This window comes from Hoylesella buccalis ATCC 35310 (genome assembly GCF_025151385.1).
In the GTDB taxonomy this organism is placed as follows: Bacteria; Bacteroidota; Bacteroidia; order Bacteroidales; family Bacteroidaceae; genus Prevotella; species Prevotella buccalis.
The window spans coordinates 3056256-3171598 of sequence record NZ_CP102287.1 but is presented as its reverse complement, the minus strand read 5'-3'; the positions used below and the strand labels follow the sequence as shown (position 1 = coordinate 3171598).

General features: G+C 46.2%; 88 protein-coding genes, 2 tRNA genes and 5 pseudogenes (2 of these 95 cut by a window edge). 48 read left to right on the top strand and 47 right to left on the bottom strand.

What is annotated here, in order from left to right; genetic code table 11:
- Positions 1–1700, top strand: partial view of a patatin-like phospholipase family protein gene (locus NQ518_RS13055; protein ID WP_374211122.1) — the 3' portion only. 523 nt of this gene lie to the left of the window's left edge; only the last 1700 of its 2223 coding nucleotides appear in the window; the start codon falls outside the window, past its left edge; its stop codon occupies positions 1698–1700.
- 92 nt (positions 1701–1792) lie between these two features.
- On the opposite strand, the gene asnA is transcribed toward NQ518_RS13055, so the two are convergent.
- The 3 genes from asnA to NQ518_RS13035 form a co-directional block, all read right to left on the bottom strand.
- Positions 1793–2830, bottom strand: coding sequence for an aspartate--ammonia ligase (gene asnA, locus NQ518_RS13050; protein ID WP_227207683.1), 1038 nt, complete (start codon positions 2828–2830; stop codon positions 1793–1795).
- A gap of 607 nt (positions 2831–3437) precedes the next feature.
- Positions 3438–4283 (bottom strand): IS256 family transposase, variant Zn-binding type, encoded by an 846-nt coding sequence (locus NQ518_RS13045; protein WP_419471397.1) that lies wholly within the window; start codon positions 4281–4283, stop codon positions 3438–3440.
- A gap of 458 nt (positions 4284–4741) precedes the next feature.
- Positions 4742–6970, bottom strand: a complete 2229-nt coding sequence (locus NQ518_RS13035) for a glycoside hydrolase family 3 C-terminal domain-containing protein (protein ID WP_227207687.1) — start codon at positions 6968–6970, stop codon at positions 4742–4744.
- 275 nt (positions 6971–7245) lie between these two features.
- Between NQ518_RS13035 and NQ518_RS13030 the strand changes: the two genes are divergently transcribed.
- Both NQ518_RS13030 and pepT read left to right on the top strand, forming a co-directional pair.
- Positions 7246–7319 (top strand) — tRNA-Arg (locus NQ518_RS13030).
- Between the two features lie 37 nt (positions 7320–7356).
- Positions 7357–8580: a peptidase T gene (gene pepT / locus NQ518_RS13025; RefSeq protein ID WP_227207689.1), complete on the top strand. Its 1224-nt coding sequence runs from the start codon at positions 7357–7359 to the stop codon at positions 8578–8580.
- Between the two features lie 228 nt (positions 8581–8808).
- Here the strand turns inward: pepT and trxB are convergent, their stop codons facing one another.
- The 5 genes from trxB to NQ518_RS13000 all read right to left on the bottom strand — a co-directional run bounded on the left by trxB (position 8809) and on the right by NQ518_RS13000 (position 13504).
- Positions 8809–9762 carry a thioredoxin-disulfide reductase gene (trxB, locus tag NQ518_RS13020; RefSeq protein ID WP_227207691.1) on the bottom strand — a complete coding sequence of 318 codons (954 nt, stop codon included), beginning with the start codon at positions 9760–9762 and terminating at the stop codon, positions 8809–8811.
- A gap of 112 nt (positions 9763–9874) precedes the next feature.
- Positions 9875–10423: a glutathione peroxidase gene (locus NQ518_RS13015; RefSeq protein ID WP_227207693.1), complete on the bottom strand. Its 549-nt coding sequence runs from the start codon at positions 10421–10423 to the stop codon at positions 9875–9877.
- Positions 10424–10672: 249 nt separating this feature from the next.
- Positions 10673–11323, bottom strand: coding sequence for a uridine kinase (gene udk, locus NQ518_RS13010; protein WP_004349409.1), 651 nt, complete (start codon positions 11321–11323; stop codon positions 10673–10675).
- An 11-nt stretch (positions 11324–11334) separates the two neighbouring features.
- The gene (locus tag NQ518_RS13005; protein WP_227207697.1) at positions 11335–11925 is read right to left on the bottom strand and encodes a uracil-DNA glycosylase family protein; all 591 of its coding nucleotides are present in this window, start codon (positions 11923–11925) and stop codon (positions 11335–11337) included.
- A gap of 523 nt (positions 11926–12448) precedes the next feature.
- Complete coding sequence (locus tag NQ518_RS13000) at positions 12449–13504, bottom strand: endonuclease/exonuclease/phosphatase family protein (RefSeq protein ID WP_227207698.1); 1056 nt, start codon at positions 13502–13504, stop codon at positions 12449–12451.
- Between the two features lie 234 nt (positions 13505–13738).
- On the opposite strand from NQ518_RS13000, the gene NQ518_RS12995 reads away from it, so the two are divergent.
- From NQ518_RS12995 to NQ518_RS12975, 5 genes are all read left to right on the top strand, one after another.
- A complete protein-coding gene (locus NQ518_RS12995; RefSeq protein ID WP_227207705.1) occupies positions 13739–16297 on the top strand; it encodes a TonB-dependent receptor in 2559 nt (852 codons plus the stop codon).
- 14 nt (positions 16298–16311) lie between these two features.
- Complete coding sequence (locus tag NQ518_RS12990) at positions 16312–17169, top strand: DUF5689 domain-containing protein (RefSeq protein ID WP_227207699.1); 858 nt, start codon at positions 16312–16314, stop codon at positions 17167–17169.
- Between the two features lie 95 nt (positions 17170–17264).
- The gene (locus tag NQ518_RS12985) at positions 17265–18896 is read left to right on the top strand and encodes a choice-of-anchor J domain-containing protein (RefSeq protein ID WP_227207700.1); all 1632 of its coding nucleotides are present in this window, start codon (positions 17265–17267) and stop codon (positions 18894–18896) included.
- Between the two features lie 96 nt (positions 18897–18992).
- Complete coding sequence (locus NQ518_RS12980; protein ID WP_004349399.1) at positions 18993–19244, top strand: type B 50S ribosomal protein L31; 252 nt, start codon at positions 18993–18995, stop codon at positions 19242–19244.
- Between the two features lie 91 nt (positions 19245–19335).
- A complete protein-coding gene (locus tag NQ518_RS12975; RefSeq protein ID WP_227207701.1) occupies positions 19336–20256 on the top strand; it encodes a DNA/RNA non-specific endonuclease in 921 nt (306 codons plus the stop codon).
- Between the two features lie 36 nt (positions 20257–20292).
- Here NQ518_RS12975 and NQ518_RS12970 read toward each other — a convergent pair whose 3' ends face one another.
- The gene (locus tag NQ518_RS12970; protein ID WP_227207702.1) at positions 20293–20814 is read right to left on the bottom strand and encodes a hypothetical protein; all 522 of its coding nucleotides are present in this window, start codon (positions 20812–20814) and stop codon (positions 20293–20295) included.
- Between the two features lie 711 nt (positions 20815–21525).
- A pseudogene (locus tag NQ518_RS12965) lies at positions 21526–22377 on the bottom strand (relaxase/mobilization nuclease domain-containing protein); the annotation flags it as partial.
- 137 nt (positions 22378–22514) lie between these two features.
- On the opposite strand from NQ518_RS12965, the pseudogene NQ518_RS12960 reads away from it, so the two are divergent.
- From NQ518_RS12960 to NQ518_RS12950, 3 genes and pseudogenes are all read left to right on the top strand, one after another.
- Positions 22515–23705, top strand: a pseudogene (locus NQ518_RS12960) (IS1634 family transposase); the annotation flags it as partial.
- A 132-nt stretch (positions 23706–23837) separates the two neighbouring features.
- The gene (locus NQ518_RS12955; protein ID WP_227208630.1) at positions 23838–25010 is read left to right on the top strand and encodes an IS4 family transposase; all 1173 of its coding nucleotides are present in this window, start codon (positions 23838–23840) and stop codon (positions 25008–25010) included.
- A 53-nt stretch (positions 25011–25063) separates the two neighbouring features.
- Positions 25064–25402, top strand: a pseudogene (locus NQ518_RS12950) (IS1634 family transposase); the annotation flags it as partial.
- Positions 25403–25410: 8 nt separating this feature from the next.
- On the opposite strand, the pseudogene NQ518_RS12945 reads toward NQ518_RS12950, so the two are convergent.
- The 5 genes and pseudogenes from NQ518_RS12945 to NQ518_RS12925 form a co-directional block, all read right to left on the bottom strand.
- Positions 25411–25992 (bottom strand): annotated as a pseudogene (locus NQ518_RS12945) (relaxase/mobilization nuclease domain-containing protein); the annotation flags it as partial.
- A complete protein-coding gene (locus NQ518_RS12940; protein ID WP_260107742.1) occupies positions 25982–26347 on the bottom strand; it encodes a plasmid mobilization protein in 366 nt (121 codons plus the stop codon). The pseudogene NQ518_RS12945 and the gene NQ518_RS12940, both read right to left, overlap by 11 nt.
- 420 nt (positions 26348–26767) lie before the next feature.
- Positions 26768–27238 carry a DUF3408 domain-containing protein gene (locus NQ518_RS12935; RefSeq protein WP_004344884.1) on the bottom strand — a complete coding sequence of 157 codons (471 nt, stop codon included), beginning with the start codon at positions 27236–27238 and terminating at the stop codon, positions 26768–26770.
- 4 nt (positions 27239–27242) lie between these two features.
- A complete protein-coding gene (locus NQ518_RS12930; protein ID WP_227960654.1) occupies positions 27243–28235 on the bottom strand; it encodes a toprim domain-containing protein in 993 nt (330 codons plus the stop codon).
- A 235-nt stretch (positions 28236–28470) separates the two neighbouring features.
- Positions 28471–29818: pseudogene (locus NQ518_RS12925) on the bottom strand (virulence-associated E family protein).
- Between the two features lie 522 nt (positions 29819–30340).
- Here NQ518_RS12925 and NQ518_RS12920 point away from each other — a divergent pair.
- The 5 genes from NQ518_RS12920 (at position 30341) to NQ518_RS12900 (ending at position 32740) form a co-directional block, all read left to right on the top strand.
- Entirely contained in the window at positions 30341–30643 is a 303-nt protein-coding gene (locus NQ518_RS12920) for a helix-turn-helix domain-containing protein (RefSeq protein WP_227960658.1), read from the top strand.
- Positions 30644–30655: 12 nt separating this feature from the next.
- Complete coding sequence (locus tag NQ518_RS12915; RefSeq protein WP_227960660.1) at positions 30656–30952, top strand: helix-turn-helix domain-containing protein; 297 nt, start codon at positions 30656–30658, stop codon at positions 30950–30952.
- Between the two features lie 322 nt (positions 30953–31274).
- The gene (locus NQ518_RS12910) at positions 31275–31976 is read left to right on the top strand and encodes a hypothetical protein (RefSeq protein WP_227960662.1); all 702 of its coding nucleotides are present in this window, start codon (positions 31275–31277) and stop codon (positions 31974–31976) included.
- Positions 31977–31997: 21 nt separating this feature from the next.
- A complete protein-coding gene (locus NQ518_RS12905) occupies positions 31998–32330 on the top strand; it encodes a hypothetical protein (RefSeq protein WP_260107741.1) in 333 nt (110 codons plus the stop codon).
- Positions 32324–32740: a hypothetical protein gene (locus NQ518_RS12900; protein WP_260107740.1), complete on the top strand. Its 417-nt coding sequence runs from the start codon at positions 32324–32326 to the stop codon at positions 32738–32740. Before NQ518_RS12905 ends, NQ518_RS12900 begins: the two co-directional genes overlap by 7 nt.
- A 489-nt stretch (positions 32741–33229) precedes the next feature.
- Here the strand turns inward: NQ518_RS12900 and NQ518_RS12895 are convergent, their stop codons facing one another.
- From NQ518_RS12895 to NQ518_RS12875, 5 genes are all read right to left on the bottom strand, one after another.
- Complete coding sequence (locus tag NQ518_RS12895) at positions 33230–33388, bottom strand: hypothetical protein (RefSeq protein WP_260107739.1); 159 nt, start codon at positions 33386–33388, stop codon at positions 33230–33232.
- 212 nt (positions 33389–33600) lie between these two features.
- Positions 33601–34377, bottom strand: a complete 777-nt coding sequence (locus NQ518_RS12890; protein WP_227960667.1) for a hypothetical protein — start codon at positions 34375–34377, stop codon at positions 33601–33603.
- A 584-nt stretch (positions 34378–34961) separates the two neighbouring features.
- Complete coding sequence (locus NQ518_RS12885) at positions 34962–35384, bottom strand: hypothetical protein (RefSeq protein ID WP_227960669.1); 423 nt, start codon at positions 35382–35384, stop codon at positions 34962–34964.
- Complete coding sequence (locus tag NQ518_RS12880) at positions 35381–36676, bottom strand: site-specific integrase (RefSeq protein WP_227960670.1); 1296 nt, start codon at positions 36674–36676, stop codon at positions 35381–35383. Before NQ518_RS12880 ends, NQ518_RS12885 begins: the two co-directional genes overlap by 4 nt.
- A 52-nt stretch (positions 36677–36728) precedes the next feature.
- Complete coding sequence (locus tag NQ518_RS12875; RefSeq protein WP_227960672.1) at positions 36729–37958, bottom strand: site-specific integrase; 1230 nt, start codon at positions 37956–37958, stop codon at positions 36729–36731.
- A gap of 682 nt (positions 37959–38640) precedes the next feature.
- Here NQ518_RS12875 and NQ518_RS12870 point away from each other — a divergent pair.
- Entirely contained in the window at positions 38641–39693 is a 1053-nt protein-coding gene (locus NQ518_RS12870) for a 3-dehydroquinate synthase (protein ID WP_227206044.1), read from the top strand.
- 58 nt (positions 39694–39751) lie between these two features.
- On the opposite strand, the gene NQ518_RS12865 is transcribed toward NQ518_RS12870, so the two are convergent.
- The 7 genes from NQ518_RS12865 to NQ518_RS12835 form a co-directional block, all read right to left on the bottom strand.
- Positions 39752–40828, bottom strand: coding sequence for an AMP-binding protein (locus NQ518_RS12865; RefSeq protein WP_227206042.1), 1077 nt, complete (start codon positions 40826–40828; stop codon positions 39752–39754).
- Positions 40794–41891 (bottom strand): o-succinylbenzoate synthase, encoded by a 1098-nt coding sequence (locus NQ518_RS12860; protein WP_227206040.1) that lies wholly within the window; start codon positions 41889–41891, stop codon positions 40794–40796. The genes NQ518_RS12865 and NQ518_RS12860 overlap by 35 nt, the downstream gene beginning before the upstream one ends.
- Positions 41888–42451, bottom strand: a complete 564-nt coding sequence (locus NQ518_RS12855) for a four helix bundle suffix domain-containing protein (RefSeq protein ID WP_227206038.1) — start codon at positions 42449–42451, stop codon at positions 41888–41890. Before NQ518_RS12855 ends, NQ518_RS12860 begins: the two co-directional genes overlap by 4 nt.
- A gap of 127 nt (positions 42452–42578) precedes the next feature.
- Positions 42579–43406: a 1,4-dihydroxy-2-naphthoyl-CoA synthase gene (gene menB, locus NQ518_RS12850; RefSeq protein WP_227206035.1), complete on the bottom strand. Its 828-nt coding sequence runs from the start codon at positions 43404–43406 to the stop codon at positions 42579–42581.
- Positions 43407–43412: 6 nt separating this feature from the next.
- Positions 43413–45125, bottom strand: a complete 1713-nt coding sequence (gene menD, locus NQ518_RS12845; protein ID WP_227206033.1) for a 2-succinyl-5-enolpyruvyl-6-hydroxy-3-cyclohexene-1-carboxylic-acid synthase — start codon at positions 45123–45125, stop codon at positions 43413–43415.
- A 202-nt stretch (positions 45126–45327) separates the two neighbouring features.
- On the bottom strand, positions 45328–46443 hold the full coding sequence (locus NQ518_RS12840; protein WP_227961538.1) for an isochorismate synthase: 1116 nt from the start codon (positions 46441–46443) through the stop codon (positions 45328–45330).
- Positions 46440–46856: a PaaI family thioesterase gene (locus tag NQ518_RS12835; RefSeq protein ID WP_227206029.1), complete on the bottom strand. Its 417-nt coding sequence runs from the start codon at positions 46854–46856 to the stop codon at positions 46440–46442. Before NQ518_RS12835 ends, NQ518_RS12840 begins: the two co-directional genes overlap by 4 nt.
- A 271-nt stretch (positions 46857–47127) precedes the next feature.
- On the opposite strand from NQ518_RS12835, the gene NQ518_RS12830 reads away from it, so the two are divergent.
- A complete protein-coding gene (locus NQ518_RS12830) occupies positions 47128–47670 on the top strand; it encodes an NUDIX hydrolase (protein WP_227206027.1) in 543 nt (180 codons plus the stop codon).
- A gap of 53 nt (positions 47671–47723) precedes the next feature.
- Here the strand turns inward: NQ518_RS12830 and mfd are convergent, their stop codons facing one another.
- The 8 genes from mfd to NQ518_RS12790 form a co-directional block, all read right to left on the bottom strand.
- Positions 47724–51167: a transcription-repair coupling factor gene (gene mfd, locus NQ518_RS12825; RefSeq protein WP_227961540.1), complete on the bottom strand. Its 3444-nt coding sequence runs from the start codon at positions 51165–51167 to the stop codon at positions 47724–47726.
- A gap of 239 nt (positions 51168–51406) precedes the next feature.
- Positions 51407–52159: a polyprenol monophosphomannose synthase gene (locus NQ518_RS12820; RefSeq protein ID WP_227961542.1), complete on the bottom strand. Its 753-nt coding sequence runs from the start codon at positions 52157–52159 to the stop codon at positions 51407–51409.
- A gap of 179 nt (positions 52160–52338) precedes the next feature.
- Positions 52339–53097 carry a lysophospholipid acyltransferase family protein gene (locus tag NQ518_RS12815; RefSeq protein ID WP_227961543.1) on the bottom strand — a complete coding sequence of 253 codons (759 nt, stop codon included), beginning with the start codon at positions 53095–53097 and terminating at the stop codon, positions 52339–52341.
- An 18-nt stretch (positions 53098–53115) separates the two neighbouring features.
- On the bottom strand, positions 53116–54285 hold the full coding sequence (locus NQ518_RS12810) for a metallophosphoesterase (protein ID WP_227961545.1): 1170 nt from the start codon (positions 54283–54285) through the stop codon (positions 53116–53118).
- 53 nt (positions 54286–54338) lie between these two features.
- On the bottom strand, positions 54339–55664 hold the full coding sequence (locus NQ518_RS12805; protein WP_227961547.1) for a dihydroorotase: 1326 nt from the start codon (positions 55662–55664) through the stop codon (positions 54339–54341).
- A gap of 15 nt (positions 55665–55679) precedes the next feature.
- Positions 55680–56477, bottom strand: coding sequence for a DUF4369 domain-containing protein (locus NQ518_RS12800; RefSeq protein ID WP_227961549.1), 798 nt, complete (start codon positions 56475–56477; stop codon positions 55680–55682).
- Positions 56478–56731: 254 nt separating this feature from the next.
- Positions 56732–57139 (bottom strand): hypothetical protein, encoded by a 408-nt coding sequence (locus NQ518_RS12795; RefSeq protein ID WP_227961551.1) that lies wholly within the window; start codon positions 57137–57139, stop codon positions 56732–56734.
- The gene (locus NQ518_RS12790; protein WP_036874787.1) at positions 57123–57464 is read right to left on the bottom strand and encodes an FtsB family cell division protein; all 342 of its coding nucleotides are present in this window, start codon (positions 57462–57464) and stop codon (positions 57123–57125) included. The genes NQ518_RS12795 and NQ518_RS12790 overlap by 17 nt, the downstream gene beginning before the upstream one ends.
- A 153-nt stretch (positions 57465–57617) precedes the next feature.
- Here NQ518_RS12790 and NQ518_RS12785 point away from each other — a divergent pair, with 153 nt between their 5' ends.
- From NQ518_RS12785 to NQ518_RS12760, 6 genes are all read left to right on the top strand, one after another.
- Positions 57618–59399, top strand: a complete 1782-nt coding sequence (locus tag NQ518_RS12785) for a DNA polymerase III subunit gamma/tau (protein ID WP_227961552.1) — start codon at positions 57618–57620, stop codon at positions 59397–59399.
- An 879-nt stretch (positions 59400–60278) separates the two neighbouring features.
- On the top strand, positions 60279–61304 hold the full coding sequence (locus tag NQ518_RS12780) for a lysylphosphatidylglycerol synthase transmembrane domain-containing protein (protein WP_227961554.1): 1026 nt from the start codon (positions 60279–60281) through the stop codon (positions 61302–61304).
- Between the two features lie 84 nt (positions 61305–61388).
- Positions 61389–62846, top strand: a complete 1458-nt coding sequence (locus tag NQ518_RS12775; protein ID WP_227961556.1) for an aminoacyl-histidine dipeptidase — start codon at positions 61389–61391, stop codon at positions 62844–62846.
- A 232-nt stretch (positions 62847–63078) separates the two neighbouring features.
- Positions 63079–64854, top strand: coding sequence for an oxaloacetate decarboxylase (locus NQ518_RS12770; protein ID WP_227961558.1), 1776 nt, complete (start codon positions 63079–63081; stop codon positions 64852–64854).
- A gap of 92 nt (positions 64855–64946) precedes the next feature.
- Positions 64947–65483, top strand: coding sequence for an HDIG domain-containing metalloprotein (locus tag NQ518_RS12765; protein WP_227961560.1), 537 nt, complete (start codon positions 64947–64949; stop codon positions 65481–65483).
- A 571-nt stretch (positions 65484–66054) separates the two neighbouring features.
- A complete protein-coding gene (locus NQ518_RS12760) occupies positions 66055–68913 on the top strand; it encodes a putative LPS assembly protein LptD (RefSeq protein ID WP_227961562.1) in 2859 nt (952 codons plus the stop codon).
- A gap of 98 nt (positions 68914–69011) precedes the next feature.
- Here NQ518_RS12760 and NQ518_RS12755 read toward each other — a convergent pair whose 3' ends face one another.
- Positions 69012–70436 (bottom strand): sodium:solute symporter, encoded by a 1425-nt coding sequence (locus tag NQ518_RS12755; protein WP_227206002.1) that lies wholly within the window; start codon positions 70434–70436, stop codon positions 69012–69014.
- Between the two features lie 144 nt (positions 70437–70580).
- Between NQ518_RS12755 and NQ518_RS12750 the strand changes: the two genes are divergently transcribed.
- From NQ518_RS12750 to NQ518_RS12725, 6 genes are all read left to right on the top strand, one after another.
- Positions 70581–71942 carry a TrpB-like pyridoxal phosphate-dependent enzyme gene (locus NQ518_RS12750; RefSeq protein WP_227206046.1) on the top strand — a complete coding sequence of 454 codons (1362 nt, stop codon included), beginning with the start codon at positions 70581–70583 and terminating at the stop codon, positions 71940–71942.
- Between the two features lie 743 nt (positions 71943–72685).
- Entirely contained in the window at positions 72686–74416 is a 1731-nt protein-coding gene (lysS, locus tag NQ518_RS12745) for a lysine--tRNA ligase (protein WP_227961564.1), read from the top strand.
- Positions 74417–74593: 177 nt separating this feature from the next.
- On the top strand, positions 74594–75592 hold the full coding sequence (locus tag NQ518_RS12740) for an NAD(P)H-dependent glycerol-3-phosphate dehydrogenase (RefSeq protein ID WP_227205998.1): 999 nt from the start codon (positions 74594–74596) through the stop codon (positions 75590–75592).
- 7 nt (positions 75593–75599) lie between these two features.
- On the top strand, positions 75600–76958 hold the full coding sequence (locus NQ518_RS12735) for a glucose-6-phosphate isomerase (RefSeq protein ID WP_227205996.1): 1359 nt from the start codon (positions 75600–75602) through the stop codon (positions 76956–76958).
- 6 nt (positions 76959–76964) lie between these two features.
- Positions 76965–77702, top strand: coding sequence for an HAD family hydrolase (locus NQ518_RS12730; protein ID WP_227205994.1), 738 nt, complete (start codon positions 76965–76967; stop codon positions 77700–77702).
- A gap of 106 nt (positions 77703–77808) precedes the next feature.
- Positions 77809–78405 carry a hypothetical protein gene (locus NQ518_RS12725; protein WP_227961566.1) on the top strand — a complete coding sequence of 199 codons (597 nt, stop codon included), beginning with the start codon at positions 77809–77811 and terminating at the stop codon, positions 78403–78405.
- Here the strand turns inward: NQ518_RS12725 and NQ518_RS12720 are convergent.
- The 3 genes from NQ518_RS12720 to NQ518_RS12710 form a co-directional block, all read right to left on the bottom strand.
- Positions 78402–78719 (bottom strand): heavy metal-binding domain-containing protein, encoded by a 318-nt coding sequence (locus tag NQ518_RS12720; RefSeq protein WP_227961567.1) that lies wholly within the window; start codon positions 78717–78719, stop codon positions 78402–78404. The genes NQ518_RS12725 and NQ518_RS12720 overlap by 4 nt on opposite strands.
- Before the next feature lie 3 nt (positions 78720–78722).
- The gene (locus NQ518_RS12715) at positions 78723–78968 is read right to left on the bottom strand and encodes a GlsB/YeaQ/YmgE family stress response membrane protein (RefSeq protein WP_102697352.1); all 246 of its coding nucleotides are present in this window, start codon (positions 78966–78968) and stop codon (positions 78723–78725) included.
- 163 nt (positions 78969–79131) lie between these two features.
- A complete protein-coding gene (locus tag NQ518_RS12710) occupies positions 79132–79521 on the bottom strand; it encodes a rhodanese-like domain-containing protein (RefSeq protein ID WP_227961569.1) in 390 nt (129 codons plus the stop codon).
- Between the two features lie 275 nt (positions 79522–79796).
- On the opposite strand from NQ518_RS12710, the gene NQ518_RS12705 reads away from it, so the two are divergent.
- From NQ518_RS12705 to NQ518_RS12690, 4 genes are all read left to right on the top strand, one after another.
- Positions 79797–81677: a DUF4139 domain-containing protein gene (locus tag NQ518_RS12705; RefSeq protein WP_227961571.1), complete on the top strand. Its 1881-nt coding sequence runs from the start codon at positions 79797–79799 to the stop codon at positions 81675–81677.
- Between the two features lie 436 nt (positions 81678–82113).
- On the top strand, positions 82114–83874 hold the full coding sequence (locus tag NQ518_RS12700; RefSeq protein ID WP_227961573.1) for a M6 family metalloprotease domain-containing protein: 1761 nt from the start codon (positions 82114–82116) through the stop codon (positions 83872–83874).
- Positions 83875–84815: 941 nt separating this feature from the next.
- Entirely contained in the window at positions 84816–85742 is a 927-nt protein-coding gene (locus tag NQ518_RS12695; RefSeq protein ID WP_102698336.1) for a magnesium transporter CorA family protein, read from the top strand.
- A gap of 214 nt (positions 85743–85956) precedes the next feature.
- Positions 85957–87942, top strand: coding sequence for a DUF349 domain-containing protein (locus NQ518_RS12690; RefSeq protein WP_227961575.1), 1986 nt, complete (start codon positions 85957–85959; stop codon positions 87940–87942).
- Positions 87943–88151: 209 nt separating this feature from the next.
- Here the strand turns inward: NQ518_RS12690 and NQ518_RS12685 are convergent, their stop codons facing one another.
- The 3 genes from NQ518_RS12685 to NQ518_RS12675 form a co-directional block, all read right to left on the bottom strand.
- The gene (locus NQ518_RS12685) at positions 88152–88877 is read right to left on the bottom strand and encodes a nitroreductase family protein (RefSeq protein WP_227961577.1); all 726 of its coding nucleotides are present in this window, start codon (positions 88875–88877) and stop codon (positions 88152–88154) included.
- Positions 88878–88996: 119 nt separating this feature from the next.
- Positions 88997–90067 carry a peptide-methionine (R)-S-oxide reductase MsrB gene (gene msrB / locus NQ518_RS12680; protein ID WP_227961579.1) on the bottom strand — a complete coding sequence of 357 codons (1071 nt, stop codon included), beginning with the start codon at positions 90065–90067 and terminating at the stop codon, positions 88997–88999.
- 184 nt (positions 90068–90251) lie between these two features.
- Positions 90252–90322: transfer RNA gene (locus tag NQ518_RS12675), tRNA-Gln, on the bottom strand.
- 184 nt (positions 90323–90506) lie between these two features.
- Here NQ518_RS12675 and rsfS point away from each other — a divergent pair.
- The 4 genes from rsfS to NQ518_RS12655 all read left to right on the top strand — a co-directional run bounded on the left by rsfS (position 90507) and on the right by NQ518_RS12655 (position 95211).
- The gene (rsfS, locus tag NQ518_RS12670; protein WP_004349339.1) at positions 90507–90866 is read left to right on the top strand and encodes a ribosome silencing factor; all 360 of its coding nucleotides are present in this window, start codon (positions 90507–90509) and stop codon (positions 90864–90866) included.
- Between the two features lie 50 nt (positions 90867–90916).
- Positions 90917–92950: an ATP-dependent zinc metalloprotease FtsH gene (gene ftsH, locus NQ518_RS12665; protein WP_227961581.1), complete on the top strand. Its 2034-nt coding sequence runs from the start codon at positions 90917–90919 to the stop codon at positions 92948–92950.
- 121 nt (positions 92951–93071) lie between these two features.
- Positions 93072–93935, top strand: a complete 864-nt coding sequence (locus tag NQ518_RS12660) for a phosphatidate cytidylyltransferase (protein ID WP_227961583.1) — start codon at positions 93072–93074, stop codon at positions 93933–93935.
- Between the two features lie 193 nt (positions 93936–94128).
- Complete coding sequence (locus NQ518_RS12655) at positions 94129–95211, top strand: SGNH/GDSL hydrolase family protein (RefSeq protein ID WP_227961584.1); 1083 nt, start codon at positions 94129–94131, stop codon at positions 95209–95211.
- Between the two features lie 308 nt (positions 95212–95519).
- On the opposite strand, the gene lpxB is transcribed toward NQ518_RS12655, so the two are convergent.
- Positions 95520–96668 carry a lipid-A-disaccharide synthase gene (gene lpxB, locus NQ518_RS12650; protein ID WP_227961586.1) on the bottom strand — a complete coding sequence of 383 codons (1149 nt, stop codon included), beginning with the start codon at positions 96666–96668 and terminating at the stop codon, positions 95520–95522.
- 91 nt (positions 96669–96759) lie between these two features.
- Positions 96760–97563, bottom strand: coding sequence for a 5'/3'-nucleotidase SurE (gene surE / locus NQ518_RS12645; RefSeq protein ID WP_227961588.1), 804 nt, complete (start codon positions 97561–97563; stop codon positions 96760–96762).
- Positions 97564–97758: 195 nt separating this feature from the next.
- Between surE and NQ518_RS12640 the strand changes: the two genes are divergently transcribed.
- The 5 genes from NQ518_RS12640 to NQ518_RS12620 all read left to right on the top strand — a co-directional run bounded on the left by NQ518_RS12640 (position 97759) and on the right by NQ518_RS12620 (position 104038).
- Positions 97759–98523: a ParA family protein gene (locus tag NQ518_RS12640; protein ID WP_040562687.1), complete on the top strand. Its 765-nt coding sequence runs from the start codon at positions 97759–97761 to the stop codon at positions 98521–98523.
- A 132-nt stretch (positions 98524–98655) separates the two neighbouring features.
- A complete protein-coding gene (locus tag NQ518_RS12635; RefSeq protein WP_227205969.1) occupies positions 98656–99564 on the top strand; it encodes a ParB/RepB/Spo0J family partition protein in 909 nt (302 codons plus the stop codon).
- Positions 99565–99582: 18 nt separating this feature from the next.
- Complete coding sequence (locus tag NQ518_RS12630; RefSeq protein ID WP_227961590.1) at positions 99583–100329, top strand: DUF5683 domain-containing protein; 747 nt, start codon at positions 99583–99585, stop codon at positions 100327–100329.
- A 42-nt stretch (positions 100330–100371) separates the two neighbouring features.
- Positions 100372–101739, top strand: coding sequence for a lytic transglycosylase domain-containing protein (locus NQ518_RS12625; protein WP_227961592.1), 1368 nt, complete (start codon positions 100372–100374; stop codon positions 101737–101739).
- Positions 101740–101767: 28 nt separating this feature from the next.
- The gene (locus tag NQ518_RS12620; RefSeq protein ID WP_227205963.1) at positions 101768–104038 is read left to right on the top strand and encodes a RelA/SpoT family protein; all 2271 of its coding nucleotides are present in this window, start codon (positions 101768–101770) and stop codon (positions 104036–104038) included.
- Between the two features lie 213 nt (positions 104039–104251).
- On the opposite strand, the gene NQ518_RS12615 is transcribed toward NQ518_RS12620, so the two are convergent.
- A complete protein-coding gene (locus NQ518_RS12615) occupies positions 104252–104602 on the bottom strand; it encodes a MerR family transcriptional regulator (RefSeq protein WP_227205961.1) in 351 nt (116 codons plus the stop codon).
- Positions 104603–104980: 378 nt separating this feature from the next.
- Between NQ518_RS12615 and alaS the strand changes: the two genes are divergently transcribed.
- From alaS to NQ518_RS12595, 4 genes are all read left to right on the top strand, one after another.
- Positions 104981–107602 (top strand): alanine--tRNA ligase, encoded by a 2622-nt coding sequence (gene alaS, locus NQ518_RS12610; protein WP_227961595.1) that lies wholly within the window; start codon positions 104981–104983, stop codon positions 107600–107602.
- Positions 107603–108158: 556 nt separating this feature from the next.
- The gene (locus NQ518_RS12605) at positions 108159–110540 is read left to right on the top strand and encodes a glycoside hydrolase family 95 protein (protein ID WP_227961597.1); all 2382 of its coding nucleotides are present in this window, start codon (positions 108159–108161) and stop codon (positions 110538–110540) included.
- Between the two features lie 75 nt (positions 110541–110615).
- Positions 110616–111536 (top strand): alpha-L-rhamnosidase N-terminal domain-containing protein, encoded by a 921-nt coding sequence (locus NQ518_RS12600; RefSeq protein ID WP_227961599.1) that lies wholly within the window; start codon positions 110616–110618, stop codon positions 111534–111536.
- A gap of 126 nt (positions 111537–111662) precedes the next feature.
- Positions 111663–112547, top strand: coding sequence for a helix-turn-helix domain-containing protein (locus NQ518_RS12595; RefSeq protein WP_227205954.1), 885 nt, complete (start codon positions 111663–111665; stop codon positions 112545–112547).
- On the opposite strand, the gene NQ518_RS12590 is transcribed toward NQ518_RS12595, so the two are convergent.
- Both NQ518_RS12590 and ung read right to left on the bottom strand, forming a co-directional pair.
- Positions 112532–113134: a DUF3109 family protein gene (locus tag NQ518_RS12590; RefSeq protein ID WP_227205952.1), complete on the bottom strand. Its 603-nt coding sequence runs from the start codon at positions 113132–113134 to the stop codon at positions 112532–112534. The genes NQ518_RS12595 and NQ518_RS12590 overlap by 16 nt on opposite strands.
- Before the next feature lie 14 nt (positions 113135–113148).
- Positions 113149–113814 (bottom strand): uracil-DNA glycosylase, encoded by a 666-nt coding sequence (gene ung, locus NQ518_RS12585; protein WP_227961601.1) that lies wholly within the window; start codon positions 113812–113814, stop codon positions 113149–113151.
- A 281-nt stretch (positions 113815–114095) separates the two neighbouring features.
- Between ung and NQ518_RS12580 the strand changes: the two genes are divergently transcribed.
- Positions 114096–115343 carry the 5' portion of a T9SS type A sorting domain-containing protein gene (locus NQ518_RS12580; protein WP_227961603.1) on the top strand. Its footprint extends 705 nt past the window's final position, so only the first 1248 of its 1953 coding nucleotides appear in the window; the start codon lies at positions 114096–114098; its stop codon lies off the right edge, out of view.

Here is a 115343-nt window from a genome sequence, read left to right as displayed (position 1 = left end):
AATACGTTTTCCACCGAGGTTCACTCACCGAGGCCATGCGCGCCAGCATGTCCATCCCAGGGGCGTTCACGCCCATCAGGAAGGGCGACATGGTGCTGGTTGACGGCGGACTGCGCAACAACTACCCGGCAGACATCGCCCGAGAAATGGGAGCCGACATCGTGATTGGCGTCACCGTCCAGGAGCCTCCAAAGACGGCAAGCGACTTCGACAAGGGTGCCAGCGTGATTGGACAGATTGTTGACATCAACTGTAAGAATAAGTATGATGAAAACATTGCCAAGACGGATATCCTCATCAGCACCGACACGAAAGGCTATGGTGCGGCCTCATTCTCAACCGCCGCCATCGACACCCTAATCAGGCGAGGCGAGGAAGCGGCCATGAAACAATGGCCAAAGCTGGAGAAATTGAGAAAAGAATTGGGCATCGCACCCGGACAGAAACCCGAACACCTGGTCAAGAACAAGGTAGACAGACAGCCCGACAAGGTGAAAATAGCCGACATAGTGTACGAGGATGTCGACGAAGCTGATCAAAGATACATCGCACACAAGTTCAAGCTGAACAAGCGTGACAGCATACAAGTGAACCTATTAGACCAGATAGCCAACACGATGCGCGCCGACCTGTACTACAACGATGCCGACTGCTACATCACGCCAATGGAAAATGGCGAGCGTCTGCACATCGCCTCCAAGGGACAGAAAGACGCCAAAGCAAGTCTGGGACTGCGGTTTGACACAGAAGAGCTGGTGGCCCTACAGGCCAACCTGGGACTGTTTGTGCGAAGCAAGGCCATTCCCATGGCAGCCAACTTTACCCTGCGATTGGGCAAACGCACCATGGCCAAAGCCGACTTTGCACTGTATCCCAGCTCCTGGGGAAAAGTTAACGTATCCTATCAATTCCGTCATCAGGACATCAACATCTATAGCGAGGGAACAAGAGACTTTAACCTAATCTACAACCAGCACACCGTGAGCGTGGTTCCGTTCGACTTCAATATCCGAAACTTCAACTGTCGCCTGGGCGGACGCTTTGACTTTTACCACCAAAACTCTATACTGCAAGATGTGAAGCGTGTCCATTGGAATAACGAGTTGAAGAACCTACACCTTATCAGTTACCAAGGCGAAATAACCTACAACTCGGAAAATCAGTGGTATTTCCCCACCAGGGGAGCCAAGTTTGAGGCGGGTTACGGTTATTATACCGACAATTTCGTGGGCTACGACGACCATAGCGGATTGAGCATCGTAAACGCCATGTGGCGCATCTCGTTCCCACTGAACAACAGACTCACACTGCAGCCGATGGCATACGGTCGACTGATTCTGGATGACAATGCGCCATACATCTTGCAGAACATCATCGGGGGCGATTGGTTCCACTACTTTTCCGACAACCAACACATGCCGTTTGCCGGCGTGGCCTTCTTGGAACAGGTGAAAGATAAGTTTGTAGCGGCACAACTTAGGCTTCAGCAGCGCATCTTAGACAACAACTATGTCATCGCAAAGGTATCGGGTTATCTGTCAGACGACAAGTTCGATGACCTGTTTGACCATGGTCCAAAGATTGGTTGTCAGGCAGCTTACTACTATAACAGTGTGTTGGGGCCGATTGGAGGCTCGATAGGATGGTCGAGTAAGACCAAGACACCCAATTACTACATCAATCTTGGATTTGTTTTCTAAGCACAGTATGATTTAAAAAGCCAGCCATCGGTCGCCGATGGCTGGCTTTTTTCATTTATCCATGCCTGTAGAGCAGCCCAACTGGCGGACTGCTAAATGAGCCGCATGTCCAGCTTGTTACACGCCTCGCGCATGTCATCGGGCCAAATGCTGGCCTGAATCTCGCCGATATGGGCTTTCTGCAAAAGCACCATGCACAACCTGCTTTGCCCAATGCCGCCGCCAATACTCAATGGCAACTTGTCGTTGAGCAACTGCTGGTGGAAGTAAAGTTGCTGCCGCTCTTCCTGCCCCGAAAGCCGTAGCTGTCGCAGCAGACTTTCCTTGTCCACGCGGATTCCCATGGAAGAGAGTTCGATGGAACGCTCCAACACAGGATACCAGATGAGGATGTCGCCATTAAGTCCCGCCTGACCGCCATCGGTCACGGTAGACCAGTCGTCGTAGTCAGGGGCGCGCCCGTCGTGTTTCTCGCCGTTGCTGAGCGTGCTTCCGATGCCAATGATAAACACTGCGCCATACTTTTCACAGATGGCATCTTCACGCTCTTTGGGTGAAAGGTCGGGATATTGCCGCAACAAGTCCTCGCTATGGATGAAGTGAATTTGCTCGGGGAGGAAAGGTTTGAGCTGCGGGTAGGTCTCGCAAGTGAGGTATTCGGTGCGAAGCAGCGCAGCATAGATGCGCTCAACCACATTTTTAAGGAAGGTTAGCGTGCGCTGTTCGGGGGTGATAACCGCCTCCCAGTCCCACTGATCGACGTACAACGAATGCAGGTTGTCCAACTCCTCGTCGGCTCTGATGGCGTTCATGTCGGTGTAGATGCCATGGCCAGGCTGAATATTGTACTCAGCCAGCGTCAGTCTTTTCCACTTAGCCAACGAGTGTACTACCTCTGCTTCAGCGTCACCCAGATCCTTGATGGGAAAACTAACCGGCCGCTCCACCCCATTGAGGTCGTCGTTGATGCCCAGTCCCTTGAGAACGAACAAGGGGGCGGTGACGCGACGCAAGCGCAATTCGGTGGAAAGGTTTTGTTGAAAAAAGTCTTTTATCTGCTTGATGCCCCGCTCTGTCTGCTTCATGTCCAATAAAGCATGATAGTGGGACGGTTTTATTAATTTGCTCATCGTTGTATTTTCTAAAACATCATGTTCGGTTTAGCACGCCACCTCTTGATTGCTGACGTGTCTGCAAAGATAGACGTAATATCAATTATACACAAGTATTCAGGACAACAATAACACAAAAAGATACTATTTACGCATTTTTAATGACTATTTGCACACACCAAAAGGATGAGGGGCACGATGGTTGCCACAAATGATTTTTCTTGACATCCTACCGCTCCATATTTCGTTTATTCTCAACAAACCAGTCGCACGGTCGCAAATACGGCCAAAATGGGCAAACATTATATCTCACTAACAATCAATAATTTACATGTACCTTACAGCACAACCTGTGTATTATTTTAGTGTTTTTTAGCCAAAAGCATTGCTTTAAGAATGAAATATGCATGCTTTTAACCGTCTAAAGCATGAAGATAGTCCACCAAAATGATGCTTTTAAGCACGAAAAGTGCAGCTTTTGGGATAATATTTGAGTTTTTCTTGCCCTGTTTTCACTTATTTGCCGCTTGCTTGCCTATTGATTTTTTGGCGTAATGGACATTTGGTAGGCTGAAAAAGCTCCAGATGTTTGTAATGGACAAATGGTAGGCTGGCAATTTCCAGCCTACTTTGTTATATTCAGAAATCCATCAATAAACTTCTTTTTGTTGGTATCGCTTAATCCGTTATGGTTCAGTAAAGCTCTTTTAAGTTGTGAGTTGTAGCCTTCCAACATATTGGTTGTATTCGGTATGTTTACCTCCGTATGTTCTTCATATGTAAAGAGCCACTTGAGATGTGTTTTTAAAGATCTTTTGGCAGTCCTAAGTCGTCTGTGTGTATAAGTGGTCTTGCCTGAAATAAGAGTCGTTCTTTCATTCAGAAAATCCTCCCACCGGGCACACCATTTACCAAATTCCATTAAGAACTGCTCCTTTCCAATGGTAAACATCTTCCTTGCCAATGCCAGCAACTCTATGCTTGCAGGCAAATGAGGGTTATTTGTCAGAAGCCTTCTGATGATTTGCAATTGATGAAACTGGCACATTTGTACCGGGCAGGAGGTTATAGCCTGTAAAAGCCCTGTGTGTCCATCACAGACTACCGCCACTATCTTTGTTCCTCCATCTTTTATATCTTCAAGTCCAGAGAGATACTCCTTGTTGGTTTCATTCTTAACAAATTTGCGATAAAGGATCTTTCCCGAAGTTGCATCTTGGAATAACATTACACCAAATGTTCTGGAGAAATATGTTGTATCAATTATGACAGTTGCTTCCTTAGGAAAGGAAGGGTTAAAACTCTCTGCTACCAACTTCAGTTTTCTGCGTATTGTTCTCTCCGAACATTTATGCATAACTGACAGTTCTTTGACGGTTCGTTTCTCTGTCAGATAGCTTTGCCATAATGTTGTACTGTCAATGCGGCGACCGCCTTGAAATTGCTTCTTGCAATCACCGCAAAAATACATTTGCATCCCCCGACGATGACCGTTCTTTTTAACATTTGAGCTGCCACAGAATACACATGTTTTTTATTCATAGGTTTTCAAATGGCACAAAGGTAATAAATAAAGGATATCTGGAGCTTTTCAGCCTACCAAATGTCCATTACGCCGATTTTTTCTAGATTGAACATTTGTAAGAGCCGTTTTAAGGACGATTTTTGGTAAAAAAAGTCAACGTTTTGTGGTACTTCCCTCATATTGATATCTATTTGATTCCGTTCCGCCTTCCGCTGATTTTCAGGGTACTGGAGTGCCGTGCCCACACAAAAATCCTCCACGTTTCCATGGAGGTGAACGTGGAGGATTTGATGCATAAAACAGTGCAAGCCCAAAACAAACAAATCAGTTTGAATTGCTGTGACGTAATCTGCTTGATTCAAAAACCGTTTCCGTTGATGTGTGTCATCAACACACAAGCTGCTTTATTGTAATGTAAACTTGGCTTTGAGCGGAAGATGGTCGGAAGCGTTGCCCACCAATACCTCAAAATCACCTGGCTCGGCCACCCACTTTTGAAGTTTGTCATGATAGAAACTAAGGGCAGAACGGTCGATGGTGATGTCAACATCCTTGGTTTCTCCTGGAGCGAGATACACCTTCTTGAAGCCTTTGAGTTCTTTTTGGGGGCGAGGCAACGACGATTTCAGGTCGCTGACATACAGTTGAACCACCTCAGCACCTGCGCGGTGGCCCGTATTCTTTACCGTGACGGTGGCTGTAAGTTGGCCGTTTTCCGTTATCTTCTTCTGACTCAAACGCAAATTGGAAAGGTCAAAAGAGGTGTAGCTCAGCCCATGTCCGAAGGCGAAAAGCGGCTTCGTCTTATCCTTGTCAACCCACCTGTAGCCAACGAAAATGCCTTCCTTGTAGGTTTCGTCTATCACCTTCTTGTCAGCACGCCACGTTCCGGGATAGGTGTTCAGTCGATGAGCTGGCACGTCGTTCAAGGTCTTGAACCAGGTGTATGGCAGTTTGCCTGACGGATTGGCGTCACCCACGAGTACAGAAGCCAATGCCACACCAGCCTGTGAGCCGATGAACCAGCCCTGCACGATGGCCGGAACCTGCTTCACCCACGGCATTTCAACGGCATTACCAGAAATATTGACATAGATAAAGTTTTTGTTGACCTTGGCCAAGGCGGTAATCACGCGGTCTTGCTGGTAGGGCAAACCGTATGATTTGCGGTCGTGTCCCTCACAGTCTTGATAGTCGCTCTTGTTCAAGCCACCGAAGAATATCACATAGTCGGCTGCTTTAGCCTTGGAAACCGCTTCGGCAATCAGCTCGTCAGCCGACCTCTTTTCAGACAAGTCCTGTCCCGTTGTTACGCCATTGTAATTACCAGTGACATCACCCACATAGCCTCGGGCATAGTCTACGGTTGCTTTTCCTGCCAATCTTGCCTTCAGTCCATCGAGCGGAGAAATCTCGCGTTGCACTTTCAAGGACGAGCTTCCTCCGCCAACGGTCATCATCTTAATGGCGTTCTCGCCCACTACAAGCACCCGTTTGGCCTGACGCAGGTCAATGGGCAGCACGTTTCCTTGGTTTTTCAATAGCACGATGCCTTCTTCTGCAATCTTCTGGGCTGCCTCATAGTGGGCGTCAGAGCATAAGAAACCTTGCTTGTACGTCTGATCCATCGTTGTACGATAAAACAAACGCAGCACCCTGCGCACCTTTTCATCCAGTTCGCGGGTCGTGAACTTTCCTTCTTGGATTAACTTCAAATAAGGTCTTGCCAGGTAATAGTTGTCGTAAGCATTGGTGGCCCCCATGGTGAGTCCATCGGTCCAGGTGCCAAATTCCATGTCAAGACCATTCTTTATGGCCTGTTCGGTATCGTGCGCACCGCCCCAGTCGCTCACCACCACACCGTCAAATCCCCAATCGCGCTTGAGGATGTCGTTGAGCAGATACTGGTTGTGGCAGTTGTGCTGGTTCTTATACAGGTTGTATGCCCCCATGATGCCCCATGCTTTTCCTTCCTGCACGGCGGCTTTGAAGGCGGGAAGGTAAATCTCATGCAAGGCTCTGTCGTCCACAACGACGTTGATCTGATGCCGGTATTCCTCGTCATTGTTCAGGGCATAGTGCTTCACACAGGCTGCCACGCCAATCGATTGCAGCCCTTGAACATAGGGAACAACCATGCGGGAGGCCAGAAATGGGTCTTCGCCCATGTACTCAAAGTTACGTCCGTTCAGCGGAGTGCGGTTGATATTCACGCCAGGACCGAGTATCATGTTCTTCCCTCTATAGCGGGCTTCCTCGCCTAAGCTCTTTCCATAGAGCATGCCCAACTGTGGATTCCAGGAAGCTGTCAGACAGGTCAGCGCCGGAAAGGCCACACACGAGTCGTTGGTCTGCCCAGCCTGTTCCCACTCATCCCACAGTACGTCTGGTCTGACACCATGAGGACCATCGTCTGTCCAAAAGTCAGGAAACCCCAAACGAGGTACGCCTGCCGACGAAAATTTGCTTTGTGCGTGAATCACTCTAATCTTTTCGGCCAGCGTCATGCGTTGCAATGCATCTTCAATGCGCTCTTCCACGTTTTTGGTTGGATCAAGATACACGGGCAACGATTGTGCCTTGGCCATACAAGTCATCCCCAACAGGATGCAGGATAAAATAATTTTTCTCATTTTATTTGGGTGGTTTAGGTCATTATTCAACAAACTTCTTCCCTTCATCCGCATCTATTCACCTTATTTATAGATGTAGTAAGTCTGTCTTATGCTGAGGTGAAGCCTGTCTTTTGCAAAGGTATTGATTTTATAATGAATACGAAAGGCTGGAATGTAAAATATGACAGAAAGAGTGCTCATACCACACGGTGGCTACAAAACGGAAAAAAGAAAAATAAGAAGGCATGTTTTGTCGGTATCAACTTTTTTCTTTATATTTGCACACACATTATGGCTCCGTAGTTCAGCTGAATAGAATGCAGGATTCCGGTTCCTGAGATCGCGGGTTTGAATCCCGCCGGAGTCACCCTTACTAGTGAAATCACACTTAATTCTAAAAACACATGGACATTACAGAGAGATTTATCAACTATACCAAGTTTGATACCCAGTCGTCCGAAGACTCGCAGACAGTCCCCAGTACATCAAAACAACTCGTTTTCGCCAAGTACCTCAAAGAGGAGTTGGAACGTGAAGGATTCTCGGATGTAGAGATGGATGAGAAAGGATACATCTATGCCACGCTGAAGGCAAACACCAAAAAAGACATACCCACCATCGGCTTCATCTCACATTATGACACAAGTCCTGATGCCAGCGGAGCTGACATCAAGGCACGCATTGTGAATAATTATGACGGCGGCGACATTATCCTGTCAGAGGGAATCGTGTCTTCTCCAGAGAAATTTCCAGAGCTGAAGGCGCACATCGGCGAGGATCTTATCGTGACAGATGGACACACGTTGCTGGGTGCTGACGACAAAGCGGGCATCGCAGAGATTGTAGATGCCATGTGCTACCTGCGCGATCACGATGAAATTGAGCATGGTGACATACGCATGGGGTTCAATCCTGATGAGGAAATAGGACTTGGCGCGCACCATTTTGACGTGGAAAAGTTTGGATGCAGCTGGGCTTACACCATGGATGGAGGTGACATTGGCGACCTGGAGTACGAGAACTTCAACGCTGCCAGTGCCAAAATCACAATCAAAGGGGTGAGCGTTCATACAGGATATGCAAAGGACAAGATGATCAATGCCAATCGGTTAGCATGCGAATTCAACGCCATGATTCCCGACACAGACATCCCAGAGAACACAGAAGGTTATCAAGGATTCTATCATCTGCTGGGCATGGAGACCCGAACGGAAGAGGCTAAGATGAGTTATCTCATCCGGGATCACGACCGTGAGAAGTTTGAAGACCGCAAAGACTTTATGGAAGACTGCGCGCAAAAGATGAACGAAAAGTATGGTGAGGGTACGGTTGAGATTGTCATCAAGGATCAGTACTACAACATGAAGGAGAAAATTGAACCGAACATGCACGTCATTGACATCGTTTTGCAAGCCATGCAAGAAACCGGTGTGGCCCCGAAAGTGGAGCCTATCCGTGGTGGAACCGATGGCGCACAGCTCAGTTTCAAGGGCTTACCCTGCCCAAACATCTTCGCTGGCGGCGTTAACTTCCACGGCCCTTACGAGTTTGTCTCTATTCAGGTCATGAAAAAGGCGGTCGAAGTTATTGTGAAGATTTGCGAGATTACGGCCCAATACAACGACTAACGAACGTCGTTTAGGCTGCAATCCAGCTTGACATATCAAACGATTCTATTGGAAGAAAGATAAAAACAATGTGACAAAAAGCGGTCTATAACACTCATCGTGTGCTATAGACCGCTTTTATTTTTCCATCTTGTCAGCTCTGCCGTCATGTTTGAGCGTACAAAATCATATCCCTACGGCATGCTGAAAGTAAGGTTTTATACTCTTAAATCCAACGCAAGTCCAAGATTATTTATTGATTTCAGTAAGGTATCGCTCTGCCTCAAGGGCAGCCTGACAACCTGTTCCCGCAGCTACGACAGCCTGACGATATACGGGATCAGCCACGTCGCCAGCCGCATACACACCGGGAATCTTAGTCTTGGGCGTACCAGGGATGGTCTTGATGTAGCCCGCTTGATTGGTTTCAAGGAAGTCTTTGAACACAGACGAGTTGGGAGTGTGCCCAATAGCTAAGAAGAAACCATCGATAGGCAGGTCGTAACGCTCCTCGTTTTCCTCGCCCAGATGCTTAACCAGGTGTACGCCCTCAACGCCATTCTCACCATAGAGGCCAGTGGCGTTGTGCTTATAGAGTATCTCTATCTTCTCGTTCTCTTCCACACGTTGTTGCATCACATCAGAGGCACGCAGATAATCTTTGCGCACAATCATGTACACCTTACTGCAAAGGCCAGCCAAATAGGTTGCTTCTTCGCAAGCTGTGTCGCCACCACCCACGACAGCCACCACCTTGCCGCGATAGAAAAATCCGTCACAAGTGGCACAGGCACTCACACCTTGCCCCTTATATTTCTCCTCATCGTCTAAGCCAAGATACTTGGCAGATGCTCCTGTGGCGATAATAACGGTCTCTGCCTGAAGCTCATCGCCACTGTCAGTGACCAGCTTGTAAGGCGCTTTAGTCAAGTCAGCCTTGACAATCTCACCGTCTCGGATATCGGTTCCGTAGCGTTCGGCCTGCTGACGCAAATCCATCATCATTTGATTGCCGTCGACACCCTCGGGGTAACCGGGAAAATTCTCCACCTCAGTGGTTTGAGTGAGCTGGCCGCCCGTCTGCAATCCGCAATAAAGAACGGGGTTGAGATTGGCGCGAGCCGCATAGATGGCAGCCGTATAGCCTGCCGGTCCGCTACCAACAATGAGGCAACGGGTATATTGTTTTTGCTGTTCCATCATGTAAAATATGAAATGAGCGTTGTGAACGCTGCAACGAAAAATGGGAAAGATGAAACGAAAAAGGTGAAACACACATACGGATGCATGCGGATTTCACCTTTTTCACTTTCCATTATAACAGTTCCTCGATTTGTTGAGCGACATGCTCTAACTTCTCTGTGGGCTCGAAGCGTGCGACAACCTGTCCCTGTTTGTTGATAAGGAACTTGGTGAAATTCCATTTGATGTCGGGCTTCTGCTCGTAATCGGGATCTTCTTTTGACAGGATGTCAACAAGAACAGGAGCGATAGGGTGACTCATATCCCAGCCTGCAAAGCCTTTCTGCTCTTTGAGGAACTTGTAAAGTGGGTCGGCATCGTCACCGTTTACTTTGATTTTCTTGAAGCGTGGGAATTCGGTACCGTATGTCAGTTTGCAGAACTCGTGGATGCTCTCGTCCGTTCCTGGTGCCTGCTGTCCAAATTGGTTGCAAGGGAAATCAAGGATTTCGAAACCTTTTGCATGGTATTTCTCGTAGAGCTTCTCCAGCTCTTCGTATTGAGGAGTGAAACCACATTTTGTCGCTGTATTGACAATCAACAGCACTTCGTTGGCATACTCCTTGAGAGATACATCGTTACCTTTTCTGTCTTTTACTGAAAAATCATAAATTGTTTTCATTTTCTTCTGTTTATTATAAATGAATATGTTACAATGTCGTAGTTGTATTGATGATGAGGACGAATCAATCTCCATTGACGATTCAACCATCTTGCTCTCGCAAAGATAGCGAATAAAATCGACATTCCGACGGTACGGAATGCGAATAAATATTAATTTATAACCCAAAAGAAGGAAAACGTCTAATCGGAAACGGCAAGAGGTGCATCATGAAACCATTTCGACTCACGCCTCCGCACTGTTCATGGGTCAACTTAAATTCATCAGCACCAGGCGCTCGACATATTTACAGAGGATGTCAATGCCCTTGAGATTCTCCCCTCCTTGCGGGATAATCACGTCAGCAAAACGCTTGGTGGGCTCGATGAACTGCTCGTGCATTGGCTTCAGCACGTCCAAGTATCGCTGAACCACCATGTTAACATCCCGCCCCCGTTCGATGGTATCGCGCTGGATGTTGCGGATGAGCCGCTCGTCGGGATCGCAATCAACGAACACCTTCAGATCCATCATCTCGCGCAGTCGCTTGTTGAGCAGCGTCATGATGCCCTCGATGATAATCACTGGCCTGGGCTCCACATGGATGGTTTCAGGCAGGCGGTTGCACTTTAAATAAGAATAGGTGGGCTGCTCGATGGGTTCACCCTCGCGCAATTCGTTCACCTGCTTGATGAGCAGCTTCCAATCAAAGGCATCGGGATGGTCAAAGTTGATGGCATGGCGCTCCTCCTCGGTCATTTCTGAGGTGTCGTTGTAATACGAGTCGAGTGGCACCACGGCCACATGATTAGGCGGCAAGGCCTCAACAATCTTCCTGACCACCGTGGTCTTCCCAGATCCGGTGCCGCCTGCAATGCCAATGACGGTCACTTCATGATTTCGTTCTTTATCTGTCATCATATTTGTTTGTTTTATTCAGTCTTTTTAGGGGGCAGTCCCAGCACGTCTTCGAACATCACCCGATAGCTTTCTGCCTTCCTCTCCAGCTTCATGGGATAGGCTCGCGAAGAGCTGGGCATGCGGTATAACCGCATCGGTCGACCGTCGAAGCTGAACGTGACGTAGGCTCCCATCACCGGCGCAGTGATGCCAAAATGGCGGGTGAAGATGGCCGTAGCCTTTTGACCAGCCGTGAGTACGGCTGAACAATGCGGCAAAGCCCGCAGCAAGCCATCGAGATCGGCCGGCTCGATGATTTCCAAATCCTTGTCAGATGCGGTGTTTTTGGTTCGGCGCACACGCAGGGCAGTATCGAAAAGAGCTACACCTCTTTCTTTGAGAAAGCCTTTCAGTGCGTCCAAATGGAACGTTTTGTCCCGCTGATTCACAAAATGTTGTTTATCACCGAAAAACAAATATCCGAAGATGCGCCACATGTCATTCTGGAAGTTGGGGTAATAGAACGGCATGCACCACCGCTTGGGAGCCGGCGGAAACGTGCCCAACATCAGCAAGGTAGCATTCTTGGGCAAGAATGGTTCAAAGGGATGAGTTTCTATCATTGTGGGTAGGGCAGCCTATCTCCCCGGAAAGCCTCCCCCAACCCCTCCAAAGGAGGGGAGATACAAGAGGAGAGAGAGGAGTAGATGGTTGTGCATGTATGAGTTGACTGGATTACAAGTTCAATAGTTGACGAGTTCACAAGTTGACGAGTTCACAAGTTTATATGTATACGAGTTTGAAATTTATATGTTTACGAGTTAATTGCTTTAATCTGCTCTCGCCAGCGGATAATTCCTATTAGATTCCTTATAAGGTAGCTCACAAAATCATACGTCGTTCTAAACTCATTGACTTTGGGGTGCAAACTCATTGACTTTGGAGGGCAAAGTCATTGAGATTAAAGCCTCACCTCATACAGCCTCCCCCGTCCCCTCCAAAGGAGGGGAGAAACAAAGAGGGAGGGGAGTAGGTGGGGTTGCATGTATGAGTTGATTGGTTGATGAGTAGATGTGTTCACAACTTCACAAATTGACAAGTTAATAGCTTTGCTAACCATAAAGTTCAAAGTTCAAACCTCAAAGTTCAAAGTACCTTCTGTTGTTGTTTCACCAAGTACACCACTACCGGTAGGTGGTCACTGTAGCCATTGAGCCACACACCTCCGGCCGTCGTACGCTTGGGTGCACCCTTATATTTGCCAGTGGTTTGGATGAGATAGTCGCGGTGTTGGATTTGATGTTTCCAATATTTAAGCGACGAGAAGTCCTTTACACCTTTTTTATTAAGCAGGTTCGGCGACAGCACAATCTGGTCGAAAAGGTTCCATGATCCATTGTACATCAGCGTTCCTTTACCTTGCTTAGCCAGTACGTTGTACCAAGGATTGTACATATCGCCATCCCCCACGTCGTCAATTTCAGCTTTGGCGGAAAGCACCTCAGCCATACTCTTGTTCACAGGGTCGTCGTTCATGTCGCCCATGACCATCACTTTGATGGCTGGGTCAAGGTGTAAAAGCGAATCCTTTACCGCTTTCACCTGCGCAGCTGCCACCTCTCTATAATAAGACCCACTGTAACGGCTCGGCCAGTGACACACAATGACCGCAACATGCTCGCCACCTAACGTCCCTGTCACGGTGAGGTAGCCACGGGTATGGAAAGCACTATCTTTGGGAAGTTGCGGAACATACGGCACCAATTTCACCGTTTGAGGTGTGAAAAGTTGAGGATTGTACAACAAAGCACAATCAATGCCACGCCTGTCTGGCCCTTCCACATGGATATATCGATAACCTCGAGCGGCAAGAGGTGGCTGGGCAACCAACGCATCAAGAACGCGTGCATTCTCTACTTCGCTGAGTCCTATCATGGCACAACCCACCTTTGGCAACACATCTGTACCCATATCTGCCAAAGCACGTGCCATATTGCGCAACTTGTTGGTATATTTGAGTTTGTCCCACTTATACGAACCCGTGGGCAGGAAGTCATAATCATTCTTTCCTTTATCGTGACAGGTGTCAAAAAGGTTCTCTTGATTGTAAAAACCTACGCCATAAACAGAATAATTTGTTTGTGCATTGAGCCTCAAAAGTCCTAAGACCAAGAGGAGTGAAAGCATGATTTGTTTTTTCATTGTCGAGCTATTAATTTGGTAAAGAGGAGTCGTTCAATCATTCAGTCGATAGGGCGCCAGTTCAACAGATTTGAACCGACAGCATCAACTCTCCTACTATGTGATGCAAAGATAATTGTTTTCTGCTAATTAAATAACGTGGCGGGCAAAAAATACGTTTATTCTCTTCCAACATTGAAATATATTTTGTTACTTTGCAATAAATATTATCATACTTAAGAAAAATCTTCTATGATGCAACAAAAGCTCAAATTAGCACTTCTTGCCCTTTGTTATGCGTCGTTAACCTTTGCTCAAAACGACAAGACAAAGACCAACAAGAATCCTATGATGGATGAGTCGGCATTTACTTTTACGGAAGCACAATTGGGTGAAGATGAAAACATGACCCAAAATGTGATGATTCTCAACTCAAGCACCAATGCTTATGTCTCAGGAGTAGGCTATCGATTCTCACCCGTACGTTTTCGCTATCGTGCCTTATCACAAGAGTATAACGACGTATATATCAACGGTGTACCGATGAACGACATGGAGAGTGGGCAGTTTAGATATTCCATGATAGGCGGACTGAACCAGCAAACCCGCAACGTTGACTTTGCACTGCCTTTTGAAAGCAACAGCTTTGCCATGAATGCATTGGCTGGCAGCTACAATTATGACTTCCGTGCAGGGAGCATGGCAGCAGGAAATAGACTGTCGTTAGGAGCTGCCAACCGCAGTTACTCGGCACGTGGCATGTACACTTATGCCTCTGGATTCAATGCCAACGGTTGGGCAATAGCTGCCAACCTTACTTATCGCTGGGCGAACAAAGGATATGTAGAAGGTACATTTTATAACTCGCTTTCCTATTTCTTAGCGATACAAAAACGGTGGACGAATGGACATTCGCTGTCGCTCTCTACATGGGGCAACCCTACCGAGCGTGCATCGCAGGGCGCATCCACAGACGAAGTCTACTGGTTGGCTAACAATTACCTCTACAATCCCTATTGGGGCTACCAAAATGGAAAGATAAGAAACTCACGAGTAGTGAACGATTTTGCTCCATCTGCCCTTCTCACGTGGGACTGGGATATTGCTAAAGACACGAAACTCACCACATCGCTCTTTGGTAAATATAGCAAATATAAGAGCACGAAACTGAACTATAACAACGCAGAGAACCCACAACCCGACTATTGGAAAAATCTTCCCAGTAGCTATTATGAGGTTTGGGGCGATGAAGCCAACCGCAATGCTAAAAGTCATGCAGCTTTCTTAGAATGGAATGAGGCGTACAACTACTGGACAGCCGCAAAAGAAAACCGCCAAGTGAAATGGGACCGATTGTACTGGGCAAATCAACAAGCAGCCAAGACAGGCAGTGACGCGCTGTATTATGTGCAAGCCAAGCACAATGACAACTTTGTGATGAATTTAGCGTCAACGCTTACCACAAAATTAAGTAAGAACCAGACATGGAACATTGGGGCTGTATTAGGTCGAAATCAAGGTGGGCATTATCAGACAATGGAAGATTTGTTGGGTGCCAATAGTTTCCACAACATCAACACTTATGCCGTAGGCTATTATCCTAAAAGTAGCGATGCCGTGCAATACGACCTTAACACAATGGGAGCAGATAGGACAGGACGTTTGGTAGGCAAAGGCGACAAGTTTGGCTACGATTACGATATCCTGATTCACAAAGCACTTGTTTGGTCCAATTACTTAGCCAATATGGGTCGCTTTCATCTCATGGTTGCAGGAAAAGTAGGCGACACAGACATGCAACGCCAAGGCTATATGCGCAACGGATTGTTCCCAGAAAATTCGTATGGCAAGAGTGGACACGCCAAATTCTTAGACGGTGGCGGCAAAGCCAGTATCACATGGGATGCTGGACTGGGCAACATTGTATCTGTAGGAGCAGGATATGAGTGGCGCGCTCCAACGGCACGCACAGCCTTTGCATCGCCCGAAATGAACAACGACTTTGTGTTGAATCTCAAGAATCAACAAGTTTTCAGTAGTGAGTTGGGTTATCAATACCAAAATGCATGGGTACACGCCAACATCAACGCCTACTACAATAGGATGAATCATGTTACCGAATGGCAAAACTTCTATTTGGATGACATCAATTCCTTCTCTTATGTTTCGATGACTGGCATTGAAAAAGAGGCGTACGGTGTAGAATTGGGGGCACGCTTTAAGCTCGCATCTTATTTAGATCTTACCACACTCGGCACATGGAGTGAAGCTAAAAACATCAATAATGCCAAGGTGCGCTACCTCAACTCAACAGAAGCGAAATACGTGGACGAGACTGTGTACAACAAAGGTATGCGCGAAGGAGGAACACCGCTTACTGCTGCAAGTCTTGGATTGAGTTTCCATCAAGGCGGATGGTTTGTAGATTTGAACGGAAATTATTACGATCGCATCTATTTATTCTATTCTCCAAGCTATCGGTATGAGAGTACGCTACGTGTTAGGAATAGTATTGATAATGAAGGAAATTACATCGTACCCGAACAAGCCAAAGGCAAAGGCGGTTTCATGTTGGACGGTAGCATTGGTAAGAGCATCCGATTGAAGAAAGGACAGCTGAACTTGAACCTCATGGTAACCAACCTTCTCAACAATCAACGCATCGTAACGGGAGGCTATGAACAAAGTCGAAGCGACTACACAGTGAAGGATGATGGGACGATAAATCCACGTACATACAAGTTTCCACGCAATCCGAAGAAATATTATGCTTACGGCATCAACGGAATGTTCCAAATATCTTACAGATTCTAATAAATCTCAACGACATGAAGAAAATAAAATATATAGTCATTGCACTTGCTTGTGTATGCCTGAGTGGTTGCATGGCTGACGATTACGATGCACCGCAGTTGAACCAGTCGCCCTACGGCAACAATGAACTCACAGAAACGAAGGTGCTAAACATTGCCCAATTGAAACAGCAATACCAAGGAGTAATTGCCGCAAGTGGCTTAGAAGAAATTACAGAAGACATCCAAATCAAGGGTTGGATAACTGGAAATGACGTGGAAGGTAACATCTACAATCAGTTTGCAATGCAAGACGAAACGGGTGCTATACTTATCTCTGTAGCTCAAGGTGGCCTCTACGGTTACCTTCCTGTTGGTCAAGAGGTGCTGATATCACTCAAAGGACTCATCATAGGAGGATATGGCAGTCAGGCACAAGTAGGAGGTATATACATCAATAAGCGTGACGGTTCACAACAAGTGGGACGCATGAATAGGTTTGTGTGGATGAGGCATTTCAAATTATTGGGCACACCTCAACCTGAAAAAGTGAAACCTACTGTCTTTGACCAAAGTAAGATAAGCAATCAGCAATATTTAACAAACAACAGTGGCATGCTGATGACGCTAAAGAATGTGCAGTTAGAAGGAGCCAACGGCAAAGCTGTATTTGCCCCAAAGGACGGGAGCATCGCCCTTATTGCTAATGCAGCCAACCGCACACTGAAGGGTATCAATAGCAGAACAATGGTGGTGCGTACCAGCACCTTTGCAGATTTTGCAAATCAACCCATGCCCACAGGAGCGGTAGACATTACAGGCATCTTTACAAGATTCCGCAATACATGGCAAATCTTATTGCGCTCGGCTGATGACATCAAGCCCGCAGAATAGGACAACATGAAATGTACGGGCACAAGAAATAGCCCACAGACAAAATAAGCTTACACCATCAATCCATTATGAACCATAATACAAAAGACATAAAGATGAAAAAGTTACTTTATTCTCTCGCTGCTATCGTTTTCACAGCATTCACATTGAGCAGCTGCGAAGACGTACCAGCACCCTACGAGTTACCAGAGGACAACAACGGAAGCAATGAAGAAACCCCTGGCGAGTACCTCCATGAAGCTTTCGCAACAAGTATAGGGAAATTTAAAGTCATCACCCAAATGGGTACGCCATGGAAAATAGACTTCAAAACTGCCAAGGCTTCGGGCTACGATAACAGCAGTAAGACGAATACACCCTCGGAGAGTTACCTGATTTCGCCTGAAATCAATCTATCGAAATCAAAAGGTGCCTACCTCAAGTTTGAATATATCATCCAGTATATGAGCAGAGACGGAGTCGACAAAGTACTGATTACTTCGAACTACACGGGCGACCCTACAAAAACAGAATGGGAAGACATCACTGGAAAACTGACACAAGGGACAGATTGGACCACTTTCGCTACCTACGCAAAGAATCTTCCAGCTGCCTATATCGGAAAGGATAAGGTGCGTATTGCCTTCTATTATTCGGCAACGGATAAAGGTTCACGTACATGGGAAGTGAAGAATGTTACGGTAAAAGAAGGGGAAGTAACAGAAAACCCAGAAACGCCAGACGAGCCAAAGCCTGATGTACTGAAACCTGTGAATGGCACCTATATCAACGAGTCGTTTGCCACTTCTTTTGGAGTCTTCAATTCCATTAAAGCAAAAGGATTACCTTGGATTATTGACTTCAAGACAGCAAAAGCGACAGGCTATGACAATGGCAGTAAGAAAACAACCCCATCAGAGGCTTACATCGTATCCAAACCCATGGACATGACTGCAAGCAAAGGTGCACATGTTTCGTTTGAATACATACTACGTTATGCCACGTTCAATGGAAAGCCTAAAGAGGGCGTAGCCAACCAAGTACTGGTGACCGATGAATACACAGGAGACCCGCTCACCACCAAATGGACAGACATCACTGGAACATTGAAGGAGGGAACAGATTGGACAACATTCTATAAGTTTTCAGCCAACTTACCGAAAGAAATGCAAGGCAAAGGAAAGGTAGTGATTGCCCTCAAATACACTTGCAACGCCAATTCTGCCACTTGGGAGGTGAAAAATCTCACGGTAAAAGAAGGTACCGAGTCTGAAGGTGGTACACCTGACGAGCCCTCTGTTACACCAGACGCAGGAGAAAGCATTACTATTCAGGCAGCTAACATGAAATTTGAGGACAAGAAGCCAGCAACTTCGTACACCTATACCGATGGAACCGTAATTACATTCGGTCAAGGCGAGGGCACTACCCCACCAGCCTACTATGGTCCAAAATATGCTGCTGTGCGACTGTATGCAAAGAACACCATGATTATCAAAGCCAAGAAAACAATCGTGTCGGTTAGCATCAAAACGACAGACGGATTCGGTGGCAAGTTGTATAATGGCAACGACAAAGCCTATATGCTTAATGGAACAACACAAGTGCCTACCAAGAAAGTTAGCGATACGAACGTTAAATTTGAACCATTGAGCAACTCAACAGTTACATTGATAAATGATTTTACAGAAAACAAGGGAGGTACACAGTTGCGCATCAGTGCCATCACCATTACATACGCGAAATAAAAAACTGCAAAGATAATTTGGTGGGATGCAAAATTCTTTGTACTTTTGCAGCCCATATAGCTTAGTTAATTCAATTATATTCAATAAGAAATCAAAATGAAAAAAGGAATTCATCCAGAAAACTATCGCCCCGTCGTATTCAAAGATATGTCCAACGGCGATATGTTCCTTACAAAGTCTACATGCAAGAGTAACGAGACAGTAGAATTTGAAGGCGAAACTTACCCAGTGGTAAAAGTAGAAATCTCAAGCAGCTCGCACCCATTCTATACCGGTAAGAGCAAACTTGTTGACACGGCAGGTCGCGTAGACCGCTTCATGAACCGTTACGGTAAGATTCAGAAATAAGATACAAAACTTTTTTTTGACGACAAGAAAGTGCGTTCGGGCGTAGTTGCATATACGGTCGGTCGCACTTTTTTCATTCCACCACACGCCGATGAACAAATTCAACCATTTCCTCTTCCCACTCTTCGCCATCCTCGCACTGGCATCATGCAGTGACGACAATGGTTCAAAAGAGTCTGCTGAAGCCAACGTCAACGCCAATCAATATAACGGCATGTCCACCGTTGGCAACCCCATGATGCCTCCTGAGGTCAGTCGTTTGGAGTTCCCAAAAGTGAAAGGAGGCAGCAGCATGATCATCGTGCACAAGGCACTGCTCAACAAACGCACAGGCGAGCGTGGCGTGAACTTTTGCACCGAGTGGGACACCAGCAAGAAATCACTACGCTGGAGCTGCTACCAGATGTACCGAGGCGTTAGCGAAGCCCACACCAGCCGCTACCGATCGGATACCAACCAATATCCACGCGACGAGAATATTCCCTCGACCTATCAGTTTGACAGAGATCCGTTCTGGCGTACGGGCTATGACCACGGCCACATCTGTCCCTCGGCCGACCGTCTGGGGTCAAGAGAAGCCAACATCCAAACCTTTTATCTCTCCAACATGATGCCACAAGTACACGCCTTCAATGATGGAGTTTGGAAGAACATGGAAGCACAAATAAGATCGTGGAATCAAGACAGTTTTCGTGACACCTTGTACGTCTGCAAAGGTGGAACGATAGACAATCGCAGCCAAATACTGACCACCCTCGGTCAAGGGCTCATCGTACCCAAATACTTTTTCATGGCCGTGTTGTGCAAGAACAAGATGGGTTACAAGGCTCTAGGCTTCTGGGTGGAACACGAGGCCAACGGTGACACGTCGCTCGGCAAATACGTCGTCAACATCCACGAACTGGAACAGAAGACCGGCATCGACTTTTTCTGCAACCTACCCGACGCTATCGAACGCCGAGTAGAAACATTACCGGTAGAGAAAGTGCAACGAGCCTGGGGGTTGCCCTAATCATCAGCGACGGCAACCGACCCCGGCTCAACTTCATCACTCCTCAAAATCCATCGTCACCTTCTTGGCATAAGTGTAGCGCTTGTAGGCAAACTCATCCGACTCGCCATCGCCAACCATCACACCAGAGAACGTGTGATCATCGAGTTTCATGTCGTCATAATCAATGATCATCTGGAATTTCTTCCCATTTTCACCATCATAGGTAATAATGATGTCACCTGAGCGAGAATCGATTGCCCAAGAGAACGTTCTATCGTAAGCCACTTCCCCATTGAAATAATCCACCTGACGGCCACGACCACTGCGCGAGTTGGAATCGTACATATCAAATTCTATGTCGGTGTCGTACACCTCTTCCCGCAACTGTCCATTTTGAACTCTAAAGCGAGCAGCCGTCTTTCCCGTCCAATGTCCACGCAGGGTCTGTGCCATCTCATACAGCACGTCCTGAGAGTTATCGTAAGGGTCTTCATAATAATAATCATTGTCGTCGCTACATGAGGTAACGCTGATCGTGAAGAGTGCCATAAACACGATAGGTAATAATTTCATCATCTTTTTCATCGTCGTATATTTTAAAGTTTCATAATTTTATCTATTGCAAAAATACACAATAGATTCAGTATATCCAAAGATGTTTTCACTATTGCTGCGTAGGGTTTTTCCTACCTTGTTGGGGAAAATACCTGTATATTCCCCATCGCCTACCTCTAAATCATAGCGGCAGCATGTTGAAAAGACGGCTCAATTCACACGGCACTTTCAAGAAAAAAAGGCGCTTATTGTTTCTAAACAAACGGAACGTTTTATCAGTGATATCTCGTATGGCACAACGTTTTTTTAACACAAATGCTGGGCGTTTTTTCAATCAACTTACTCTGCGGGTGAAAATAAGCTCATTATGGGCAAGTTTGATTATCTATTTGATTATTAGCACCTTATATGATTTTGAAACCTAAATCGAAATCAAAAAGTATCGTGTTTGGGACAAAAATTCCTTTTTTGGTGCAAAAAAGACCTCCAATAGGATGTAAATTGTAGCATAAGATAATTATAAAAATATATCTATCTGAAAATAAAGAAGTTACATTGTTAGTGAAACTAAACAGGTAACGATTTGGAAACGAGCGAGCTACTTGGCTTCGCTGTTTTCTGCCTAACAAAGAACGCTTGTTATTCCGTTTGCAAAGATAATACTTTGTTACCGAATAACAAGCGTTTTTGATGAGATATTCTTTATTCTGCACTTTTTGTATGCTGCTATGTTTATATTCCCCTTCCACGTTTCTTCTTTCTGTTAGCTTGGTATCTGAGTTTGCGCTGCCATGCAGCTTCGGTTAAGTCATAGCCTAGTGTACTTGGTGTAATCAAATCGCCTAACCCTTCCACAACTTCATCGGCTGCGCTAACGATGGTGTCTGCCACTGTACTAATAGGACTCTGCACTTGTGGTGTGTCATTGTCTCGTGAAATTGAGGAGCGGCTTGGAGGTACAAGTTGGTAGCCTGTATCAGATTGTTCTCTCTTTTCTGTCGGCTCTTGTACTGTTAGATGTGGTTTCCTTGATTCTTCCTTGTTGGTTGTTTCAAAGTTCTTCTGCAAGGAATGGTAGCCGAACTCCCTGCCGATTTCGGAAGCCTTGAAGGATTGCCCTGCGTATGAGAACTTCAAGCCATATACCTTGCCCTGCTTGTTCTTCATACGCTCTATGGTAATGCCGTTTTTGTTCAATTCATAAAGGAACATGGAATGCCCCTTGACGCCTGTTCCTTTGTACTTGTCAAGCAAGGTGTAGCAAATCTTCTGCACCTGCTGCTTTGTTTGCTCTCTTGTAGGGCTGGCTTTTTCCTTTTGGTGTTTCCTTTCTGCCTTGACCTCTTTTGCAATGGTCAAGCCTTTCTCCCTGCTGATTTCCTCTGCCACCCTTGCAGCCCTATTGCTCACAAAGGTGGTATCATAGACTTCTCCATACAGACTGATACGGTTAGCAATTATGTGAATGTGTCTATTATCGGTGTCCTTGTGCGTTACTGCCACCCATTGGTGGTTGTCAAGTCCCATTCGCTTGGCAAACAAATGTGCTATCCACATATATTCGGACACAGACAGCTTTTTCCTGACTTCGTCACTCAAAAAACATGTATTTTATAACTGGTTGATAAACACTATTTTGTATCTTTGTGTCATCTAATATTGGGTGACACGAAAGATATTTTAACTATGTTTGTCCGCAAAAGAAATATCCATCTGGCAATATCGGAGTTATCGTTGTTGAGAAAATTGGAGGCAAAATGAAGGAACTTGCCACAATTGGAGTAGCCTATAATGAAGGTGAGGTTGAAAATCTTGTCATTGAAGCAAAAGAATGGATTTCCAGAGAGAATTCACGCCGCCAGCCCCAGCTTGATCTATTCGGCGAGGAACGTGAGGCCTGTGACCATGAGCGTGAAGAAGTCCGCCGTGTCCTGTCCAATGTCAGCAATATCTTTCTCAACGGATGCGACTTGATATTAGACCGCACGTTTGACAGGATTGGTTTCAATCGGATTGACGATGATGTATTCCGCAAGCTTGTTAAGGCTCGTTTGGCATATCCAACAAGCAAAGCTGCCACGGTGGAATACCTTAAAAACCACTTTGACGAAGATATGGATCTCTCAAAAATCTATCGCTATCTTGACAAGCTTAGCGACCATCAGCACGAAATCGTACAGGACATAAGCGTGCAACATACAGCTAAACTGTTCGGTGGAAATATCGGTGTGTTATTCTATGATGTTACCACACTTTACTTTGAAGCGGATTATGAGGACGAATTACGCAAGACAGGTTTCTCGAAAGAGGGACGTCACAGTAATCCTCAAATCATACTTGGACTGCTTGTCAGCCTTGGTGGCTATCCGCTTGCCTATTGCATCCATGAAGGCAACAAATATGAGGGTCATACGATGCTGCCGACGATAAACGAGTTTGTAAGCAAATACGGATTGGAAAACTTCGTTGTAGTGGCAGATTCTGGTCTGATGAACAATGCCAACATAGCGGAACTTGAATCGCACGGCTACAAGTATATAATAGGTGCGAAGATAAAGAATGAAAGTCAAGAGGTCAAGAACTGGATACTGGAACAGCCCAAGCGCGACTGCCAGATGGTTGAATATGACAAAGGAGGCGGACGTCGTCTCTTGGTCGGCTATACAGATGACCGTGCTAAGAAAGATGCCTATAACCGGGAAAAGGGAATACGCAGGTTGGAAAAGGCTTACAAGCATGGTGCGCTCACGAAAGGCAACATCAACAAGAGAGGTTACAATAAGTTCTTATCCATGGATGGTGAAGTGAAAGTCGCCATCAATTATGACCGTGTTGCCGACGACTCCAAATGGGACGGCCTAAAGGGATATCTCACCAATACGGATATACCAATACAGGACATATACACGGCCACTACTGTCCACGAAAATCTTTTAATAATCTCTTGAAACGCCTATAAATACAAGCTTGTAGGAGATAAAATAGACTCCCTACTTTTGAAAAGAGTATCTTTGCCACAAATTACAATTTGAAAGCAGATACTTATGAACAAAGGTCGATACGTATTTTCACAGCTGTGCGACTTTCTGCCGACAGACCATTTCAAATGGTTGATAAAAAAGTATGAAGGTAATAAATATGTGAAGAGTTTCACTTGTTGGAATCATCTGATGGTTCTTCTATTTGGTCAGTTGTCTAATCGTGAGGGATTACGAGACCTTATTGTAACCATCACTCCGTTCAAGTCAGCGTTCCACCATCTTGGTTTTGGAAAGAATGTCAGTAGAAGCAATTTGAGCAAGGCCAATGAAATACGCGAAGTCAAGATATTCCAAGAGTTTGCAGACAAGATGGTTTCCATAGCAAGAGAGAAACGAGGAGTCGTCAAGGACTTCTTCATATCGAACAATGTCTATGCGTTTGACTCCTCAACAATATCATTGTGCCTTTCTGTATACTGGTGGACTAAACTGCATCATGGGAAAGGAGGAGTGAAATTGCATGAACTGTATGACGTGAAGACAGACATTCCGACATTTTCTGTCATTACAGACGCTTCAGTTCACGATTCTCAAGTGATGGAGCTAATTCCCTATGAGAAAGAGAGTTTCTATATATTTGACAGAGCGTATATGGCAACTAGGAAACTTTATATAATAGAAGGAGCAGAAGCTTACTTTGTCGTGAGAGAGAAGCATAAAATGCCGTTTGAGGTCATAGAGGATAAAGAATACAACAACCCTTCATCTGGAATTATGGCTGACCAAATTATACGTTTCAAGGGATACAAGACTAAGAAGCAATATCCAAATAAACTTCGACGAGTGGTATTCTATGACTATGATGGTAATAGGACATTTGTATTTTACACGAACAATTTTGAAATTACAGCGGAACAGGTTGCTATGCTTTACAAATACAGATGGAGAGTAGAACTGTTCTTCAAATGGCTGAAGCAACATCTGCGCATCAAAGAGTTTTATGGAACCTCGGAGAATGCTGTAAAAATACAAATCTATGCAGCTATCATTGCATATTGTCTTGTCGTTATCGTACAAGAATGTATGGGGCTAAAGCTTCAAACCTATGATGTTCTAAGAATTTTAAGCACGGCATTGTTGACAAAAATGCCATTGTGTGACTTGCTCATTGAACAGAAAGAGGAAGAATTTACTGAAGGAAAAAACCTGCAGCTCTGCCTCAATTTTGATGGGTAACTATCAATTTGTTACTTTTTGAAATGTTAAAGGGTTTTCGTGGACAGTAGTGATACACGGCATATCACAACCTTTGGCATGTGGAACGAGCCTTCCGCATAGCCAAATCAAAGATAGAGATACGTCCCATGTTTCACTTTACGCGCAAACGAATCGAGGCTCATATATGCATCTGCTTCGTGGCTTTGAAAGTATACAAGGAATTGGAGCGTATGTTGAAAGTCTCAGAGATTAAGATGAGCATAGACAAGGTGCTTGCATTGGCAAAGACCATTACAACGATACAAATCAAGCTACCTCTGAACAAGGAGGTTTATACGCAGACTATGCTGATGGCAAGACATCAGAGAATAGCTAAACTCTTTGACGAAGATTTTTGGGTGACACGATGACGAAGTCAGGAATGCCCCTTGACGCCTGTTCCTTTGTACTTGTCAAGCAAGGTGTAGCAAATCTTCTGCACCTGCTGCTTTGTTTGCTCTCTTGTAGGGCTGGCTTTTTCCTTTTGGTGTTTCCTTTCTGCCTTGACCTCTTTTGCAATGGTCAAGCCTTTCTCCCTGCTGATTTCCTCTGCCACCCTTGCAGCCCTATTGCTCACAAAGGTGGTATCATAGACTTCTCCATACAGACTGATACGGTTAGCAATTATGTGAATGTGTCTATTATCGGTGTCCTTGTGCGTTACTGCCACCCATTGGTGGTTGTCAAGTCCCATTCGCTTGGCAAACAAATGTGCTATCCACATATATTCGGACACAGACAGCTTTTTCTCGTCCTGCGGTGCGATGCCGATTTCGATACGGAGAAACTTGTTCCTGCAACGGCTGTTGTAATCGCTGACTACTTTCATTTCCTCATAGATTGTCTTTGGATCTCTGCTGCAAAGATTGTGGAATGCAAGCCGACTACCGAGTTTGCCTTCCCTGAAAATATAGTCCAAAGCTGTGCTTCCGTGCGCTATCGCCTTGCATTTACCTATCATTTCTTGTTAGATTTAAGACCTTATATACCTCATCATCCACACGAAAATGCGGGTCGTAAAACCGCTTAAATGCCTCTTTGGCACATAGCGAAAGGTTCTTGGTGATATGTAGCCAATCCTCGTCCTTGAGCTTGATGAGATTGGAAACCTGCCCGTAGAACCTTCCTGTATGTTGAAGAATGGCAATGGCTTCCCTCTCATTGTCTGTCATCTTGGGAACAGCTGTTACTTCTCCGTTAAGGAGTATCTCACGGCAGTACTCTGAGAACTTCCGCCCTGTACTTTCCGCTTTTGACTTGATACGATGCTTCTCCTCTAAGGTGCATCTTATCTTGATGAACTCTGTCTTGTTCATCCGCTGTTCTTCCTTATCCTTTGACTGCCATCGGGCAGCTTTTCCTTGTATCTATTCATATAAGTTTCCTTTAAGAGTTAATCATTATAGATGATTTGTTGTTGCTTAATTTCTGAATGCTGACCGATGAGAACGTAGTGATTACGGTCTAATCTCCCCGACAGTCTGACGAGGGAGCAAGAGCAGTTTGTGGGTACAAACTGACGTCTTGCATTATCAGCTAACGAAACGTTTACGCACAAGGCGTTTTGCTGCTTGAAAGTGAATGCTGTGCATTCCGTGTTTAACTGTGTTCGTGGTGTTCTCATCATTCAGTATGTTTGACAAATTTCTGTTGCTATGTTCTCTAAAAAAGGATTGAGAGTTTTGAGTGGAATAATAGCCCCTTTTCCCAAAAGTCCTCGACCCTTTTCCTGTGATTTATAATCTCCTCCATTTATCTATGTCCTCACCGTACTCTTCCAAATGGAGACGCACGATGTTCTCCACGAAACTTGAAAGGTTGCTGCCCCTGTCGCCTAACCTGCGCACGATGAAGTCGGCATGCTCCTGCGTTTCTCGGCTCAGATAGACCGCCTTTCGGTTGCACAGTTTGGTTGGCACAAGATAGGCTTGCTTGTAGGCTTCGAGTGTTTTCTTCCTCATTTTGGAGCTGATGCGTCTTTGAACAGCCATATTCTCAGTATGCCGTGTATGCTCGGATTTCCCAGAAGTGATATCCGCTTCTCCTTGAGTAACACTGTCCTCATTTATTTCTACGTCCGTTGTTATTTCCTCCACAGGAACGGGTTGTGCTTCCGTCTGTGGGATTACCTCATTGTCCATTTTATCATCTTGGCATTCCAAGAACCATGAAAGGTCTTTGTCATTCATCATTGTTTTCTTTTTCATTTCTCTATCTCATTTTATGTTTGACTTGTTTTGATTTATTGCTTTGATTTTGTTCTGTAACCGACATGTGTGCCTGTATCTGCTCTTTATGATTCTGTCGCTCACGGACACGACTGACATGAAAATCGTTGAGATCCTTGAAGTCTTTGTAATGTATGTTCATGTCCTCAACATGGAAACCTGCCTTTATGAAATCTTGAACAGCCCTCCGCCCTGCATCGTCATTATCAAGGAAGGTACGAATGGAAGATATTCCCTGCGCATTCATATACCGAATTGCTTTGGCGGTATTGCTCACGGAGTTTAGCACAAGGCAGGCACTTGTTACTTCTTCTTTCATTGAAAGAAAAGAAAGAAAATCCATAAATCCCTCGAACACACAAGTTGGCTGTATTTGGTTTATTATCTTGTCGGTGAATATAGGAGTAATGTCCTTCGGAGCTATCGTTCCCTTGAACGTGCCATTGTCCCGAAGTTCATGCCCTCCTGATTGATTGGCAAAGCCGATGGATTGATAGCGCCTGCCCCTTACCTCATAGCTGATACATTTAAGGAAAGGCTTTGCCTTTTCCAAATCAATGCAGCGTACCTTTGTAAGATACTCCTGCAAATGTGGCGGTAGGGTGTCTGATATACTTATCAGTTTCCTTGTCTCGTTTGCAGCCATCGTTGGTTGGAGATTGTTTTGTGAGAAGTCTTTGTGAGAACTATATACTGTATTATCGGGAGCGTTCTGCCCCAAGTGATGGATGGCTTCCGATAGCGTGCAGCCCTCCATACGCATACAGAGGTCGATGATACTTCCACCCTTACCTTCGCCATAATCTATCCAAAGGTTCTTCTCTGTGTCCACCTTAAAACTCGGATGCGTTTCCTCCCTGAGCGGTGAACAATACAGGGCATAGACTGCAGTCCTACGTACAGGCTTGATGCCTTTCCTTTCGAGATACTCCACGATGGGATATCGCTTGATAAGTGATAAATCTTCTTCTTTCATTGCTTGAATAATTTAAGTGATTGAGTTATAATCGATTGTCTGAATTATAATCGATTGTCTGAATTATATTTGATTGCATTTGAATGAATTTCCCTTTTCCTAAGTCTTTCCCCTCCAAACTTTTTCATCTTTCTTCTTACTACAAACTACTCTACTCTAAGTTGTTGTTAATCAGTTATATATTATGATTTTGAAGAAACTACACATCCAACTACATTTGCCTACTACACATAGTTTATGGCATCTGACTGCTGCAACTATTCAGCAAAGGACACGGCAGAATCTTCCTTACCTTATACACATAGATGGGGCTGCCACCGTCACGCCTTCGGCTTACTTTCTCAAAGCCTGCCTTCCTAAGGGCTTCGCCCATGTGCTTTAAGGACAAGGGATGATGCGTATAGTAGCCTAAGTAGGTGATTATCTCGGTGGTGGTCATATAGGTACAATAGGGATTATCCTCCGTTGGCTTCTCAAAGCAGCGTAGCAGTAGTTCCATTTCTGCGGTCTGCACTTGGAAATCCTCACTCTCTTTGTAAAGCTCTGCTATCTCATTATCGTCAAACCAATAGCGGAAACCAGATTTTAACAGGGCTTTTGCTTCGGTATAGACACTATCCATTGAGATTGCCTTTGCTCGTTCTATGTCAATAGACAATACTTCAAAGGGCAGAAACCGCCTGCTGCCTGTGGGGTCGGTAAGGAAATCGTTACCGTTCACCGATGCAACAAAACTCGCCAAGTGGGGATGTTCCTCCACATACTTGTCGTAGGGCATACGGTACTTGACCATCGGGCAGGTGATGAGATTTTTCAGCTCGTTCTCGTCACGCTTGTTGAGGGCTTTGAGCTGGTCATCAATGTTTACGATGAGATTTTGCCCTATATAGGTAAGCGTGTCCTTCTCCTGCGGATATATCTTGCCCGTATAGCTGTAACCGTGAAGAGCCGGAGGACAGAGCAAGTCAAGGAATGTTGTCTTGAACTTGCCCTGCTCACCTGTCAGCACGAGGCAAGTGTGGTTACGACATTCACGGTCGTCCATGGCGTTGGCAACCGTTGCCACGAGCCATTTGGTAAGGTATGGCAGCCACTTGTCAGAGTTGCGAACAACTACGCAACTTGCCAATTCGGGAATAACTTTCAGCGCAAAGGGAGAACTACTGCTTATATCCACCGATGGCAACCTTTTAAAATACTCCTGTATGGGATTGACACGTGGAGAGAAGCTGCTCTCGATGATGGAGTACAGATTATCCGAGGAGGTTGTTATACTGATGTCGTTGTCTATCTCCCTGCGGAGCGTATTGATTTCATAGCGACCCACCTTGACAAAATCGCAATCAGATTTTCTACGGTATTCGGTTCGTCCCAATACCGTATTGTATCTAAACTCATAATGCTTGGAGAGATAGGCTTCTATCTCTGAGTTCTTAGAGGAAGCCTTTCTCGGTCTGGCCATGTTGTTCCCGCCTCCGAATTGCCTTTATCTGCGCTTGTTTTCATTATATGCCTGTTTTTGTTTCCGGAGTGAAGTTATGAAGAGAATGGGAAAGTTCCAAGCATTCGGGGAGTGCTTGCATGATGTTGCGTTCATTCGCAATAAAGTTCGCACGGATTTTTGAGGAGACAGGAAAAGAAATGACTGATTGAAGCCCAAATTAAGTCAAAACAGATGATAAAATAACAAGAAAAGGCAGAGGCAGGAATGTACCTTTTGCGCATGTATGCGGTATTCTGCACCGATATTGCAAACAATAGTATCAGCACAGAAAAAGGTAGCGTTTGTTTACACCAAGAGTGCTACAAGGTGCCACTTGAACGAAGAATGATTGAATAGGACATACACGGACATGAATTGTCCTATTTTTGCACTAAACTAACGGTGAAAGAAGAAAACAGGGTAATAATGCGCAAACGGCTGCCGATAAAATGCGTTAACTTTTCCTTCAACTTCCCGATATTTCCCTGCTGTTCCCTACTGCTTTGAAGTGTGACAAACTCATCATACTTTTGTAGGCATAAACGTGCGGTGAAACGCAGAACAGGCAAAGATATTGTCAATACCAATAAGATAGAATTACAAACAAAATAACAATAAAACTATGGGATATTTTATCATTACGGATTCAAACTGGGCAAAGTTGAGGAATGAGATACTCTGTCTTGCCGAGACCTGCCACAAGGCTTTAGGAGAACAGAGCAAGCATACCGATTGGCTGCACAACGGGGATGCATGTAAGTTGCTAAACATCAGTAAGCGTACCTTACAGCATTACCGTGATACGGGCGTGTTGCCCTTTGCCCAAATTGGGCATAAGTGCTACTACAAGCGTGAGGACGTGGAGTGGCTGCTGCAGACTAAATCGGAGAAGCCTAAAACAGTTAAATCTAAGAATAACACATAAAACAAGATGACAATGGAGTCAATAAAGGACTTGAATATGGAAGCGAATGATATGCAGGTGGTGCTGTCAGCACTTGAAAGAGTGAACAGACGGATAAAGGAAGTGGCACAGACACACAAACCGCTATTTGGCGGTGAGCATTTCCTGACAGGCAAGGAGGTGTGCGAGCGGCTGTATATCAGCCCTCGTACCTTGCAGGACTATCGGGACAGGAGGATTATCCCCTACACACACTTTGCAGGAAAGATACTTTATAAGGAGTCGGATTTGGAGAAAATGTTGGATAATAATTATAAGGAATGCGAATAAAACCGCCTTCAATAGTTATAATTGGCATTAACACTTATTACAGGTAAAAAATGGAAATACAGAGAATAGTAGATTGATGTGAATAATTGATACAAATATTAGTAAAATAGCATAAATGTTCAAGTAAAAATCATTATAAATAGGTATTGTGTAAGACTTTTATTATTTATTTTGCACACAAAAAAAATAAGATTAAAACATTTATTACTTTTCTTAGTAGCATTGCCTAATTGCTTATTATGGGTGCTTGTAGTTCAGAAGATATTGTAGATCAAGGGGAAAAAACAACTTCCATTCTCCTGAAAGCACTTCTGCCGAAATTATGTCTTTTGAGAGTAAGGATGCCTTTAAGAAAGCACTTGAGAGTTATGATATTACAAAAGGAATTAAAACAAGATCCTCGCACTCTTTTTCATCTGCTGATGATATTTATAATGATTTTTCTGAAGGAAATACGAATATCGAACAGATAGGATTTCTTATTCCTGATGAAAAATTCAGACATTTCCTGAATAAAAACTTAGAAATTATTGTTAATGATACATTGTATCGTATAACGAAAGATGGAACATTCTTTACCCACTGCTCTAATAAGATAGAACTTGAGAATGCAGTTACCAAAGTGAAAGACTTTACTAATGTTGCAGAGGGATTAAAGAAATTAGGTAATGTAAAGTTGAAAGATACCTTCTGTAGATGGAACGATAGCCCTTCTAGTCCAATAGACAACGAACAATATTTCGATGAAGACTCTGATGATGTTGTCATACCTAACCAACCTACAACAAGGGCAGCAACTCGTCATGAACTTACGCGAGAAGATGTGCAAAATTTTCCGAAAGTAGGAGCAGTTAAAGTTCATATTATAGATAAGATAATTAGATTTTCTCCTAGTTACCTGAAACATATAAAAATCAGGTTCAATTCAAATTCACGCAGAAAACTATATGTTTCTTTATATCAATATGATTATGTATTTGGTGTGTCCATTGGTATTGACTGTAAAGTAATGAAAAAACTTTGACATGGTTTAAGCTGGGGAAGAATGGTACATTGGGATGATGGAATCTATTATGGCCTATCTTCGTTGATTGTAAGACAACAAATAAAAGAACCAGTTTTTAAAGATTTCATGAAATTTAATAAGTCAAAGTTGCAACAACAATGGAATAGTATTAATAATCATCGTTTCACAACCTATGCAGGAGCAACAAAGAATTTTAAGGGAGGGATTGAGAATAAGTGGACTACAGTATACAATGGGAATCCATCAAAAAGTCCGTACGTCATTCCTATTATAGGAGAAAGTGTCTTTAATGTATTAGGAGAGAATAAAGCTTCTGAAAAAAAGCAAAAACTCTATACCTTTTTTTGGTAAATAAAGTAATTAAATTTTTCTCAGGATTAGATACGGGCAATTCAGGGAAGCAGATACAATTCTTTTCTGAGAATGATAAGTCCGTGTATAGCTTCTTTAGTAATGATTTAACATGGAATGGTGGAGGTTATAGGGTACATAACACATTCCTAAAATACTATAAAAATATTGTATTGGAGGTATCTATCAACTTTGGTGGTTCTAAGTTAATAATAGATGGAAAACCAGATATTTCTGATAATGATTTTTTTGGTACGCCTGAAATCTTCTTTTGCGAAGGTATAGTATATACAAGAGATGGTAATGGATGGATAGGTGCAAGGATTGTACAAGAGGCACCAGACAAAAGTCTTTCTCAGGAGTGCACTTTGGAGGAAGAAGGTAATATTCTATTAGCCCAAAATCTATAAAAATATTTGACCGTTACTTACATATGTAGTAACGGTCTATTTGTACGCTCGGCATAAGCATTATCTAACGGGTGCAAGTCCCAAGTAAGCCCAATGATTGCTACCCTGCGAACCTCTTCGTCAGATGCCCGAAAGAAGCTCTCTATCCAAGACGATAGGACGAAATCCGACAATAGGATAGAAGTGATGTTACTCAAAGGGATAGCTGAAAACAACTTGCCACACACCATGAGGTGTAAAAGTACAAAACCGCCGTATGCCGAACGGCACGTACGGTGGTGTGGGAGGTTGGTAAATGTAAAAGTAGGAGGAGGATGCCTCTTATGAGTAATATTTACCTCCTACCAGATTTCTTTATAACTCAGACCGACTACATAAAAATGCTGTTTTTAGAGGTCATCTCTAATTTTCTTTTATAGAGTTGACTAGGGGTCTGATAGGGGTCGTCATAAGTTTCCTCTACATTAAAGACAACATCTGACAAGGAATTTATTTTCCAATACAATCCCAATCTATATATATAACTTTATTATCAGGATACATAAAAGTCCAATGAAAAAATGATTTTGTTTCTTTTTCAACTTCTTTGTTTTGATATTCTTGAACTACTTGATATCCTGTTCCATTCTTAAAAAATATATTGCTCATGCATCGTTTTGGGTTTATCCTTGATAATATTTACCCATATTTTATTTGTAAGTTTCTCTACAATATCATTACTAGTAGTATAATCGTCTTTAGTAGTGCAAGTTATTAAGCAGAAAGAGAAAACAAACATTACTAATAACTTATACGTGGAGTTCATTTGTTTAAATTAAAAAATAGGGGGATATATAATATCCCCCCATATATAAAAACATTTAATTGTACGATTCAAAAGTAGCAGTGGCAATAGGACCACCATTTCTGGGTTCATAACCTAATCCTTCAAATTGCCAATTTATATTAGCATCATTGCTATATGCTGTCCAAGTAAAATAATTATATGGAAGCATTGATACTCCTGAAAGAGTTATTAGTTTTTCATTCATATTCGGATTGGGTTCTTTTTTTGCATCTGTTTTACAAAGAATGTCAAAAAAGAAATAGCTACCATTGAAGATATTTAATTGAATTCTTGAAATAATTTTCTTTCCAGAAGTGAAATAACACTGACTTTTACTTTCAGGGAAAATTGATAATGTTGCAAGATTACTTCCTCTTGTTAGAGAGCTTTTTACGGTATTTTCAACTTGCACTATATTATCTTGTGTAAGATTTCTAATCCAAGTTTCATTATACGTAGAATATACTATTTGAGAAGTTTTTGGATTATTTGCAGCGGTTTGTAATCGCATATTTAATTCTGCTATTTCTTTTTCAAATCTTTGTTTATTTAAAGGATTAACGCTCTGCAATTCTTGCCAATCCTTATCAGAAAGTAAATCTTTGAAAGAGGTTTTATTTACATTCAAATAGTACTCGCCAACTGTTTTATTTATATCAACAAATTTAGCAAGAACCTTAGAATCAGTTAGGTAATCTCTAGTAGCATTAATTTCAGCTACCTCATTATTATTAGAACACGATGTTAATACTCCTACAAATAATGCCAATATGAAAGTAAGAGTGTAAAGGATTGTTTGTTTTGCTTTCATAACTATAAGTTTTAGAGTTTTATAAATAAATACGCTGCAAATATATGTACTTTTTATGAAAAAAGCAAATAAGTAGGCAATTTTTTCGTCATCTTCCTGAAAAACGCCTAAAAATCATGATAGCGGTTATTGAACTCTTTATAGATATACCTAAGCAGTGAAAGAAGAAGGTTAAATGTAGTTACTATGTAGTATCATTTCGATAATAGCCCTACTACTCATTAATCCTTTCTTTTCATCGCTTTACCTTTAATGTAGTTATGTAGTAAAATATAACAGTGAAAGAAAAAGGATATAATTAGTGTTCGCTGAATTAATAAATTGCCATGACTGCAAAGCAGCGGACTCTAAACTTTGCAATGGCATTTGTCCATAAATTGAGCTTAATTTCGAAAAGGGCAAGACAAAGTTCCATGAGGAACTTCATCACGTTCTTGACAAAATAGCACATCACTTCTGATTTAACACTGTAAAGGTACGAATTTTATGTTAAACAACCAAAGATAAAACAATATAATTTATTGTATGTCAAACGAATATAATTTATTCAGTAAACACTAATTATTAGTCTATATAACTGCCATTCAGCACCCCTGTATGCCACTTGTATCAACAATAATAGGAATGAATATTGGCGCAGGGGATTGCAGTGTTTGGCAGAGATATTTCCTAAACATATCTGCCTCTACGCTGTCAAGATGAAAGGAAAGGGCAATGATAATAGGAAGTGGATAGAGCGTAGCATAACCTTTTAGTTGTTCGTTTGCATAAATAACTTCCTCACCTGCACCCCTTTCATCGGGATGCAGGTTGGAGGATTTTATTATCGTTTGCAGCCTATGGTTGAGTTTTCTCCATGTTACCCCGAAGAACCTCACAAGTTCGCTCTCTGTCATGCCAATTTCGCCATTTCCTCTGCGAACAACCTGCATTCCATCAGTCCAGTCGAAATAACTGCGCTGATTGGTTACGCTTACTTTTCTTTTGGGATTATTGATTGTCTTCATGCCGTTTCCTCCATTTTACAGGTTACAATATCCGAAGGTTCACAAGCCTCTCTCTCCAAAGTTTCCTTTTCTTTTGCCGATTGCTTGGCAATGAGCCTGTCCATATCCTCTGATATCTTCCTGTCCGTTACCTGCGCATAGACTTGAGTGCTTGATATGGAGGTATGCCCCATCATCTTGGCTATGCTCTCAATGGGAATACCTGCGCTTAGGCTCATCGTGCCGAATGTATGTCTTGCCATGTGGAAGGAAAGTCTTTGGCGAATACCACAAGCCTTTCCCACAATACTCAGTTTGGCATCCATGACACTGCGGCTGCAATCACGGTGAAAAACAAGGTGGTCGCCTTTTTCTTTCACCGTCTGCTGTACCTCGTTTCTTTCCGGCTCTTTCCGGCAATGAGTGATGATGGTTTCCGCTATGGGATGTAACGGCACGATGAACTCAACCTTGGTCTTCTGACGTTCCTTTCTTATGTACATCTGTCCGTCCGATGCCGTTTGGATATGCTTGTATTCCAAATTCTCCATATCTGAGATAGCCAAGCCTGTGAAGCAGGAAAAGACAAACATCAGTCTTGCCAGCTCCGCTTCCTTGTCGTTCATCTTCATTGCCATAAGTTTCATCACATCGCTCTTTTGCAGAAAGCGTATCTTCTTTTCTGCTTTTTCATACTTGGCGTTCTCAAAGGGATTGCAGCGGATAATTCTCTTGCTGACCGCACGGAACATCAGTCGGCTCAGCCAGCAGAGGTTGCTGTTGACGGTGGATGCTTTCAGCCCACGTTTTTTGAGAAAGAAGCGGTATTCCTCGAACAAGTCCTCTGTAATTGTTCCGATGGATATATCCTGCACTCCTTTGTTTTCTACAAATTCACGGAGATTTCTGTCAGAATAGAACAGATTTAGGTAAGTTCCCTCTGCCCTTGATCTGCCAACACTTTCCTGGACTGTTTGGAGTTCCGCCCTGCTCATGGCAAGGAGCGTGGTCGGATTGGTGGCAATACCTTGCAAGCGGTTCTTGATAAGTTCCACGCTTACAACTCCGTTCTTTAAAAGAATGTCCCGATAGGTCTTTTCCACCAAATCCCTGAACTCATTGATTCTTTGATTGGTCTTCCTGTTGGTTGTCAAACCCTGCTTGGTGTTCCACTCGGAGACTTTACACTCTTCTCCTGTGGTAATGGCGGTATTCTTTCCGTCAATGGTGATACGGCAGAGAATGGCGGTATTGCCGTCTGCCTTTGTCTTCTGTCTGTTGATATAAAATAGTATCTTGAATGTACTTCTCATTGTCTTGGTAGTCTTGATTTATAAGTAATGATAAGATAGAAAAAAATAGGAATCAGATTGTTAACTGCATATCTTCAGTGAAAGAAAGGAAACGGTCAAATTCCTCAAAGAGTTTCTGCGGTGTTACCTTTGCATAACGCTCGGTCATGCTTACGTTGCTATGTCCGAGCATCTTGCTCACCGTTTCAATAGGTACTCCTTGCTCAAGCGTGATAAGTGTGGCAAAGGTGTGTCTTGCCGTATGCGTGGTAAAGGGAAAGGCTATATCCTCTCTAAGGCGCAATGCTTTAAGATACGACTGATAGGTGGCATACTTCATCTGTGGCAGCAGTCTTTCCCTTTCTTCGCCTCGATACTTCTCTATTATCCTAATCGCTTCAGGCAACAACTTAATACGGCAAAGTACACCTGTCTTCTTCCTATTGAACTTCATCCAAAGATTTTCCTCATCATCACGGACAAGATGTGTCTTACTTAATCCCATTAAATCACAATAGGCTACACCTGTATGACAGGCAAAAACAAACAAATCCCTTGCTGTTTCCATTTCTTCCTCCAACTCTCCGAAGTGGGTATTCATTAGTTTGTCAAGTGAACGTCTGTCAAGTGCCTTTGGGAGTTTCTTATCGCCCTTGCTGATTTTGACTTTGTCGAAAAGCAGGATGTCTGCCAATCCCTCACGGTAAGCCAGCCTGCAAACTGTTTTCAAATGGGTGGCGACATTGTAGAATGAGCTTTCCTGAAATCCACACTCTCCCAAGAAGTACTGCTGAAACTCGTGGATGAAGTTCTCTGTCAGTTGTGAGAAGGCTAAGTCAGAAACCTTATACTTCTTTTGGATGAACTCCAGCAAGTGGATTCTCGTGGAGTGATAGCTTGCCATGGACTCTTTTCTGATGTCTACACCGATATGACTTTCTTTCTCTTTAATGAGCATATTCAGCCTTTCAATGAGCATGCACCGTGTCTGCACACTGCCTTGAAACTGTTCCTTCACATCGGTTACGTCAAATGGGCAACCTCTTGCAAGCAAAGACTGATAGGCTGACTGGATGGACAGCAGCAAGTTCTCCAACCTGCCATTCACCTCCACCGCCTCACGGCTCTTTCCGTCCATTCTGCTCTCACGGGGATTCCACAAGCCAGGATTACAGGAGAGCTTGCAACTGAACTGGGCGATGGAACGTCCAATGGTAATGCGTCCCATAATCGGAGCCTTGCCCGACTTGTCCAGACCGCTCTTTTTGAGGTAGAGCAACACCTTCATTTTTTCTGTTTTCATACGCTTTGATGTTTTGTGGCAAAAATACCAATTTCAAAGCGTTCATCACTTATGCAGAAAACTGCCGACCGTAGCAACAGCCACACGAGCGAAAATAATTCAGTTACCGAACATTACTCTATCGTTACCTATGGCAAAATCGGGTAACGGTTTGGTAACTGAACTTCTGCCTAAATCTGCACATTATGACCCTTTTTGAAAAGAGCACTTCTATGCAAATTATTCCGTTTCCTGCTCATTATCAGTCATTTTACACCAATTTGGATATTTCTTCATTTTCGTTGATTAGTTGATCGGCAATAGCATGTAAATTGGACGGCAAAAGCATGCTAATAGTCGATTAAACCCATGTGAATAGCGTACAAAATGAAGAATTTAAGACCTTGAACGCCTTAAAAGTCGCTCCATTTTTTCTATTTTACAATTTTATTTTGTCAAAGAAAATGAATTGATTTAACAAACGAAAGGTTTGCTAACATAGTTGAGAGCTATTGGTTACCATCCAACAATATTATCACATCATGTCGTAAATGGCAGTTTTATTCTTCATTCATGCAAAAGGGAATGATTGTTTCTTTATTCCGCATAACCTTCTTAAATGCAAAAACCAAGGCTCAATAGATCACCCGAATGGCTTGGGTATCTGCTTTTTTCATTATATTTGTAACCATAAAAAGAGAAGATGAAACAAAAGATTATCCTATCCAACCATTTGCAAACTGACCTATCCAAGGCGATTGCAGCATGCCAACCCGACCGCATGTTCATCGTTGCGGACGACGTGACAGCCGAACATTGTTGGCCGAAGATTCGCGGTTTTCACTCGTTGAGGGGTGCGCCGCTCATCACCATCCCCGCTTCTGACGTTCACAAAGGCTTGCGGTCGGTGGAAAAGATATGGACGGCACTGCAAGAATATCGAGCCACCCGCCACTCATGCGTCATCAATCTGGGGGGCGGTATGGTGACAGACCTTGGGGGATTCGCTGCCTCCACCTTTAAAAGAGGCATCAATTTCATCAACATCCCCACCACCCTGCTGGCCATGGTCGACGCATCCGTGGGTGGCAAGACGGGCATCAACTACGGGGGACTGAAGAATGAGATAGGGGTGTTCAATGACGCTAATTTCGTCATCCTGCACGCAGCGTTCCTGCAAACGCTTGACCTGGAAAACCTGCGCAGCGGCTATGCGGAGATGTTGAAGCACGGCTTGATTAGCAACGACAAGATGATGAGTGAATTATTGACGTTCGACTTGAGCGGCGACGTTGACATCCATCAGCTACAAGGAATGATTGCCGCCTCGGTTGCCGTGAAAGAAGAGGTGGTGACACGCGACCCTTTTGAGCAGAACATACGCAAGGCGCTGAACCTCGGACACACTTTCGGTCATGCGTTCGAGTCGTGGTCGCTGAAACGAAAGCCTGTCTTACATGGCTATGCGGTGGCCTATGGTTTGATTTGCGAGTTGTACCTGAGCTGCATCAAGTGCGGCTTCCCCACGGAAAAGATGCGGCAAGTGGTCAGGTTCGTCAAAGAGTGGTATGGACAATTGCCGTTTACATGCGACGACTACGACGAGCTCATCGCCTTGATGCGCCACGACAAGAAGAATCTTGGTGACGAGATAAACTGCACGTTGCTTGCCAACGTGGGCGACATTAAGCTCAACCAGACGGCGACGATGGAGGAAATTAAAAACGCCTTCGACTTTTTACGCGAAGGCGAGTAGCGCATATCAGTGGTGTGGCCGACCGCAACATCCTTCTTGCCGTCGGCTGTTTCCCCACTCATTCATCATCCAGCGCAAAGACGCAGCTGGAAGGTAAGTCAGGTTTCTCGGCCATTCGCTGAGCCAAAGTCCGATTGGGTTTGCCCGTTTCGGTCATCGGAATGTGGTCTACCGACAGATACAGGCGTGGTTCCCAATAACGAGGCAAGGCCCGATGCAGCAGTTTGTGGATGGCTCGCAGAATGGGCAACTCAGACTTTTCCTCAAAGGTTGCTCCCTCCTCATCGCCCTCTCTCTCCACCATCAGCACGACTATTTCGCCAAACTTCTCACTCTTGCGCTTGGTTACCATGTAAGGCATGGTGAGGAAAGGCCGTATCAGGCGCTCCAACTCTTCCATCTGAATCTTCACGCCACCACTGTTAATAACGTTGTCGCGGCGACCAATGATGCGAAAAGCAAGGGCGTTTTGCCCCTCAGAAATACTTGTCTCTCGCATTTCGGCCATATCATTCGTTACAATGGGCGAGTCACAAAGCATCGGAGCATCAATTACCAAGCATTCATCGGCATTCGTTGTTACCTTTATTCCTTGCAGGGGCGTGTACCAACTGGAAGATTGGTGGCCGTTCAGTCTGCGTAAGGCAATGTGTGACAGGGTTTCGGTCATGCCGTATGTGCTCCATACCGCATGGGGAAAGTCGTGCAGTTGGGCTGCCAAGGCATCGTCAACAGCCACTCCGCCAATGATAAGATGTTTGATTTGGCGCAATTTTTCCCGTTCTTCGGGTACTTGCAGCGAGTTATATACTTGCAGGGGAACCATGGCGGCAAAGGTAATTGGAGCATCAACCGTAGCCAAAGGATGACCGGAGGGGGCTACCTGTATCAAACGGAGTTGCCTGACAAGTGAGCGAACCACCATCATCTTGGCACCAATATAATCGAGATTCATGCACAACAATGCGGTATCACCAGGCTGCAATCCAAGGAAGTCACACGTCATCTTGGCACTTTCAATCATTCTGTCCTTCCTTACATTCAGTTTCTTCGGCGCACCTGTCGACCCACTGGTTTGCACATGGATGGTCTGTGCATCATCATTCCATTCGCTGATAAATTCTTGATAAGTCATTTTTACCTCCATTTAATGTCTTTGTGGGCATGAACCACAACTGATCTCCTCTCACTTCCAACGGCATAGGTATGTTGTCCGTAAACAGAAGTCCCGTTCCCAAGCCCTGCGGAAAGGTGACATGCGGTCCATAAATCTTTGCGGCAAGTTGTGCAATGGCGTTCAATCCCACATTACTCTCCAACGCACTGGTGAGCCACGAGCCTATGTTTCGTTGTTTTGCTAACGTTATCCATTCTTCTGTCCCATACATGCCACCATGCAACGAAGGCTTCAAAATGATGTATTGCGGGCGTATGGTATTGAGCAACTCTTCTTTTTCATGTCGCTGGTTCACACCAATGAGTTCCTCATCGAGTGCGATAGGAATGGGCGACTCACGGCACAAGCGTGCCATTTGCTGCCACTGATGCTGCTTGATGGGTTGCTCTATCGAATGAATGTCATACTTGGCCAACTGCTCCAACTTTGCAAGAGCCTCATCGGGTGCGAAACCTCCATTGGCATCAAGGCGCAACTGAACTTGCTCTGAGGTGAAATGAGAACGAATAGCGCGCACCAGTTCTACTTCTTTCTCAAAGTTGATAGCCCCTATTTTCAACTTTACACATCGAAAACCTTGCTCCAATTTTTCCTGCATCCTACGCGCCATTTCCTCAAACGTACCCATCCACACCAAACCGTTGATGGTGATTCCCTCCTCTCCTCGTGCGAAAGGAGTGTCAAACAAGGCAGCACTTCCGTTTGCGTTTATTTGCGCCAACGCTGTTTCCAACCCAAAGAGTATTGACGGATAAGGCCGCAAACGCTCGTAGTTGATACGCCCCTCGTGCGCCACCTCATTGCACGTCTCGGTTAATATTTGCTCATAATCAGGACAAACGTCACAACTTAAATCTGGCAAGGTGGCACTCTCGCCCACCCCTTTGACGGAAGGTCGGTCTTCGCGCCATAGGGTTACATAGTAACTCGTGCGTGTTTGGTACACTCCCCGTGAGGTGGTGGCAGGATTTTTGAAGTGCAGTGTGCGCTTACCGACAGAATAACACAAGCTCATATTCATCTTAATTCATGACTTTTTCTATAATCAATTCTTGCTTTCGACATTTGCTCTCTGATTCCACCTTGCTTCACAAAATCATCTTTCACCCGGTTAATGTATTTTCTAAGGAATATGTCAGCTTGATGAATGAGTGTAATAGCAATGTTCGCAATGGTCTCATCACTTCTTTCCTTGATGGCGTTTCGATAATATGCCGAGTCGTTATGCCGTGCGCAAACACGTCTGGTTTGTATTGTTCTCACATCATTCACATCCCAGATGGCAAGATCTCTCACCCGCAAATAATCCTGATAATCTATCAACAACTCCTGCAAACTTGCTTTAGCCACATTCAATAGCTTGATTTCTGTTTCAGAAGAAGTGGTTGAAGCAGCACACCCCTCCGCTATGTTCTGTTTTCCCGAGCGAGCCGCTTGCACCATCTGGTCTACCGTCCTGTCGTTCTTTGCCAAAAAGTGGTGAGCAAAATAAAAGGTAATATCATAGATACACTCTGTTTTTTGATAAACAATTAAGCTTTGATAATTACCTTTTTGCGGCAAAAACTGGTTGGTTTGCATGGCTTTTTATGTTTTTAGCGGTTATTTTTTGTTAGAATTATTGGGCTTATTAGGCCTATTGGCCTTATTAGGCTAATAAGGCTAATTGGGCCAATTAGGCCAATTAGGCTAATCAGCCCCATCAGTTTTAAGGAAACTGCGGATACTTATCAAAGTCGGGCTTGCGTTTCTCCAAGAATGCTTTTCCACCCTCTTGCGCCTCGTCCATGGTGTAATACAGCATGGTAGCATCGCCAGCCAACTCCTGAATACCTGCCTGTCCGTCCAACTCGGCATTCAGTCCTGCCTTAATCATGCGTAATGCCAAGGGCGAACGTTGCATCATTGTCTCCGCCCATGCCACGCATTCATCCTCCAATTCATCGAATGGCACCACCTTGTTCACCATACCCATACGCTCTGCCTCTTGTGCCGAGTACTGCTTACACATGAACCAAATCTCCCTGGCACGCTTTTGTCCCACCATTCGAGCCAAGTACGAAGCGCCGAAACCTGCATCAAAAGAGCCTACCTTTGGTCCCGTTTGTCCAAAAATGGCATTCTCACTGGCAATCGTCAGGTCACACATGACATGCAACACATGCCCTCCTCCGATGGCATAACCATTCACCATGGCAATCACAGGCTTGGGTAAACGTCGAATTTGCATCTGCACGTCCAGCACGTTGAGGCGTGGCACCCCGTCTGTTCCTACATATCCGCCTCGTCCCTTCACATGCATGTCGCCCCCAGAGCAAAATGCTTTATCTCCCGCTCCTGTGAGAATAACCACACGAATGCCCGCACACTCTCGGCAATAGGCAAAGGCTTGCGACATTTCCCATGTGGTGAGCGGTGTAAAAGCGTTACGATAACGCTCACGATTAATCGTTATCTTTGCAATTCTGTTATACTCTTCGAAGAGGATTTCCTTAAAGTTGAAGCCGTCAATAGACTTCCATTGTCTTTTTTCCATATCAAATTAAACTTGTTTGTATTCGTTCATTGCCTGTTCATCTTGTTCTTGCGAGGTAAACACCTCAAAGACTACGGGGCGGTCAAAGTTGTCATTCACAAAGCGATTCATGTTATTTTCAAGTTCTTCCTCATCGTGTGCCGAAAGGTAAGCCACGCTGTTTTGCTGGCAAATCCCCCAAGCTGTGATATGATGTTGGGCAGAAATTAATGTCTGCTGAGCCGTACTATCTTTCAAACCCGGCAAACTTTTGAAGATAACTCCGCCCCCATTGTTCAGCAACAACACTCTGAAATTGCCCCCTAAGCTATGCCACAAGGCATTTTGGTCGTAAAAGAAGCTCAAATCACCGATAACGCAATACACGTTTTGAGTTGTCACCAGCGAGCAACCTGCTGCCGTTGACAAACTTCCGTCAATGCCGTTGACGCCCCGATTGCAAAAAACATAGTCGCTGGAAAAGTGATTAACCAGCCTAATGGACATACTGTTGGCGGCATGGAGGATGTACCTGTCCTCATGACTTGCGGTCTCAAAAAATCTTTTCACAGCCTGCCATGAAGAGTAAGAGGGATGAAAACGCTCATTCTGCGCCTGCACTTGTTGAATCAGCGTTGTCCATCTTGAACGAAAACCAGACTCAAAAGGTAGCCTTTGCCTTTCTTTTTCCCCACGGACATACCGCAAGATTACCTCAAAGACATCATGCGGTGCGCCCTCAATCACGCCTGTCAGGTTTTGGAAAGTATCATATATTTCCCCTCGCTCATTGACAATCCAAGTCTTAGCAGCTGGAGATTGACGCAAAAACGCTTTCAAACGCTTACTCACCAACGTTCCCCCAAGGTACACCACTACATCAGGTTGATATTGCTCTACCTGCTGCATGCGCATCAACACCTTATCTATATGTTGAGGAGAAAGCCTTTCGGTGGGTGAATCGGGATAGTGCGGCGCATCCTCATGACAAGCCATTCCGAGACATTCGTACATAACTACCACATCCGTTGACAACTCGCATAATTGCAAAGCCATGCGCCGAGCCTCTTTGTTACTCAATTGTCCCACGACTATCATCGGGCGTTGGGCTGACTGGATATCCGCCAAAAGCGGCTGACAGTGAGCCACATCGGTCGTTGCCGCTACCTGTCGAATCACACGTTCGGTTGGCAACGCTGGCACATTGAATGTAAATAAGGGTTCTGAAATGGGCACATTCAAGTGTACCGGACTGCCACCATGCCGCTGACAACAAAGTAAGGCTTCGTTTACCAATCTGTTACAATACCACCGTTCGTCATCAGTAGAAGGCTCGGGTAACGAGACTGCCTTACTGACAAAACGCCCTAAAGCATCCAACTGCGGCAGGGTTTGTCCGTCTTGTTGGTCAATCCACATCGCAGGTCTATCTGCCGAAATCACCACCAAAGGCACATGTTGATAATAAGCCTCTGCTGCAGCTGGCAAAAGATTGAGCAACGCCGTACCTGAGGTAACACAAACGGCAACAGGGTGTCTTAAGATTTGAGCCATACCCAAGGCATAAAATCCAGCCGATCGCTCGTCTGTCACAGGGTGGCATGTGATGTTGGGGCATTCGTTGAGATTATGTACAATGGGTGCATTGCGCGAACCGGGACACACCACGGCGTGTTTCACACCGTGTGCCACTAATAATGCGGTGAGTATATTGACGTTCTCTTTATCTGAATAGGGCATGGAAGGATTATTTAGTTGACGAGTTCACGAGTTGACAAGTTCACGAGTTGAATGTTTTTTAGTTCTTGAGTTTGTGAGATTTTAAGTTTTTAAGTTGACAGTTGATAGTGCACAAGTTGATAGTTCACGAGTTGACGAGTAGATAGCTTTGCTAATCATAAAGTTCAAAATTCAATGTTCAATGTTCAAAGTTATCAGCTAATCACTCCCCTTCCCTTTGGGGAGGGGCCGGGGGAGAGGCCACTACCTTTTTCATTGTTTCCATCTTCGCCACAGTCTCTTCCCACTCCTGCTGCTCAACACTATCGGCGAGTAGGCCTCCGCCGGCATAGAAGCGGTAGCTACAGTTCGAAATTTGCATACAGCGAAGCGAGACATACAGATGTGTCTCGCCCTTGGGATTGAGCAAACCCACAAAGCCACTGTAATAACTTCGATGGATATGTTCGTTTTGCAGTATAAAATGATGCGCTTCCTCCTTGGGAAGTCCACACACAGCAGGTGTAGGATGCAAAGCTTCGAGTAACGTTCCCAGCTGATTTGGATCACAAAGCTCAAAGGTGAAGTCAGTACGTAGATGCACTAATCCACCCGCTTGCACGGTATAGGGTCCGCTCTCCTCGACATGGGTTGCGAAAGGAACCAGACTTTGCTGTATATACGTGGCCACACACCGTTGTTCCTGCCTGTTCTTATCCGACCATGTACGCTCTCCTACCGACAGGTTGTTACCAGCAAGATGGCTTGACATCACAGGTTGACTTTCATCATCGTTGAGCTTCATCGTGCCAGCTAATGCCATAGTTTGCCATCGCTCACCATCACCAGACAACAATACCTCTGGAGTAGCCATGAGCCAAGTCCCAGTCATGGGCGTGCAAACCAACACGATGGCCTGTCGCGGATAGCATCGACAGGCTGCTAAGAACAAACTTTCGGCATTTGCGCCGTCACATCGCTCCACCTCTTCGCAGCGAGCAAGCACCAGCTTGTCAAACCTTTCAGCTTTCAGCGCTTGGTGAAATTGGCGAAAATCACGTCCATAAGCCAACCGTTCTTCCTGTCGTGCGGCATTGGCAAGCTGTCCGTCACGCTGACAAGAGCAAGGGTCACTATCATTTATTTTCTCTTCTTGCACCTTGTCAGGATGCATCAACACGATGGGATGGGCGGCATCAATGGTAAAGGGAGCCATGACAAACCCCTCCCGTCCATTGAGGTCAGTCAGCCGAGTCAGCACTTCAGGCTCGCCCTGTGTCTGTTCCAGACGGATGAAACGCTCGGCATGCGGAAGCCGATAGTATGCTATACTGCTCATTCTTTTGGTTTACGCATGGCAAAATTAGTCACCTGAACGGTTGAGATGAGCTTGTCGTTTTCGTCCTTAATCTCGATGTGCCACTGGTGCAGTGTGTCGCCCTTGTGCTGCAACCGACCGTAAGCGGTCACGGTATCGCCTTCCATCACCGGCCTGACATGGTTGCCACTGACATTGATACCCACGCATATCTTGTCGGGACAAAGCGCCATGCTCCCCACACCCGCCAAATTTTCGGCCAGCGCCAAGGTAGCACCCCCACTTAAAAAGCCAAATACTTGCTTATTACTATCGTCCACCTTCATCCGTGCCATACAGGTATCTGGCTCGGGGGTGGAAATAAATTCCATGCCCAAGGTGTTAGACAGGCCATCCTGTCGCTTAATAATATCTTTGATTCGTTCTAAATCCATTGTCATTTTTGGTTATCAACTTCAAAGATACAACAAAAGAGAGAGGATTCAAAAAATACCCGTTGTTTTTTTAATAATGAAGATTCTACTTCAAAATGCAACTACAATCATCATTTTGTGCCTGTAACATTTGTTGGAATATCCATTTATTTGTATCTTCGCCTGGCAGCCCTATGGGTTGACCTGCAGACAGTACGCCCAGCAGGATGAGGTCACAGGGCCGTACGCTCATAAACATACAGCCTAACTTTTACACTAAAAACATAAACTTATGCCAATCAAAAAATGGAAAACTTTAAAGTCGGATTACATCATCAAGCGCCCTTGGCTCACGGCTCGTCGAGACGAGGTGCAACTGCCCAACGGTGTGATTCATGACGAATATTATGTATTGGAATATCCCGATTGGATCAATGTGATTGCTGAAGATACAGATGGCAACCTGATCATCGAACAGCAATGGCGACACGCACTGGGCATCGTGTCTTCAGAAATCTGTGCCGGCGTGATAGAAAAAGATGAGAAGCCCCTTGATGCTGCCAAGCGAGAACTGCAAGAAGAAACTGGTTATGGCGGTGGAACATGGACAAAACTCATGACCATCTCTGCCAATCCCAGCACCATGACCAACCTTTGTCATTGTTATTTGGCAAAGGGAGTGAAGCCCGTAAGCGAACAACACTTAGACCGCACAGAAGATATCGAATTCAAGTTGCTGTCCAAGGAAAGGGTGTTTGAGATGTTGAAAAATGGGGAATTCATGCAAGCCCTGATGATTGCGCCTCTTTGGAAATACTTTTCAGAACATCTTTAATCTTACTTCCTTTCATCCAGGATGGCGCACTAAGGGGCCAAAGCACAACAGCATTAAGCCATACCGTCGATTTCTCGAAGTATGCTCAACCCTTCATTGGCACTTCCCACGTCACTGACGTGCATCATGCGCCTGCCTTTTACTTCTTTCAAATCACATCGGCGAGGATGCCTGCCGATATAGTTGAGCACGCTATCAAATGCCTTACTCTTGTAATAGGCACTCATGGGATTGCTCACAAACTGCATGGTCATTCTACCTTGTTTCAGCATGAGCTTCTCGCACCCCAAGCGTTTACCCACGCGTCGCAATGCAACAACATTCATGAGTTCTTCTCCTTCGTGGGGAATGGGACCGAAACGATCGATCAACCGCTGCCGATATGCAGCCAATTCATTATCATCTTCAATATTATCCAATTCCCTATACAGCAACATGCGCTCGCTGCTTCCCGGCACATAACTATCGGGGAAATACATTTCCAAATCGCTCTCCACGGCACAATCATCCACAAAATCGGCTCCTGATACCACTTCTCCACTTGCAATAGATTCTTCGTACAGGTCGCTGAACTCGTCATTACGTAGCTCGGTGACAGCCTGTGAAAGAATTTTTTGATAGGTCTCGTACCCCAAGTCTTCCATAAAACCGCTCTGTTCTGCACCTAGCAAGTTTCCTGCCCCACGAATATCCAAGTCTTGCATGGCGATGTTGAACCCACTACCCAATTCAGAGAACGTCTCCAAAGCTTCGAGACGTCGACGTGCCTCGGGTGTAAGAACCGATTTGGGAGGTGCCAATAGGTAGCAAAAGGCTTTGCGATTGCTTCGCCCTACGCGTCCCCGCATTTGATGAAGGTCTGACAGTCCCACCCGATGGGCATTGTTGATGATGATGGTATTGGCATTACTGATGTCGATTCCATTCTCGATGATAGAGGTCGAAAGCAGCACGTCATAGTCGTGATTCATGAAGCCTATGAGGATGTTCTCCAACTGTTCGGGCGGCATTTGCCCATGCCCAATGGCTACACGGCAATCGGGTACATATTTTAAAATCATCTTCTCAATCTCTGACAGCGTAGAGATACGGTCGTTCACGAAATACACTTGCCCGTTTCTACTCATCTCAAAGTTGATGGCATCGGCAATGATTTCGTTTCCATAAACACCAATCTCTGTGTGAATGGGATAGCGATTGGGTGGCGGCGTGCGCATCACGCTCATGTCGCGGGCACCCATCAACGAAAATTGTAGGGTGCGCGGGATGGGCGTTGCCGACATGGTAAGCGTGTCGACGTTAGTCTTGAGCTTGCGAAGTTTCTCCTTTGTGGACACGCCGAACTTTTGTTCTTCGTCGATGATGAGCAAACCTAAGTCGTGCCACTTCACCGACTTGCCAATCAACTTGTGCGTTCCGATGATGATGTCGATACGCCCTGCCGCCAAATCATCCAACACCTGACGGGTCTGTTTCGCCGTCCTGGCGCGAGAAAGATAATCCACTCGCACCGGCATACCACGCAACCGCTCTTGAAAAGTCTTGTAATGTTGGAAGGCAAGCACCGTGGTTGGCACCAACACAGCCACCTGCTTCGAGTCGCAAGCGGCCTTGAACGCTGCACGAATGGCCACCTCGGTCTTGCCAAACCCTACATCGCCGCACACCAAACGATCCATGGGACGCGCTTTCTCCATATCGGCTTTCACCTCAGCCGTGGCCTTTACCTGGTCGGGGGTGTCCTCATACAGGAAACTGGCCTCCAGCTCTTGCTGCATATAGTTATCGGCACTGAAAGAAAATCCCTTTTCATGGCGACGCTTGGCATACAACTTGATGAGGTCGCGCGCAATGTCCTTGATGCGCTTCTTGGTCTTCTCCTTGAGCCGTTCCCATGCCCCCGTGCCCAATGTCGACAGTCGTGGCGGTTCACCCGTATCACTGCGACGGTACTTAGAGATTTTGTACAGCGAGTGAATGGACACGTCGACAATGTCGCCTCGCTGATAGATGATGCGAATCATCTCTTGGTACGTGTCACCCGTAGGAACTCTCACCAAACCTCCAAACTTACCAATACCAAAGTCAACGTGCACGATAAAATCGCCAGGCTCCATCTCTTGCAGTTCTTTCAGGGTGAGAGCCATCTTGCCTGAGCGTGCCTTATCCGACTTGAGGTTGTATTTGTGAAAGCGTTCGAATATCTGATGATCGGTAAAACAGCATATCCTCAGGTTGTTGTCTACAAACCCTTCGTGTAACGAAGCATCGCCCGTGCCCTTCAAGGAGAGCGGTTCATGGAGCCGAGATGATGTTCTTGGGGCGGCATTGTCGTCACGCAGGACGGCATCGGGCGTGGCTCCCAGTATCTCACGAAGACGCTCTACCTGCTTTTTACTCTCGGCAAAGATGTACAAATCGTACCCTTGCAGTGCATAGTCTTCAAAAGTTTGGCGCAGCAAGTCAAAGTTCTTATGAAACAAGGGTTGCGGTGTAATGCTGAAGGTGATGGTGGCCTGTGGCGTGATGGATGGCTGCGTGCCAAACTGGATGCATTGAAAACCAGCCACATCCTGTGCGAATTGCCGTGCCGTGATTAATTGTTGCTCTCTTCGCAGCGTGCGAATGATCTCCTGTTGCTCTACCTCCGTGGCTCCTTCCATGCGCTCTTGCACCACCTGCGATGCAAAACCTTCATTGTACACGTGGTCGATGATGTCGTGAACGTAGGTGAAATCTTTCATCACCAACAGCGCATCGGCGGGTAAGAAGTGCAGGAACGGCACTTTTTCACTGTCCGCGGTGGCCAATTGAGGTACGATTTCTATAGCCGTTTGCTTGTCCTTGGACAGCTGGTCTTGCACGTCAAAGGTGCGAATAGTATCTATCTCATCTCCAAAAAAGTCGATTCGCAAAGGCCATTCACTGCTGAACGAATAGACGTCTACAATGCTCCCGCGCACGGCAAACTGTCCAGGTTCATACACATAGTCCACCTCTTGGAACCCAAAAGTCAACAAGTTTTTTTTCAGTTGCATGAGGTCGACCGTCTGTCCCACGTTCAACTTGATGGTACCCTCGTCCAGTTTTTGCTTCGACACCACCAGTTCGCACAGCGATTCGGGCGAGGCGACGATGTAAAGAGGCTTGCCCGCCGCCAGCTTGGCCAACACCTCGGTGCGCAATATCTCGTTGGCGGCATCCCGTTGTCCATACTTCACGGCCCTACGGTATGACGATGGGAAATACAGCACCTGCTGATTGCCAAGCGCCTGCGTCAGGTCGTGATAGAAATAGCCCGCCTCATCGGCATCCTGTAGAATGAAAAGAATGGTTTTGGACAGCTGTCCGGCCATTCCGGCGAACAGCATGGGGGCAGCAGAAGCCATGAGTCCTTGCAGGAAAACGGTCTTCACCGACTTGTCTTCCAGTGCTTTTCGAAGCGCACCAGCCTGTGGCGACGCTCCATATAGTTGTTGAATGTCTTGTATATTCATCGCAAATGCGTTGAGCATACAAAGGTAATGAAATAAGCTGGAATAATGGACAAAAGAATGAGCAATATCAGACTGTCTTCCAAACCCATTGACTTTGGACCTCAAAGTCAATGAGATTGGCGGGCAAAGTCAATGAGATTAGCGGGCAAAGTCAATGCTTTTGGTGACCAAAGTCAATGCTATTCATGCACGACATGCATCGCATTGGAAACCAATAGGTTACCAGCAGGAGATTCGGCTTAATCCTTAGGCATGGGCGGATATTTGCGCAACCAGCCATCTAAGCGCAAACGCATCACGCCAAAAAAGGCCTCTCCGAAGATGCCACCACTCATTTTGCTGGTTCCCTCACGCCGATTGACGAAGACAACCGGCACCTCTTTGATTTTGAACCCTATTTTGTAGGCGGTGTATTTCATCTCAATCTGGAAACCATAGCCCTTGAAACGCACCTCATCCAATGGAATTGTTTCAAGCACACGACGCTTGTAGCACTTGAATCCGGCCGTGGTATCATGCACGTTGAAGCCTGTCACAAATCGTACATACTTGGAGGCGAAGTAGCTCATCAACACTCTTCCGATGGGCCAGTTCACCACATTCACGCCACTAACGTAGCGTGAGCCAATGGAAAGGTCGTAACCCTCGTCGTGACAGGCGGCATACAGGCGCGGAAGATCATTGGGGTCGTGACTGAAGTCGGCATCCATCTCGAAGATATAGTCATATTGATGTTGCAGTGCCCACTTGAATCCAGTGATGTAAGCCGTGCCCAACCCCAGTTTACCCGATCGCTCGATGATGAACAATCGATCGGAGAACTCGGTTTGCATCAGCCTATGAACGATGGCTGCGGTGCCGTCAGGACTGCCGTCATCGATGACCAGGATGTGAAAACACTTATCCAACGCGAAGACGGCACGGATGATTTTCTCCATGTTCTCTTTCTCATTGTACGTCGGAATGATGACGATGCTGTCGGTTTTGTTCATAGCTTTATTATTTTATGGGTTCAAGATGTGGTGAAAAATGAGTGCGAGCCGAACGCAATCAAGCTTGCTTGGAATTGCTGAGGCGATGCCTACCTTATGCAAAGGTAGTGGAATTAGTGGGATATGCAAAAACATTTCACGGCATTTTCACAGTCGGCAGTTGTTGTCGCACATGCCGTTCACTGGTCAGGATTCTCGACAAAACCCTGATATTCGGGAGCCAGAGCACTCATGATGGCTTGATAGCTCTCGTCGATGGTTTGACTGATGTGCTCAGCGTCACATGCCTTTGGTGCGATAGGCTCGTGAATAGTCAGACGCAAAGGATGCCAGGAAACCCATTTCATGTCACGCATGCGAGGCATAACATTGAAAGATCCGTTGATGGTCAATGGCACAACGGGCAGTTGAAGGTCGTTGGCCAGCATGAAAGCCCCCCGCTTAAAAGTAGCCATGTGACCCGTGAACGTGCGCGATCCCTCTGGAAAAACCACGAGTGACATGCCATCTTGCAGTGTCTCGTGTGCCTTGTCATAGGTTTCTTTGACCTTACTGGGACTGCGTTTGTCCACAAAAATATGGTGTGCTGCTGCACAAGCACAGCCTATAAACGGCATTTTGCGCAGTTGATGCTTCATCATCCACTTGAAATTGCGCCCTAAGAATCCATAAATCAGGAAGATGTCGAAAGCACCTTGATGATTGCTGACGAAAACGTACGAACGTTTCGGCTCCAGATGCTCACGTCCTTCCACTTTCACGGGCAACAGCAGCACACGAACAACCAGTTGCCCCCACCATCTTCCAGGATAATAACCCCAGAAATGTCCGTTACCAAGCGTACACCCTATGGTGACCACCAAGGCCGTGAGCAGGGTGAAAACAGCGATAATGGGTGCTGCGATGAACAATTGATAGATGCGGTACAGATATTTCATACGTCCTGTTTTTTCTGATTATTTCTGTCGATGCAGGGTGATAACGACTATTTCTGCCGGCACACCAAAGCGAAAAGGAACGAGTCCACCCAGTCCGGCTGTCACATAAAGGAAACGGTTGCCCACCTGATAAAGCCCCCAGTCTTCGGGATACATGAACTTGGAGGGGCGGATGCCCAACACGCTTATCTGTCCACCATGGGTGTGCCCACTGAGCGTGAGTTGTGCTTTCGACTCGGGTAGGATGTGCCGTCGCCATGCCGATGGATCGTGCTGCAGCATCACAACGAAAGCATCATCGCCTACACCTCGTAAGGTTTGGTGGATGTCACCACGTGCTGGATGCGGTGGAAGTCCATCGTTCTCTCCGCCAGCGATGACGATGGAATCGCGTCCTCTGTAGATTGAATGGTTCTCGTTCAGCAAGACTGTCCATCCACATTGTCGCTGACGCGAAATGGTTTCACGCTCACTGGCCACCTTGACGGCGGCATCGGCATGGATATATCCACTGTAATCATGGTTTCCCAAAACGGAATAAACACCATCTTTCGCTTTGATGGATTTAAAAAGTCCTACAAACGGATAGAGTTCGGAGGGTTGAATGTTTTGCAAGTCACCCGTAAAGACAACCATATCGGCTTGCTGTGCCCGAATACTGTCCACGGCTCGTTCCAAGATGGGGCGGCGTGATTTGAGATAACTCCCCACATGTGCATCAGACCAATGCACGATGCGATAGCCATCAAACGATGCAGGTAGATCCTTGAAGGTGACCTCTACATGTTTCACTTTCAGTTTTCTGATGCCGAAGGTAGACCCATAAACAAAAATATAGATGAGCAACAAACTTAGAACGAGTCCCACCAAGTTGCCCCAGTTGCGACGTTTTTTGCGCAATCGGCAAAAGAACAGTCCGATAACCGAACAGATGGAAAACATCGCTTTGGGCACGATGAGCAGGCAAAGCAGCAACAAATAGTTGTCAATCCAAGCCGGATTGTCGGGGATGAAGTTAGGTTCGATGGCCATCTTGATGGTGTAAGCCAGCATCAAGAGAGCGGGAAGCCACCATAAAAAGCGCTTCCACCAGGTGTAATTTTTCTTCTTCCGCAGGTAATGCAGGTCAAGATACACATCCGGAAGGATGATGAGAAAGAGAAGAAAGATGAATATTCTTGCAATCATAGGGTCGATGTGGCAACGGATAAGCTATTGAATGAGTGGATTGCGGACGAAAGTTATCGCCGGAAACACAAGGCCTCACCTCGATAATCATCGTCAAACACGCCGTCATCGTAGACCAGATGACCGTTGCAGAAGGTCTGCATCACCTTCCATTGATAGGTGTGTCCCATCATTGGACTCCACTTACACTTGCTTTGAATCACGGATTCGGTCACCGTCCAAGGCGTGTTTGGCTTGACGATGGTGATGTCGGCTTTATAATTTTCGCGCAAGAAGCCCCGCTCGTTCACGTCGAACAACAGGGCTGGATGATGACACATCAACGTGACCAACCGCTCAATAGTGAGCATACCCGCATCTACCAACTCCAACATCGTGGGCAAAGAGAATTGCACCATGGGCATGCCAGAAGCGGCAGAACATGCTCCTCCCTGCTTATCGGGCAGCAAATGAGGAGCGTGGTCGGTCGCTACGGTATGGATTTCCCCTGTAGTGAGTGCCCTTCTTAGCGCCTCACGGTCGGCTTTTGTCTTGATGGCAGGGTTGCATTTGATTAGACTTTTCAGGGTTTTATAATCATCATCATAGAACATCAAATGCGGTATCACGGCTTCGGCGGTGATGTTGTCATCGCTACCAAAGAACGTTAGCTCCTTCGCGGTGGTGAGATGAGCCACATGCAGGCGTGTTCCGTACTTCTTTGCCAATGCCACTGCCAAGGCAGTCGACTTGTAACATGCCGCTTCACTGCGTATGATGGGATGCAAAGAGATGTCCACCTGCTCTCCCAACCGCTGTTTGTAAGCCTGCATGTTGGCGTTGATGAGGGTTGAATCTTCGCAATGCGCAATGATGGGGAATGGACAAGTACGGAAGATTTGCTCCAAGGTTTCCCGCCTGTCTACCAGCATATTCCCTGTACTGGCACCCATGAACAACTTGATGGCCGGCACTTGATGGAGGTTGAGTGCTGGAATGAGGTCGGCATTTTGATTGGTCGCACCGAACATAAAGGTATAGTTGACGTGGCTATGCTGCTTTCCCAACTCGTGTTTAGCCAGCAAAGTTTCCAGCGAAGTAGTTTGCGGAACCGTGTTGGGCATGTCAAAAAAAGACGTCACACCACCGTAAGCCGCAGCTCGACTCTCACTGTCAATATCAGCTTTTGCCGTCAATCCCGGCTCACGAAAGTGCACATGCTCGTCGATAATGCCCGGTAACACGAAACACCCTGTGGCATCTACGCACTTATCGTAGTGGCCACAGGGAGCTTTCTTACCTTCAATGATTGAAGTGATACGGTCATCTTGAATCAGCACAGAGCCTTCGAAAGCCCTACCTTCATTAACGATTGTTCCACCGTATATAACTATTGTCATGGTTATGGTTTGTTTCTACTCTGTCTTTTCCGAAGGTTTTGCCAAATCAGCAGGTGATGCTGGTGGTGGAAGCTGCTGTGCATTCGGTACCGATTGACTGGCTGCGGCAGGCACATCCTTCAAGCCATTCATGATTTGTTCATTCTCCTGTGCCTTTTGATAGTAATCTTTAACGTACGGATCGTTCTTGAATTGGTTGGTAGCCTTGCTCATGATGTCCTCAATCCATGGGGTCAACTCGGGATATTGATTACCGATGGTCATCATGAAGAACACGCCTGGCCCCAACACATTGTCGAAATTATCTGTCACGAAGGTAGTAACCAGATGGTCTTCTCGCTGACTTAGACTTTCTGCTTCAGCATTGAGCTGCGCGTTAACCACATCCATGTTGCTTCCATTCATGATGGCTTGGTCGTGCCGATGCACCAGTTCGGCCTGCTGACTCTTCAACTGATTGTACTCATTGAAGAACTTAAACAGCTTGTCATTCAAGGGTGTGCCGCTCACAGTCTGCTGGGTGTTGTTGATTTTGATATTGATGTCGCCCTCTTCCAACACGAAAGTAAGCACGCTCCTGTCATCCATGAAGATGTTGGCCATGCGAGCCGAATCCAATGTTCCTGCGAACTGAAACTGCCCATGTACCACTTCACTGGAGTCGATGTTCTTGAAATCGTTATCTTGCAGCACCTTGAGGTACAACATTCTGCCATCCAAATCGGTTACGTTGGATGACCCTTGCACATGATAGCTGTTCGCGCAAGACGTGAACACTACAAGAGAAATAAGCAGGTATAATATCTTATTCATATACGTATTCTTGTTCTGTTTCTTTCAGGGCACCTTGTCAGCACTCTCTGGAAAACCTCATTCACTCACAATCCCAGCCGCCCATCTTCTGCAAAGATGGTGCAAGCCGAAAGCAATCAAGCTTGTTTGAAATTGCTGAGGCGCCGCCCATCTTCTGCAAAGATAATATGTATTGTCTGTGAACAAAATTATTTAATGCTATTTAATTTGTTTACTGGCTCCTTTTAGCATTTTTTTGGAATACAGAGCCTCATCTATTCCTCTTTTGACAACTCGTGCTCGATGCGGTGCATGGTGTACATTTCCAGAATGGCCGCAATGAGCAACAGAACCACCCACTTGTTATAAATGGTGTTATAGTACGTCAGATAGTTGTCGAAGGCCGATTGCAGAAAGCGATAGACCATGTCCACCATCAGGAAACCAGACAGGATGAAGAAGATGTCGGCCAAGCTCATGATGCGCTTCAGCCGCTTCACGATGAAGTTATTGCCTAGGTATTCCTGCATCATCTGCATGACACCGAACATCAAAGCGCCCACAAGATAAATCCAACAAGCGATTTTCTGCTGCCAAATCAGGGCGAAGCATCCGGCACCAACCACCATCATAGCCCCACCAGTGAGGAATATCAGGCTCTGGAGTTTATTGAGTTGTTTCATTTGTCGATTGAGGTTGTTCTGTTTTAGGGTCATCACTCAACACGAAAATGTCTTCATCGTCGGCCTTCATGAAATAGTTCTCTCGGGCTATCTTCTTGATGGCACTGGGGTTGCGCTTTAGTTCTCTTAGCTTCTTCGTGTTGATTTCATTCAGCGATTTGTACTTGTTGATATCTTCTTTCAAATCACTGATTTGCCATTCCAGCTGTACACGTTTCATGAAACTGTTCTCATCAAGGACCCCAACAATAAGGAATCCGCCAACAATCACGATAAGGTATTTATAGTGATTGACGAAGCTCAGTATGACATTGACACGTTTCAAGAGTGGTAGGATTTAATGATTGCAAAAATAAACATTATAATTGAAAACGAAAAATGCACCTGTCATAATTTCATCTTATTAACAAATAATCAAACAGGGCGGTCCAAGGAAGTCTAATCTTTTTGCTATCTTTGCAAAACAAATTCATCTACAATGAAAGATTACATTGTTTCAGCGCGCAAATACCGGCCGATGACCTTTGACGCTGTCGTTGGCCAATCCGCGCTTATCACAACCCTTAAGAACGCCGTAAAGAGCGGGAAGCTGGCTCACGCTTACCTGTTCTGCGGCCCGCGCGGTGTCGGTAAGACCACCTGCGCGCGCATCTTTGCCAAAGCCATCAACTGCATGAACCCCACTCCCGACGGTGAAGCCTGCAACGAGTGCGAGAGCTGTGAGGCCTTCAACGAGCAAAGATCGTACAACATCTTCGAACTTGACGCCGCCAGTAACAACTCGGTGGAGAACATCAAATCGCTGATGGACCAAACACGCATACCACCACAGGTAGGCAAGTATAAGGTGTTCATCATCGACGAGGTGCACATGCTCTCCACATCGGCCTTCAACGCCTTTCTCAAAACGCTGGAAGAGCCGCCCGCACACGTCATCTTCATCCTGGCAACGACCGAGAAACACAAGATTCTGCCCACCATCCTCTCGCGTTGTCAGATATATGATTTCGAGCGGATGGCTACTGCTGACATCATCAACCACTTGAAAAACGTGGCTCAACAAGAAGGAATCACCTACGAAGACGCTGCCCTGAACATCATTGCAGAAAAGGCTGACGGCGGCATGCGCGACGCCTTGTCGGTCTTCGATCAGGCTGCCAGCTTCTGTCAGGGCAACATCACGTACGACAAGGTGCTGGAAGATCTCAACGTGCTGGATGCAGACAATTATTTCAAGATAGTAGACTTGAGCCTCGAAAACAAAGTGGGCGAAGTGATGGTGCTGCTCAACTCTATTCTTGCGAAAGGCTTCGATGGTGGACTTCTCACCAACGGTTTGGCCTCGCACATACGCAACGTGCTCATGGCGAAGGATGCACAGACGCTAAGTTTGCTGGATGCAAGCGAGCAACAACGCCAGAAATACCAGCAACAGGCGCAAAAATGCCCAACGAAATTCTTATACCAAGCGTTGAAAATACTGAACCGTTGCGACGTGAACTACCGTCAGAGCAGCAACAAACGCCTGTTGGTAGAACTTACGCTTATCGAAGTGGCGCAAGTGACACAGGCGGATGACGCATCAGACGGGGCGGGGCGCAGCCCCAAACGCTTAAAATCCTTGTTCAAAAAGTTGGCTCCCGCGATGGGCGGCGAGACCAATCAACGTGTGGCGAGCTCAGAGACCGGCAAGGTGTCTCCAGCAAATGCCCGCCACACCCCCATCACTTCAACACAACAACCATCAACCCCAACACCGGCTGCGACAAGCAATCCTGCCGGCCAAAGGCCGCGGCTGACACTCTCGGACATAGGAATGAGCTTCAACGACCTGCGTAACGGCGGCAAAAAACCATCCTACCAAACCAAAACCGAACAGAAAGTAACCGCACAAAACACGGCTTTCAGCGAGCAAGAACTGATGATACAGTGGAAGATGATGTGCAACCGAATGCCCCAAGAGAAAATAGGTTTGGCGCAACGCATGAAGAACTTGACGCCCCGTATCACCAACTTCCCGAACATAGAAGTGGTCATCGACAACGACATCCTACTGAAACAGCTGCAAGATGACAAGGAAAACATCTTGGCAGAGATGCGCACACTACTGAAAAACGCGCAACTCAACATCAATCTACGCCTTGCTGAAGCCCAGGAGGTGACCAAGATTTACTCGAAACGTGAAATCTTTGAAATGCTCAAAAAGGAGAATCCACAGTTCTCCAAACTATGCCAGAGCTTAAAATTGCAGTTGGGATAGGTCTGTTTTCTTTTGATTCTTCAAAACTTTCACGCACCCTGAAATGAGTCATTGGACGATGTCCACCAAGTAAATTTATTTAACACGAGTTTTCTGTAAAATAGGATTTTCCAGCACGGAAAAATGCCTTTTTTATCCCTCAAAATTGCGCTTTCACGCCTATTATCATGCTTTTGCCGATTAAAAGCATAGCTATTACCATCCTATCTATATGGGTTTGGACCCCAATAGATAGCATTTAACCGCCCAAAAACAGCGTTTTTCAGTGCTTCCGAATAAGCTAAAATAACACAAATAATTAATTATCAACGCTTTATATCTTAAGCGTATTTCAAACAGAAGATTATTTTTTTAGAAATACGCGAGTTATGAAGGGAGTAAAACCGCAAAGTTTTCTGTTTTTAACACTTGCGACATCCCACCACATACATATACAAAAAAAGGCATCGCCACATGTGACGTTGCCTCTTTACATTATTATTAAATAAAATAAATTCTCCTTTCAAAAGATGAAAGGCAAGATTTTTACTTGCTATTCAAGTTAATCTTGCTTCCCAAATGAATGGCCTGTGCTACAGATATAGCCACAACAGCCAAAGTCATAATTGTTACCATAATCTTTTTACCTTTCTTTTAAATTTGTTATCCTTTTGTCTTAATGACGATGCAAAGATACAACCATCGTGCTGTGTGCGCAAACATTTTCACTCATTAGTCGCATTTTATGCTGTTTTGTTGATACAAATCAAAGAAAACAGTCATTGAGGTACCTCAAAAAACCCATGTATTTATTTGGTAATCCACTAATATTACGCTACATTTGCATAGTATATTTCATATACCAGTATATCAAACAAACAATACAACAAACGGCTCTACATGAAACAAGCCACACATCAAACCTTGAACGTAGCACTGTCTTTACTCCTTGGCAGTGCCATTCTATACTGGATGTACCGCGACTTTGATTTTCAACTCATCAAGAATGTGGTGCTACATGAGATGGACTGGACCTGGATGTGGCTGTCGTTTCCGTTCGGAATATTGGCAGAAGCCTTTCGAGGTTGGCGTTGGAAACAAACGTTGCAGCCCATGGGCGAGCGTTCCAGGGCATCGGTCAGGGTTCATTCTGTATTCCTATCGTATGCCGTCAGCTTGTTGATTCCGCGCATAGGCGAGTTCGCCCGTTGTGGCATTTTAAGCAGATTTGATAACGTATCGTTTCCCAAAGCATTGGGAACCGTGGTGACCGAGCGCATCATCGACTCTCTCTTGGTATTGCTCATCACGGCCCTCACGCTGACAGCTCAAATCAAGATATTCGATACTTTTTTCGTTCACACGGGTACGAGCATTGACGCGATTCTGCGACAATTCTCTACTGCCGGCTACATTGTCACGGCCATCTGCGCCATGGCGGTGTTGGTGCTGGCATTTTTCCTACTAAAACGTTTGTCTATATATAATAAGGTGAAAATCACCTTGCATGACATCGGACAAGGTATCGCTTCACTTCGACAAGTAAAAAGCATACCTTTGTTCATTGCTTTCACCTTATTAATATGGCTATGCTACTTTCTACACTATTATCTCACCTTCTTTTGCTTTGATGCCACCGCCCATTTAGGACTGTCGTGCGCATTGGTAACGTTCATCGTAGGCTCCATTGCCGTTATCGTTCCAACGCCAAACGGAGCCGGTCCCTGGCATTTTGCCGTCAAGACGATGCTGATTTTATACGGAGTAGCTGAAACCGATGCCCTATATTTTGTGCTGATTGTACACTCAGTGCAAACTCTTTTAGTGGCCGTGCTGGGCATATACGCGTGGATTGCCCTGTCGTTCACAAAGAAAAAACTTAAATGCGTGAAGGCAGGAAAAATCGTTCTGCCAGCGCAAGAATAACAGAAAAACCTATTTATTCACCACGAGTTGGAAGCAATGTGTTTCAAAACACACGAGCAACAACTCTAAAAAAAACAAAATACTATGAGTGAAATTAAAGATCTGAAACCGACCTGTGTATGGCGAAACTTTGACGCACTGACGCAAGTGCCACGTCCTTCTGGACATCTTGACAAAGTACATCAATTCTTACTCGACTTTGCAAAGCGTGCAGGTGTTGAGGCTTATGTAGACAAAGCCAAGAATGTAGTGATGAAGAAGTCCGCCACTGCAGGCATGGAGAACAGAAAAACGGTGATTTTGCAAGCACACATGGACATGGTTCCACAAAAAGCACCGGAGAGTAAGCACAGCTTTGAAACCGATCCGATAGAGACTTGGATTGACGGCGAATGGGTGAAAGCAAAGAACACCACCCTGGGAGCCGACAATGGAATGGGTGTAGCCGCCATCTTGGCTGTCATGGAAGACAAGAATTTGAAGCATGGTCCGATAGAAGGCCTCATCACCGCCGACGAAGAAACGGGCATGTTTGGTGCCAACGACTTGCCAGAAGGCGAATTGGATGGTGACATTCTCATGAACTTAGACTCCGAAACATGGGGTAAATTCGTCATTGGTAGTGCTGGTGGTGTGGACATCACCGCCGAACTGGATTACAAAGAGGCAGCAACTGACGCTACAGATAAGGCCGTAAAGGTAACACTTTCGGGTCTTCGTGGCGGACACTCGGGCTTGGAAATACATGAGGGTCGTGGCAATGCCAACAAACTGATGGTTAGATTGGTACACGAAGCAATATGCGAACTCGATGCCCGATTGGCCACATGGCATGGTGGCAACATGCGCAATGCCATTCCATTCAAGGCCGAAGTGGTGCTGACGCTGCCGAAAGAAAACATTCCTGCGCTGCAAGAGATGGTAGCCGACTGGAAAGAAGAGTTCATACAAGAATACAAAGACATTGAGAGCGGAATCGAATTGACAGCCGAAGAGGTAGAAACGCCGGCCACACAGGTTCCCGAAGCCATACAAGACAACCTCATTGATGCCATCTATGCTTGCCACAATGGCGTGATGCGCATGATTCCTTCCATCCCTACAGTGGTGGAAACCTCATCCAACTTGGCCATCATTGACATAGAATCGGGCAAAGCTTCATTTAAGATTTTGGCTCGTTCATCTAACGAATCCATGAAAGCTTACATCGGTGAAACTCTGCAAAGCTGTTTCAACATGGCTGGAATGAAAGTAACTTTCAGCGGAAGTTATGGCGGATGGGATCCAAATCCTGACAGTGAGGTGCTCGATTTGCTGATGAAACTGTACAAAGAGCAAAACAATGAAGAAGGTATCGTACAGGTAGACCATGCCGGTTTGGAGTGTTCCATCATCTTAGGTAAATACCCTCACCTGGACGTTGTATCGTTCGGCCCCACCATTCGCAGTCCGCACACTTCAACAGAGCGTTGCCTTATCAGCACGGTAGAGCCTTTCTGGAACCTGTTGAAGAAAGTGTTGGAAGAAGTTCCAACGAAGTAACAGAAGCAAAACTGATTCGTAAAAATAGTTAGATTCATGGAAGAATCCACATTATTCCATGACATCAAACCTCTTAGAGAGCCGATGTGCGAGCCAAAAGCCCTGCATATCGGCTTTTTATGTTTACTAACTTGAATGCCTATAAATCTTAAAAAAGCAACAAGGTCATGGACAAATTGATTTTTTTTGCTTAATTTTGCCACACCGTGTAAAGGTTGATAAGGAGAAAATTATGAAGAAAAAAATACAGTTTAGTCTCATTTATAGAGACATGTGGCAATCTTCCGGTAAGTTTCAGCCACGCAAAGATCAATTAGAACGCATTGCTCCAGTCATTATAGAAATGGGCTGTTTTGCTCGTGTAGAAACCAACGGAGGCGCTTTTGAACAAGTAAATTTGCTGGCAGGCGAGAACCCTAACGATGCTGTCCGCGCCTTCTGCGCACCCTTTAACAAAGTGGGCATCAAGACACACATGCTCGATCGTGGATTGAATGCATTGCGCATGTATCCCGTACCCGATGATGTGCGCGCCCTGATGTACAAGGTGAAACATGCCCAAGGCGTGGACATCCCGCGTATATTCGATGGTTTGAACGATGTTCGCAACATCATTCCAAGCATCAAGTGGGCAAAAGAGGCCGGCATGACGCCACAGGGAACCCTGTGTATCACCACCTCTCCCATCCATACGCTGGAATATTACGCCAACATTGCCGACACTTTGATTGAAGCTGGCGCAGAAGAAATCTGCCTAAAAGACATGGCCGGCATCGGTCAGCCTACGTTCTTGGGACAGTTAACCAAGATAATAAAAGACAAACATCCAGAGATTATCCTCGAATACCACGGTCACTCGGGTCCTGGACTGTCGATGGCATCAATGTTAGAGGTGGCCAAAAACGGCATCGACATCTTGGATGTGGCCATCGAACCCCTATCATGGGGCAAGGTACACCCTGACGTTATCTCCGTGCAGAGCATGCTGAAGACGGCTGGTTTCGATGTTCCAGACATCAACATGGATGCTTACATGAAGGCTCGTGCATTGACTCAAGAGTTTATTGACGACTGGTTGGGCTACTTTATCAATCCACAAAACAAGTTCATGAGCTCACTGTTGCTGGGCTGTGGCTTGCCTGGTGGCATGATGGGCAGTATGATGACCGACCTGGCCGGCATTCATGGCACCATTAACAACATCCGCAAGAAGAAAGGAGAGGAAGAACTTTCCACCGACGACATGCTCATCAAGCTGTTTAATGAGGTGGCATACGTTTGGCCTCGCGTGGGTTATCCACCCCTGGTGACACCTTTCTCACAGTATACCAAGAACATAGCACTGATGAACCTGTTGACCATGGAGCAAGGCAAGGGCAGATTCGTGATGATGGACGACTCGATGTGGGGCATGATTCTGGGCAAGAGCGGCAAAGTACCCGGCAAGGTTGACCAAGTATTAGTTGACCTTGCGAAGGAAAAGGGTTACGAATTTACCGATGCCGACCCACATACTTTGTTGGAAAACAACTTGGATGACTTCAAGAAAGAAATGAAGGAAAACGGTTGGGACTTTGGCAAAGACGATGAAGAGCTGTTCGAATTGGCCATGCACCCCGAGCAATATCGCAATTACAAGAGCGGACAAGCGAAGAAAAACTTCTTGGCTGACCTGCAAAAGGCGAAGGATGCGAAACTCGGCAGCAAGGTGTCGAAAGAAGAACTCACCGCATTCAAGCACGCAAAAGCTGACGCGATTGTGGCTCCGGTCAAGGGACAAGTGTTCTGGGAGTTCAATGGTGACGGCGAATGTGCTCCTTCTGTTGAGCCGTATATCGGCAAAGAGTACGACGAAGGCGACAAACTCTGTTACATACAAGCACCATGGGGCGAGTTCGTAGAGATACCTGCGGCCTTAGGAGGTAAGTTGGTTGAGATTAACGCCAAGCAGGGAAGCAAGCTGAACAAGGGTGACGTGATTGCTTACATCGAACGCCCACAAGCTTGATGATTTTGTTTTAAAGCCTAACAAAATACAACTCATCTTCGGGTACTTTCATGCCTGAAGATGAGTTTTTTTAATGATTAAAACGCTTTTTCATGGACTATTTAGCCATCATCAATCAGTATTACCCGCAAGGAAGCAAGGTGCGGGACATCCTCTTGACGCACAGCGAATGCGTAACCCGCAGGGCATTGCAAATTGTCGACAAGCATCCGGAGCTGAAACTCGACCGCACCTTCATCGAAGAGGCGGCTATGTTGCATGACATCGGCATCGTAAAATGTGATGCACCGGGCATCGAATGCTTTGGTACTGAACCGTATATCAAGCATGGCATCATCGGGGCAGACATGCTGCGCGCGGCTGGTTTCCCCCAACACGCGCGGGTTTGCGAACGCCATACGGGTGCCGGAATCGCCTTGCAGAACATCATTGACCAGCACCTGCCCCTACCCCACCAAGACTTTTTGCCCGAGACCATGGAGGAACAGGTGATTTGTTATGCCGACAAGTTCTACTCCAAAACGCACCTCGATCGTGTGAGAACGCCCGAACAGGCACTGAAGAGCCTCGAAAGATTCGGAAAAGAGGGAGCGCAGAGATTTACCAGATGGATGCAACTGTTCGAATAATCGCCACCCACTCCATACAACATCGAGCATCGCAACTGCTGTCATTTTCTTTTACAACACCCTCTTAAATACGGCCGTTTTTTCAAACAAGCATACTGGTGGCTGCAAATATGCGAGTTATGCGCATGTTTTGTATCTAATTAGTAGTCATACACTTACACGAAAACAATCAGTTTTTGCACGTTTTCCCCATGCCACTTCACGCCAATAACATTGCTTTTGATCCCCAATATGTATGCTATTGAGTGGTTAACCGTATGGCTTTGATGCCCAATTACAAAGAGATAATGGTGCCAAGTGACGTGAATAGGGTGGTTATCACCCTATTTTTGGCAGAAAAAGTCTATTTCGCAGCTCCCAAAATACGTTTTTTCGGCCTGAAAACATGACCGCTTTTTCTAGTTCACAACTTTGCAATCATCGTTTTTTTATCATTTTTTTGGACAGAAGCCAACAAAAGGTTGCGCACAAGAAGAAAAGCAATCAAAGCGCATGTTTAGCACGATGTGTTAAGTTAAAAATAAAAAATTGTATATCAATTCGTTCTTATTTATGTAATTTTGCACATTAAATGAGAACTCCGTCGGTTATAGTTCTGCTGCTGTTCATCTTTGCCTTCGTCATGGCAGACATGAACAGGTTTGATTCATACGCCAGGCAACAAACGCAACAACGTGACACGCTGGGTGTGGGCGACACCTTGTTATCAATTAAGCGCGATTCCACACTCGACAAACTCCCTGACTCCGTTGCCGCCGACACCACCCTATTAGACTCGCTCCAGTTGGCCATCCGCAAGCATAATCAACTGATTGACGACTCGATTCGGCTCGACTCGCTCAACAGAAGGAGGGCGAACGGCATCGACGCACCGGTAGAATATACCGCAGAAGATTCGCTGGTGTATAATGCAAAGAGCAAGACCACGCACCTCTACGGCTCGTCTACCGTGAAATACGAGAACATGGACCTCAAGAGTGAGAAGATATACATGAGCATGGACAGCAACCTGGTGCACGCAACTGGTGCCATTAAAGACACTACAACCAAAGCATTGGAAGGCACTCCCGTGTTCAAATTGGGGCAAGATTCGTACGAAAGCGACACCATGGCGTTCAATTTCAAGACCAAGAAGGGCCTCATCAACAACGTTTACACCCAACAAGAAGAGGGATTCTTGCGCAGTGAGCGGTCAAAGCGCGACTCATCGGGCGTAGTGTACATGGAACACGGCCGATATACCACCTGCGATAAGAAGCATCCCGACTTCTATATCGCACTATCAAGAGGCAAGGTACGCCCAGGCAAGGACGTGGTTTTCGGTCCTGCCCATTTGGTAGTGGCCGACGTTCCGCTTCCTATTGCCGTTCCATACGGTTTCTTCCCCTTCACCAAGAGCTATTCATCAGGCTTCATCATGCCGTCTTACGGCGATGAGATGGATCGTGGTTTCTATCTTAGGGACGGCGGGTATTATTTTGCCATCAGTGACAAAATCGACTTGAAGCTGCTTGGCGAAATCTACACCAAGGGTTCTTGGGGCGTTTCGCTGGCCAGCAATTACAATAAAAGATATCGCTATAGCGGCAGTATATTTCTCAGTTACCAGGATTCAAAGACGGGTGACAAGGGTCTACCTGACTTCTCCCGGCAGCAAAGTTACAAGATACAATGGAGCCACCGACAAGACCCAAAGGCCAATCCCTTTAGCTCGTTATCAGCAAGTGTTAACTTCGCCTCCTCCAGTTACGAGCGCAACAACCTGACGAGCTTGTACAATCCGCAGGCACTCACACAAAGTACCCGTACATCTTCTGTGAGTTGGAGCACCACTTTCTCAAGCATTGGCTTGTCACTGAGCAGCTCGATGAACCTTTCGCAGAACATGCGCGACTCGTCCATCGCCCTGACAATGCCCGACCTGAACATCAGCATCAGCCGCTTCTATCCCTTCAAACGCAAGCATGTGGTGGGCAATGAGCGTTGGTACGAGAAGATTGCCGTAAGCTACACGGGCCGTTTCTCCAACTCTATCCAAACAAAAGAGGACAAATTGTTCAAGTCGAACCTCATCAAAGACTGGAGAAACGGTTTCCAGCACGACATTCCTGTCAATGCCAACTTCACACTTTTCGACTATCTCAACGTCAATCCGTCGTTCAATTTCACCGACCGCATGTACTCAAGCAAGATACATCGGTCGTGGGACGCAGCCTCTCAAAAGGTTGTGAACGACACCACATACGGCTTTCACAACGTCTATAACTGGTCACTCAACTTGGGTATGTCTACCAAGCTCTATGGTATGTTCATCCCAAACCGCAAGATATTCGGTGACAAGGTGCAAGCCATCCGCCACGTCTTAACCCCTTCCGTTTCTTTCAGCTATGCTCCTGACTTCGGTGCGCGACGCTATGGCTATTACGATTACTATCAAAAGACCGATGCCGACGGCAATGTGTCGCTCGTAGGATATTCTCCTTACGAAAATGGCATGTACTCTGTACCGGGCAGAGGACGCAGCGGAAACATATCATTCGACCTGGGCAACAACGTCGAAATGAAGGTTAAGAGCGACAAAGACTCAACGGGAATGAAGAAAGTGAGTATCATTGACGAGTTGGGATTATCGATGTCGTATAACATGGCGGCTAAAGAAAAACCGTTGAGCGACCTGAATATGCGCATCAGATTGAAGTGGTGGAAGAACTACACCTTCAACCTCAACGCGCGCTTTGCATCGTATGCCTATGAATTGGATGAGAATGGCAGACCCTACGAGGGCAATCATACGGAATGGGGAATGGGCCGTTTCGGTCGTTTCCAAGGCATGTCGCAAAACATCTCCTACACGCTGACGCCCGAAAAGCTGAAAAAACTCTTCACTGGCAGCCATGATGACGAGGATGAAGACGAACAAAACAAAAACGATATTGAAGGACGTGACACCGACATAGAGAGCAACATTGATGACAATATGATTGAGGGGCAGCATGGAGCGAAGAAGAAACAAAAGGCTGGTAAGGCCGAAACCGATGACGATGGCTACATGGCGTTCAAGATACCTTGGTCACTCACCTTCGGTTATGGTATCACCATGAGTGAGAATAAGGACCTTAAAAAGTTCAATTATAAGACCATGCGCTATCCCTACAAGTTCACTCAGACCCTTAATGTCAGCGGTAATGTTCGCATTAGCGATGGGTGGAACATCAGCTTCTCATCGGGTTACGACTTCGAGAACCATGCCATGTCGATGACAACGGCATCACTTCAGCGCGATCTCCACTGCTTCAACATGAGCTGCTCCGTGGTGTTGGCCCCTTATACCAGCTATAATTTCACGTTTAGGGCCAACGCTGCCACCCTGACAGACGCACTGAAATACGATAAACGCAGCGGCTACAGCAATGCAGTGCAGTGGTATTGAGTTATAGTTGACAAGTTTACAAGTTGACGAGTTTACGAGTTGATAGTTTATAAACTCACACATAGAAACCTCAAAGTTCAATGTTCAAAGCTCAAAGTTCAATGTACTTCTTTCTTCCTTGTCACCAACAATCCAGCAAAGGTCAATGCCCCGTTGAGCAAGAGCAATTCGTAACCAAAATGATAGTGCCACAAATGCTGTGCAACGGCATCCAACACATAGCACAACACGGGTGCGGCAATGGCTAAATAGGGTACCCATCGGTCGTTTACACGGTACTTCGTGAGCAGTCCAAACGCAAACAATCCCAACAAAGGTCCATAGGTATACGATACCAATATATAGATAGCATCTATCAAATTGGTCGAGTTGAACACCCTGAACATCAAGATGAACAAGACAAACACTACGCCCATGGCGGCATGAACACGATGTCTGAGCCGCTCATCCGCAGGCTTTTGACAAATGTCCACACAGTAAGTGGTGGTCAAAGCCGTCAAGGCAGAGTCGGCACTACTGAACGATGTCGCCACAATGCCAATGGTAAAGAACATCACCACCATGGTTCCCAACTCGCCCGTCGCTGCAAACATGGGCAACAACTCATCGCCTGTGGACGGCAGAGGCACACCCTGTTGCGCGGCCAACATAGACAACAGCACACCTAACGCCAAGAACAACAGGTTGACAGGCACGAAGGCAAGTCCGTAAGTACACATGTCTTTCTGTGCCTCTCTCAAGGTTTTGCACGTCAAATTCTTCTGCATCATGTCCTGATCGAGCCCCGTCATCACGATAACGATAAAGATACCACTCACAAATTGCTTCCAAAAATTCTGTTTAGACAGCCAATCATCAAACACGAAGATGCGACTTCTGTCATCCTGTGCGATGGCATTCACCGCCTCAACGACATTCATGTCAAGTATGAACATCACCTGCACGATGATGAAAATGAGCGCCGCGAACATGCAAAAGGTTTGAAACGTATCCGTCCAAACCAAGGTCTTGATGCCTCCGCGCCGCGTATACAGCCATATAAGCGACACCAAAACCAACGCAGTGACCATGAAAGGCACCCCGATGGCATCAAGTACAAACCGCTGTAAGAGCATGCACACCACATAAAACTTAACCGCCGAACCCGACATTTTGGACAACAAAAAGAACCAAGCACCCGTTTTATACGAACGAGTTCCCAAGCGTTGTTGCAAATAAGTGTAAATTGTGGTGAGATTCAGACGATAGTAAATGGGCAACAACACAAAGGCCACCGCCACATAACCCAGCACAAAGCCCAGACAAGTTTGCAGGTAAGTCATACCAATGGTATTGACCATGCCCGGCACAGACACGAAGGTGACACCCGAAACCGACGCACCTATCATGCCAAAGGCCACCAAATACCAGGGCGACTGTCGGTTTCCGCGATAAAAAGTATCGTTTGTGGCATGCCTTGTCGTCATCCTACTCAGTAACAACAAGGCCGCAAAATAGCCTAATAACGTAAGAACAATCGTCATGTTTTTCATGCAAAGTTAACAAATCTCGCATGTATTGACCCACAAATGCAATCTTTTTCTTACCTTTGTTGGTGACAAAACCAGGCTTATCGGCCTATTTCGGGCCATCTGAATCATCAACCCAACAAAAAAAAGACAACAATGCTGAACAAACAAAAGAAATTCATACTTCAGGAAAACGATATTCCTACACAGTGGTACAACATACAAGCCGACATGGTGAACAAGCCCTTGCCGCCGCTAAACCCAAAGACCAAGCAGCCAGTTACGGCAGAAGACTTGTCGCACATCTTCAGCTTAGAATGCTCCAAGCAAGAACTTGATACCGAAAACCGATGGATTGACATCCCCGAAGCGGTGCTGGACAAGTACAAATACTACCGCTCTACCCCATTGGTTCGTGCCTATGCGCTGGAGAAAGCCTTGGACACACCGGCACATATTTATTTCAAAAACGAGAGTGTGAACCCGCTTGGCTCGCACAAACTCAACTCGGCTCTTGCCCAATGCTACTACTGTAAGCAGGAAGGTACCACGAACGTTACCACCGAGACGGGTGCCGGACAGTGGGGAGCAGCCTTGAGTTATGCGGCAAAAATCTTCGGATTGGAAGCTGCCGTGTACCAAGTAAAGATTTCGATGCAGCAAAAACCCTACCGCAGTAGTATCATGCGAACCTTCGGAGCCACCGTGGAAGGCTCGCCATCGATGTCAACACGCGCCGGAAAGGACATCATCACGCGCGATCCTCACCATCAGGGAAGCCTCGGAACAGCTATCTCTGAGGCCATCGAACTGGCCACTACCACACCCAACTGCAAGTACACGCTGGGCTCGGTGCTTAACCATGTGGCTCTACATCAAACTGTTATCGGCTTGGAAGCAGAGAAACAAATGGAGATGGCGGGCGAATATCCCGACGTCGTGATTGCTTGTTTCGGTGGTGGAAGCAACTTTGGTGGACTGACCTTCCCCTTCATGCGGCATAACATCTTGGAAGGAAAGAAAACAGAATACATTGCTGCCGAGCCCAGCAGCTGTCCAAAACTAACCCGAGGCAAGTTTGAATACGACTTTGGCGACGAGGCTGGCTACACGCCCCTGTTGCCCATGTACACGCTGGGACACGACTTTAAGCCCGCAAACATTCATGCCGGCGGTTTACGCTATCATGGTGCGGGCATGATTATCTCACAATTGGCAAAAGACAAGCTGATGCATGGCGTGGACATTCCACAGCTGGAGGCATTCGATGCCGGTATTCTTTTCTCTCGAACCGAAGGCATTATCCCGGCTCCAGAGAGCTGCCATGCCATCGCTGCCACCATTCGTGAGGCACAAAAGTGCAAAGAGAGTGGTGAAGAGAAGGTGATTCTCTTTAATCTCTCGGGCCATGGACTCATCGACATGACGGCATACGACAGTTATTTGAGGGGCGACTTGCGCAATTACAGCATCACTGATGAAGAGATTGCGGACAGCCTCAAAGATGTTCCTGAGGTGTAATTTTCTTAACAACACACCGCTTCATATTTGGCGTATTTGCAAACCAACCTACCTTTTGGTGCAAATACGCCAAATATGAGCAACTTTCATAAGCAGCTAACAAACAGCGAGTTATATCTTTTACAGCCACTTTTAGCATTCAAATTGGAAACAATTCCCAGCCAAGAGCATTGCTTTTAGTGCGTAATTCACATGCTTTTGAAGCACAAACTCATGTAGATTGACCGCCAAAGTGTTGCTGATTGACCACCAAAGTCATTGTTTTAAGGAGAAAAGTGGATATTGATAACAAATCAATCGGATGTTTGCTTCCTTCCAGCCTATCGATTTTTTCTATTTCATCAATTTTCAAGTGCCATTTTTAGGGCTTAAAACGATGAAAATATCCAACATTTTTTGGTGTGTAATGGCACGAATCTTCATCTGGAACATTGCCCCTTTGATTTGTTGAGTCCTTAAATTCGTTGTTGAAAACAATGATGGCGGATCGTGTGCAGCGGCACAAAATAGCATCCTACTTGTCACGCAATTATAAAAAATATGAAAAGGTAGGCACATTCAGATTAATTTCGTACTTTTGCATAAAATAGGCTGCGCCTCAACAAAGTAAACAAGCTTTCTTTGTCTTCGGCTTGCACTGTTTTTGCATAAAATAGGCTGCGCCTTAACAAAGCAAACTGTCTTGAATGCTTTTGGCGGGCTCTATCCATCAGAATCGGGAAAAAATAGCTATTTTATCATATATGAACATCTTAGAATTGAGTGAACAGGAGATTGGTCGCAGACAAAGTCTCCAAGAGTTACGAAATATGGGCATCGACCCTTATCCTGCCGCAGAGTTTCCTACCAACGCGTTCAGCACAGAGATAAAAGCTGACTATCAAGACGGTGAGGAAAAGCGAGAAGTGGTGATAGCAGGCCGCATGATGACACGACGCGTGATGGGCAAGGCCAGTTTTGTAGAATTGCAAGACTCCAAAGGCCGAATACAAGTGTACGTTACGCGCGATGACATCTGCCCCGATGAGAACAAAGATTTGTACAACGTGGTGTTCAAACGCCTGTTGGACATTGGCGATGTCATTGGCATCAAGGGCTTTGTGTTCAAAACTCAAACAGGTGAAATATCGGTACACGCACAAAGTTTAACTCTGTTGAGCAAGGCCTTAAAACCCCTGCCTATCGTGAAATACAAAGACGGAGTGGCCTACGACAAGTTTGACGACCCTGAATTGCGCTATCGCCAACGCTATGTCGACCTGATTGTCAACGATGGCGTGAAAGATACGTTTTTGCAACGTGCTACGGTGTTGCGCACCATGCGTAAGGTACTGGACGAGGCTGGCTACACAGAGGTGGAGACTCCTACCCTGCAGGCCATTGCCGGTGGTGCTAGCGCACGCCCATTTATCACACACTTCAATGCGCTGAACACCGACATGTACATGCGCATCGCCACCGAACTGTACTTAAAACGACTGATAGTGGGCGGGTTTGAAGGCGTGTATGAAATCGGCAAGAACTTCCGTAACGAGGGAATGGATCGCAATCACAATCCAGAATTCACTTGCATGGAATTGTATGTGCAGTACAAAGACTACAACTGGATGATGGCGTTTACTGAAAAACTGCTGGAAACCATTTGTATTGCGGTCAACGGTAGTGCCGAACGGGAGATTGACGGACAGACAATCAGCTTCAAAGCTCCTTACCGACGCTTGCCCATTCTGGATGCCATCAAAGAAAAGACGGGCTATGACCTCAACGAAAAGACTGAAGACGAGATAAGAGAAATCTGCAAAAAGCTCGACATGGAGGTGGATGAGAGCATGGGTAAAGGCAAGTTGATTGACGAAATATTTGGCGAGTTCTGCGAAGGAACATTCATTCAACCCACGTTCATCACAGATTACCCCGTGGAAATGTCACCGCTTACCAAGATGCACCGAAGCAAACCAGGACTGACAGAACGCTTTGAACTGATGGTGAACGGCAAGGAATTGGCGAATGCCTACTCTGAATTGAACGACCCTATCGACCAAGAAGAGCGTTTCAAGGAGCAAATGAAATTGGCTGACAAGGGTGACGACGAGGCCATGATTATCGACCAAGACTTCCTGCGCGCGCTGCAATATGGCATGCCTCCCACGTCGGGTATCGGCATTGGCATCGACCGTTTGGTGATGTTGATGACCGGAAAGACGTTCATACAGGAAGTGCTGTTCTTCCCACAAATGAAACCTGAGAAGAAAATACCGCAGAGTACGGTGGAAGAATGGGCAGCCATCGGCGTTCCGGAGCAGTGGGTTCCTGTGTTCAGAAAGGCAGGATACAACCTGATTTCGGACATCGCGCAGGTAAAGGCACAGGCCTTGCAAATGAATGTTTGCGGGGTGAACAAGAAATATAAATTGGGCTACGACAATCCGAAGGTTGAACAATTCCAACAATGGATTGACAACAGTCAGAAATAATTCATCATGCACAATTCATGATTCACACGCTTCTCGCTAACTATCAATTGGATTGAGAAAAAGGAGAATCATGACTTGTGAGCAATCAGGATGAAGCTTCTCGCTAACGATCAATTGGATTGAGAAAAGAAGAATCATGACTTGTGAACAATCAGGATGAATTATGAATTAAGAATTATGAATTACAACTGCGGCAAGATAGCAATCATCGGGGGCGGAAGTTGGGCCACAGCCATCGCCAAAATCGTGGTGAGCCATGCTCATCACATTGGATGGTACATGCGTAGAGACGACCGCATCGAGGATTTTAAGCGTCTGGGACACAATCCCGCCTATCTGACAAGCGTGCGTTTCAACACCGATGAGATATTTTTCTCATCGGACATCAACACCATTACCGGTGCCTACGACACGCTGGTCTTTGTGACACCGTCACCCTACTTCAAGAGCCACCTGCGGAAACTCAAGACCCGTCTGCGCGACAAGTTCATCATCACCGCCATCAAGGGTATTGTTCCCGATGAAAACTTAGTGTGTTCAGAGTATTTCCACCAAGTGTTTGACGTGCCATACGAGAACTTAGCCGTGATTGGAGGGCCGTCGCATGCAGAGGAAGTGGCCATGGATCGCTTGTCTTACCTTACCATCGGCTGCGCCGACATACAGAAAGCGGAGTCGTTTGCCGAATTCATTGCCAGCGATGTCATCAAGACCAAGACCTCATCGGACGTGATTGGCATCGAATATTCGTCGGTTCTGAAGAACGTTTACGCCATCGCTTCGGGCATTTGCAGTGGACTGAAGTACGGTGACAACTTCCAAGCCGTGCTCATTGCGAATGCGGTTCAGGAGATGTCTCGGTTCCTCACAGCCGTCCATCCCATTGAACGCAGTGCATACGACTCGGTTTATTTGGGAGATTTATTGGTGACATCGTACTCCAATTTCTCGCGCAACCGCACCTTCGGCACCATGATTGGCAAGGGATATTCGGTGAAAAGCGCGCAGATTGAAATGGAGATGATTGCCGAAGGATATTTCGGAACCAAGTGCATGAAAGAGATCAATCGGCACATGCACGTGAACATGCCGATTTTAGATGCTGTGTACAACATTTTGTACGAGCACATCAGTCCGCAAATAGAAATCAAATTATTAACAGATTCATTTAGATAACTTGAAGATGAAAAGTATTAGTTTAGACATCACAAAAGCCACTCAGTTCTTGAAACCTGGCACAATACAGGCCTATGAAGAAAAGGTAAAAGCCGTACAAGAAGCGCTTGAAAACGGCACTTGTCCAGGAAACGATTTCTTAGGATGGTTACATTTGCCTTCTTCCATCACACCTGCGTTTCTTGACGAAGTACAGGCATGCGCCAACACCTTACGCGAAAAGTGCGAAGTGGTAGTGGTTGCCGGTATTGGCGGAAGCTACTTGGGCGCTCGTGCCGTGATAGAGGCCTTGGGAAACTCATTCGCTTGGCTGGTAAACAATAAGAAGAATCCTACCATTCTCTTTGCAGGAAACAACATTGGCGAGGACTATTTGGCAGAACTCACTGATTACTTGAAGGACAAAAAGTTTGGTGTCATCAACATATCTAAATCGGGTACCACAACAGAAACGGCTCTTACGTTCCGCTTGTTGAAGAAACAATGCGAGGCACAACGTGGCAAAGAAGAGGCTAAAGACGTGATTGTGGCCATCACTGATGCAAAAAAAGGTGCCGCACGCACATGCGCCGACAAAGAGGGATACAAGAGTTTTGTCATTCCTGACAATGTAGGCGGTCGCTTCTCCGTACTCACTCCCGTTGGATTACTGCCCATTGCCTGCGCTGGTTTCGATATTAAAGCTTTGGTACAGGGTGCTGCCGACATGGAAAAGGCTACGGGGAAAGACGTGACTTTGCATGAGAACATAGCCGCACAGTACGCTGTTGTGCGTCATGCGATGTATCGCGAAATGGGCAAGAAGATTGAGATTATCGTCAACTTCCAGCCTAAACTGCACTTCATCGGTGAATGGTGGAAACAACTTTACGGTGAGAGTGAAGGAAAAGACCATCTGGGTATTTATCCTGCCGCATGCGATTTCACCACCGATTTGCACTCCATGGGACAGTGGATACAAGAGGGCGAGCGTTCAATCTTTGAAACTGTGATCAGTGTTGAGCAGCCCAACAAGAAGATGTTGTTCCCCAAAGATGAGGAAAATCTGGACGGTTTGAACTTCTTGGCAGGTAAACGAGTGGACGAAGTGAACAAGATGGCCGAGCTGGGTACACGACTGGCGCACGTTGACGGTGGCGTTCCCAACATCCGCATCAGCCTTCCAGAACTGAATGAGTATTACATCGGCCAGCTACTTTACTTCTTCGAGATAGCCTGTGGCATCAGCGGAAACCTCTTGGGCGTGAATCCTTTCAACCAACCTGGCGTGGAAGCGTACAAGAAGAACATGTTTGCCTTGCTCAACAAGCCTGGCTACGAAGCTGAAAGCAAGGCTATACAAGAGCGTTTGGCAAACGAAAAATAAGATTGAATGTTTGAAAACGAAATACATGATTATTTGAGAAAGCATGACTTTGCGGCGTTCCAACCCAAAGTCGTGCTTTTTGATATGGACGGTGTGCTGTACAATTCAATGCCTCATCACGCCGTTGCGTGGAAAGAATCGATGAAGAGTTTCGGTCTTGACATGACCGAAGATGATGTGTATGCCACTGAAGGAATGAAGGGTGTAGACACCATCAGAATGATGGTTAAGCAACAACAAGGTCGTGACATCTCGGAAGAAGAGGCGCAAAAGATGTACGATGAGAAAGGCAGACTGTTTCATCAAATGCCCGAAGCACCCATTTTTGACGGGGTACTCGACCTCATGAGCAAGATAAAGAAGAGCGGATTGAGCATTGGCATTGTGACAGGTAGTGCGCAAAAGCAGCTGATTAAACGGCTTGTAAACGATTTCCACCAATTCGTATCTGAAGAGAATATTGTCACAGCCTATAACATCAAGCACGGAAAACCTGCGCCCGACCCGTATTTGAAGGGCTTACAATTGACGGGAAACCATCAGCCTTGGGAAGGAATCGTGGTGGAGAATGCCCCTATGGGCATACGAGCAGGCGTGTCGGCTCAAATCTTTACGGTAGCCATCAACAGTGGTCCCCTACCCGACAGCATCCTTAGAAAAGAAGGTGCCGACCTGCTTTTCCATCAAATGACCGAGTTTTGTGCAGTCTGGGAACAGCTTTTGGATGCGGCCAAACACGCTTAAACCCATCTTCAACCAACGATCAAGAAAGGTAAGATGTAAGATGTCCACCTACAAAATGTTGGGTGACTACTGGTAAAATGTATAATGACTACCAACAAAATGTAAGATGTCCACTAACACTTACTTACCTCATACCATCATTCTGCGACGGATTTTTGTTTTAGCCACCGCATTATTGCTTGGCGTAATGAAGCTCCTGGCACAGCAATGTTTGGTGTGTGATGCCATTACCCGCATCCCTATCCGCGACGTGGAGGTGCATGCAAATGGCAAATTTGTTGGAAAAACCACCTACAGAGGACTAATATCCTTACCTTACAATACAAAGAGTGCCACTTTCTACAAACGCAACTACCTGAAAGAAACACTCTCTGCAGAAGAAATTAGGAAAGACACAGTCTTCCTTTTCCCTGCAACATACAGTATTGACGAAGTGACTATTTGGGGAAAGCACATGCAAAATATTGACAGTCTGAAGGCCAATCGCCCCTACTTACCACCAGACCATGACGCACCCCATGGCTTCTTTGAGTTCGATTTAGCCAAGATGCTCGACTTTAGGAAGAAGAGAGACATGAAACACCTCAGGCAGTTGAAAGAGGCATTTCGCAAGATAGATGCCGCAGAAGACCCTATAGAAAAGGCCTACCGCGAAACGTTACGCGAGCAAGAGAGGCAAGAGCAACGGGAAAAGCGGCGCTAAATGAGCACCGCTGTTCCGCTTACTGCCACCATTAGCATACTCCCAGACTGTCCAATGGTTTCATAATCGATGTCAATACCCACGACTGCATTCGCGCCCAAAGCCTCAGCTCGTTCTTGCATCTCGTGCAAAGAAGTATCCTTCGCCTCACGAAGTACCTTCTCATAAGCATTGCTACGGCCGCCAATGACGTCGCGTATACCGGCAAAGAAATCCTTCAAAACATTGGCACCAATAATGGTTTCGCCCGTTACGATGCCCTTGTACTCCAGGATTTTTCGCCCTTCAACAGTAGGAGTTGTTGTTAACAGCATTTATTATGACTTTCTAAACAGTGATGCTATCCAAAGTACTAAGACGGCACCCACTACAGCTGTTCCTAAAGAGCCAATGGTTCCACCCCAAGAGATATTCAACAGGCTCAACGTCCAGCCACCTACAACACCACCAATGATACCCAGCAACAGATTCATCCAAAAGCCGAAACCGCCACCACGCATAATCTTACCGGCGATAAAACCAGCCAAACATCCAATAATAATTGATCCAATAAGTCCAAACATAATCTTTATTTTTTAAATTAATACAAATTTCTTTTACTTCCGTTCCATGCGACCATCAGTTACATGGCCAGACGGTTAAAGAAGAACCAGGTTAAGGCCATCTTGCAAGATGAATGAAACTCTGTAGCCAGAACAACACCCATCTCATTCAGCAGCCGTCCCTTTAGGGAAGAACAGGTTTGCCTGCGTCTTCCCAACCCATAATTCCGTCACGGAGATTAACCACCTTAAAGCCTGCCTTGACTAGTTGTTGAGCGGCCAACATGCTGCGTTTGCCCGAACGACAATAGACATACACCGGATTAGTGTGATCCAACATTGCCTGCGCCTTGTCAATAAAGTCAGGCTGCTGCACGTCTATATTTTCGGCATTGGCGATATGTCCTTGCGCATACTCTTCTACTGAACGTACATCCAGCAATTGTACATGTCCGTCGTAGAGAGCGTTTTCAAACTCGTCTACTGTCACAGACTCGATTCCTCGATGACTGGAACAGCTTGCAAATAGCGTACTTAAAATCACGATAATAATACCTTTCAATAATTTAATCATCCGTTTAGTTGCTCATAATCATCCTCAAAGTTACAAAAAAAGTTGAAACTATCAAATAAATCTTACAAAAGTTCACTACTTGCGACATATTTGTTTCTGTCTATGGCCGCAGCTATCGCCTTTTGAAGTATACGTCTGAGACAACACACGAATGTCTAACTTTTCCACAAGTCGTGGCTTTTTGCGTTCCAAACATAAAAACTTTTCTCAGTAAATATGTCTCGATTTGTTTTTTTTCTCTACTTTTGCGAAGTAACAACATCAAACGGAAAGCGATGAAAACCAAGACCTTTATTCTCTTATTGTTCCTTACTGTCTTGTCCATAGACGCATCGGCACAAGGCCGGATGATACCCAATCTCGACAAGGTAACCATCTTTTCAAAAGGCGCACAGGTATACCGTCACAAACAAGTGGTCCTGCAAGCTGGCGAACAAACGCTCAGTTTCACGGGACTATCACCCTACATAGACGCCAACAGCATACAGGTCAAGGCAGGAGGCAATGTGACAATACTTGGCGTCAGTCAGCGATACATTCGTCCCGACAGTGCCATGCTTTCCGGACAGCTGCGCACTGCCGAAGCTGCGATGAAGAAAGCACGCAACCGCCTGGCTGAGGTGAAAGCCAAGCGAACGGTGATGAAGTCGCAATTGGAGATGGTGAAAACCAACAGTTCCACAGCTGCACGCACCGTTGCGACACCCCTCGAAGCCATCAAACAGCTCAACCAATATTATTATGACGAAACCATGGCCATCAACAAGCGGCTCATCGGTCTCGACGAAGAAGAGCAGCAGGCCAACCACAATGTGGAAAAGCAGCAAGAAGTCATAGACTCCCTCGCCGGACTCAATGCCAAACGGCTCACCGTGATTGATGTCAAGGTTGACGCTCCACGAGTTTCTAATACCAACTTCACCTTTGTCTACTACGTCAATGGGGCATCATGGTACCCCACCTACGAACTCCGTTCAGGCAGCACTGCGGCTCCCCTGCAACTCACCTACAAGGCCAACATCACACAACAAACCAATGAAGACTGGCGCAACGTGCCCGTCACACTGTCGTCGGCCAATCCAAATCGCAGCAATGTGTCGCCTGAGCTAAAGACTTATTGGCTCGACTACGACCTCGCCGCACCCACCTACGACTTTGGTATAGATAACAACCGCATCTCTGGCACTATCACCGACGAGGAAGACAATCCCGTCATCGGCGCCACTATCCAAGTGAAAGGCACCACCATCGGCACCGTAAGCGACATTGACGGACACTACACACTCACGTTGCCCAATGGCAATCGCAACGTGGAAGCGAGCTACATTGGCATGGAAACACAAGTGAAGCAAGCCACAGGAAACCGCCTCGACTTCCGCATGGAGAATAGCAAACTGGCATTGGAAGAAGTGGTGGTCAAGGGATTTGGAAGCAAAAGCACGAGATCGAACGTGAAATTTACAGCTCCAGTGATAAAGGCCGACAGGGAGGTGAAGGCCGAAAGCATCGCTGATGAAAACAGCATGGATGTTAGTTCCACTGCTGCCAAGTTTGGATACGAGTTCGAGATAGGGCATCCGCTGACCATTCTCTCCAACAACAAGCCCGTGAGTTGCCAGATAGGCAAATACCAATTACCCACCACCTATGCTTATAAGGGCGTTCCCAAAATTGACAAGAGCGCTTTCCTCGTGGCTGATGTCACCGGTTGGAACGAGCTGAACCTTATTCAGGGAGAAACCACCGTGTTCTTCGACAACAGCTATGTGGGCAAAACCATCCTCAATCCCGACCAGCAGAGCGATACCCTCCACCTCGCCATGGGGCGCGACAACGGCATCCACATCGAGCGAAAACTCATCAAGAACAACACCTCTCGCAGACTTCTGGGTGGCAGCAGAGTGCAAACCATGAACTGGGAAATCAGCTTACGCAATGCCCGAGCCGAACAAGTGGTCATCAGTATTTACGACCAACTGCCCGTTTCGAGAAATTCAAGCATCACCGTCACGCCTCAGGAACTAAGTGGCGGACAACTCGACAAGCTGAACGGGCAGGTAGTCTGGAAGCTGACGCTTGCACCAGGTGAAGTTAAAAAGCTGTCGCTTGGCTATCAGGTGAAGTATGACAAATACCGTCGTCTCACTATAGAATAAGGAGAAAATTGGAGTACCTGAATTATAAGGCTCATCTATTCATTGCGCACACGCTGACTGTGTAGGGCAAATAGTTTTAGAATTAGCAACTCATCGCATCAACAGTCACATACCTGTCGCTTTACTACCTTAACTTTTTGATTGGTGATGGGTGCCCACTAAAAGATTTATTGCATTCCACCATGAAGGCTGAATTCATCACTCGAAATTCAGTCTTCATTGTGTTTCTTTGTATCCACTAAAACACAACCTCTTCCATCATGATGGAATATCGTAAGTTGTATCATTTACGAATGGAGGATTTGCCGAACACTACACGACCTCTCCGACGCCAACGCAAGTCGGTGGGAAGCCATCTTCGGAGTTGGTTTTGCACTACAAATGGCTTGAAGTTCGGAAAAAAACATGTAATTTTGCACGCAAAAGACCCAAAAAGATGAGATCCATCCTACTTTCATGCTTGCTGATTGCAACAACAATAGCCCATGCCATCCCTGCGAAAAAAATGTGGAGAACCTACACCCAACGTGATGGTTCGACCATACGCGTACTCATGGTGGGCGATGAGCATCTGCATTATTTCCTGACAGACGACCAGGTTCCACTGGTCCAGCGTGACAACAACTTCTTCTATGCGAAGATTGAGAAGGACAAATTGGTTTCCTCCAACATCCTGGCACACGAAGCTTCCCTGAGAACAGCCTTTGAAAAAAAGAATATCCACACCGTTCAAGAGATAGAACCACTTCGCGAGAAGGCTCCTACCCGACTGCAACAGTTAAACAGACTGCCCGCTATGCGCAAGAATCAGTATACGGGAAAGAAAAAAGGCCTTATCATCTTGGCAAATTTCAGCGACAAGACCTTCAGAGACGATGACCCTCAGAAAGTGTTCGACGACATCGTTAACAAGTCGGGATACAAAGACTATGGAGGCGTTGGCAGCGTCCATGATTATTTTTATGACCAAAGCAACGGACGGTTCGACCTCACTTTTGACGTCATGGGGCCTGTGCAACTCAAGCATACCCTTGCTTATTACGGCGGAGATAAAGACGGTCAAATAGACGTGAGGGTTTCTGAAATGATTGTCGAAGCCTGTCAAGCGGTCAACGACAAAGTTGACTTTCGGGATTACGACTGGGATAATGACGGTGTTGTAGACCAAATAGTCGTGATCTATGCCGGCTATGGACAGGCCACATCGGCGAAGCCAGAAACCATCTGGCCCCACGAATTTAACATCAAAAGCAAGAACCTGGTGCTGGATGGGGTAAGAATCAACACCTACGCATGCAGCAACGAGCTGTACGAATATTACACCGGAACGGGCATAAGGCGCATACGCAACACCCTCATGGGCATAGGCGTTATCTGTCACGAGTTTTCCCATTGTCTGGGATTACCCGACTTTTACGATACCGGAGCATCTAAAAACTATGGAACGGGCGACTGGGACATCATGGCAAGTGGCAGCTACAACGGTCCTTTAGGTATCGGATGGGTACCACCCGCCTATACCAGTTATGAGAAAAACTTCGCTGGCTGGTTGGATTATACCGTCTTAGGGAATGAACCCCAGAATGTTACCGGCATGAAACCTCTGCTGGAAGGGGGTGAGGCATACGCTATCTACAACCCACGGAACCATGATGAATACTATTTGTTAGAGAACAAAGGACGTAGTAAATGGGACTCCTATCTACCCAAAAACGGGCTGCTGGTGCTTCATGTTGACTATGATGCTAAACTGTGGGCATACAACATAGTGAACAATACCGAACAGAAACAATACAACACGCACCAACGACTGACCATCGTTCCGGCCGATGCCAGCTACGGCAACGATGACCGCGACACCTATCCCTTGGGCGAACGCGACAGCTTGACGGCAAACAGCACTCCTGCGCTGATGCTTTACAATGCCAACTGGGATAACAATTATGTACTATATAATAAGGTGTTGAACATTAGAAAAGACGCCAACGGCCTCATCAGCTTCAACTATTTACCCGACCCGCATTTCAACACGGCTGGAATAGAGTCAGCCTTCAACGACAACCGCACCGTAACAATCGTTTCAATATATAACATGCGGGGGCAGCGAATGCCCACAAAGCAACTCAACGGTCTGCATCGCGGCCTGTATCTCCTGAACTTATCGGATGGCACCACGCGCAAAGTCGTGGTAAAATAACAAGAAGTCCGTATGCAACACCCCGTCTCTTTTTGGATTAGGTATAAAGATGATAAAAGAACCATCCACCACCAAGAAGAGACGGGGTCGCGTTTTTTGTCCGATAAGATGACAATAAAACCAGCCATGGTGAATGGGGCTTCTAGAAAAAATCAATAGGCTTACAGGGAGTATAAACGTTAATTCTTAACTGAAAAACTCACAATTATTCCCCAAAAGCATCAAGATGACGCTACTAGATACACACTTTTGAAAGGCAAAATGCATGACATTGAGCTTTAAAAGCATGCTTATTGCGGTACAAAAGCTATGCTTTTACGAACAAAACAGGCAACCATGAGGGCTAAAAATCACCGTAATACATCTAATACACTGTAAAACAATAAATTACAAAACTCGTTCATTTTGACCATATTTTCGACTGGTTGCCAGTCTACTGATAAATATCGCAAACACAGCGAGGTGTTTGTCAAGAAAAAAGATGGATGATGCAGCAGCGTGAAGTCCTCATCTGCGATGCGTAGTAGTACGATTGCCCATGGTATGCCAATAGCGGAAGACCGTTGGAACACGGCTCCTTTATTTAAGTAAGATTATTTGCTGAAAAAACGAACCTTTTCTTTTGTTTCAATAACGATTCTAACTCTAAGTTTGATATTCAACAACATACCGTTAAAATAAAAGTGCCATGCAGTTGGTAAATAATTTTATGTCACTCAACCGCTTTTATCATTTTTTTTGCTTATCTTTGCAAACACTTCATTGTCCGTCGGCAGATTCCATCGCCATCAACAAGGGTTTGGAAACCTGAAGAGCGGATAAAAGGTTATTTTTAACAAAAATTTATGGACGACTATCATTCGGAAAAATGTAACGAAAGGTAGAAGAGTAGTCTCCAGGAGGCTAATCTTCGACCCCATGAACCATGGAGATTAGCGAAAATGAGAACTTACTGGAACATCAACGAAATACTTAGGCCCATCGAGGAATGGCAGCCTAATTGCTGGATTCAGGTGACCTGTCCAACAGAGGAAGACCAACAAGAGCTGGAAGAACGCTTCCAAATACCCGATTATTTCTTGCAAGACGTCAGCGATACCGACGAGCGTGCCCGTTACGAATATGACGACGGCTGGATGCTCATCATCCTGCGTATCCCCTACGTCAAAGAGATACGCTCTCGCACGCCCTACACAACGGTTCCTTTGGGCATCATCCACAAGCGCGACGTGACCATCACGGTGTGCTATTACGAAACTAACATGATGATAGACTTTGTGAGCTATCAGCAAAAGCGAGGCTCGGGCTTCACCGACTATGTTGACTTGACCTTCCGTTTGTTCCTCTCCAGCGCCGTATGGTACTTGAAACGGCTGAAGCAGATTAACACACTCATCGAGAAAGCCAAGCACAACCTTGATCACGAGGTGAACAACGAAAGCCTCATCGGACTGAGCCGATTACAGGACTCGCTCACCTATTTCATCACCTCCATACGTGGCAACGAAAACCTCTTGGCCAAGCTGAAGTTCAAGTTGCAGGTAGACGAACTGGATGCCGACCTGATAGAAGACGTCAACATCGAGATGACGCAGGCCCGAGAGACCACCAGCATCTACGCCAACATCCTCGAATCGACCATGGACACGTACTCGAGCATTATCAACAACAACGTGAACACGGTGATGAAAACCCTTACTTCGGTTTCCATTCTGATGATGTCAACTACCCTGGTGGCATCACTCTACGGCATGAACGTCATCAACGGCATGGAAACCTACAAGTACGGTTTTATCGTAGCCTTTGGCATTTCCATCCTCGTGGCCGTGGTTTCATGGGCCATCATGCGCCACAAACGACTGCTGTAGACCGAGCATGGACAGACTCTAAAACAGACAAAACAATAAAAAAATCACTATTGTTTAGGAAATTAGCATATTTTTATATAAGTTTGCAACATCTAATGCCCTTACTATCGGCATGACAATCATCTACATAGACGAAGTGAAGGCAAACAAGTGACACATCCAGGATGTGTCAAAGCACCGGAAAACCAAATCATAAACTTAAAACAGTGAACTGATGGACTCTCAAGAAAGCACCCCGAAGCAGGGTAATTTAGAAAGCGAGAAACAAGTTGTAGGCACCGAAAACACGGTTGAACCAGCAAACAGTGAAACATCCGAAGAAGAAAAGGAAACGAATGTAGAACCACAACTAACGACCGTGGAAGAGGCTGAGCCGCAAGAGGACAAGGCCGAACAAGAGCCTGTGAGCGAATCTACCGAGGAGCAAACAGAGCAACCTGAGGCGACGAAACAGGAAGAAGAAACGCCAAAAGAGGAAGAAACTCCGAAGATTTACGCAACGAAGCAAGAGGTTCTGGACAGACTGAAGGAGATTGCCAACAGCGATGAATACCCACAGAAGAGCGAACTTGACCTACTCAAGACCACTTTCTACAAGCTGCATCTGGCCGAACGAGAGGCACAGCAGAAGGAATACCTTGAGAATGGTGGTGATCCGGAGCGTTATCAGGTAATACCTGACAAGCTTGAAGAAAGCCTCAAGGCTGAGATGGCCATCATCAAAGAGAAGCGGGCTAAGATATTTCAACAGCAAGAGGCAGAGAAAGAAGAGAATCTGAAAAAGAAACTTGAGATTATTGACAAAATCAAGGCGATGGCCACATCGCCCGACGAAGCCAACAAATCGTTCCAAGCGTTCAAGTCATTACAACAGCAATGGAAAGAGATTAAGGCCGTACCCCCACAGAACGCTAGCGAACTGTGGCGCAACTACCAGCTGTACGTTGAGCAATTTTACGACTTGCTGAACCTCAATCGGGAAGCGCGCGAATATGATTTCAAGAAAAACCTGGAGCTGAAGACGAAGCTGTGTGAAACGGCTGAGAACCTCGCCAACGAAGAAGACGTGATTAGTGCCTTCCACCAATTGCAGGAGTTGCATCAGCAATACCGCGAAATTGGCCCGGTGGCCAAAGAACTACGCGAAGAGATTTGGGCACGTTTCAAGGCTGCCTCTACCGTCATCAACAAGCGTCACCAGCAACATTTCGAGACATTGCGCCAGGAGGAAGAAGAAAACCTGACGCAAAAAACAGCCCTTTGCGAGAAGGTGGAGGACATCGTTGCACAGGAATACAAGACGGCTGGCGAATGGGAAAAGCATACGAAGGAGATTATCGCCATTCAGGCAGAATGGAAGACGATTGGGTTTGCCCCGCAAAAAATGAACGTCAAAATATTCGAACGTTTCCGCTCAGCCTGCGATCAGTTCTTCCAAAACAAGGCAGAGTTCTTCAAGCAGATGAAACAACGCTTCGCTGAGAACGCCGAAAAGAAGAAAGAACTTGTGGAGAAAGCACAGGCTTTGGCCGACAGCACGGATTGGAAGTCGACGAGCGACAAACTCATTGCCTTGCAGAAAGAATGGAAAACCATTGGTATGGTACCCAGAAAACAAGGCGACCGTCTGTGGAACGACTTTATCACAGCTTGCAACACGTTCTTCGAGGCGCGCAACAAAGCCAATGCAAGCACGAAAAATATCGAGTACGAGAACCTGGACAACAAACGAGCCATCATCGCCCAGCTAAAAGAGTTAGCTGAAAAACCTGATGAAAACACCAAGGAAAAGGTACAGGAACTGGTGGACGAATACAGCAAGATTGGACACGTTCCGTACAAAGAAAAAGATAATGTTTATCAGGAATACCACGACATCTTGGACAAGTTGTATAAGGACTTGCACATTTCGTTTGCCCGTAGACACCTTGACAACTTCAAGAACAACTTGAAGAACATGGCCAAGATGGGCGAAGACGCGTTGGACAACGAGCGTGGCCGACTGATGCACCGCTATGAACAACTGAAGTCGGAGATAACGACTTATGAAAACAACCTTGGCTTCCTCAACGCATCGAGCAAAAAAGGCAACAACCTGCTGGACGAAATGAATCGGAAAGTGGAGAAACTAAAGGATGACTGTAAGATGATTCGTGAGAAAATCAAGGCCATCGATGCTGAAAATAAGAATGCTGAATAACGCTAAAATAGCGATTTATATTAATTAAATAAATCCCAGTTGGCTTGATACCTTCTGGGATTTATGCTGTATTGTCACTCGCAACACACGATGTTTAAGCCTACGCAGACAGCTGGTAAATTAGCAATTCATCAACTTACCAGCCATCAACTCGTTAACTTGTCAACTCGTTAACTTGTCAACTCGTTAACTTGTCAACTCGTCAACTATCACACTTGATGGTACACTTGGTCGAAAGGAAGGCGGTAGCGTTCGGAGCGAACACCGTCAGGCAGACGCACGCCACACGTGATAACCATGTTAATTTCCGTGTGGTAAGGAAGTCCTAAAGCCTTCTTGACCAGCCAACTGTCAAAGCCCTCGACGGGACATGTGTCATACCCTTCCTCGCTCATGGCCAACATGAACGTCTGAACGACAAGGGCACAACTCTTATGAACCGTGATGCGCGTATCGCCTTCGGTCACCTGTTTCACGATAGGACGGAACAATCCAATGGTTTGCGCCAGCAATTTGCGAAACAAGCCCAGCAGCCAAAAGAAGCGAGTATAAAACAGTGGCATCACGAAATCGTAATACACCTGCCATTTTTTGATGCGTTTGGCTTGTTTCTCCTTCGGACTGTTTTGCATGACATTATCGATTTCGAACGCTTTCACAGCCTTGGCATGCGCCCGATGCTTGTCCCTACGCGTGACAAACACCACCATTTGCTGTGCGGTTTCTGCCGTCTGCTGATCTAAAAGAGCATGGGTCAGTTTTTTGAGAACCTTCGGTTGAGTGACATGATAACACTCCCAAAGTTGCATGTTCGAACTGGTTGGTGCCAAAGCAGCCAACTCCAGGCAATGACGTACGCGCGCGGTGTCAAGTGGTTTGGCAGGGTCGAAATGACGAATGGCACGTCGGTGATTCAAAATATCTTGTAAACTCATATCTATTGGTTTTAGTTCTTGTTTTAGGGAGAAATCTCCTATCGTTTCCAAAGCACTGCTTGAAAATCCATCATCCCATTGACTAAAGTCCCTGAAGCCAACAGGACAACCCGCCTTTCTCAATGCTCCAGCAAAATAAGGTACTTTTCGTATCCTTGCGCTTTCATTTCTTCTTGAGGAACAAAGCGTAAAGAGGCACTGTTAATACAGTATCGCAAGCCACCTCGGTCTTTAGGACCATCGTTAAAAACATGTCCCAAATGGGCTTGACCTTTAGCACTTCGCACCTCGGTACGCTGCATCCCGTGAGACAAGTCTTGCTTTTCTTCCAAGAAATGTGGGTCAATTGGCTTGCTGAACGCAGGCCATCCACAGCCAGACTCAAACTTATCGGTACTCAAAAACAGCGGCTCGCCAGTGGTCACATCAACATAAATTCCTGGTCTAAACTCATCATTATATGCATTATCATAAGGACGCTCGGTGGCGGCATGCTGAGTAACCTCGTATTGTAAAGGTGTCAACTGCTGCTTCAGTTCAGCATCCGTTTTCTTCACATAACGTGAAGATTCGGTTGTATCCTTGTTGGCTACACGCGCATACTGCATCAATGCCTGTGGAACATGGCAATATCCTCCGGGATTTTTATCCAGGTAGTCTTGGTGATAACCTTCTGCTGCATAGAAATTCCGAAGTGGCTGTACTTCAATTTGTATCTTCTTCGAATATTCTTTGCTCAACTTGGCCATCTCAGCTTGAATCATGGGCAAGTCATGTTCATCAGTATAATAAATACCAGTGCGATACTGTGTACCAACATCTCCACCCTGTCTATTTAAAGAGGTAGGGTCGATCGTTTTAAAATACAATTTTAAAAGTAGAGAAATAGGTAATATTTGAGGATTATAAACAACGTGTACAGCTTCTGCAAAACCCGTCTGATCTGTACATACTTCCTCATAAGAAGGATTTTGTCCACGCCCATTTGCATATCCAACTTCGGTACTGAGTACTCCATTGATTTGCTTCAAAAAGTGTTCTGTACCCCAAAAGCATCCACCTGCCAAGTATAATTCAGCCTGTTCGTTCATATCTAATTCTTTTTCTGCAGCTACTTGTGCTCGTCCATGACAACCCATTAAAAGGAAAGCCCATAACAAACAAAGTATTTGGCAATTGATTATTTTCATACCTTTTATGGTCTGATGATTTACAAAACTATAGAAAAATATTGAGGTTTCGCGAATTCATACACTTAAAAAAGATGAAAAACAACCGTTTTCTAACACCTTTAATGGGTGAACAAAGCTATCATGCTGCCCTTAGGGAATCAAAAAAAAGTGCTTCCTATGATAAGAAAACACTTTTTAGTAGTTGGGATACTCGGACTCGAACCAAGAATGACAGGACCAGAATCTGTTGTGTTACCATTACACCATATCCCAAAATCAAATACGATCGTTGCCGATTTGCGTCTGCAAAAGTAGTGTTTTTTTTTGATACCGCAATAAGAAGTGGTGCTTTTTTCTTAAAAAAACAAATTTATTTCATGTTTTATGCCTTTTGTAGTTATTTAGCACTAACTTTGTAGAATAATAGTTCCATATCTTATACATCATTTTTGAAAGGATGAAACAATCAAAACAACTAGTCGACATCATCACAAAAGGAATACAAGAAAAGAAAGGTCAGGACATCGTCATTGCTGACTTAAGCAACATCGAAGGGGCAATAGCCAATTACTTTGTCATCTGTCAAGGCAACTCTCCCACCCAAGTAGAGGCGATTTCCGAATCAATTGGCGACACAGTCCGTGAGGATTTGAAGGAGAAACCGGTCAATGTCATCGGCCTTGGAGCGAACCAATGGGTGGCCATTGATTTCACTGACGTGCTGGTCCACGTCTTCTTGCCGGAAACAAGGGCTTTCTATGACTTGGAAAACTTATGGGAAGACGCTAAATTGACGAGGATTCCGGACCAAGATTAAATTGGCATGGCATTTGACATTCCTATCCTATTATAACAGAATTCATCTTTATGGACAATAAAAACAACTCCTACAATAATAACAACGACAACCAACCCAAGATGCCTAAGTTCAACATGAACTGGATTTACGCAATTGTTGCTATTACACTGGCCATATTTTTCATGACCGGAGGTGGTAACTCCCTGGGCAACGCAAGCGCCAATAAGAAAGCTACTTATTCGAAATTCAAGCAATACATCGCAAAAGGTTACGCCAAGAATGTGGTCATCAACAAGGAACAGAATATATTGAAGATGTACGTTAAGCCCGAACACATCCGCGATGTCTTCAACATGACGGCCAAGCAGACGGGCACTTCTCCCTACGTTGAAGTGGAATTTGGATCGGTTGACGAACTGGAAAAATACCTAACAGCTGAACAATCATCTGGTAAAATTGCCGACTTCAGCTACGAGAACGAGAAAGGAAGCGACTTGGTAAACATTCTGCTTAACCTTTCATTCCCCATTTTTCTCATCGTCATGTGGATTTTCCTGATGCGAAGAATGGGTGGCGGAGGTGCCGGAGGGTCTGGTGGCGTCTTCAATGTTGGTAAGAGTAAGGCCAAGATGTACGAGAAAGGCAACGACTTGGGCATCACCTTCAAGGACGTAGCAGGACAAGCTGGCGCCAAACAAGAGGTGCAAGAGATTGTTGACTTCCTGAAGAATCCACAGAAATACACCGATCTGGGCGGTAAAATACCTAAGGGAGCACTGCTCGTAGGACCTCCAGGTACGGGTAAAACCTTGCTGGCAAAGGCTGTTGCAGGTGAAGCTGGTGTGCCTTTCTTCTCCATGAGTGGCTCCGATTTCGTAGAGATGTTCGTTGGTGTTGGTGCCAGTCGTGTGCGCGACTTGTTCCGACAAGCCAAGGAGAAATCACCCTGTATCATCTTCATCGATGAGATTGATGCCGTAGGAAGGGCCCGCAGCAAGAACCCTGCCATGGGCGGAAACGACGAAAGAGAGAACACGTTGAATGCCTTACTGACCGAAATGGACGGCTTTGGCACCAACAGTGGCGTCATTATTCTGGCTGCTACCAACCGCGCCGACATGCTCGACAATGCACTATTACGCGCAGGACGCTTTGACAGACAAATCAGTGTGGACTTGCCTGACCTGCCCGAACGCAAGGAAATATTCCTGGTTCATCTTCGCAGAGTGAAGGTGGCACCTGATTTGGACATCGACTTCCTGTCACGACAAACGCCAGGATTCTCGGGTGCCGACATCGCTAACGTATGCAACGAGGCCGCATTGATTGCCGCAAGACACAATAAGACACAAGTTGGAAAGCAAGATTTCCTGGATGCAGTTGACCGTATCGTGGGTGGACTGGAAAAGAAAACCAAGATTATGACGGCTGGTGAGAAGCGCACCATCGCTCTTCATGAGGCCGGACACGCCACCGTTTCATGGTTCTGCGAGCATGCTCATCCGCTCGTTAAGGTCTCTATTGTGCCGCGTGGAAGAGCCTTAGGCGCCGCATGGTATCTACCCGAAGAGAGACAAATCACCACCAAGGAGCAGATGCTCGACGAGATGTGCGCCTTATTGGGTGGCCGAGCTGCCGAAGAACTGTGCGTAGGACAGATTTCCACTGGTGCCATTAACGACTTGGAGCGTGCTACAAAGAGTTCGTATAGCATGATTGCCTACGCCGGTATGAGCGATGTACTGCCCAACATTTGCTACTACAACAACCAAGAATATCAGTTCCAGCGGCCTTACTCAGAGACCACGGCAAAGATTATTGACGACGAGGTGCTGAAGATGATCAACGAACAGTACGACAGAGCCAAGCAAATACTCACTGAACACAAAGAGGGCCATGCCAAACTGGCAGAACTTTTGCTCACTCGCGAGGTGATATTCGCTAAAGATGTTGAAAAGATATTCGGCAAACGCCCATGGGTCAGCCGCTCACAAGAAATCATGCAGGACAACGAACCCAAGCTGGAAGACATGCCTGAAGAAGTAAAAGCGGCTGAAGAAGAACATCAGAGAACATTGAAAGAGAATAAACAAGAGTTTTAGTTGACGAGTTTTTAGTTGACAAGTTGACGAGTAAATAGACTTATTGCTTGTCGACTTGTCAACTCCTCACAATCAACTTGTGAACTCGTCAACTTGTGAACTTGTCAACTATGAACCATCCATGACACCAAAACTTAAAAATCTCATCACTCGAACCATCACTGGCGTCTTGTTCGTTGCCATCATGACAACCTGTTTTTTGCGCCCTGTTGCCATGATATTCGTCTTTACACTCATCACTGGCATGACGATTTGGGAGTTTACAGGATTGGTAAACGACCGTGAAAACGTTACCGTTAACCGATTCATCACAACGGTAGCCGGCGTTTATTTCTTTCTTGCCGTGGCAGGTGTCAACAGTGGTTTCATCCAAACCAATGCCGTATTTGTTCCCTATCTCCTCACCATCGTCTACCTATTTATCAGCAATCTGTACACACAAAGCAAGGATGCCGTGAACGACTGGGCATACACCATGCTTTCGCAACTGTACATTGCGCTGCCGCTTTCGATGATCAACGTGTTGGCTTTCAGACAATCACCAGACGGTGCAACCCATTTTTACTACTTACTTCCTCTGAGTATCTTCATTTTTCTGTGGGCCAACGACACCGGCGCCTATTGCACAGGCTCACTCTTTGGTAAGCACAAACTATTTCCACGCATCTCGCCTGCTAAAAGTTGGGAAGGGAGTATCGGAGGTGGTATCCTCGTTTTAATTATGGCTTCCATTATATACTATATTGAATCGCAAGGGGAAAACTTATCTGGACTCAACCTCATAGAATGGCTCGGATTAGGATTAGTGGTAGTCATATTTGGAACTTGGGGCGATTTGGTAGAATCATTGTTGAAACGCACATTAGGCATTAAAGACAGTGGTAACATTCTACCCGGCCACGGAGGCATGCTCGACCGCTTCGACTCCTCCCTGATGGCCATCCCGGCAGCCGTAATTTATCTTTATTCCATCACCTTGTTGTAAGTTTACCCCATACCCAAAACCAACAAGGGTGATTCATCTCAAGAATCATCTGCACCACATTTCGCCTCTGTTTGCTTGCATAAACATTTTTCATGTCTTTTGTTTGTGCTTTATACTTTAATTTTCTAAATTTGCATAACACAATGAGTTAACATGAAAGAATCTACATACCAATAACATTAATCTCATACTTATGCGTCATTTCAAAGTCATTTTTTTCCTCCTTGTCTTATTGTCACCTACCCTTGTGTTTTCGCAAATCACTTACTACAACGCCGATCAGTTTCCGGTTATTGGAAAAATATCCAATGATACCGAAACCAGATACGAGCGTTTGCCTCGTGAATTAAAAAACACCTGCCGACCTCCTGTTTGGCATTTGGGCAAACACACATCAGGTCTCGCCGTGAGGTTCAAGACCAACAGTACAACGATTGCTGCCAAATGGGAAAACTTGAACGATGCCTACATGAACCACATGTCACCCACCGGAACCAAAGGACTTGACTTATATACCTGGGATCAAGGCAAATGGGTTTTCATGAAAACAGGCAGACCTACGGCGAAAGTTTCCACGCAAGTCATCATCGACAACATGAAGCCCATCGAGCGGGAATACATGCTCTACCTTCCCTTGTATGACGGAATTGTTTCACTTGAGATTGGCATCGACTCAACCAAGACTATCGCCCAACCCACACTGCCATTTCCGAGGACAGAAGCACCCATCGTTGTGTATGGAACGAGCATCACACAAGGAGGTTGTGCGGCCCGACCAGGAATGAGTTTCACCAACATATTAGAACGCAGGCTCAACACCGAGGTAATCAATCTTGGATTCAGCGGCAACGGCAGACTGGACATGGATGTGGCGGAAGTCATTGCCAAAAAGAAGAATGCGCAGATGTTCATCCTTGATTTTGCACCGAACAACGGCCCGGAGGATGTCAAGAACAAGACAATTCCTTTCGTCAACATCATCAGAAAAGAAAATCCAAATACACCAATCGTGCTCATCGAAAACCCCATATTTCCCCATGGTACTTACGATCAAGAGATTAGTAAAGTTGTCCACGACAAGAATATCGAACTGAAAAAATGTTTTCAGGCCCTCAAGGCAAAAGGAGACAACAACCTCTATTACATCAGCAGCGACAACCTCATCGGCAATGATGGCGAAGCAACGGTCGATGGCATTCACTTTACAGATCTTGGTTTCATGAGAATGGCAGATGTGCTGCTGCAAGAAATGAAAAAGATGGGGATTGTCAAATAAACCGAAACATGACCTTCATACCACGGCATAGAGCGTACTAAAAGAGGCAGTCGTCACGATCCGGCCTTCGGTCAATTACGAATTGAATTGCGCAATCTGTGATTCGAGATTCTTCTCTGACGAAACGTGAAACAGCACGCCATTACCCTCACATATGAATAGCATTGAGTTTGCCCGCCAAAGTCATTGGGTTTGGCGGGCAAACTCAATGACTTTACAGGTCAAACTCATAGACTTTGAAACGAATTTGTAAAGCACTGATAGACAAGGAGTAAAGAGACTCATTAAAAAGATCGGACACCACTCGGTTACTGCCGTTCGCCCTTCAACAATGAAACCATAATTTTTGCGGCATTTTCTGGTGCTACATGATCGCCCAACTGATGACGCACCTCGGCATAATCGGCGAGCATTTTCGGGCGTTCACCGCCACTCGGCAGGATAAGTCCCAGTTCTTTGACGATGTTCGCGAGCGTAAAGCGGTCGGCAAACAGTTCTCGCACCACTTCCCGATCAGCGATGAGGTTGACCAAAGAGATGTACTTTACCTTAATGATATGCTTGAACGCAAAGCGTATGAGCCAGGGCACGAGCGTCTTGTAACACACCACTTGCGGCACATCGAACAAAGCCGTTTCGAGCGTTGCCGTACCACTGGTCACCAGAGCTGCCGCAGCATGGGCCAACAACGGATAAGTCTTGTTTTTTACCAAAGCGACGTTCGTGCCGGTCAGGTACTCTTCGTAATAAGCATCCTCAATAGCTGGCGCCCCCGCCAGCACGGATTGGTAGTCTGGATAAGCGTTGGCAGCCTGAATCATGGCAGGCAGATTGTCCTTAATTTCCTGTTTTCGGCTTCCTGCCAGCAAGGCAATAATAGGTTTGTTTTTGTCAAGATGATTCGCGAGACAAAACTCCTCGAAACTCTCGGTGTATGAAGCGCGAAACTGACGCACCTCATCGGCTGTCGGATTGCCTACATAATGAATGGGATAATGATGTTTTTTCTCGAAGAAAGGGACCTCGAAAGGCAGGATGGAAAACAATTCAGCCACATCGCGCTTGATGTTCTTGATGCGGTATTCCTTCCAGGCCCAAAGCTTGGGCGATATGTAATAATAAGCAGGTATGTTTGTATTGGTTTTCAAGAACTTAGCAATATTCAGGTTAAATCCGGCATAGTCGACCAAAATCACCACATCGGGCTGCCACCGAACAATGTCTTCTTTGCACATTTTCATGTTCTTGAAGATGGTTCGCAGGTGCAGCAGTACGGGGATAAAACCCATGTACGCCATTTCCTTGAAATGCCTCACCCGCTCTCCCCCAACCGCCGTCATGAGGTCTCCGCCGAAGAATCGAAACCGAGCGTCATTGTCCTGTTTTTTCAAAGCCATCATCAAGTGCGAGGCATGCAAGTCTCCACTGGCTTCGCCAACAATCAAATAATACTTCATAAGCTCATGATTTTGGAATATAGTATGGTGCGCACGCTCAAAAATATAGAGTGTTCAGCGAGCTGCAAGCGGTTCAAAGAGCCTTCATGGGTTAGTCTTGGGCATTGAAAGTTGAAGGGGCAACTGGTTTTCCCCATTCTCTGATCTCGTCCATGAACTCGTAAGCGGTGACATCCATCTTAGTGGGCGTAATGGCAACATAACCATGATTGAGTGCCCACTGGTCGGAGTCCTCGGCATCGGGCTCGTCGTTCAGATACTCGCCCACCACCCAATAATAGTCGTATTGACGCGGATGATGTTGTTTTACAATCTCGTTGACCCACCGGCCCATCGTCATCCGGCACGCTTTGATACCCTCAAACACTTGTCGGGCAGGAAAGTTGACGTTCAAGCAGATGCCCTTAGACAGTCCGTCCGCCAGCACCTTTTTCACCACCATCCGCACGTATGGACGCAACGGTTCAAGGTTGGCATCCTCCTCGTAATAACAACTGGAGAATGCCACCGAGGGAATGTACTTCATGCAGCCTTCCATGGCGATGCCCATGGTACCCGAATAGTGGTTGTTTACAGACGAATTGTCGCCGTGGTTGATGCCGCCCAGGATGAGAGCCGGCCTCCTGTCGGGGCACAACTGGTCGAGAGCCAGCTTCACACAGTCGACCGGCGTACCACTGCACGACCATACTTGAGCCGTTCCGATGTCCTTCCTGCGCTTTAATCGCAGATATTCAACAGCCGAAAAAGCACACGAAAAGCCCGAACGAGCCGCCTCGGGTGCGCAGACCAGTACATCTGCCAAATCGGAAACCATGTCTACCAAGGCATGAATGCCGGGTGAATGATAGCCGTCATCGTTTGAAATCAAAATCAAGGGTCGCTCTGTCTGCATCTCTTTTAACGCTTTTAATCAAGCCGAAAAGCTCAAGGAAAACTTTCTGAAGTGAGAAAGTAAATTTGCTTGATTCGGCTGGTGATATTCCTATTAATTCTCATGCAAAAGTACGAAAAAAAGTTTAAATGGGTACTTTGTCATACAAAATATGTAACTTTGCAACAATTTAATGTCTTTAGAAGGATACTGAAAATGGGAAAAATCATAGCTTTAGCGAATCAAAAAGGTGGTGTAGGCAAAACCACCACCACCATCAATCTGGGCGCATCTTTGGCTACGCTCGAGAAATCGGTACTCATCGTCGATGCCGATCCACAGGCCAACGCCTCCAGTGGTTTGGGCGTAGACATCAAGGAGGTGGACTGTTCGCTATACGAATGCATCATCAACAAGGCTGACGTGCGTGATGCCATCTACACCACAGACATTACCGGACTGGACATCATACCGAGCCACATCGACCTGGTGGGCGCCGAGATTGAGATGTTGAACCTGGACAACCGAGAAAAAGTAATCAAGAACATCTTGGATCCCATCCGCGATGACTACGATTACATACTCATTGACTGCAGTCCGTCGCTGGGTTTGATTACGGTAAACGCGCTCACGGCATCCGACTCGGTCATCATTCCCGTGCAATGTGAATATTTCGCCCTGGAAGGTATCAGCAAACTGCTCAACACCATCAAGATTATCAAGAGCAAACTGAACCCGAAATTGGAAATCGAAGGTTTTCTCTTGACGATGTACGACAGTCGTTTGCGACTGGCTAACCAGATTTACGACGAGGTGAAGCGGCACTTCCAGGAGCTGGTCTTCAAGACGGTGATTCAGCGAAACGTGAAGCTCAGCGAAAGTCCGAGTCACGGATTGCCGGTCATCCTGTACGATGCCGACTCGTCGGGGGCCAAGAACCACCTGAACTTGGCCAGGGAAATCATCGGCAAGAACGCTTGAGTAGTAGACACTAAGACAGCGGAATATCAGGATTCTACAGATCTCTTCATCGAGCGTTAACACACATTCTCTGTTGTTCCATTCATAACCAAAACCACCATTTTCCATCTTCCCTATAAGTAAAACAGACACATGGCAGTACGAAAAAAATATAGTCATTCCACAAAAGCTCCGGCGTTAGGACGCGGGCTCGACGCTCTCATTTCGACAGATAATATACAAACGCAAGGCAGTTCGACCATCAACGAGGTGCCCATCGAACAAATTGAAGCCAATCCCAACCAGCCTCGTCGCGAATTTGACCAAGAGGCGTTGGAAGAACTGGCATCAAGTATTCGAGAAATTGGCATCATTCAACCCATCACCCTCCGCCAAGTGGCCGCCGACAAATATCAAATCGTAGCTGGTGAGCGTCGTTGGCGCGCCTCACAAATCGTTGGTCTAGAGGCTATACCCGCGTATATTCGGACGATAGACGATGAAACGGTCATGGAGATGGCATTGGTGGAGAACATTCAGCGCGAAGACCTCAATGCCATCGAAATAGCATTGGCTTACGAAAAGCTGATGGAAAAGAGCGGCATGACGCAAGAGAAAGTGTCAAAGCACGTGGGAAAGAGCCGCACGGCCATCACCAATTACCTGCGCTTACTGAAGCTGCCGGCTCAAGTACAGATGGCTTTGCAGAAGAAAGAGATTGACATGGGGCACGCTCGTGCTTTGTTGGCCGTAGAAAGTCCATCGATGCAAATCAAGCTGTTCAAGGAAGTGCAGAAGAATGGCTACCCGGTTAGAAAGGTGGAAGAACTGGCTCAACAGCTCAAAAACGGCGGGGAACTGCGAAAATCAGAGAAGCATAGCTCGGCCAAGAGCGGCTTGCCTGAGGAGTTTGACGTGCTGAGACTGCGCTTATCAACATTTCTGAAGACAAAAGTTCAAATGACATGTAGCGCCAAGGGAAAAGGCAAAATCAGCATTCCTTTCGCCAACGAACAGGAATTGGAACGGCTGATGAACATCTTTGACAAACTGAAAGACTAAGTTACTTTCGTGAAAACCATGCGTGACAACCTATCATCGTCCCTTCGTATCGGCTTGACGTGCGCCATTCTGCTGTGTGCAGCATGGTGTCAGGCCCAGATTCAAGTGGGCGACAGCATCAAGGACACCGACCCACGCGTCATTATCGGAGAAAACAACGCCAAGGCCATTCCCGCAGAAAAGGCCGTCAACCCATCAGACACCCTTGTCTTCGCACAAACAGAAAAGGCCGCGAAGAAAATCAAACGCGACTGGAACACCTGGCGACCCGATGCCAAACGAGCCATGTGGCTGGCTGTTGTGCTGCCAGGAGCTGGTCAAATCTACAACCGGAAATACTGGAAGCTGCCCATTGTCTATGGTGGTTTTGTGGGCTGCTACTATGCCATGCGCTGGAATAACCAGATGTATCACGACTATTCGCAAGCTTACATCGACCTGATGGACAACGATCCGCAATCGCAGAGCTACACCCAGTTTCTGCATTTAGGCAACCAAATCGACGCATCGAACATTGATAGATATAAAGAATTGTTCAGAAAACGCAAGGATCGCTACCGTCGTTGGCGCGACTTGAGCTTCTTCACGCTCATCGGGGTCTACGCTTTGTCGGTGATCGATGCCTACGTTGACGCCTCTTTGTCAGAGTTTGACATCTCTGACGACTTGAGTTTGCGCCTAGAACCCACGGTTGTCAACACCAATATGAACAGAAATCCCTTGAAATCTGGCGGGCTGGGCATACATTGTAGCCTCAGATTCTGAAACAAAAGATAGCCAAACAAATAAACAGACAAGAAACCAATCATGAAGAAGATTTATTTATTCATAGTCACCCTGCTTGTTGTATTCTCATCATCACTGCAAGCGCAGGTCGTTGATGACGACACAGAAATCACCGTGACGAATGAAAAAGGTGAAAACGAAACATTTGACTTACCCGAAGCTATGACGTCTGAGATTGACAGTCTGCTTCACCTTTACAACACCAAGACATACCTGAAACGCGATGCTGATTGCAACTTTCCAAACGTAAATAAGACTTACGAGCCAGATGTTTATAAGGATCGCCTGCGCCGTTTGCCCACAATTATGGAGATGCCATACAACAACGTGGTACAAAAGTTCATCGACCGGTACAGCAACGAGCTGCGCAACGCAGTAGGTATCATGCTGGGTGCCTCCAATTTTTACATGCCCATCTTCGAACAGGCCTTAGAAACGTACAGCCTGCCACTCGAGCTAAAATACCTTCCGGTGATTGAATCAGGACTCAATCCCAAGGCCGTGTCGCGTGTAGGTGCCACGGGACTGTGGCAATTCATGTTGACTACCGCCAAGAATTACGGTCTGGAAATCAACTCTTTGCTTGACGAGCGATGCGATCCCATCAAGTCTTCGTACGCCGCAGCCAATTACTTGAGCGACCTATACCGCATCTTTGGCGACTGGAACCTGGTTATCGCAGCCTACAACTGTGGTCCAGACAAACTCACACAGGCCATCCATCGTGCCGGTGGCAGCAAGGATTACTGGAAAATATACCCCTACTTGCCACGCGAAACACGGGGATATGTACCGGCATTCATCGCAGCCAATTACATCATGAACTACTACTGCGAGCACAACATCTGCCCAATGACAACAGACTTGCCAGCCAAGACAGATACCATCCTCGTCAGCCGCGACGTTCATTTCAAGCAAATCGCACAAGTGTTGAACGTGGATGAGGAGCTTGTTCGGTCGCTCAATCCGCAATATCGCAAGGACATCGTCATCGGATACACCAAGCCATCCACTCTTCGTCTGCCCGTGGATAAGATTAATTCGTTCATCGATCAAGAGGATTCGGTATATGCTTACAATGCCGACGTGCTGCTGACCAAGCGATCAGAGGTGGAAGTAGCGCAAGAGGTACCCAGCTATTCGAGCGGCAGGACATCGGCATACAGCTCACGCAAGAGCTACAGCAGGAGCAAAAGCAAACGCAGCAGGCGTAAATCGTCACGCAGTAGCCGAAGAAGACGTTCGTCAAGCAAGTCAGTTACCGTTAGAGGAGGAGATACATTATCCGAAATCGCTGCTCGCAACCATACGACCGTTAAGAAGCTCAAGAGGCTCAATGGCCTGAAAAGTAATAACATCAGGAAAGGAAAGAAAATAAGGGTGAGGTAACGCTCAACCATCATGGGGAGAATTGAGTATGGACAATCAAGAGATTCAAGATAAAGAAAGTAAAGACGAACAGGAAGAAAAAACCATCCAAGATGCGTTCCAACATCTGCTGGACACCTATTTGGCTTCCCGTCACAGAAAGAAGGTAGACATCATCACCAAGGCCTTCAACTTCGCACGTCAAGCACACAAAGGCGTAAGACGTCTCTCGGGCGAGCCGTACATCATGCACCCCATCGCCGTAGCGCAGATTGCTTGTGAGGAGATGGGACTGGGGTCAACCAGCATCTGCTCGGCACTTCTGCACGATGTGGTGGAAGATACCGACTATACCGTTGAGGACATTGAGAATATATTCGGCCCCAAGATTGCACAAATAGTCGATGGACTCACCAAAATTAGTGGAGGCATCTTCGGCGACAGGGCATCGGCTCAGGCGGAAAACTTCAAGAAACTGTTGCTCACCATGAGCGATGACATCCGCGTTATCCTTATTAAAATATGTGACCGCCTGCACAACATGCGCACTTTGCAGTCGCAACCAGCCAACAAACAGTACAAGATAGCCGGCGAAACCTTATATATATATGCGCCATTGGCGAATCGATTGGGCCTGAATAAGATTAAGACCGAACTGGAAAACCTCAGCTTCCGGTTCGAGCATCCCGAAGAATACGCCAACATTACCAACAAGCTTTCCTTCACAAAGGAGCAACGTGACCGCCTCTTCGAGCTGTTCACGGCGCCCATCAAGGAGACCCTTGATGCCATGGGCATTGACTATGAGCTGAAAGCAAGAGTCAAAAGTCCATACTCTATATGGAACAAGATGCAAACGAAGCATGTCACCTTCGACGAAATTTACGACATCTTGGCCGTACGAATCATCTTCACACCAAAGGTAAGGGCCGACGAAATTGACGAATGCTTTAAAATATATGTGGCCATCAGCCGCATCTACAAGTCGCATCCCGACCGACTGCGCGACTGGTTGAGCCATCCAAAGGCCAACGGATATCAAGCCCTACACGTCACTTTGATGAGCAAACAAGGCCGTTGGATTGAAGTTCAGATACGCAGTGACCGCATGAACGAGGTGGCCGAACAAGGCTTTGCTGCTCACTGGAAATACAAAGACAAAGGTGAATATACCGAGGATGAGAACGAACTGAATGAATGGTTGCGCACCATCAAGGAGATTTTGGACGACCCACAGCCCGATGCCATGGACTTTCTCGATGCCATCAAGCTGAACCTCTTCGCCTCCGAGATATTCGTGTTCACCCCCAAGGGCGAAATCAAGACCATGCCTGCCGGCTGCACTGCGCTCGACTTTGCTTTCCAGATACACACCCTACTGGGCAGTCATTGTATCGGAGCCAAGGTCAATCATAAGTTGGTTCCGCTGAGTCATAAGCTACAAAGTGGTGATCAGGTAGAGATATTAACCAGCAAGTCGCAACATGTGCAGCCCTCTTGGCTCAACTTTGCCACCACAGCCAAGGCTAAAGCAAAGATACAGGCCATCCTCAGGCGCAACAACAGAGAGATACAAAAGCAAGGCGAAGCATTTCTCAACGCCTGGTTGGAGCGCAATGACATGGAAATGACCACATCCGTCCTCGACAAGTTATGCGAATTTCATAACTTAAAGAAACATGAGAGCCTGTTTTTGTGTATCGGTAATAAGTCGGTTATCTTGACAGAAAAAGACTTGGACGAGCTGAACAAGAAAAAGAAAAGCTCCTCACCCAGCAATTGGCTCAAGTATGTACCCTTCATCGGACATGACAAGAAAGACGAACAGGATAAGAAGGCCGAGCCATTCACCGTCGATAATACACTCAATCGGAAGAAGGCTATCGTCATCAACGACGGCAACATTGACACCTACCTCTTCCCCTCCTGCTGTCATCCCATCCCCGGCGACGACATCCTGGGCTACATTGACAACCAAAACCACGTAGAAATACACAAGCGCAACTGCCCTGTGGCCAGCAAACTGAAGTCTAGTTTCGGCAATCGATTGCTGGATGCTAAGTGGGATATGCGCAACATCCGCCTTTTCAACGCCACCATCGAGATCAGAGGCATCGACCGTCAAGGCATGTTGCACGATGTCGTGGATGTCATTTCAGATGAGATGAACGTCAACATGCACAATCTTTCACTGACCAGCAAGGAAGATATTTTTATGGGTAAAATCGAGGTTCTCGTTCATAATCGACAAGAAGTAAAGAACATCATCAACAGCTTGAAAAAGGTAAAAGGCTTGCAAGAGATTCAACAAATTATGTAAGTTTAATCCTAGTTTACAAGTTCACGAGTTTACGAGTTGACAAGTGTAGTGTTTATTAATCTTTGGATTTGCGAGTTGATAGGCCATTTGGGGGGTTGAGGTGAGGCGTTAACGAACGAGAAACCGAACCATACGGTTTCCTTTGTCAACTTAAAAACTCGAAAACTTACCAACTCAAAGACTCATCAACTCAAAAACTAATAAACTCACCCCTCACACAATCATATCCAGCTGTTTGCGCAATTCTTGTAACTGATCGCGCACAGACAGCAATGTTTCCAGCACTTCCGAACTCTTTTCGGCACCTTTTCTATTGGCACCCAGCATCTTTCTGGCGGCCGACAGCTTAAAACCGCGCACTCTAACCAAGTTATAAATCACGCGAATCTCCTCGATGTCGCCATCTGTATACTGCCGCACCTTGGTCGAACTCACAGTCTTTGGCTTCAACTGGGGGAACTCGGTTTCCCAGTATCTCAATGTACTTTCATTGATACCAAACTGCTTGGCCACCTCCTTAATGGAGTAGTAAAGCTTCACATTCTTATTGGGATTCAGTGCCATTGTCGTTAATTTTTAAGTCAAAAGCTGGATTTCTATTGCAAATATACTTATTTTTTTTGAAAAGATGCATATCCCCAAGCCATTCTTTTAAAACAAGTTTTCGAAGAACACCTCGCCATGCCATGTATTCAACCACGTCTTTCAAATCAACAAGAAATACTTTCCAATGATTGGAGGGTAAAGGTTGCTCACGGCACAGGGTTATAATGAAGAAGAAAGGCCTGCCTATACGAGGTTCTCAAACTTCCCTAACCGACTGAATTTAAGCGATATCTTTGGCGCTTTATCCTTTTTTTTATAATTTTGCCGCTAATTAATTCAGGTGCTACACCAGCACTTTACGAAGAATAAAAACAACCATAAACAAGATAAGAACAGATGATGACAGCAAACGAGATACGTGAATCGTTCAAGAAATTCTTTGAGTCGAAAGGACACACCATCGTGGCTTCGGCACCCATGGTTATCAAAGACGACCCCACCCTGATGTTTACCAATGCAGGCATGAACCAATGGAAGGATATCATTCTTGGCAACAAACAACCTGAGCCACGCCGCAGAGCTGACTCGCAGAAATGCCTCCGCGTGAGTGGAAAGCACAACGACCTTGAGGAGGTGGGACGAGACACTTACCACCACACCATGTTCGAGATGCTCGGCAACTGGAGCTTTGGCGACTACTTTAAGGAAGGCGCCATTGACTATGCGTGGGAATATTTGGTGGACGTGCTGCACTTGGATCCAAAAGATTTGTATGTGACGGTGTTTGAAGGCTCACCCGAAGAAAGCATTCCACACGACAGCGAGGCAGAGAAGTATTGGCGCAAGCACCTGCCTGCTGACCATATCATCAATGGCAACAAGCACGACAACTTTTGGGAAATGGGTGATACAGGACCTTGCGGTCCTTGTTCGGAGATACACGTAGACTCGCGTTCGGACGAAGAGAAAGCACAATTACCCGGACGGGAATTGGTGAACAAGGATCATCCTCAGGTCATCGAGATTTGGAACATCGTATTCATGCAGTTCAATCGCAAAGCCGATGGTTCTTTGGAGCCACTCTCCATGAACGTTATCGATACCGGAATGGGATTCGAGAGATTGGTCAGAATGCTGCAAGGAAAGAATTCTAACTACGACACCGACATCTTTCAGCCATTCATCCATGAGATGGAACGCCTGTCGGGCAAGAAATATGGCGAACAGGAAGATGTAGACGTGGCGATGCGTGTAGTGGCTGACCACCTTAGAGCCGTAGCCTTCTCCATCGCTGACGGGCAACTACCCAGCAATGCCAAAGCGGGTTACGTCATTCGCCGCATCCTCCGCCGCGCCGTTCGCTATGCTTACACGTTCTTGGGGCAGCGAGAAGCCTTTGTATATAAGCTGCTCCCCGTACTCGTAGACGAAATGGGAGGAGCATATCCTGAACTCGTTGCCCAACGTGAGTTGATTGGCAAGGTGATGAAAGAAGAGGAAGACTCGTTCTTGCGGACACTCGAAAAGGGTATCAACCTGTTGAACAATGCCATGGATGAGCTGAAGAAAGCAGGCAAGACGCAAATCGATGGCGAAAAAGCCTTCCGTCTTTTCGATACCTATGGTTTTCCACTTGATCTCACAGAACTAATATGCAGAGAGCACGGATTCAGCGTTGACGAGCAACAGTTCAATGCGGAAATGCAGAAACAGAAAGACCGTGCCCGCAATGCAGCGCAAGTAGAAAACAGCGACTGGGTAGAAATAAGACAAGGCGAACAGCAGTTTGTGGGCTACGACTATACCGAATACGAATGCCACATCTTGAAGTATCGCAAGGTAACCCAGAAAAAAAACAGTTTTTACGAGGTCATCTTGGACTTCACACCCTTCTATGGAGAGATGGGAGGACAGGTAGGTGACCAAGGAGTATTGGTGAGTGAACACGAGACGGTGGACGTGATAGATACGAAACGTGAGAACAACCAAAGCATTCACATCATCAAGCAACTACCAAAATATCCCGAGGCTGACTTCATGGCTTGCGTGGATACTGACAAACGTGACGCCTGTGCGGCAAACCATACAGCCACTCACCTGCTGGATTATGCACTCAAGCAGGTACTTGGCGACCATGTGGAGCAAAAGGGATCGTATGTATCGCCCGACACGTTGCGCTTTGATTTCTCGCATTTCCAAAAGGTGACCGACGAGGAAATCAGACAGGTAGAACGGCTGGTGAACAACCTCATTCGTCAAGACATCCCCTTGGACGAACATCGTGATACGCCGATAGAAGAGGCGAAGGAAATGGGAGCCATTGCATTGTTTGGTGAAAAATATGGCGACAAGGTGCGAGTAGTGCGCTTCGGACCGTCATGCGAGTTCTGTGGAGGCATTCACGCCAAGAGTACGGGACGCATCGGACTGTTCAAAATCCTGTCCGAAAGTTCGGTAGCTGCTGGTGTTCGTCGCTTCGAAGCCATCACCGGTCGCAAGTGCGAAGAAGCAATGTATGCCATAGAAGACACGGTAAAGGCTATCCGCAGCTTGTTCAATAATGCCAAGGACTTGAAAGGAGTCATTGAAAAGTACATGGACGAACACGACACCATGCGCAAGGAGATAGAACAGTTCCAAGCACAAGCGGTACAAAGAACCAAAGACGAACTCATCCGACGCGCTGAGAACATCAATGGCGTTACCGTCATCAAGGCGGTATTGCCTATCGATGGCAATGCTGCCAAGGACTTGGTGTTCAAGATTCGTGAAGCCATTCCGTCGCATTTGCTTTGCGTCATCGGTTCTACAGCACAGCAGAAGCCACTTCTGAGTGTTATGCTGAGCGAAGACATGGTGAAAGATCATGGCTTGAACGCAGGTCAAATGGTTCGTGAAGCTGCCAAACTCATTCAGGGAGGCGGTGGCGGACAACCTCATTTCGCATCGGCTGGCGGCAAGAATGTGGATGGTATCAGGGCTGCAGTCGATAAAGTTATCGAATTGGCCAAATTGTAATTGTTCGTCAACGGTGGCTCTCTGCCAACCGTACAAGCATGACTATAAAATAAAAACATGTTTCCTTGTGTGTTAACAAACGCCATGGAAGCATGTTTAATTGAAGCGAAATCCCACTCGTAAGGAGTGGGGTTTCGCTTTATTCTTGACCAAACAATTTCCGTGTAATTATGGGTACCATGAGGCTGGTCAATGGCAGTATCTCCATGGTCATTTGCACTTGCGAGACAAAGTCATTGACTTTAAGTGCCAATCTGTATGCTATTGACCTCCAAACTCAATGACTTTGGGGGCCAATCTCTATGCTATTGAAAGCAAACCCTAAAGAACTCGTTTACAATTGGTTACGAGAACACGACAACAAGTCATTTATCAACAGCTCCTCCCTGATGCCCAACCCGTCCGAACACCGTCATTGTATGATATCAACAAATAATTCACAGCCACCGTTTTGCTGTTTATACAGAATTCATTATTTTTGCATAGCTGTAAAAGCAGGCTCACCTGCCACCCCGCAGTTCGCTGCATATAGACAACCCCACATATCGGTTTCATCATGAGAAACATCGGCTCATTACTTTTTTTGCTCGTCATGCACCTTCCTGTGCTGGCGCAACAACTCCCCATGCGACTGTGGTACGACAAGCCTGCGCAGTATTTTGAAGAATCGATGCCCATCGGCAACGGGCGGATGGGGGCACTGGTCTATGGCGGTACGCGCGACAATCTGATTTACCTCAACGACATCACCCTTTGGACGGGGCAACCAGTAGACCCGAATCTCGACCAAAACGCACATCAATGGATACCGGCCATCCGCGAGGCCTTGTTCAAAGAAGACTATCGAAAGGCCGACTCGCTGCAGCTTCGCGTGCAAGGTCCCAACTCGCAGTATTACCAACCACTGGCTACGCTGCACCTGCTGGACCCTCGGGGCGGGCAAGCAACCAACTACACACGCACGCTCAACATCGACAAGGCCTTGTTAACAGACAGCTATAGTCTGAACGGCGTGAAAATCAAGCGAGAATATTTCGCATCACATCCCGACAGCCTCATCTGCATACACATCACAGCCAACAAGTCCAGAAGCATCAACCTGGAGGTCAACCTGTCAGCGCAGATACCGCACACCGTCAAGGCCGCGGGTAACCTCATCACGATGAAGGGACATGCCATGGGCGACCCAGAGAACAGCATTCATTTCTGTTCTGTGCTGCGGGCAGTAACCAAGCAAGGAAAGATTCAAGCCACCGACTCTACCCTGCTAATCACAGACGCAACCGAAGCAACCCTGTATTTTGTCAACGAAACCAGCTTTAACGGTTTTGACAAGCACCCTGTACGGCAAGCGAGGCCCTGCGAGCAGCTGGCTCTGGCACATCAAAAGGCCTTGGAAAAGAAAGATTACCAAGCTATCAAGAAACAACATGTGGCCGACTATACCCACTTCTACGACCGGATGAAATTGTTTCTGGGCGGATCGGTGGCCGATTGCAGTCGCACAACCGAACAACAACTGAAAGACTATACCGACCAAGGCGGACACAACCCCTATCTGGAAACGCTGTACATGCAGTATGGACGCTACCTGTTGATAGCCTGTTCGCGCACTAAAGGCACACCCGCCAACCTGCAGGGATTGTGGTCGCACTATCTGCGGGCACCGTGGCGGTCGAACTACACGGTGAACATCAACCTCGAGGAGAACTACTGGCTGGCCGAGGTGGCCAACCTTAGCGAGATGGCAGAACCGCTGTTCACCTTCATGCAGGCGCTGGCCGTGAACGGCAGGCATACCGCCAAAAACTATTATGGCATCAAACGGGGATGGTGCTCGAGCCACAACTCGGACGTGTGGGCCATGACCAACCCCGTAGGCGAGAAGCGTGAGAGTCCCGAATGGAGCAACTGGAACATGGGAGGCGCATGGCTGACACAGAACTTGTGGGAACATTATCGGTTCAACCCCGACACCCAATTCCTCAACAACACGGCCCTGCCCCTGTTGGAAGGTGCTTCTGCCTTCATGTTAGATTGGCTTGTTGAGAACCCAAAGAACCCCAGTGAGCTGATTACCGCACCCAGCACATCACCCGAGAACGAATACAAGACGCCCGAGGGCTACCATGGCACCACCTGTTATGGCGGAACAGCCGACCTGGCCATCATCCGCGAGCTGTTCCTCAACACGGTGGAGGCCATCAACAAGAAGGGGGCGGACTACGCAAGACAGTCACAACTGTTGAAAGACATTGAGGCCTCGCTCAAACGACTGCATCCCTACACCGTAGGACATCAGGGCGATCTCAACGAATGGTACTACGATTGGGACGACTGGGACATCAAGCACCGCCACCAATCGCACCTCATCGGACTTTTCCCCGGCCATCACCTCTCCCTGAAAGAAACGCCCCAATTGGCCCTGGCTGCTGAAAAAACGCTACAACAGAAAGGCGACCACACCACAGGATGGAGCACGGGATGGCGCATCAACCTGTGGGCCAGACTGAGAAAGGCCAAGGAAGCATACCACATGTACCAGAAATTGCTGACCTACGTGTCGCCTGATCAATATCAAGGTGCCGACAAACGAAGCAGCGGCGGCACTTATCCCAACCTGATGGATGCACATCCACCTTTCCAAATAGATGGGAATTTCGGTGGTACTGCCGGCGTTTGCGAGATGTTGTTGCAAAGCACCGACAACGAACTGTATCTTCTTCCCGCCCTTCCGGATGCGTGGAAAGACGGTGAAGTGCGGGGCATCAAGGCGCGGGGAGGCTACGAGGTGAGCATGAAATGGAAGAACGGACAAGTGGAATGGGTTCAATTAAAACCATGCACCCAGCATCATGTTAAATATGTAACCGTGTACATGAATGGGAAACAGACAAGAGTTGGACTAAAACGAGGCAAGACCACCACGATAAAATGAAGACAAAAGCAGGCTGAACCTCTTGAATAAGATTGCAAGAGCGCATTGGCCTGAAGCACAATAGACGATTGATTCATGAGAAAAATAAGTATACTTGCGATGACAATGTTGTGTGCACTGATTGCCCATTCACAATCTTTCTACACGCACTGGATTGCCACCCAGCAGGTAGACAGCACTTCTGAGATTTGGTTCAGGCAACAAATACGGTTACAAGAGCTGCCCGTATTTGCCTCTGCGACAATAGCCACCACGGGCAAAGTGGACGTGTACATCAACGAGCGCAATGTATCCACCGCCAGTTGGATGCCATGCAGGATGGGTAACGACAATCTTCCGGTGAGTATCAACATGGAAGTGACCAGGTTTCTGCAACCAGGCATCAACACAATAGCCATCTGGTATTCGCCCACTTTTCCACACATCAACCAGCAACAGATAGCGTTCTCGCTCTGCGGAAGGATGAAGAACGGGGAGAAGAGGGCCTTCTGCTCGGATGATGGATGGCTAACGAGGCGGGCAAACGTATCACTTACCAGAGATGGTGGTGAGCGATATGATGCCAACGCCTACATGTTGAAATGGAACTCAGATGATGTTGACTGGGGATTGTGGCAGCCTGCACGCAACACCAACGTGCCTGCCATTGCTTCGAGCTATCATCTAACGGGCTACCCCGCAGTAAAAAGGAACATGACCTATACGCCTCGCTATTTCGACTTGGTAGGAAACGGCGTGTATTATCAATTCGACAAAGCGTTTAAAGGTCAACTGAGAATCACGTTGCGAGATGCCAAACGCGGACAAAAGATATACATTGACGGTTTGGAATACACTTGCACGGGTGAAATGGACGAGCAAGCCTGTCGGAAATTTACCGTGGCTGATCATCGAAGAGTGTTGATTAATGGCGACCAAAACTTCAAAAACGAACAGATTCAATCGGTAGAAGGCATAGAAATTGTTCCATATTTCCATAAAAGCCTGCAATATTAACATCTGTTTTCATTGATTGTTGTATTTTTCCCCTATCTTTGCAAGGTGAACATCAAAGCGCATTCTTCTTTTTTGGAAATACCAGATGGAATTCAGAACGTATAAGAATTAAAAAGTAATTGGAATATGCAGGACAAGACAATGAAAGAAGTGACGATTGAACATATCAAGTCTGTCACAGGAGAAAGCTGTTACATAGATGACGACTTGATACTGTTTGAACACTTTGAAGATCTACCCTTGCCGTTAGAACCACACAAAATGAGCTGTCTGCTGATTGGGATGTGTATCCAAGGGCGTGCTGAATATCTGGTAGACACCAAGAAGTGTACGATTCAGGCGAACGACATGATTGTCCTGAGCGAGGGCCAAGTGATCAGTGATTACATGCTGAGTCGCGACTGTAAAGGCATCGCCCTCCTGGCATCGGAAAACTTTCTGCAAGACACCGCTCGCGGAATCCATGAGATGTCATCGCTCTTTATCTTTACAAAGACGCATCCCGTGCTACACCTAACGAGCAAAGAAGCCAAAGCGTTTGATGAATTTTTCCAGATAACCAAACGAAAAGTTGACGACAAGTCACATCACTTCCGTCGCGAAAGCGCATGTGCCATGCTGGGAACCTTAGTATACGACATGGGTAACCACATCTGGCGCACCCAACAAATAGGAGGTGATGCCCGCCTGAGTCGTGGTGAAAAAATATTCACCGATTTCATTAAACTGGTCGAACAGAACTACCGGGAGATAAGAAAAGTAAGTTGGTATGCCGAGAAATTGTGCATTACGCCTAAATATTTGTCGGAAACGGTAAAGAAAGTCAGCAAGGAAACGCCTAATAGTTGGATAGACAGCTATGTGACGAAAGAACTTCGTTTGCTGTTGAAGAATTCTTCCAAAAACATAAAGGAAATAGCTGTAGAGATGAACTTTCCCAACCAGAGCTTCTTAGGAAAGTACTTTAAAGATCGAACAGGTCAGTCGCCATCTGATTACAGAAAGTCTTGACGACTCAATTGTTCGGCTACGGCGCACAATTCATCATACCATTGCTGCCCAAACCGGCGTATCAAAGGCTCTTTGAGAAATTGGTAAAGTGGCAAATTGAGCTCTTTACCTTTCTCTACTGCACATTGGCAAATTTTCCAACGGTGGTAATTCAGTCCAACAAGTCCATTTCCCAACGCCTTTTCCCGAATAGGGTATAACGCACAGGAGATGGGCTTACAAAAGCGGGTCTGCCCATTTCGGTAGGCTTTCTCAAGCGCACACAGACACGTGCCCTGCTGATAACAAGTGAAGACGCAATCCTTTCGGCCGACGATGCTGGTTACTAGGTCGCCCTCTCTATCAATATAAGCCACGCCTTGCTGGTCAATGACCGATTGAGCCGAAGCAGAAAGCTCGTTCCACACAGCATCCACGTTCTCTTCGATGCTGGCAATTTCCTCGATAGTGACAGGAGCTCCCGCATCGCCTTCAATGCAACAAGCACCATGACACACCTCTAAATCACAACAAAATTTTTGCGTGAAAACATCTGGAGACACCAAGACGTTGCCTACTTGTATAATGGGAGGATATGAATGATTCATACATTGAGGAGTTTTTACCATTTCACGGGTTCAATGCCCTGCTGTATTAAGTATTCATTACAGCGTGAGAAATGATGATTACCAAACCAACCACCTCGATTGGCAGATAGTGGAGAAGGATGAACACTCTCCAAGACACAATGTTTGCGTTTGTCAATAAGATAGGATTTTGAGCGCGCATAACCGCCCCATAACAAGAACACCAAGTGCTCTTTATGGTCGCTCAACACCTTAATAACAGCATCTGTAAACGTTTCCCACCCTCTTCGCTGGTGGCTTCCTGCTGCATGCGCTCTCACGGTGAGTGTGGCATTGAGAAGCATCACGCCCTGTTTAGCCCAGCGAGTCAAGTTTCCTGTTGTGGGAATGGGCATTCCCATATCGGCTTGTATCTCCTTAAAGATGTTTTGCAACGAGGGTGGAAACGGCACACCGTCATTAACTGAGAAACTCAAACCGTGTGCCTGACCCTGTTCATGATAAGGGTCTTGCCCGATAATCACTACTTTCACTTGATCGAACGGACAGAGATTAAAAGCGTTGAAAATGAGTTTTCCGGGAGGATAGCACGAAAATTGGCTGTACTCGGCATGCACAAACTCGGTCAGTTTGGCAAAGTAAGGCTTGTCAAATTCCTGCTGTAAATGAGCTTTCCAGCTCTGTTCTATCTGCACTTCCATGAATGATTATCGCACACAAATATCAAACGAAACAATAAAAAGATGGGGTTGATGGATACAAAAGTACAAATAATCTGTCAGAGTGCAAAATGAGCGTCATCCTAACAGAAGCTGAAAACGTGAAAATGGCTCATTTTAATCCCTTTCGCAGACTAAACTTAGGGAATTCTTATAAAAAGGAATCCTTTGACAAACATTAACTTTTAGCAAAATCTTTAGCGCAATTAATAATTGTATTTTTGCTAAAACTCAATGAAACAACCATTTAAAACCATTTTATCATGAAAAGATTTACTTCATTATTCACTTTGTCTTTCATCGTTGCAATAGGGATGCAAGCACAAGGTAACACTTACAATTATTTTGAAAATGCCGACGGACAGCACGGGTGCATCCTGATAGGAGATGTTGACAACGACGGTGATTTGGATGTACTCATCGGTGGGGAGCAAAGAAAAGACCCTCATCTGCAACGCGGTGGTCTGTACATCAACGACGGTAAAGGTAACTTTACGAAGAAAGACTGCCCTATCATGGTAGGCTACAAGGGCAACATGGATTTTGGTGACATCGACGGTGATGGCGACTTGGACATCATCTTTACTGGACACAAGAACTCCAAAGTACCAGAAGCTAGTGCCCGCGGACTGGCCTTGAACGACGGAAAAGGCAACTTTACGATTGCAGATCCTGCAAAATACCCCACAATAGCACAGCCTTGTTACAATGCTTTGTTTGCCGACCTGAACAATGATGGATTGCTGGATTACATGCTCACGCCACCGGATACGCAGGGACACTATGACTGGGAGGCAAAAAAAAGCATTAAATATAGTGGCAAGTGGACGCTGTTCTTCCAACAACCAGATGGCACTTTCAAGATGGATGAAAACCAATTTTCCAACTATTTCAGGGACGAGGTTTGCTCTTTTGGCGACTTTGACAATGATGGCGACGTAGATATCTTTTTCCAAGGGTACTATCCTCGTGTAGATAAATCCATCAAACCTTTTGGACTGGACAAGGCGAACTGGACAGGTTACATCTTCGTAAACGACGGAAAGGGACATTTTAGCCGTCAAGAGTACACAGAATTACCCCCATTGGGACATGGATCACACGATTGGGCAGACGTTGATGGCAACGGTTTTCTTGATCTTCTCGTCGTAGGCGACGGCCCATTCAATGGCAACAATAATTGGGATGCCGCCACATGGTATCATCGATTATTCACAAACCAAGACATGGTCTTCAAGGAATCATTTGTATCAGATCGTGCAAGACCATTCTCTACGACAGGCGCCAACCTCCTTCAAGACTTGGACAATGATGGAGATGTCGACATTCTTTGTGGCGGATTCGCAGACAAATTAGGCAAACAAAAAACCTTTGTGTACGCCAATGAGGATGCTGACGGAAACATTACACAAGAAGATTTCGTTGAAAACAAGACTTTGGGTGACAACTATCTCCCTGGCTTTTCGGAACATGACTATAAAGCTGCCGACCTCAACGGCGACTACATTCTT

Excerpts from the sequence above, each read along its gene's own strand:
- NQ518_RS12760 (WP_227961562.1), top strand. The coding sequence starts at position 66,055 with ATGAGAACTCCGTCGGTTATAGTTCTGCTGCTGTTCATCTTTGCCTTC.
- NQ518_RS12870 (WP_227206044.1), top strand. The coding sequence starts at position 38,641 with ATGAAACAAAAGATTATCCTATCCAACCATTTGCAAACTGACCTATCC.
- NQ518_RS12660 (WP_227961583.1), top strand. The coding sequence starts at position 93,072 with ATGACACCAAAACTTAAAAATCTCATCACTCGAACCATCACTGGCGTC.
- NQ518_RS12640 (WP_040562687.1), top strand. The coding sequence starts at position 97,759 with ATGGGAAAAATCATAGCTTTAGCGAATCAAAAAGGTGGTGTAGGCAAA.
- NQ518_RS13035 (WP_227207687.1), bottom strand. The coding sequence starts at position 6,970 with ATGAGAAAAATTATTTTATCCTGCATCCTGTTGGGGATGACTTGTATG.
- surE (WP_227961588.1), bottom strand. The coding sequence starts at position 97,563 with ATGCAGACAGAGCGACCCTTGATTTTGATTTCAAACGATGACGGCTAT.
- trxB (WP_227207691.1), bottom strand. The coding sequence starts at position 9,762 with ATGATGGAACAGCAAAAACAATATACCCGTTGCCTCATTGTTGGTAGC.
- NQ518_RS12815 (WP_227961543.1), bottom strand. The coding sequence starts at position 53,097 with ATGAAATATCTGTACCGCATCTATCAATTGTTCATCGCAGCACCCATT.
- rsfS (WP_004349339.1), top strand. The coding sequence starts at position 90,507 with ATGAAACAATCAAAACAACTAGTCGACATCATCACAAAAGGAATACAA.
- NQ518_RS12685 (WP_227961577.1), bottom strand. The coding sequence starts at position 88,877 with ATGAGTTTACAAGATATTTTGAATCACCGACGTGCCATTCGTCATTTC.
- NQ518_RS12940 (WP_260107742.1), bottom strand. The coding sequence starts at position 26,347 with ATGAACAAGACAGAGTTCATCAAGATAAGATGCACCTTAGAGGAGAAG.
- NQ518_RS12840 (WP_227961538.1), bottom strand. The coding sequence starts at position 46,443 with ATGAGCAGTATAGCATACTATCGGCTTCCGCATGCCGAGCGTTTCATC.
- NQ518_RS12775 (WP_227961556.1), top strand. The coding sequence starts at position 61,389 with ATGAGTGAAATTAAAGATCTGAAACCGACCTGTGTATGGCGAAACTTT.
- NQ518_RS12605 (WP_227961597.1), top strand. The coding sequence starts at position 108,159 with ATGAGAAACATCGGCTCATTACTTTTTTTGCTCGTCATGCACCTTCCT.
- NQ518_RS12885 (WP_227960669.1), bottom strand. The coding sequence starts at position 35,384 with ATGAAGACAATCAATAATCCCAAAAGAAAAGTAAGCGTAACCAATCAG.
- msrB (WP_227961579.1), bottom strand. The coding sequence starts at position 90,067 with ATGAAAATAATCAATTGCCAAATACTTTGTTTGTTATGGGCTTTCCTT.
- lpxB (WP_227961586.1), bottom strand. The coding sequence starts at position 96,668 with ATGAAGTATTATTTGATTGTTGGCGAAGCCAGTGGAGACTTGCATGCC.
- NQ518_RS12600 (WP_227961599.1), top strand. The coding sequence starts at position 110,616 with ATGAGAAAAATAAGTATACTTGCGATGACAATGTTGTGTGCACTGATT.
- NQ518_RS12710 (WP_227961569.1), bottom strand. The coding sequence starts at position 79,521 with ATGATTAAATTATTGAAAGGTATTATTATCGTGATTTTAAGTACGCTA.
- menB (WP_227206035.1), bottom strand. The coding sequence starts at position 43,406 with ATGGAAAAAAGACAATGGAAGTCTATTGACGGCTTCAACTTTAAGGAA.
- ung (WP_227961601.1), bottom strand. The coding sequence starts at position 113,814 with ATGGAAGTGCAGATAGAACAGAGCTGGAAAGCTCATTTACAGCAGGAA.
- NQ518_RS12835 (WP_227206029.1), bottom strand. The coding sequence starts at position 46,856 with ATGGATTTAGAACGAATCAAAGATATTATTAAGCGACAGGATGGCCTG.
- NQ518_RS12700 (WP_227961573.1), top strand. The coding sequence starts at position 82,114 with ATGAGATCCATCCTACTTTCATGCTTGCTGATTGCAACAACAATAGCC.
- NQ518_RS12755 (WP_227206002.1), bottom strand. The coding sequence starts at position 70,436 with ATGACGATTGTTCTTACGTTATTAGGCTATTTTGCGGCCTTGTTGTTA.
- NQ518_RS13005 (WP_227207697.1), bottom strand. The coding sequence starts at position 11,925 with ATGATAGAAACTCATCCCTTTGAACCATTCTTGCCCAAGAATGCTACC.
- NQ518_RS12725 (WP_227961566.1), top strand. The coding sequence starts at position 77,809 with ATGTCCACTAACACTTACTTACCTCATACCATCATTCTGCGACGGATT.
- NQ518_RS12635 (WP_227205969.1), top strand. The coding sequence starts at position 98,656 with ATGGCAGTACGAAAAAAATATAGTCATTCCACAAAAGCTCCGGCGTTA.
- NQ518_RS12975 (WP_227207701.1), top strand. The coding sequence starts at position 19,336 with ATGAACAAATTCAACCATTTCCTCTTCCCACTCTTCGCCATCCTCGCA.
- NQ518_RS12615 (WP_227205961.1), bottom strand. The coding sequence starts at position 104,602 with ATGGCACTGAATCCCAATAAGAATGTGAAGCTTTACTACTCCATTAAG.
- NQ518_RS12830 (WP_227206027.1), top strand. The coding sequence starts at position 47,128 with ATGCCAATCAAAAAATGGAAAACTTTAAAGTCGGATTACATCATCAAG.
- NQ518_RS12785 (WP_227961552.1), top strand. The coding sequence starts at position 57,618 with ATGAAAGATTACATTGTTTCAGCGCGCAAATACCGGCCGATGACCTTT.
- NQ518_RS12820 (WP_227961542.1), bottom strand. The coding sequence starts at position 52,159 with ATGAACAAAACCGACAGCATCGTCATCATTCCGACGTACAATGAGAAA.
- NQ518_RS12770 (WP_227961558.1), top strand. The coding sequence starts at position 63,079 with ATGAAGAAAAAAATACAGTTTAGTCTCATTTATAGAGACATGTGGCAA.
- mfd (WP_227961540.1), bottom strand. The coding sequence starts at position 51,167 with ATGAATATACAAGACATTCAACAACTATATGGAGCGTCGCCACAGGCT.
- NQ518_RS12995 (WP_227207705.1), top strand. The coding sequence starts at position 13,739 with ATGCAACAAAAGCTCAAATTAGCACTTCTTGCCCTTTGTTATGCGTCG.
- NQ518_RS12595 (WP_227205954.1), top strand. The coding sequence starts at position 111,663 with ATGCAGGACAAGACAATGAAAGAAGTGACGATTGAACATATCAAGTCT.
- NQ518_RS12690 (WP_227961575.1), top strand. The coding sequence starts at position 85,957 with ATGGACTCTCAAGAAAGCACCCCGAAGCAGGGTAATTTAGAAAGCGAG.
- menD (WP_227206033.1), bottom strand. The coding sequence starts at position 45,125 with ATGCCCTATTCAGATAAAGAGAACGTCAATATACTCACCGCATTATTA.
- NQ518_RS12865 (WP_227206042.1), bottom strand. The coding sequence starts at position 40,828 with ATGACTTATCAAGAATTTATCAGCGAATGGAATGATGATGCACAGACC.
- NQ518_RS12955 (WP_227208630.1), top strand. The coding sequence starts at position 23,838 with ATGAACAAAGGTCGATACGTATTTTCACAGCTGTGCGACTTTCTGCCG.
- NQ518_RS12875 (WP_227960672.1), bottom strand. The coding sequence starts at position 37,958 with ATGAAAACAGAAAAAATGAAGGTGTTGCTCTACCTCAAAAAGAGCGGT.
- NQ518_RS12735 (WP_227205996.1), top strand. The coding sequence starts at position 75,600 with ATGAAAAGTATTAGTTTAGACATCACAAAAGCCACTCAGTTCTTGAAA.
- NQ518_RS12985 (WP_227207700.1), top strand. The coding sequence starts at position 17,265 with ATGAAAAAGTTACTTTATTCTCTCGCTGCTATCGTTTTCACAGCATTC.
- NQ518_RS12895 (WP_260107739.1), bottom strand. The coding sequence starts at position 33,388 with ATGAGCAATATATTTTTTAAGAATGGAACAGGATATCAAGTAGTTCAA.
- lysS (WP_227961564.1), top strand. The coding sequence starts at position 72,686 with ATGAACATCTTAGAATTGAGTGAACAGGAGATTGGTCGCAGACAAAGT.
- NQ518_RS12860 (WP_227206040.1), bottom strand. The coding sequence starts at position 41,891 with ATGAATATGAGCTTGTGTTATTCTGTCGGTAAGCGCACACTGCACTTC.
- NQ518_RS12590 (WP_227205952.1), bottom strand. The coding sequence starts at position 113,134 with ATGAATCATTCATATCCTCCCATTATACAAGTAGGCAACGTCTTGGTG.
- NQ518_RS12980 (WP_004349399.1), top strand. The coding sequence starts at position 18,993 with ATGAAAAAAGGAATTCATCCAGAAAACTATCGCCCCGTCGTATTCAAA.
- NQ518_RS12970 (WP_227207702.1), bottom strand. The coding sequence starts at position 20,814 with ATGATGAAATTATTACCTATCGTGTTTATGGCACTCTTCACGATCAGC.
- NQ518_RS12910 (WP_227960662.1), top strand. The coding sequence starts at position 31,275 with ATGTCTTTTGAGAGTAAGGATGCCTTTAAGAAAGCACTTGAGAGTTAT.
- NQ518_RS12730 (WP_227205994.1), top strand. The coding sequence starts at position 76,965 with ATGTTTGAAAACGAAATACATGATTATTTGAGAAAGCATGACTTTGCG.
- NQ518_RS12715 (WP_102697352.1), bottom strand. The coding sequence starts at position 78,968 with ATGTTTGGACTTATTGGATCAATTATTATTGGATGTTTGGCTGGTTTT.
- NQ518_RS12795 (WP_227961551.1), bottom strand. The coding sequence starts at position 57,139 with ATGAAACAACTCAATAAACTCCAGAGCCTGATATTCCTCACTGGTGGG.
- NQ518_RS12855 (WP_227206038.1), bottom strand. The coding sequence starts at position 42,451 with ATGCAAACCAACCAGTTTTTGCCGCAAAAAGGTAATTATCAAAGCTTA.
- NQ518_RS12620 (WP_227205963.1), top strand. The coding sequence starts at position 101,768 with ATGGACAATCAAGAGATTCAAGATAAAGAAAGTAAAGACGAACAGGAA.
- NQ518_RS12780 (WP_227961554.1), top strand. The coding sequence starts at position 60,279 with ATGAAACAAGCCACACATCAAACCTTGAACGTAGCACTGTCTTTACTC.
- ftsH (WP_227961581.1), top strand. The coding sequence starts at position 90,917 with ATGGACAATAAAAACAACTCCTACAATAATAACAACGACAACCAACCC.
- NQ518_RS12800 (WP_227961549.1), bottom strand. The coding sequence starts at position 56,477 with ATGAATAAGATATTATACCTGCTTATTTCTCTTGTAGTGTTCACGTCT.
- NQ518_RS13000 (WP_227207698.1), bottom strand. The coding sequence starts at position 13,504 with ATGAAAAAACAAATCATGCTTTCACTCCTCTTGGTCTTAGGACTTTTG.
- NQ518_RS12625 (WP_227961592.1), top strand. The coding sequence starts at position 100,372 with ATGAAGAAGATTTATTTATTCATAGTCACCCTGCTTGTTGTATTCTCA.
- alaS (WP_227961595.1), top strand. The coding sequence starts at position 104,981 with ATGATGACAGCAAACGAGATACGTGAATCGTTCAAGAAATTCTTTGAG.
- asnA (WP_227207683.1), bottom strand. The coding sequence starts at position 2,830 with ATGAGCAAATTAATAAAACCGTCCCACTATCATGCTTTATTGGACATG.
- NQ518_RS12705 (WP_227961571.1), top strand. The coding sequence starts at position 79,797 with ATGAAAACCAAGACCTTTATTCTCTTATTGTTCCTTACTGTCTTGTCC.
- NQ518_RS12695 (WP_102698336.1), top strand. The coding sequence starts at position 84,816 with ATGAGAACTTACTGGAACATCAACGAAATACTTAGGCCCATCGAGGAA.
- NQ518_RS12915 (WP_227960660.1), top strand. The coding sequence starts at position 30,656 with ATGGAGTCAATAAAGGACTTGAATATGGAAGCGAATGATATGCAGGTG.
- NQ518_RS12920 (WP_227960658.1), top strand. The coding sequence starts at position 30,341 with ATGGGATATTTTATCATTACGGATTCAAACTGGGCAAAGTTGAGGAAT.
- NQ518_RS12905 (WP_260107741.1), top strand. The coding sequence starts at position 31,998 with ATGGTACATTGGGATGATGGAATCTATTATGGCCTATCTTCGTTGATT.
- NQ518_RS13045 (WP_419471397.1), bottom strand. The coding sequence starts at position 4,283 with ATGTATTTTTGCGGTGATTGCAAGAAGCAATTTCAAGGCGGTCGCCGC.
- NQ518_RS12935 (WP_004344884.1), bottom strand. The coding sequence starts at position 27,238 with ATGAAAAAGAAAACAATGATGAATGACAAAGACCTTTCATGGTTCTTG.
- NQ518_RS12990 (WP_227207699.1), top strand. The coding sequence starts at position 16,312 with ATGAAGAAAATAAAATATATAGTCATTGCACTTGCTTGTGTATGCCTG.
- NQ518_RS12720 (WP_227961567.1), bottom strand. The coding sequence starts at position 78,719 with ATGCTGTTAACAACAACTCCTACTGTTGAAGGGCGAAAAATCCTGGAG.
- NQ518_RS12740 (WP_227205998.1), top strand. The coding sequence starts at position 74,594 with ATGAATTACAACTGCGGCAAGATAGCAATCATCGGGGGCGGAAGTTGG.
- NQ518_RS12765 (WP_227961560.1), top strand. The coding sequence starts at position 64,947 with ATGGACTATTTAGCCATCATCAATCAGTATTACCCGCAAGGAAGCAAG.
- udk (WP_004349409.1), bottom strand. The coding sequence starts at position 11,323 with ATGATGACAGATAAAGAACGAAATCATGAAGTGACCGTCATTGGCATT.
- NQ518_RS12655 (WP_227961584.1), top strand. The coding sequence starts at position 94,129 with ATGCGTCATTTCAAAGTCATTTTTTTCCTCCTTGTCTTATTGTCACCT.
- pepT (WP_227207689.1), top strand. The coding sequence starts at position 7,357 with ATGGACATTACAGAGAGATTTATCAACTATACCAAGTTTGATACCCAG.
- NQ518_RS12930 (WP_227960654.1), bottom strand. The coding sequence starts at position 28,235 with ATGAAAGAAGAAGATTTATCACTTATCAAGCGATATCCCATCGTGGAG.
- NQ518_RS12880 (WP_227960670.1), bottom strand. The coding sequence starts at position 36,676 with ATGAGAAGTACATTCAAGATACTATTTTATATCAACAGACAGAAGACA.
- NQ518_RS12810 (WP_227961545.1), bottom strand. The coding sequence starts at position 54,285 with ATGATTGCAAGAATATTCATCTTTCTTCTCTTTCTCATCATCCTTCCG.
- NQ518_RS12630 (WP_227961590.1), top strand. The coding sequence starts at position 99,583 with ATGCGTGACAACCTATCATCGTCCCTTCGTATCGGCTTGACGTGCGCC.
- NQ518_RS12805 (WP_227961547.1), bottom strand. The coding sequence starts at position 55,664 with ATGACAATAGTTATATACGGTGGAACAATCGTTAATGAAGGTAGGGCT.
- NQ518_RS13015 (WP_227207693.1), bottom strand. The coding sequence starts at position 10,423 with ATGAAAACAATTTATGATTTTTCAGTAAAAGACAGAAAAGGTAACGAT.
- NQ518_RS12890 (WP_227960667.1), bottom strand. The coding sequence starts at position 34,377 with ATGAAAGCAAAACAAACAATCCTTTACACTCTTACTTTCATATTGGCA.